The 115343-nt window shown below is 45.5% G+C and carries 112 protein-coding genes (2 of these 112 running past the window's edge); 64 read left to right on the plus strand and 48 right to left on the minus strand.

The genetic code is table 11. The annotated features are described in order from the left end of the window. From ACU01J_RS03020 to ACU01J_RS03030, 3 genes are all read left to right on the plus strand, one after another. Nucleotides 1-180 carry the 3' end of an NAD-dependent epimerase/dehydratase family protein gene (locus tag ACU01J_RS03020; RefSeq protein WP_481084357.1) on the plus strand. 786 nt of this gene lie to the left of the window's left edge, so 180 of the gene's 966 nt are visible here — the last part of the coding sequence; its start codon lies beyond the left edge, outside the window; it ends in the stop codon at nucleotides 178-180. Then, nucleotides 164-712, plus strand: coding sequence for a sugar transferase (locus ACU01J_RS03025; protein ID WP_481084358.1), 549 nt, complete (start codon nucleotides 164-166; stop codon nucleotides 710-712). Before ACU01J_RS03020 ends, ACU01J_RS03025 begins: the two co-directional genes overlap by 17 nt. A gap of 69 nt (nucleotides 713-781) precedes the next feature. After that, nucleotides 782-2716 (plus strand): polysaccharide biosynthesis protein, encoded by a 1935-nt coding sequence (locus ACU01J_RS03030; protein ID WP_481084359.1) that lies wholly within the window; start codon nucleotides 782-784, stop codon nucleotides 2714-2716. Nucleotides 2717-2749: 33 nt separating this feature from the next. Here the strand turns inward: ACU01J_RS03030 and pssA are convergent, their stop codons facing one another. Next, complete coding sequence (gene pssA / locus ACU01J_RS03035) at nucleotides 2750-4090, minus strand: CDP-diacylglycerol--serine O-phosphatidyltransferase (protein ID WP_481084360.1); 1341 nt, start codon at nucleotides 4088-4090, stop codon at nucleotides 2750-2752. A gap of 217 nt (nucleotides 4091-4307) precedes the next feature. Here pssA and ACU01J_RS03040 point away from each other — a divergent pair, with 217 nt between their 5' ends. Then, nucleotides 4308-4649 carry a four helix bundle protein gene (locus tag ACU01J_RS03040; protein WP_481084361.1) on the plus strand — a complete coding sequence of 114 codons (342 nt, stop codon included), beginning with the start codon at nucleotides 4308-4310 and terminating at the stop codon, nucleotides 4647-4649. Here ACU01J_RS03040 and birA read toward each other — a convergent pair whose 3' ends face one another. Together birA and murB are read right to left on the minus strand one after the other, a co-directional pair. Next, nucleotides 4650-5618, minus strand: a complete 969-nt coding sequence (birA, locus tag ACU01J_RS03045) for a bifunctional biotin--[acetyl-CoA-carboxylase] ligase/biotin operon repressor BirA (RefSeq protein WP_481084362.1) — start codon at nucleotides 5616-5618, stop codon at nucleotides 4650-4652. After that, the gene (murB, locus tag ACU01J_RS03050) at nucleotides 5615-6661 is read right to left on the minus strand and encodes a UDP-N-acetylmuramate dehydrogenase (RefSeq protein WP_481084363.1); all 1047 of its coding nucleotides are present in this window, start codon (nucleotides 6659-6661) and stop codon (nucleotides 5615-5617) included. Before murB ends, birA begins: the two co-directional genes overlap by 4 nt. A gap of 67 nt (nucleotides 6662-6728) precedes the next feature. Here murB and ACU01J_RS03055 point away from each other — a divergent pair, with 67 nt between their 5' ends. From ACU01J_RS03055 to ACU01J_RS03070, 4 genes are all read left to right on the plus strand, one after another. Next, nucleotides 6729-7154, plus strand: a complete 426-nt coding sequence (locus tag ACU01J_RS03055; RefSeq protein ID WP_481084478.1) for a GNAT family N-acetyltransferase — start codon at nucleotides 6729-6731, stop codon at nucleotides 7152-7154. A 65-nt stretch (nucleotides 7155-7219) separates the two neighbouring features. Beyond that, nucleotides 7220-7840 carry a helix-turn-helix transcriptional regulator gene (locus ACU01J_RS03060; protein WP_481084364.1) on the plus strand — a complete coding sequence of 207 codons (621 nt, stop codon included), beginning with the start codon at nucleotides 7220-7222 and terminating at the stop codon, nucleotides 7838-7840. 126 nt (nucleotides 7841-7966) lie between these two features. Beyond that, a complete protein-coding gene (locus ACU01J_RS03065; RefSeq protein ID WP_481084365.1) occupies nucleotides 7967-8302 on the plus strand; it encodes a DUF3135 domain-containing protein in 336 nt (111 codons plus the stop codon). Between the two features lie 114 nt (nucleotides 8303-8416). Next, on the plus strand, nucleotides 8417-9547 hold the full coding sequence (locus ACU01J_RS03070; RefSeq protein WP_481084366.1) for an LPS O-antigen chain length determinant protein WzzB: 1131 nt from the start codon (nucleotides 8417-8419) through the stop codon (nucleotides 9545-9547). Between the two features lie 109 nt (nucleotides 9548-9656). Here ACU01J_RS03070 and ACU01J_RS03075 read toward each other — a convergent pair whose 3' ends face one another. After that, entirely contained in the window at nucleotides 9657-9779 is a 123-nt protein-coding gene (locus tag ACU01J_RS03075; protein WP_481084367.1) for a hypothetical protein, read from the minus strand. A 114-nt stretch (nucleotides 9780-9893) separates the two neighbouring features. On the opposite strand from ACU01J_RS03075, the gene ACU01J_RS03080 reads away from it, so the two are divergent. Both ACU01J_RS03080 and groL read left to right on the plus strand, forming a co-directional pair. After that, entirely contained in the window at nucleotides 9894-10184 is a 291-nt protein-coding gene (locus ACU01J_RS03080; protein WP_004410737.1) for a co-chaperone GroES, read from the plus strand. Between the two features lie 75 nt (nucleotides 10185-10259). Continuing rightward, entirely contained in the window at nucleotides 10260-11906 is a 1647-nt protein-coding gene (gene groL, locus ACU01J_RS03085) for a chaperonin GroEL (RefSeq protein WP_481084368.1), read from the plus strand. Between the two features lie 73 nt (nucleotides 11907-11979). Here the strand turns inward: groL and ACU01J_RS03090 are convergent, their stop codons facing one another. After that, complete coding sequence (locus tag ACU01J_RS03090; protein ID WP_481084369.1) at nucleotides 11980-12555, minus strand: uracil-DNA glycosylase family protein; 576 nt, start codon at nucleotides 12553-12555, stop codon at nucleotides 11980-11982. Between the two features lie 15 nt (nucleotides 12556-12570). Then, nucleotides 12571-13497, minus strand: coding sequence for a D-2-hydroxyacid dehydrogenase (locus ACU01J_RS03095; RefSeq protein WP_481084370.1), 927 nt, complete (start codon nucleotides 13495-13497; stop codon nucleotides 12571-12573). Nucleotides 13498-13581: 84 nt separating this feature from the next. Between ACU01J_RS03095 and ACU01J_RS03100 the strand changes: the two genes are divergently transcribed. After that, a complete protein-coding gene (locus ACU01J_RS03100; protein ID WP_481084479.1) occupies nucleotides 13582-14169 on the plus strand; it encodes a YjaG family protein in 588 nt (195 codons plus the stop codon). Nucleotides 14170-14301: 132 nt separating this feature from the next. Here ACU01J_RS03100 and ACU01J_RS03105 read toward each other — a convergent pair whose 3' ends face one another. After that, nucleotides 14302-22764, minus strand: coding sequence for a VCBS domain-containing protein (locus ACU01J_RS03105; protein ID WP_481084371.1), 8463 nt, complete (start codon nucleotides 22762-22764; stop codon nucleotides 14302-14304). 299 nt (nucleotides 22765-23063) lie between these two features. Between ACU01J_RS03105 and ACU01J_RS03110 the strand changes: the two genes are divergently transcribed. From ACU01J_RS03110 to ACU01J_RS03120, 3 genes are read left to right on the plus strand one after another with little or no spacing between them, the layout of a single operon-like run. Next, nucleotides 23064-24677 carry an ABC transporter transmembrane domain-containing protein gene (locus ACU01J_RS03110; RefSeq protein WP_481084372.1) on the plus strand — a complete coding sequence of 538 codons (1614 nt, stop codon included), beginning with the start codon at nucleotides 23064-23066 and terminating at the stop codon, nucleotides 24675-24677. Beyond that, nucleotides 24674-26719 (plus strand): ABC transporter transmembrane domain-containing protein, encoded by a 2046-nt coding sequence (locus ACU01J_RS03115; RefSeq protein ID WP_481084373.1) that lies wholly within the window; start codon nucleotides 24674-24676, stop codon nucleotides 26717-26719. Before ACU01J_RS03110 ends, ACU01J_RS03115 begins: the two co-directional genes overlap by 4 nt. A gap of 1 nt (nucleotide 26720) precedes the next feature. Further along, complete coding sequence (locus ACU01J_RS03120) at nucleotides 26721-28013, plus strand: HlyD family type I secretion periplasmic adaptor subunit (RefSeq protein ID WP_481084480.1); 1293 nt, start codon at nucleotides 26721-26723, stop codon at nucleotides 28011-28013. Nucleotides 28014-28109: 96 nt separating this feature from the next. On the opposite strand, the gene ACU01J_RS03125 is transcribed toward ACU01J_RS03120, so the two are convergent. Next, nucleotides 28110-29213: a CNNM domain-containing protein gene (locus ACU01J_RS03125; RefSeq protein ID WP_481084374.1), complete on the minus strand. Its 1104-nt coding sequence runs from the start codon at nucleotides 29211-29213 to the stop codon at nucleotides 28110-28112. 330 nt (nucleotides 29214-29543) lie between these two features. Between ACU01J_RS03125 and hupA the strand changes: the two genes are divergently transcribed. Together hupA and ACU01J_RS03135 are read left to right on the plus strand one after the other, a co-directional pair. After that, the gene (gene hupA / locus ACU01J_RS03130) at nucleotides 29544-29816 is read left to right on the plus strand and encodes a nucleoid-associated protein HU-alpha (protein WP_004410720.1); all 273 of its coding nucleotides are present in this window, start codon (nucleotides 29544-29546) and stop codon (nucleotides 29814-29816) included. 91 nt (nucleotides 29817-29907) lie between these two features. Next, a complete protein-coding gene (locus ACU01J_RS03135; protein ID WP_481084375.1) occupies nucleotides 29908-30600 on the plus strand; it encodes a DUF1481 domain-containing protein in 693 nt (230 codons plus the stop codon). An 81-nt stretch (nucleotides 30601-30681) separates the two neighbouring features. Here the strand turns inward: ACU01J_RS03135 and purD are convergent, their stop codons facing one another. Next, nucleotides 30682-31971 carry a phosphoribosylamine--glycine ligase gene (gene purD / locus ACU01J_RS03140; protein ID WP_481084376.1) on the minus strand — a complete coding sequence of 430 codons (1290 nt, stop codon included), beginning with the start codon at nucleotides 31969-31971 and terminating at the stop codon, nucleotides 30682-30684. A 114-nt stretch (nucleotides 31972-32085) separates the two neighbouring features. Further along, a complete protein-coding gene (gene purH / locus ACU01J_RS03145; RefSeq protein WP_481084377.1) occupies nucleotides 32086-33678 on the minus strand; it encodes a bifunctional phosphoribosylaminoimidazolecarboxamide formyltransferase/IMP cyclohydrolase in 1593 nt (530 codons plus the stop codon). A 284-nt stretch (nucleotides 33679-33962) separates the two neighbouring features. Between purH and zntR the strand changes: the two genes are divergently transcribed. Next, nucleotides 33963-34412, plus strand: a complete 450-nt coding sequence (zntR, locus tag ACU01J_RS03150; RefSeq protein ID WP_481084378.1) for a Zn(2+)-responsive transcriptional regulator — start codon at nucleotides 33963-33965, stop codon at nucleotides 34410-34412. On the opposite strand, the gene ACU01J_RS03155 is transcribed toward zntR, so the two are convergent. From ACU01J_RS03155 to ACU01J_RS03200, 10 genes are all read right to left on the minus strand, one after another. Continuing rightward, nucleotides 34399-35376: a GGDEF domain-containing protein gene (locus tag ACU01J_RS03155; RefSeq protein WP_481084379.1), complete on the minus strand. Its 978-nt coding sequence runs from the start codon at nucleotides 35374-35376 to the stop codon at nucleotides 34399-34401. The two genes, zntR and ACU01J_RS03155, sit on opposite strands and share 14 nt — an antisense overlap. A gap of 188 nt (nucleotides 35377-35564) precedes the next feature. Beyond that, nucleotides 35565-35861, minus strand: coding sequence for a DNA-binding transcriptional regulator Fis (gene fis / locus ACU01J_RS03160; RefSeq protein WP_000462885.1), 297 nt, complete (start codon nucleotides 35859-35861; stop codon nucleotides 35565-35567). Between the two features lie 72 nt (nucleotides 35862-35933). After that, nucleotides 35934-36896 carry a tRNA dihydrouridine synthase DusB gene (dusB, locus tag ACU01J_RS03165; RefSeq protein WP_481084380.1) on the minus strand — a complete coding sequence of 321 codons (963 nt, stop codon included), beginning with the start codon at nucleotides 36894-36896 and terminating at the stop codon, nucleotides 35934-35936. A 139-nt stretch (nucleotides 36897-37035) separates the two neighbouring features. Beyond that, a complete protein-coding gene (gene prmA / locus ACU01J_RS03170; protein ID WP_481084381.1) occupies nucleotides 37036-37923 on the minus strand; it encodes a 50S ribosomal protein L11 methyltransferase in 888 nt (295 codons plus the stop codon). A gap of 201 nt (nucleotides 37924-38124) precedes the next feature. Beyond that, entirely contained in the window at nucleotides 38125-39468 is a 1344-nt protein-coding gene (gene accC, locus ACU01J_RS03175) for an acetyl-CoA carboxylase biotin carboxylase subunit (protein WP_481084382.1), read from the minus strand. 15 nt (nucleotides 39469-39483) lie between these two features. Then, nucleotides 39484-39939 (minus strand): acetyl-CoA carboxylase biotin carboxyl carrier protein, encoded by a 456-nt coding sequence (accB, locus tag ACU01J_RS03180; protein WP_481084383.1) that lies wholly within the window; start codon nucleotides 39937-39939, stop codon nucleotides 39484-39486. Nucleotides 39940-40018: 79 nt separating this feature from the next. Further along, on the minus strand, nucleotides 40019-40468 hold the full coding sequence (aroQ, locus tag ACU01J_RS03185) for a type II 3-dehydroquinate dehydratase (RefSeq protein WP_481084384.1): 450 nt from the start codon (nucleotides 40466-40468) through the stop codon (nucleotides 40019-40021). Nucleotides 40469-40772: 304 nt separating this feature from the next. After that, a complete protein-coding gene (gene acs, locus ACU01J_RS03190; protein WP_481084385.1) occupies nucleotides 40773-42722 on the minus strand; it encodes an acetate--CoA ligase in 1950 nt (649 codons plus the stop codon). A gap of 211 nt (nucleotides 42723-42933) precedes the next feature. Continuing rightward, nucleotides 42934-43566 (minus strand): 3'-5' exonuclease, encoded by a 633-nt coding sequence (locus ACU01J_RS03195; protein ID WP_481084386.1) that lies wholly within the window; start codon nucleotides 43564-43566, stop codon nucleotides 42934-42936. A 10-nt stretch (nucleotides 43567-43576) separates the two neighbouring features. Further along, nucleotides 43577-45403: a DUF294 nucleotidyltransferase-like domain-containing protein gene (locus ACU01J_RS03200; protein WP_481084387.1), complete on the minus strand. Its 1827-nt coding sequence runs from the start codon at nucleotides 45401-45403 to the stop codon at nucleotides 43577-43579. 232 nt (nucleotides 45404-45635) lie between these two features. Here ACU01J_RS03200 and ACU01J_RS03205 point away from each other — a divergent pair, with 232 nt between their 5' ends. Both ACU01J_RS03205 and ACU01J_RS03210 read left to right on the plus strand, forming a co-directional pair. Further along, a complete protein-coding gene (locus ACU01J_RS03205; RefSeq protein WP_481084388.1) occupies nucleotides 45636-46820 on the plus strand; it encodes a 3-phenylpropionate MFS transporter in 1185 nt (394 codons plus the stop codon). Nucleotides 46821-46926: 106 nt separating this feature from the next. Beyond that, a complete protein-coding gene (locus ACU01J_RS03210; protein WP_481084389.1) occupies nucleotides 46927-50355 on the plus strand; it encodes a hybrid sensor histidine kinase/response regulator in 3429 nt (1142 codons plus the stop codon). A 105-nt stretch (nucleotides 50356-50460) separates the two neighbouring features. On the opposite strand, the gene ACU01J_RS03215 is transcribed toward ACU01J_RS03210, so the two are convergent. The 16 genes from ACU01J_RS03215 to aspA all read right to left on the minus strand — a co-directional run bounded on the left by ACU01J_RS03215 (nucleotide 50461) and on the right by aspA (nucleotide 69378). Next, a complete protein-coding gene (locus ACU01J_RS03215; protein ID WP_481084390.1) occupies nucleotides 50461-51111 on the minus strand; it encodes an inorganic diphosphatase in 651 nt (216 codons plus the stop codon). A gap of 77 nt (nucleotides 51112-51188) precedes the next feature. Then, nucleotides 51189-51671 carry a hypothetical protein gene (locus ACU01J_RS03220; protein ID WP_481084391.1) on the minus strand — a complete coding sequence of 161 codons (483 nt, stop codon included), beginning with the start codon at nucleotides 51669-51671 and terminating at the stop codon, nucleotides 51189-51191. A 258-nt stretch (nucleotides 51672-51929) separates the two neighbouring features. Beyond that, a complete protein-coding gene (locus tag ACU01J_RS03225) occupies nucleotides 51930-53657 on the minus strand; it encodes a sodium:solute symporter family protein (RefSeq protein WP_481084392.1) in 1728 nt (575 codons plus the stop codon). Nucleotides 53658-53669: 12 nt separating this feature from the next. Next, nucleotides 53670-53933, minus strand: a complete 264-nt coding sequence (locus ACU01J_RS03230; RefSeq protein ID WP_053438797.1) for a DUF4212 domain-containing protein — start codon at nucleotides 53931-53933, stop codon at nucleotides 53670-53672. A 223-nt stretch (nucleotides 53934-54156) separates the two neighbouring features. Next, complete coding sequence (locus ACU01J_RS03235) at nucleotides 54157-54783, minus strand: MarC family protein (RefSeq protein ID WP_481084393.1); 627 nt, start codon at nucleotides 54781-54783, stop codon at nucleotides 54157-54159. Nucleotides 54784-54886: 103 nt separating this feature from the next. Further along, nucleotides 54887-55522: a response regulator gene (locus tag ACU01J_RS03240; protein WP_481084394.1), complete on the minus strand. Its 636-nt coding sequence runs from the start codon at nucleotides 55520-55522 to the stop codon at nucleotides 54887-54889. 200 nt (nucleotides 55523-55722) lie between these two features. After that, nucleotides 55723-57516 carry a protein-disulfide reductase DsbD gene (locus ACU01J_RS03245; protein ID WP_481084395.1) on the minus strand — a complete coding sequence of 598 codons (1794 nt, stop codon included), beginning with the start codon at nucleotides 57514-57516 and terminating at the stop codon, nucleotides 55723-55725. Between the two features lie 147 nt (nucleotides 57517-57663). After that, nucleotides 57664-58152 carry an arginine repressor gene (locus ACU01J_RS03250; protein ID WP_481084396.1) on the minus strand — a complete coding sequence of 163 codons (489 nt, stop codon included), beginning with the start codon at nucleotides 58150-58152 and terminating at the stop codon, nucleotides 57664-57666. A gap of 291 nt (nucleotides 58153-58443) precedes the next feature. Then, nucleotides 58444-58908, minus strand: coding sequence for an aspartate carbamoyltransferase regulatory subunit (gene pyrI / locus ACU01J_RS03255; protein WP_481084397.1), 465 nt, complete (start codon nucleotides 58906-58908; stop codon nucleotides 58444-58446). Nucleotides 58909-58924: 16 nt separating this feature from the next. Next, nucleotides 58925-59854 carry an aspartate carbamoyltransferase gene (gene pyrB, locus ACU01J_RS03260; protein ID WP_481084398.1) on the minus strand — a complete coding sequence of 310 codons (930 nt, stop codon included), beginning with the start codon at nucleotides 59852-59854 and terminating at the stop codon, nucleotides 58925-58927. Nucleotides 59855-60401: 547 nt separating this feature from the next. Beyond that, the gene (locus tag ACU01J_RS03265) at nucleotides 60402-61412 is read right to left on the minus strand and encodes an ornithine carbamoyltransferase (protein WP_008078865.1); all 1011 of its coding nucleotides are present in this window, start codon (nucleotides 61410-61412) and stop codon (nucleotides 60402-60404) included. Between the two features lie 104 nt (nucleotides 61413-61516). Further along, nucleotides 61517-62428, minus strand: coding sequence for a carbamate kinase (gene arcC, locus ACU01J_RS03270; protein ID WP_481084399.1), 912 nt, complete (start codon nucleotides 62426-62428; stop codon nucleotides 61517-61519). A gap of 60 nt (nucleotides 62429-62488) precedes the next feature. Beyond that, the gene (gene arcA / locus ACU01J_RS03275; RefSeq protein ID WP_481084400.1) at nucleotides 62489-63712 is read right to left on the minus strand and encodes an arginine deiminase; all 1224 of its coding nucleotides are present in this window, start codon (nucleotides 63710-63712) and stop codon (nucleotides 62489-62491) included. 829 nt (nucleotides 63713-64541) lie between these two features. Beyond that, nucleotides 64542-65990 carry a YfcC family protein gene (locus ACU01J_RS03280; RefSeq protein WP_481084401.1) on the minus strand — a complete coding sequence of 483 codons (1449 nt, stop codon included), beginning with the start codon at nucleotides 65988-65990 and terminating at the stop codon, nucleotides 64542-64544. A 474-nt stretch (nucleotides 65991-66464) separates the two neighbouring features. Continuing rightward, a complete protein-coding gene (locus ACU01J_RS03285; RefSeq protein WP_481084402.1) occupies nucleotides 66465-67772 on the minus strand; it encodes an anaerobic C4-dicarboxylate transporter in 1308 nt (435 codons plus the stop codon). A 154-nt stretch (nucleotides 67773-67926) separates the two neighbouring features. Then, the gene (gene aspA / locus ACU01J_RS03290; protein WP_481084403.1) at nucleotides 67927-69378 is read right to left on the minus strand and encodes an aspartate ammonia-lyase; all 1452 of its coding nucleotides are present in this window, start codon (nucleotides 69376-69378) and stop codon (nucleotides 67927-67929) included. Between the two features lie 329 nt (nucleotides 69379-69707). Here aspA and ACU01J_RS03295 point away from each other — a divergent pair, with 329 nt between their 5' ends. From ACU01J_RS03295 to ACU01J_RS03325, 7 genes are all read left to right on the plus strand, one after another. Next, nucleotides 69708-70226 carry an FxsA family protein gene (locus ACU01J_RS03295; protein WP_481084404.1) on the plus strand — a complete coding sequence of 173 codons (519 nt, stop codon included), beginning with the start codon at nucleotides 69708-69710 and terminating at the stop codon, nucleotides 70224-70226. 346 nt (nucleotides 70227-70572) lie between these two features. Continuing rightward, a complete protein-coding gene (locus ACU01J_RS03300; RefSeq protein WP_481084405.1) occupies nucleotides 70573-73176 on the plus strand; it encodes an ExeM/NucH family extracellular endonuclease in 2604 nt (867 codons plus the stop codon). Nucleotides 73177-73306: 130 nt separating this feature from the next. Continuing rightward, nucleotides 73307-73894, plus strand: coding sequence for an aminodeoxychorismate/anthranilate synthase component II (locus tag ACU01J_RS03305; protein WP_481084406.1), 588 nt, complete (start codon nucleotides 73307-73309; stop codon nucleotides 73892-73894). Between the two features lie 402 nt (nucleotides 73895-74296). Next, entirely contained in the window at nucleotides 74297-75511 is a 1215-nt protein-coding gene (locus tag ACU01J_RS03310) for an aspartate aminotransferase family protein (RefSeq protein ID WP_481084407.1), read from the plus strand. A gap of 137 nt (nucleotides 75512-75648) precedes the next feature. Next, nucleotides 75649-76668 (plus strand): arginine N-succinyltransferase, encoded by a 1020-nt coding sequence (gene astA, locus ACU01J_RS03315; protein WP_481084481.1) that lies wholly within the window; start codon nucleotides 75649-75651, stop codon nucleotides 76666-76668. A 35-nt stretch (nucleotides 76669-76703) separates the two neighbouring features. After that, nucleotides 76704-78161 carry a succinylglutamate-semialdehyde dehydrogenase gene (astD, locus tag ACU01J_RS03320; RefSeq protein WP_481084408.1) on the plus strand — a complete coding sequence of 486 codons (1458 nt, stop codon included), beginning with the start codon at nucleotides 76704-76706 and terminating at the stop codon, nucleotides 78159-78161. A 206-nt stretch (nucleotides 78162-78367) separates the two neighbouring features. Further along, nucleotides 78368-79159: a 2-oxoadipate dioxygenase/decarboxylase family protein gene (locus ACU01J_RS03325; protein ID WP_481084409.1), complete on the plus strand. Its 792-nt coding sequence runs from the start codon at nucleotides 78368-78370 to the stop codon at nucleotides 79157-79159. A 69-nt stretch (nucleotides 79160-79228) separates the two neighbouring features. Here ACU01J_RS03325 and crp read toward each other — a convergent pair whose 3' ends face one another. The 6 genes from crp to ACU01J_RS03355 all read right to left on the minus strand — a co-directional run bounded on the left by crp (nucleotide 79229) and on the right by ACU01J_RS03355 (nucleotide 84718). Continuing rightward, entirely contained in the window at nucleotides 79229-79861 is a 633-nt protein-coding gene (gene crp / locus ACU01J_RS03330; protein ID WP_004410522.1) for a cAMP-activated global transcriptional regulator CRP, read from the minus strand. Nucleotides 79862-80102: 241 nt separating this feature from the next. Further along, nucleotides 80103-80972: a phosphoribulokinase gene (locus tag ACU01J_RS03335; RefSeq protein WP_004410516.1), complete on the minus strand. Its 870-nt coding sequence runs from the start codon at nucleotides 80970-80972 to the stop codon at nucleotides 80103-80105. 82 nt (nucleotides 80973-81054) lie between these two features. Beyond that, nucleotides 81055-81267, minus strand: a complete 213-nt coding sequence (locus ACU01J_RS03340) for a YheU family protein (protein ID WP_053438813.1) — start codon at nucleotides 81265-81267, stop codon at nucleotides 81055-81057. A gap of 39 nt (nucleotides 81268-81306) precedes the next feature. Beyond that, on the minus strand, nucleotides 81307-82296 hold the full coding sequence (locus tag ACU01J_RS03345; RefSeq protein ID WP_481084410.1) for a hydrolase: 990 nt from the start codon (nucleotides 82294-82296) through the stop codon (nucleotides 81307-81309). Nucleotides 82297-82319: 23 nt separating this feature from the next. Further along, nucleotides 82320-82799, minus strand: a complete 480-nt coding sequence (locus tag ACU01J_RS03350) for a TIGR02444 family protein (RefSeq protein WP_481084411.1) — start codon at nucleotides 82797-82799, stop codon at nucleotides 82320-82322. Then, nucleotides 82796-84718 carry an ABC transporter ATP-binding protein gene (locus ACU01J_RS03355; RefSeq protein WP_481084412.1) on the minus strand — a complete coding sequence of 641 codons (1923 nt, stop codon included), beginning with the start codon at nucleotides 84716-84718 and terminating at the stop codon, nucleotides 82796-82798. The genes ACU01J_RS03350 and ACU01J_RS03355 overlap by 4 nt, the downstream gene beginning before the upstream one ends. 170 nt (nucleotides 84719-84888) lie before the next feature. On the opposite strand from ACU01J_RS03355, the gene kefG reads away from it, so the two are divergent. The 7 genes from kefG (at nucleotide 84889) to motX (ending at nucleotide 91570) form a co-directional block, all read left to right on the plus strand. Then, a complete protein-coding gene (kefG, locus tag ACU01J_RS03360; RefSeq protein WP_481084413.1) occupies nucleotides 84889-85461 on the plus strand; it encodes a glutathione-regulated potassium-efflux system ancillary protein KefG in 573 nt (190 codons plus the stop codon). Between the two features lies 1 nt (nucleotide 85462). Beyond that, on the plus strand, nucleotides 85463-87259 hold the full coding sequence (gene kefB / locus ACU01J_RS03365; RefSeq protein WP_481084414.1) for a glutathione-regulated potassium-efflux system protein KefB: 1797 nt from the start codon (nucleotides 85463-85465) through the stop codon (nucleotides 87257-87259). A gap of 17 nt (nucleotides 87260-87276) precedes the next feature. Continuing rightward, a complete protein-coding gene (locus ACU01J_RS03370) occupies nucleotides 87277-87471 on the plus strand; it encodes a YheV family putative zinc ribbon protein (RefSeq protein ID WP_053438819.1) in 195 nt (64 codons plus the stop codon). Nucleotides 87472-87564: 93 nt separating this feature from the next. After that, the gene (gene slyD / locus ACU01J_RS03375; protein WP_004410501.1) at nucleotides 87565-88146 is read left to right on the plus strand and encodes a peptidylprolyl isomerase; all 582 of its coding nucleotides are present in this window, start codon (nucleotides 87565-87567) and stop codon (nucleotides 88144-88146) included. Between the two features lie 109 nt (nucleotides 88147-88255). Next, nucleotides 88256-89197, plus strand: a complete 942-nt coding sequence (locus ACU01J_RS03380) for an isoaspartyl peptidase/L-asparaginase family protein (protein WP_481084415.1) — start codon at nucleotides 88256-88258, stop codon at nucleotides 89195-89197. A gap of 173 nt (nucleotides 89198-89370) precedes the next feature. Next, a complete protein-coding gene (locus ACU01J_RS03385; protein ID WP_481084416.1) occupies nucleotides 89371-90687 on the plus strand; it encodes an adenylosuccinate synthase in 1317 nt (438 codons plus the stop codon). Nucleotides 90688-90931: 244 nt separating this feature from the next. Then, a complete protein-coding gene (gene motX, locus ACU01J_RS03390) occupies nucleotides 90932-91570 on the plus strand; it encodes a flagellar protein MotX (RefSeq protein ID WP_481084417.1) in 639 nt (212 codons plus the stop codon). Between the two features lie 103 nt (nucleotides 91571-91673). On the opposite strand, the gene ACU01J_RS03395 is transcribed toward motX, so the two are convergent. Then, the gene (locus ACU01J_RS03395) at nucleotides 91674-93083 is read right to left on the minus strand and encodes an amidohydrolase (RefSeq protein WP_481084482.1); all 1410 of its coding nucleotides are present in this window, start codon (nucleotides 93081-93083) and stop codon (nucleotides 91674-91676) included. 253 nt (nucleotides 93084-93336) lie between these two features. Here ACU01J_RS03395 and rnr point away from each other — a divergent pair, with 253 nt between their 5' ends. The 30 genes from rnr to rplQ all read left to right on the plus strand — a co-directional run bounded on the left by rnr (nucleotide 93337) and on the right by rplQ (nucleotide 110825). Further along, entirely contained in the window at nucleotides 93337-95796 is a 2460-nt protein-coding gene (gene rnr, locus ACU01J_RS03400) for a ribonuclease R (RefSeq protein ID WP_481084418.1), read from the plus strand. 25 nt (nucleotides 95797-95821) lie between these two features. Continuing rightward, on the plus strand, nucleotides 95822-96559 hold the full coding sequence (gene rlmB, locus ACU01J_RS03405; protein ID WP_481084419.1) for a 23S rRNA (guanosine(2251)-2'-O)-methyltransferase RlmB: 738 nt from the start codon (nucleotides 95822-95824) through the stop codon (nucleotides 96557-96559). 605 nt (nucleotides 96560-97164) lie between these two features. Continuing rightward, nucleotides 97165-97476, plus strand: a complete 312-nt coding sequence (gene rpsJ, locus ACU01J_RS03410; RefSeq protein WP_004410492.1) for a 30S ribosomal protein S10 — start codon at nucleotides 97165-97167, stop codon at nucleotides 97474-97476. A 14-nt stretch (nucleotides 97477-97490) separates the two neighbouring features. Next, nucleotides 97491-98120: a 50S ribosomal protein L3 gene (rplC, locus tag ACU01J_RS03415; RefSeq protein WP_004410480.1), complete on the plus strand. Its 630-nt coding sequence runs from the start codon at nucleotides 97491-97493 to the stop codon at nucleotides 98118-98120. A 17-nt stretch (nucleotides 98121-98137) separates the two neighbouring features. Beyond that, on the plus strand, nucleotides 98138-98740 hold the full coding sequence (rplD, locus tag ACU01J_RS03420) for a 50S ribosomal protein L4 (protein WP_004410477.1): 603 nt from the start codon (nucleotides 98138-98140) through the stop codon (nucleotides 98738-98740). After that, nucleotides 98737-99039 (plus strand): 50S ribosomal protein L23, encoded by a 303-nt coding sequence (gene rplW, locus ACU01J_RS03425; protein ID WP_004398471.1) that lies wholly within the window; start codon nucleotides 98737-98739, stop codon nucleotides 99037-99039. The genes rplD and rplW overlap by 4 nt, the downstream gene beginning before the upstream one ends. 15 nt (nucleotides 99040-99054) lie before the next feature. Next, nucleotides 99055-99879 carry a 50S ribosomal protein L2 gene (gene rplB, locus ACU01J_RS03430; RefSeq protein WP_004410474.1) on the plus strand — a complete coding sequence of 275 codons (825 nt, stop codon included), beginning with the start codon at nucleotides 99055-99057 and terminating at the stop codon, nucleotides 99877-99879. A 21-nt stretch (nucleotides 99880-99900) separates the two neighbouring features. After that, a complete protein-coding gene (gene rpsS, locus ACU01J_RS03435; RefSeq protein WP_004410465.1) occupies nucleotides 99901-100179 on the plus strand; it encodes a 30S ribosomal protein S19 in 279 nt (92 codons plus the stop codon). Nucleotides 100180-100189: 10 nt separating this feature from the next. Further along, entirely contained in the window at nucleotides 100190-100522 is a 333-nt protein-coding gene (gene rplV, locus ACU01J_RS03440; protein ID WP_004410462.1) for a 50S ribosomal protein L22, read from the plus strand. 19 nt (nucleotides 100523-100541) lie between these two features. Beyond that, complete coding sequence (gene rpsC, locus ACU01J_RS03445; protein WP_004745879.1) at nucleotides 100542-101240, plus strand: 30S ribosomal protein S3; 699 nt, start codon at nucleotides 100542-100544, stop codon at nucleotides 101238-101240. 11 nt (nucleotides 101241-101251) lie between these two features. Then, entirely contained in the window at nucleotides 101252-101662 is a 411-nt protein-coding gene (gene rplP / locus ACU01J_RS03450; protein WP_004410459.1) for a 50S ribosomal protein L16, read from the plus strand. Then, nucleotides 101662-101853, plus strand: coding sequence for a 50S ribosomal protein L29 (gene rpmC, locus ACU01J_RS03455; RefSeq protein WP_004410456.1), 192 nt, complete (start codon nucleotides 101662-101664; stop codon nucleotides 101851-101853). Before rplP ends, rpmC begins: the two co-directional genes overlap by 1 nt. Continuing rightward, complete coding sequence (rpsQ, locus tag ACU01J_RS03460; RefSeq protein ID WP_008072333.1) at nucleotides 101853-102107, plus strand: 30S ribosomal protein S17; 255 nt, start codon at nucleotides 101853-101855, stop codon at nucleotides 102105-102107. Before rpmC ends, rpsQ begins: the two co-directional genes overlap by 1 nt. 164 nt (nucleotides 102108-102271) lie before the next feature. After that, nucleotides 102272-102643 (plus strand): 50S ribosomal protein L14, encoded by a 372-nt coding sequence (gene rplN, locus ACU01J_RS03465; protein WP_004410450.1) that lies wholly within the window; start codon nucleotides 102272-102274, stop codon nucleotides 102641-102643. Between the two features lie 13 nt (nucleotides 102644-102656). Further along, a complete protein-coding gene (gene rplX / locus ACU01J_RS03470; protein WP_004745885.1) occupies nucleotides 102657-102974 on the plus strand; it encodes a 50S ribosomal protein L24 in 318 nt (105 codons plus the stop codon). 23 nt (nucleotides 102975-102997) lie between these two features. Further along, complete coding sequence (gene rplE, locus ACU01J_RS03475) at nucleotides 102998-103537, plus strand: 50S ribosomal protein L5 (RefSeq protein WP_481084420.1); 540 nt, start codon at nucleotides 102998-103000, stop codon at nucleotides 103535-103537. A gap of 17 nt (nucleotides 103538-103554) precedes the next feature. Next, nucleotides 103555-103860, plus strand: coding sequence for a 30S ribosomal protein S14 (rpsN, locus tag ACU01J_RS03480; protein WP_004410442.1), 306 nt, complete (start codon nucleotides 103555-103557; stop codon nucleotides 103858-103860). 29 nt (nucleotides 103861-103889) lie between these two features. Beyond that, on the plus strand, nucleotides 103890-104282 hold the full coding sequence (gene rpsH, locus ACU01J_RS03485; protein WP_053438824.1) for a 30S ribosomal protein S8: 393 nt from the start codon (nucleotides 103890-103892) through the stop codon (nucleotides 104280-104282). A gap of 13 nt (nucleotides 104283-104295) precedes the next feature. Continuing rightward, nucleotides 104296-104829, plus strand: coding sequence for a 50S ribosomal protein L6 (gene rplF / locus ACU01J_RS03490; protein ID WP_053438825.1), 534 nt, complete (start codon nucleotides 104296-104298; stop codon nucleotides 104827-104829). A gap of 9 nt (nucleotides 104830-104838) precedes the next feature. Next, nucleotides 104839-105192 carry a 50S ribosomal protein L18 gene (gene rplR, locus ACU01J_RS03495; RefSeq protein WP_008072351.1) on the plus strand — a complete coding sequence of 118 codons (354 nt, stop codon included), beginning with the start codon at nucleotides 104839-104841 and terminating at the stop codon, nucleotides 105190-105192. A 14-nt stretch (nucleotides 105193-105206) separates the two neighbouring features. Beyond that, nucleotides 105207-105710, plus strand: a complete 504-nt coding sequence (rpsE, locus tag ACU01J_RS03500) for a 30S ribosomal protein S5 (protein ID WP_004745894.1) — start codon at nucleotides 105207-105209, stop codon at nucleotides 105708-105710. A 7-nt stretch (nucleotides 105711-105717) separates the two neighbouring features. Further along, nucleotides 105718-105894: a 50S ribosomal protein L30 gene (rpmD, locus tag ACU01J_RS03505; protein WP_004410429.1), complete on the plus strand. Its 177-nt coding sequence runs from the start codon at nucleotides 105718-105720 to the stop codon at nucleotides 105892-105894. A gap of 5 nt (nucleotides 105895-105899) precedes the next feature. Further along, the gene (gene rplO / locus ACU01J_RS03510; RefSeq protein WP_004410426.1) at nucleotides 105900-106334 is read left to right on the plus strand and encodes a 50S ribosomal protein L15; all 435 of its coding nucleotides are present in this window, start codon (nucleotides 105900-105902) and stop codon (nucleotides 106332-106334) included. A gap of 20 nt (nucleotides 106335-106354) precedes the next feature. Next, complete coding sequence (gene secY / locus ACU01J_RS03515) at nucleotides 106355-107689, plus strand: preprotein translocase subunit SecY (protein ID WP_481084421.1); 1335 nt, start codon at nucleotides 106355-106357, stop codon at nucleotides 107687-107689. Between the two features lie 39 nt (nucleotides 107690-107728). Next, the gene (gene rpmJ, locus ACU01J_RS03520) at nucleotides 107729-107842 is read left to right on the plus strand and encodes a 50S ribosomal protein L36 (protein ID WP_000868186.1); all 114 of its coding nucleotides are present in this window, start codon (nucleotides 107729-107731) and stop codon (nucleotides 107840-107842) included. 147 nt (nucleotides 107843-107989) lie between these two features. Next, nucleotides 107990-108346: a 30S ribosomal protein S13 gene (gene rpsM, locus ACU01J_RS03525; protein ID WP_004410414.1), complete on the plus strand. Its 357-nt coding sequence runs from the start codon at nucleotides 107990-107992 to the stop codon at nucleotides 108344-108346. An 18-nt stretch (nucleotides 108347-108364) separates the two neighbouring features. After that, nucleotides 108365-108754 carry a 30S ribosomal protein S11 gene (rpsK, locus tag ACU01J_RS03530; RefSeq protein ID WP_001118870.1) on the plus strand — a complete coding sequence of 130 codons (390 nt, stop codon included), beginning with the start codon at nucleotides 108365-108367 and terminating at the stop codon, nucleotides 108752-108754. 27 nt (nucleotides 108755-108781) lie between these two features. After that, nucleotides 108782-109402 (plus strand): 30S ribosomal protein S4, encoded by a 621-nt coding sequence (gene rpsD / locus ACU01J_RS03535; protein WP_004410410.1) that lies wholly within the window; start codon nucleotides 108782-108784, stop codon nucleotides 109400-109402. Nucleotides 109403-109426: 24 nt separating this feature from the next. After that, on the plus strand, nucleotides 109427-110419 hold the full coding sequence (locus tag ACU01J_RS03540) for a DNA-directed RNA polymerase subunit alpha (RefSeq protein ID WP_004410407.1): 993 nt from the start codon (nucleotides 109427-109429) through the stop codon (nucleotides 110417-110419). 25 nt (nucleotides 110420-110444) lie between these two features. After that, nucleotides 110445-110825: a 50S ribosomal protein L17 gene (rplQ, locus tag ACU01J_RS03545; protein WP_004410405.1), complete on the plus strand. Its 381-nt coding sequence runs from the start codon at nucleotides 110445-110447 to the stop codon at nucleotides 110823-110825. 489 nt (nucleotides 110826-111314) lie between these two features. Here the strand turns inward: rplQ and bamJ are convergent, their stop codons facing one another. Then, nucleotides 111315-111935, minus strand: coding sequence for a BamJ family beta-barrel-assembly machinery protein (gene bamJ / locus ACU01J_RS03550; RefSeq protein WP_004410401.1), 621 nt, complete (start codon nucleotides 111933-111935; stop codon nucleotides 111315-111317). A gap of 233 nt (nucleotides 111936-112168) precedes the next feature. Here bamJ and ACU01J_RS03555 point away from each other — a divergent pair, with 233 nt between their 5' ends. After that, nucleotides 112169-112735, plus strand: coding sequence for a LysM-like peptidoglycan-binding domain-containing protein (locus ACU01J_RS03555; RefSeq protein ID WP_481084422.1), 567 nt, complete (start codon nucleotides 112169-112171; stop codon nucleotides 112733-112735). On the opposite strand, the gene ACU01J_RS03560 is transcribed toward ACU01J_RS03555, so the two are convergent. The 4 genes from ACU01J_RS03560 to cpdB form a co-directional block, all read right to left on the minus strand. Further along, on the minus strand, nucleotides 112681-113592 hold the full coding sequence (locus ACU01J_RS03560; protein ID WP_481084423.1) for a DMT family transporter: 912 nt from the start codon (nucleotides 113590-113592) through the stop codon (nucleotides 112681-112683). The genes ACU01J_RS03555 and ACU01J_RS03560 overlap by 55 nt on opposite strands. 4 nt (nucleotides 113593-113596) lie before the next feature. After that, nucleotides 113597-114049 carry a GNAT family N-acetyltransferase gene (locus ACU01J_RS03565; RefSeq protein WP_481084424.1) on the minus strand — a complete coding sequence of 151 codons (453 nt, stop codon included), beginning with the start codon at nucleotides 114047-114049 and terminating at the stop codon, nucleotides 113597-113599. Nucleotides 114050-114123: 74 nt separating this feature from the next. Further along, nucleotides 114124-114681, minus strand: a complete 558-nt coding sequence (locus ACU01J_RS03570) for a Crp/Fnr family transcriptional regulator (RefSeq protein WP_481084425.1) — start codon at nucleotides 114679-114681, stop codon at nucleotides 114124-114126. Between the two features lie 127 nt (nucleotides 114682-114808). Then, nucleotides 114809-115343, minus strand: the 3' end of a protein-coding gene (gene cpdB / locus ACU01J_RS03575; protein ID WP_481084426.1) for a 2',3'-cyclic-nucleotide 2'-phosphodiesterase. 1427 nt of this gene lie beyond the right edge of the window; 535 of the gene's 1962 nt are visible here — the last part of the coding sequence; its start codon lies off the right edge, out of view; the stop codon is at nucleotides 114809-114811.

A 115343-nucleotide genomic window follows, 5' to 3' on the forward strand; every position in this document is an offset into this window, starting at 1 on the left:
AAGTTGCTCAATAAATCAGCTAAAGTTGAAAGATTGATTGGTTCCTTAAAAATTGACCTTACATATACAAAAAAAACCTTAGCGTGGACCCCTCCTCAAACTTTGCGTGAAGGCTTTAAGCAAGCGGCCAAAGCTTTCCTACAATCTAAAAAAAGTGGTACACATGATTCGTTTGATTGATTTCTTTGCAGCTTTTCTTGGGTTGCTTTTTCTATGGCCTCTACTTGTTATCGTTGCTGTTATTGGTTTTTTCGATACTGGCTCACCCATATTTATCCAAGAGCGTGTAGGCCGAAACAAAAAGCCATTTAAACTCATCAAGTTTCGCACGATGTCGGTAGATACTCAATCTGTAGCAAGTCACCTTGCTAGTTCTGCTTCTATAACCAAGTTTGGCACTTTTTTACGTAAAACTAAGATTGATGAATTGCCACAATTGATCAATGTGCTTAGAGGAGAAATGAGCTTGGTAGGCCCCCGTCCCAATTTGTACAATCAAAAAGAGCTAATCTTTGAGCGCGATAGTTTGGGGATTTATGATGTTTTACCAGGGATTACTGGTCTTGCTCAAATTCAAAATATTGATATGTCCACCCCTGAACTACTAGCGCAGACTGATCGGAAAATGATCGAGACTCTAACTTTGAAGAGTTACTTGGGATACATTGTTGCGACTGCAACTGGTGGTGGTCGTGGGGATGCAGTAAAATAACCTATGCTATTTTCAAAATTTAATTTGGACGCCAGCACAAGTCTGGTCCTTTTGTTGTAAGTGAACTTTATGGCTAGGCTTAATTTTATCTGGAATCTCTCTCGTTTCAACAAACGCTTAATTAGTATCTTTATTGATACGATTTTCATCGTAGCATCTTTTTATGCTGCTTATTGGACACGTATTGGCCATATCAAGCCCCTTGATGACGTTCTCAATAGATATGTTCTTCTAGGTACGATAGCAATTACATTAATAGTCTTTACTAGGCTCGGATTGTATCGAGCAGTATTAAGGTATTTAACCTTCCACGCTTTGGCTGTAGTTAGTATGGGTACCTTAATATCAGCTGTGTCAGTGGCTTTTTTAGCATTTTACTTTGATGCATCTGTTCCACGTTCTGTACCTATTATTTACGGTACGTTTTTGTGTTTGCTTTGTGGCGGTTCGCGGCTTATTGTTCGCGTCTTGGTTAACCAAATGAATGGTAAGGGGAGAAAGAGTGTTCTTATTTATGGAGCCGGAGCTGCTGGCCGTCAACTTGCATTGGCAATGAGAAACTCTGAAACTCATAAAGTCGTTGGTTTTATTGACCAAGATAAGACCCTTGAAAATACAATGATCCTAGGATTGCATGTATGTGACATTGAAGGAGCATCCAAGTTAATTTATAAGCATGATGTCAGTCAGATTCTTCTAGCTGTACCAAGTGCTTCTAGAGCTCGTCGTAAAGAAATCCTTGATTCTCTTGTCCCACTTGCTGCAGAAGTTTTAACTGTACCTGATATGCAGGATATCGTAGAAGGCAAAGCGAATATTGATGAATTAAAGGATGTGGCAATTGAGGATCTATTAGGACGCGACCCTGTTATCCCACAACAGTCTTTGATGGAATCAAATATCAAAAATAAAGTTGTGATGGTTACTGGCGCTGGTGGCTCTATAGGTTCTGAGCTTTGTCGGCAAATCATTCGTCAGAAACCTAAGGTTCTGATTTTATTTGAACTTTCAGAGTTTGGTCTATATCAAGTAGATCGCGAGCTTTCGAGTATTGCGCTTGATGAAGATATTCAGGTGAAAATTATTCCACTCTTAGGGTCTGTCCAACGATTTAATCGACTAGCCACAACCATGAAGAGTTTTAGTGTCGATACTGTTTATCATGCAGCCGCCTACAAGCATGTTCCTTTAGTTGAGTACAACGTCGTAGAAGGTGTTAGAAACAATGTGTTTGGCACTTATTATGCTGCTACGGCAGCAATCGAGGCCGGAGTTGAGTCATTCGTCTTAATATCTACTGACAAGGCAGTGCGCCCTACTAATGTAATGGGCACGACCAAAAGAATGGCTGAGCTTGCCCTTCAAGCATTATCTGAACAAGAAAATCTTAAAGGCAGAGGTACTCGATTCTGCATGGTTCGCTTTGGTAATGTATTGGGCTCTTCGGGGTCTGTTATCCCACTATTCAAGAAGCAGATTGCTAGTGGAGGACCCGTTACGGTCACGCATAAGGATATTATTCGCTACTTCATGACCATACCTGAAGCTGCTCAGCTGGTTATTCAGGCAGGTGCCATGGGTAAGGGCGGGGACGTATTCGTACTTGATATGGGAGAACCTGTTCGTATAACGGACTTAGCAGAAAATCTCATTAAGCTTTCAGGCCTTGAAGTTAAAACTGAAGATAATCGGTATGGGGATATTGAAATTCAATTTTCTGGCTTGAGACCTGGAGAAAAGTTATTCGAAGAGTTGCTTATTGGGGATAATGTTGGCGAAACCGCCCACCCTAGGATTATGACTGCTCAGGAGCGTTTTTTGCCGTTTGAGGAGTACAAGTCATTACTTCAGGAGCTAGATGAAGCTTGCCATAATTTCGAGCATGAACGTATTCGTGAATTATTGCTCAATGCGCCTACAGATTTTAATCCAACAGATGGGATTGGTGATCTTGTTTGGCAAAAGCTTCATGAAGAAGAGTTAGCTATAGATACTGTCCACTAGATAAAAAAGCTCCGTTAGGAGCTTTTCTTTTGTCTATAGTATCTGCTTCAAAACCCGATCCGCTTTCACACGGGTAATCTTACGCATCAGCTTCTGCACCGCATCTGGGTAATCTTCAAACTTCTCTAGCTGCCTGTATGTGCAGATTAGCTCAGTATGCTGAAGAATGTTTTCCACCTCTTTTTCAAACTGAGGTGTTAGGTGATGATAGTTGTCTTGAATGAAGATAGCGTTTTCTAAGTCTAGCTTCCATGCACGCGGGTTAAGGTTATTACCCGTAATCAGCATATAGCGTTTATCAACCCAAATGCCTTTTAAGTGGAAACTGTTTTCTTCGTGCTTCCAAAGGTGGATAGATAGTTTACGGCTGGCAATATTCGCCTCATTAGCTTTGGCAAATTGGCGTAAGTTACGTTCATACAAGTAAGGTAAGCCACCAATGGTGCGGAAATCTTCTTCTGGTGAGATATAGAAGTCATTAGCTGTCTTATCACCAACAACAATCGTTACTTTTACGCCACGCTTGATCGCTTTCTTCACTTCTTTTGCCACGCTGCGTGGGAAATTAAAGTAAGGCGTACAGATGAAAATTTCATCTTTTGCTTGGGCTAGAAGCTGGTTGATACCTTGGTTAAGTTTGTTACGCTTTTTACCGACACCTACGATAGGAGTGACAGCGACTTGTTCAGCAGAAACTTCTTGAGACTCAAATTGGTAGCTCGATTTGGCTAACGATGCTCGTAGCTGGCGAATTTGAGCTTTGATCTCTTTAGTTTCAGGTTTACTTGGGCACGCTAAGTCATTTACCGCAGGGTGAGCAATCATCTCTGATTGAATGAACTCCACCATACTGTCTGCTAACGCTCTGTTGCTTAGCATATGGTAGCGGTCAAAGCGGTAACGATCTTTATAGTTGAGGTAGATATTGTTTAAGCTTGCGCCACTGTAGATGACCTGATCATCAACAATAAAGCCTTTGAGGTGTAGTACGCCAAATACTTCACGGCCACGAACAGGAATTCCGTAAACTGGGATCTTATGTTCGTAGTTCTCGGCAAATGACTTATACATTGTAGCATTGGTTTCGCCAGGCTCAGCACCAATTAAACCACGTTGGGCACGGTGCCAGTCGACACAGACATTAATATCTAAGCCTGGATTGCGCTGTTTGGCTTGATAAAGTTCGGTCAAAATTTCTCGACCAGCCTCATCATCTTCTAAGTAAAGAGCCACAAGGTAGATTCGTTTACTTGCCTGACGAATCGCTTCAATTAAGCGAGTTCGAAAGTCTTTGGCTGCGTATAAAGTCTCGAATTGAGCTGGATCTTGCGCCAAGGTAGGAAGTTGTTCGAATAAATTCCTATGAGTCATCATATTGGATGGGTAACCTTTACTTAAAGTGGATAGGGATATTAGCAAAAGAACAAAGCAGTTTCGAGTTTCTAGCTACGAGTTTCTAGTGTAGAGCTTAGATAGCCGTAATTTTTCCCACTAGATTGTTACTTGGTCACACGGTTTAGTACTATTTTCATTTTCTCGTATAAGAAAAGACTATAACAATAATTGGATATCACATTCGTCGATGTCCATCATGAAACATGAACAGTTAGCCATATGGCAAAGAAGCTTCTCTTTAAGTTGTTTAGTCTACAAATCATTTAAGCAAAATCGAGATTATGGTTTTAAAGATCAAATTTGTCGTTCGGGCCTTTCAGTACCAAGTAATATAGCTGAAGGAATGGAAAGACATTCAAACAAAGAAAAAGCACACTTTCTGAGCATTGCTAAGGGCTCACTAGCTGAGTTAAGAACCCAGCTACTTATTGCTATTGAGATTAAATATGTTCCTCGGCATATTGGTGAGGATATGGCTGAAGAGTGCTTACATTTAAGTCGAATGCTTGGTGCATTTATTATTAAGCTTCGAAGCTAGTTACTCGCTACTCGAAGCTCTAAGACTTATCTCCCCACCAATATAGCTTTCGATTCCTTGTTCGGTCTCTAAAAGTACCGCGCCTTGTTCATTGATACCTTTTGAAATGCCCGAAACTTCTCTTGGCCCCATGATAAGTTTGATCGGGCGTCCTAAGAAGTTATCGAGTCGATTCCATCTTTCAACAAAGCCTGACATTCCTTGAAGTTCATAATCAGCGAGTGACTTATTCAAGGTTTTAATCATAGTGATAGCCAGTTGGTTACGGTCGATATTCTGACTCTCATCCACTTCAGACAGGCTTGACCACGGCTGAGTAATACCTTCCGTTTTATCAGACATCATCAGGTTCATACCCATGCCAATAACAAGGTTTGCGGCTGCTCCCGCTTGGCCTGACATCTCAACTAAAATGCCGGCGAGCTTTTTATCTTGATAATAAAGATCATTAGGCCACTTAAGCTTTACGCCCTCTAAACCAATCTCTTCTAGTGCCTCAACGATAGCAACGCCAACCACTAAGCTTAGCCCCATCGCCGCTGCCATGCCCGCATCTAAGCGCCAAAACATCGAAAGGTATAGATTAGACCCAAAAGGGGAAATCCACTCTCGGCCACGGCGTCCGCGCCCTTTAGCCTGATATTCAGCTAAACATACTGTTCCTGACTCTAAGCTGTCCGCGCGCTCAAGTAAGTATTGGTTGGTCGAATCAATAATAGGAATAAGCTCAACGGGCGTCGTTAGGGCTTGGTTTAACTCTTCTTGGTCAAGCAACTGCATGGGTTTCGCTAGTTGGTAGCCTTTGCCTTGTACGCGAAAGATATCGACGCCCCATTCTTGAATGCCTTTGATATGTTTACTCACGGCAGCGCGAGAAACACCAAGTTGCTCACCAAGCTCTTCACCTGAGTGAAAGTCTCCTTGGGAAAGCGTTTTTAATATCGATAATTTTGCAGAGTGGTCCTTCATGACTGCTTCTCCAAGATGTCTTGTAAGTAGGTTTCTTGTTTCGCGCCCATAAAGCGAACTTCATGTTCAAGCTCGATTTGATAGCGACTTAACACCGCAGTTCGAACCTTAGCGGCAAGTTGAATAATATCTTCCGCTGTTGCGTGGTTCTGGTTTATCAGCACTAGCGCTTGCATTGGGTGGACTTGAGCGCCACCAACTGACGTGCCTTTTAGCTGACACTGATCGATCAACCAACCAGCGGCGACTTTCATTCCGTTATCAGCAGGATAGGCAACAATTTCGGGAAATTGATTCTTTAATTGCTCAAAGTGGTCTTGAGAAATGACCGGGTTTTTGAAGAAGCTACCGGCATTGCCTGTTACAGCTGGATCTGGGAGTTTCTCCATACGAATTTGGCATACGCGATCAAATATCTGTTGGGCGGTCAGATCTGTTGAAGCCAAAGATTTTAGAGGCCCATACTCGATATTTGGTTGCCAATCTTTAGCGAGTTTAAGGCCAACCGCAATGATCACAGCCTTTTGATATAATTGGTGTTTAAAAATAGAGTCGCGATAACCAAATTGACATTCCGCTACGCTCAGTCGCTTAACTGTGAACGTCTCTAAATAGAGAATATCGACATACTCACAAATATCTTTTAGCTCAACACCGTAAGCACCAATGTTCTGGATTGGTGCACTGCCGGCACAACCCGGAATAAGAGCTAAGTTTTCTAAACCTGGATAACCACTTTCAACCGTCCACTGGACAAGAGAAGGCCAATCTTCACCACCAGATATATGCAAATACCAGTGAGTGTCAGATTCAGTGACTTCTTTGCCAAGTAATGAATTGATGATCACCATACCTTGATACTTTTCAGTAAAGAGCATATTGCTGCCTTTACCCAGCACCAGCTTAGGTAAAGCTCTCCATTCCGCATTCAGGTAAACCTGTTTTAGCTCATCAATAGAGTTGACCTCAACAAGGAAGGCACACTGCTGAGAAATGGAAAAAGTATGATAAGGACGTAGGTCGGCGTTAGCTGTAATTTGCATTGGTTTTATCGAGTAATCTAAACTGCGCTCATTCTACCTCAAATCGAGATTGGTGATAATGAGTGTAATGCATATTGAGCAACTGGACCCGATGAAGCTGCCTTTAGTATCGAGGCTATACAAATCCTTTTATCCATCCGGCAAGGCCAAAAAGGATGAGCTAATTTTGGTCGGCTACATGGAAAACCAAATGGCAGCAGTTGTCCGCTTTCGAACTATTGAACAATATCGATTGCTGACGGGGATGCTTGTTGTCCCTGATTTTAGGGGACAAGGGCTTGGACATGAGCTGATGTGCTATTGTTTGCATCATGTGCTAGCTGAGGGCGATTATTGTTTTGCCTATCCGCACATTGAAGGCTTTTATGCGCAACATGGCTTTAAGACGATTGACCGTCAGGAGCTTCCTAACTCGTTGAAAGGTTTATTCGAACGCTATACTCGCACTAAAACGCTGGTACCAATGACGTACCTTGTATCAGAGTCATTCTAGGCATGTAAAGCGTTTGCTTTATAAATGGCTTCCCTCATAATTACCTAGTGATTGAGGAAGTAAATATGAAAAGCACGGATAAAATTTTACAGTTAATCAAAACCAACGGTGCGGTTACGGTAAAACAATTGGCACAAGAGTTATCTATGACGACAATGGGGGCTCGCCAGCACCTACAAGCTCTTGAGTCTCAAGGCGTGCTTACCTTTGAAGACCGTAAAATAAAAGTTGGCCGGCCAACCAGACATTGGTCCCTTACTTCTGAAGGACACAAAGGGTTTGCTGATCGTCACGGTGAACTGACGGTTCAAGTTATAGACGCGGTTGAGAGTTTGTTCGGTAAAAAAGGGCTACAAAAGGTCGCCGATGAAAGGGAAAAGCAAACCTTTCATAATTACCTAAGTCAGTTAAGCGAATATTCTGAACTGGAAGCTCGTTTACTTAAGCTCGTTGAGTTGCGCCAGCAAGAAGGCTATATGGCTGAGTTAGAGAAGACGGAATCTGGATACGTTATGATTGAAAACCACTGTCCTATCTGTAAAGCTGCGACGCGTTGCCCGTCTCTTTGTCAGTCTGAGCTGAATGTCTTTAACAAGCTACTTGGTGCTGACTGCTTGATAGAACGAACAGAGCATATAGTCCAAGGTGAAAGGCGCTGTGCGTACCGAATTTCGCGCGGAGTGTGATTAAGCCTACACTGCCTTAAGAATTCTTACTTTTGAGACTCGGAATTATCCCACCTGTCATTGTTTTCATGATCACCTATCCTTAAATGAGTTGCTGATATTTCAATCAGTGTATGAGGAGGCATTATGAGAACACCATTAATCAGTCAAACATTACCTTCTTTTGATGAGTTGATGGAGCTTGCACAAAATAACCCTGATGCCTTTTCTCAACTCAAGCAAGACATGTGCGAAGAAATGATCCTCTCAGCTTCTGAAGAGATGCAAGAGAGACTATGGGCGCAGCAAAGTCATATCGACCGCGTTGTCAGCACATGCAAAAACCCTAACCACGCTAATATGGTCTTAATGCGTGAGCTAGTTTCGCAAATGATTAAATTCCAAGTTGTGTTAGATGGCGATGTCGTTGAGTCAGACGAACAGTCGTTAGCTGATGTTATCTCGTTGGATGAGTGGAGGTAATGAAAAACATAAAGATTTTGGCTCAGACTGTGCTCATCATTTTCGCTATGGTAAACTCGAGTTAGTATAAATTTAGCGCCATTCTAGGTGCTGTGACTAATTAAAGGATGACCAGTGAGCGGGCCAAACCAAGCACCTGTTGCTAACCAGCAATATTCACCTCAAGTTCCCCCTTCTTATCAAAGCAATGATGAAATTGATCTTAGAGAGCTGTTTAAAGCGCTCTGGGATGGCAAAGTTACCATTATTTTAACGACAATAATATTCGCTTTCGCTGCGGTATCCTTTGCCTTATTTTCTCAGGAATGGTGGTCGTCAACGGCTAGAGTGTCTCAAGCTCAACTTCAAGATATGTCAGCCTACCAACAACAGGTAAAGCAGTATCAGCCTGTTTTTGATATCTATCAAGAAGATGGTACGGTACTGGTCAGTGAAGAACTTGATGATCTAGTTGATACAGAAGTTCTATTTCAACGTTTTATTGATGCTTTTAATTCAAGTGATAATAAGCGTCGATTTCTAGACTCGAGCCAAGAGTTTCAAGTGTTTAAAGACCAACTTGATACGGATACTTTTAAAGAAGCTGCTAGGAAACTGTATTCCGAATGGTTTCAAAAAATCTCAGCCAGTGCTGTAAATAAGAAGTCGGAATTCTCGCCTTATGACATTAGCTTCCAGTCAACAACGAAGGAAAGCAGTTTTCTATTACTTACAAACTATATCAACGTCATTAAAGAAAAAGTCCATCAGGATGCACTGAACAATTTGCAAGCAATTGTTAAAGGCAAGCACAATGAATTAGTGCAACAAAAACGAATCTTAGAGACACAGGCTAGAAACAAGCTGTTAGTAGAAGCTGAGCGTTCGAAGTATGCATTAGACATTGCTAAGGCAGCGAATGTGATCCAGCCAATTCAGACGAATAGCGATAAAGAAATTTTCGGAATTGATTTAGGTACTAAAGCACTGGAAGCGAAGGTTAAAGCGTTGGAGTCAGTCAAAAATTTAAGTATTGTAGAGCCTCGCCTTCAACAAATCAATGCTAAGCTGAATATGCTTGAAAACCTTAAAATCGACCGTTCAATTCAATTCCAAACGTTCCGTTTCTTAGAGAATGTTGAGCAACCCATAACCCGTGATAAACCTAAGCGTGCTCTAATCGCGATTTTAGGTACGCTATTGGGTGGTATGCTAGGTGTTGTAATTGTATTAGTCCGTTTCGCATTTCGTCGTGAAGAAGACTAACTTCACCACATAGATAAAATTAAACACCTCACTTGTTGTAAAACTTGTGGGGTGCTTTTGTTTTTGGAAGCAGTTTCGAGCTACGAGCGTCTAGCTCCGAAGATTGTAGTTAGTATTTGACTTGACCTGATTTGTAAAAACAATAACTCGCCACTCGCCACTCGCCACTCGCCACTCGCCACTCGCCACTCGCCACTCGCCACTCGCCACTCGTATCTCTGAACTCGATCACAAAAAAAATCCTATTCCCCCTTGGGTTTACTTAATCCGTCCCTCATATAGTTACCACAAGGCTTTGAAAGCCGTTTATCAAATCAAACATGGAAATTTTCAGGAGAGACACCCGATGAATATTCGTCCATTACACGACCGAGTTATCGTTGAGCGCCAAGAAGTTGAATCTAAGTCAGCTGGTGGCATCGTTCTAACTGGTTCTGCTGCAGAGAAATCAACTCGCGGCGTAGTTCTAGCTGTAGGTAAAGGCCGCATTCTAGAAAACGGTACAGTACTACCGTTGGACGTAAAAGTTGGCGACACGGTTATCTTCGCTGAAGGCTACGGCACTAAAACTGAAAAAATCGACGGTAAAGAAGTGCTAGTGATGTCTGAAAACGACATCATGGCGATCGTTGAGTAATAGCAATCATTGAGTAATTTTTTGCTCAGGTTCAATTTGAAATCATTAAACAGAATTTAGAAAAGGAAACTAAAGATGGCTGCTAAAGACGTTAAATTTGGTAATGACGCACGTATTAAAATGCTAGAAGGTGTAAACGTTCTGGCTGACGCAGTAAAAGTAACACTAGGCCCTAAAGGTCGTAACGTAGTTCTAGATAAATCTTTCGGTGCACCAACGATTACTAAAGATGGTGTATCTGTAGCGCGCGAAATCGAACTTGAAGACAAGTTCCAAAACATGGGCGCGCAAATGGTTAAAGAAGTAGCGTCTCAAGCAAACGACGCTGCGGGTGACGGAACAACGACAGCAACAGTACTTGCTCAAGCTATCGTAAACGAAGGCCTTAAAGCAGTCGCTGCGGGCATGAACCCAATGGATCTTAAGCGCGGTATCGACAAAGCTGTTGTTGCAGCGGTTGAAGAGCTAAAAGCGTTATCTGTGCCATGTGCTGATACTAAGGCTATTGCACAGGTTGGTACTATTTCTGCAAACTCTGACGCAACAGTAGGTAACATTATTGCTGAAGCGATGGAAAAAGTCGGTCGTGATGGTGTTATCACTGTTGAAGAAGGTCAGGCTCTACAAGATGAGCTAGACGTAGTAGAAGGTATGCAGTTCGACCGTGGTTACCTATCTCCTTACTTCATCAACAACCAAGAATCTGGCAGCGTTGATCTAGAAAGCCCATTCATCCTACTGATCGATAAGAAAGTATCGAATATCCGCGAACTTCTTCCAACTCTGGAAGCGGTAGCCAAAGCATCTCGTCCACTTCTAATCATCGCTGAAGATGTAGAAGGCGAAGCGCTAGCGACTCTAGTTGTGAACAACATGCGTGGTATCGTGAAAGTAGCCGCTGTTAAAGCGCCTGGTTTTGGTGACCGTCGTAAAGCAATGCTACAAGACATCGCTATCCTAACTGGCGGTACAGTGATTTCTGAAGAGATCGGTCTAGAGCTAGAGAAAGTGGTTTTAGAAGACCTAGGTCAAGCTAAGCGTGTGACTATCACTAAAGAAAACTCAACTATTATCGATGGTGCGGGTGAAGAAGCAATGATCCAAGGTCGCGTTGCTCAAATCCGTCAGCAAATCGAAGACGCAACTTCAGATTACGACAAAGAGAAACTACAAGAGCGCGTAGCTAAGCTAGCTGGCGGTGTTGCAGTAATCAAAGTTGGTGCAGCAACTGAAGTTGAAATGAAAGAGAAGAAAGACCGCGTAGAAGACGCACTTCACGCAACTCGCGCAGCGGTTGAAGAAGGTGTAGTTGCTGGTGGTGGCGTAGCACTTATTCGCGCAGCATCTAAAGTTGCTAACCTTGAAGGTGACAACGAAGAACAAAACGTTGGTATCCGTGTCGCACTACGTGCAATGGAAGCACCAATCCGTCAAATCACTAAGAACGCAGGTGATGAAGAGTCTGTTGTTGCTAACAATGTTCGCGCAGGCGACGGTAACTACGGTTACAACGCTGCAACTGGTGTGTACGGTGATATGATCGAGATGGGTATCCTAGATCCAACTAAAGTAACTCGCTCTGCACTTCAATTTGCAGCATCAGTAGCGGGTCTTATGATCACAACTGAAGCTATGGTTACTGACCTTCCAGCTAAAGACGCTCCTGCAATGCCTGATATGGGTGGCATGGGCGGTATGGGTGGCATGGGCGGTATGATGTAATCATCCCTCTCGCTATTCATAGTGAAATTGAAAACGGAGACTTCGGTCTCCGTTTTTTGTATCTGCTCGTTAGCTAGCTCCGTAGGTGTTGATGCACGTAGTCGCGAATATAGGGCACGACTTCCGCTTCAAACCATGGATTCTTCTTTAGCCATAATGTGTTTCTTGGTGAAGGGTGGGGCAGTGGTAAATAATTTGGTGCCCAACGCTGCCATTGTTGCACGGTTTCCGTCAGAGTCTTGGGCTTGTCGCTCAAATAATAGTTTTGCGCGTACTGGCCAATCAGTACTGTCATGCCGACATTGGGTAGCTGATCTAATACCGCTTGGTGCCACTTAGGAGCGCACTCTTTTCTTGGTGGTAGGTCACCACTTTTCCCTTTACCCGGATAGCACAAGCCCATTGGCATAATAGCTACCTGATTTTCATCGTAAAAGATCTCTTTATCGAGCTCTAGCCACTCTCTTAACCTGTTACCGCTTGGGTCATTCCAAGGTATTGAGGTTTCATGAACGCGAGTTCCAGGAGCTTGGCCGATAATCAATAACTTTGCAGCTTCAGAAGCTTGTATGACTGGATTTGCGCCAAGGGGCAAGCTCTCTTCACACAACCGACAAGCTCTTACTTGCTGCAGTAAATCATCCAACATATCTCTTTCTCGGCACTAGTAGCCTTTATCCAAATCCACAGTGTTAATTAAGCCAAACCCATCTCTCCAACGTTGATAGTTTTCCGCAAAAATATCCACCACCTGCTCAGGAAAGCTGAGCGCAGCAATATGCGGTGTGATGGTGATATTCGGGTGTTGCCAATAAGGATGTGAATTATCTAGTGGCTCTTGCTCAAACACATCGAGGAAAGCATGGCTAATTGATTCAGATTCAAGAGCTTCTAGTAGACCTTGCTGCTCAAGCGCGCTGCCGCGACCAACGTTGAACAGTAGCGCGCCTTTACAGTGAGATAAGCTGTCGCTATTTAGAATATGTCGTGTTTCAGGCGTGTTGGGTAATGTGTTGACGACAATATCCGCTTGTTCCAAGGCGGTAGCTAGCTCTTGAATATGGTAAGTTGACGCAAATGGTGAACCTTTACTTGGGATACCACTGCGATTAATACCAATAGGCACGATCGAAAACGCTTTAGCTGTATTGGCGAGATAGGAGCCTATCGAACCTGTACCTAGAATCACCATTTTCTTGCCTGTCAGAGATTGATAAGGCTTTGGTGACCAAGCTTTTTGCATTTGTTGCTGGTGGTAGTGCGTAAAGTGACGGTAGTGTTCAATGCTATAGCCAAGGACGTACTCAGAAATTTGCTGGCCGAAGATACCTTTAACATTGGTCAACTCACCAGAAAAGCTCTCTAGACATGGAACAAGAGCGTCGACGCCAGCGTAGATAGATTGCACCCATTCGACATTAGAAAACTCGTCAAAGCACTTTGCCGCTAATGGTGGGGAAGCCAAAAGAATCGTCGCTTGTTCCTTATCAGAGGTGATTTCTATATCAGGTAACGTCAATTGATCCAATAGCGCGAGGTAATATGGATTATCTTCAGTGAGTAGATACAACTTATGAGTGAAATTGTTCATCGGCTTGCTTTTTTCCCTGCAGGTTATCAAGTACACTTTCGCTGTCTAATTCAGCAACTAGGTCAACAGACCCTAAGAGTCTCTATGCTACAGAATCCTCTTCAGCTTCGTCTTGAGAAGTTAGAACCATGGAAACAGATTACCTTTATGGCGAGCCTGTGTGAACGTATGTACCCAAATTATGCGATGTTTTGTGATAGCACAGAGTTTGCTCAGGCGCGTGTTTACCGCGATGTGTTGGATAGCATCTGGGAGCAGCTTACTGTAAAAACGGCCAAAGTGAACTTTGAACGCCAACTCGAAAAACTTGAAGAGATCATTCCAAGTTCTGAAGACTTTGACTTTTACGGTGTTTACCCAGCGATTGATGCGTGTGTGTCACTGTCGCACCTACTTCACGGTTTGCTAGACAGGGACTACTTGTTTGATAATATGCACAAGGTGAGTCAGCAGTCGGTGATGACGGTTGCTCAACTTGAAGAAGCTCAAACCGGTGAAGAGATCACTAACGAGAACCAAAAACAGAATGAAGCGGTTTGTGGTGAATGGGACGTACAATGGGCGATCTTCCGTCCGCTGCGTGAAGCCGAAGAGCGTGATATCGACCTGATTAAAGACTTACGCGCAGAGCTGCGTGATGAAGGCGTGAGTAATATCGGTGTTAGCTTATAAAGTTATAAGGCTTTGATTTACTCAAAGCCTTTTTTGTCACAACCTACTCTTGGTTGAAGAAAATTATAATCGACCCATTTGACCTCAATTATTCGCCATAATCTGTTATTGGTAACAGCTCTTCTATAACCATCAGGGATGAACTGTGATGTCCCAATCACTGTGAGTCAATGGATCGTGAAGATGTTTGCTTGGTTCGTTTTCCTTGGTTTGATGATGTTCATTTACGCTTGTCATAGTCGCATTATCAACAGGGATTCCATGCTCATTCAAGGCTGGAGCATTGTGAGGGTTTAAAATCAAATCGATATCCTGTGCTATTGCGTGTACTCCCATTTGATGCTGGGGCTCGGTAATACCAAGTTGGTCTAGATAGGCCTGAGAACCTGAATGATCATCATAACTTGAAGCGAGTGACTCAAGTGTCTTCATTTCCATTGGTTCATCTGCAAGAGCAGGTGGTGCAGGGTGATTTGCCCCCACATTATATGTTTTGTCTACTTGAGACGAGATAAACTCATTTCCAGCTAGATCCTGAGTTTTCATCGTCACACTAAGATGATTTGTATTAGCCAACACATTGCCTGGTACATCAATGCTGAAGCAACCTTGCCCATGGCCATCTAACTTTACATGCCCATGATAGTTGTGGTTATCGACCGTAAGAGTAATGAGGTCATCATAGTGATAGTCCCCTGTTATGTGCCCCGTCACAGAGACCATTCCTGAGAGCTCTTGTGCATCGAGAGTGTTATCCTGAGTTAAATCATCAACATCGATTTGAGCTGTCGGAGCCTTAGTATCGATCTGATAACTATGTGTGGTAGTTAGATCATGACTATGATCGTTGCCATCCGATACCTTGTGTAAGGTGACATCAAACTGCCCCTTTGCTTCAACGCCACTGTTTGCCAATTGAGAGCCAGGCACGAGTACGTCAAATAGCCCGTCTGTGGCTAGAGATACTTTGTGGTCTGTACCTGCAATCGTTACTGTGATCTCGTCACCAGCAAGAGCACCAAACACCTTACCAGTTATATGTACATCTTTTGTTGACTCATCTGTGTTGATAATATCATCGCCGGTAACATGGTTGATGCCTATGACCACTGAAGGGGAGTTTCCGCCAGCTATAGTAAGGCTGAAGGTCTGTACTGTGCGTCCTCCGTGCTCATCAGTAACCTCAACTTTGAATGTTTCTGTTCTAGTATCCCCTTCACCTTGCAACGCTATTACGGCTGGAGCTGTCGTGTCTATTCGGTACCAAAGCGCACCATGGTCACTGATCTCTATGTGCCCATACTTGAGCGTATCTGGATCTGTTAATAGCCGCCAGTGGAGATGGTGAGAATCATCATCTGGATCTCTGACATCCCTTCCTAAAAGCCAAGCGGCGTTTGGCCCTTTCGATGCTTGGCGTGCAGGAAGATCATAAACCCATATTCCGGAAGTCGGTTGTCCACCACCAAAAGAGGGGGCAACATTATCACCTGTTATATCAATCTCCACTGAGTGAGTCGTGCCATCTACTGAGGTGACTTGCAGGGTATCAGTTAGGTGTTGTTTGCCATTTAGTGCCACTACATCAGGGTTGGTGTTATCAAGTGTGTAAGTCCAATCGCCATTTGCCTCCATCACAAGACGGCCATATTTTCCAGAGGTCACCCATGGTCTGAACTGGTTGTCACCAATATCTGGATCTTGAATAGTCAGAGTCCCATGAGTCGTTAGCACCTTGTCTTCAACTACGGCCCCCTTGTCAGCTCCGGCGATTATGGCAGCGGTATTGGCTAGTGGTGCTGTCCCTGATGAGAAAACTGGCCCATTACCGGCTAGATCCGTTACTGATAATTGCAGAGTTGCTCCGGGCTTCACTTCATATGAAATTGTTCCTGCACTAATCTCAGTTTGGCTAAGGGGGTAAGCCTGACCGTTAATTTCAAGCACATCATTTATTGTCATAGCACTAGGTAAATGAATCGTTGCCGTGATTGTACCATCTGCGCCGACTTGAGCTGTCGTATATGAGCCACTTGCACTAACTGGCTCAAAAGTCACTGTTGGTGCAGTTAGAGGTGTGGTATCTAATGTAAACGAAAAACTGGTACTTGCAGAGACGTTACCAGCAGTGTCAGTTTGTCTAACAAGGACAGTATTTGCGCCTTCCACTGGTTGGAAGCTATCTAGCCAAGTACTACCACCGTCTGTCGAATATTCAACAATTGCTGAAATTTCGATGTTGCTCAACACAAGGGGGTTGGTATTGGTGACTCCAGTGGGAAGCATCGAAGGATCTCCTGTCCCTATGTTTGTAATGCCATCATGAGCTGAGCTGCCGGAGTCTCGATAGAGCGTTACTGTAGGAGCAACCACTTGATTATCTAGATCAAAAACAAGCTTATCAGATGCAGGTGAGACGTTACCAGCCGCATCCACTTGACGAACTTGAACGGTGTTTCTACCAAGTTGCGGGGAAAATGATGCAGTCCAGTTCACTCCATCGATACTGTATTGTAGGTGGCAGCCGGCCTCTTGATTGTCGATATGCAGCGTACCATCCGATGTAATTAAATCGTATGGCCCTAACGGGTCTATTGACTGGCCGGTATCATTTTCAAGAGAGACGGCAAGTTTGGGCGGCGGAAGCAAATCAGCATTTGGTGCCGTTGCTGTTACATCTGTAGAGGTATACCCAGATGGCTTGCTGACACTCACTGTCAAGTCTGCGCCAGGCGCGACTTGGGTGGTGACAGCCCCTGCCGTCAACTCTGCTTGAGTCACTGTGTGAGCTGTGCCTGCGATGTTAACCGTATCTCCAACAGCAATCCGACTAGGCAGATGAATTGTGGCGGTAATTGTGCCATCGGTGCCTACTTCTGAAAGGTTATAAATATGGTCATTACCTGTACTTTCAAAGGTGATTTTTGGTGGTTCCAAAACCATATCAACTGTGAAACTTGCGGACGTCTGTATTCTAGCACCATGATTGTCTATCACATCATAATGAAGCGTCACCGGACCATAGAAATCATGAGTTGGGGTGAACTTAATATCACCATTTACCATCACTACAGTGCCGGCTGCTGCATCTACCTGAGGATTGGCAATATGTAAGTTGTCGCCAATATCAATGTCACTTGCATTTGCCAACAGCTCAGAGCTAGTTAGTACAAATGGAGTGTCCTCTGTGGCGTGATGACCGACAACGATAGCCGAACTTACTGTAGGAGCATCGTTACTACCCGTTAGAGTGATTGTTATGGTTTGTGAGGCCCCATCTTTACTGGCAATGGTAAAGGTTTCTGTTACCGTCGAACCGCTGGGGATAGCATGCAGAGCATCAATGGTATCGACGGTATAAGTCCAATGTCCATTGGTTGCAATATCTATATGACCATAGGCTTGGTTTACTGGAACTGCCGTGGTGTCTGTTACTGTTGAGTCAGGCGCTAAACCAGTTTGGGCTGTTGCTGTTGCCTCCCCATAATCAATATCAGAGACAACAATATTGCCACTCACACTTGTCGTCACACCATCAGTAATCGAACCTGAAATATCACCTTGGAATGTTGCTGCTTGATTGATGCCATTTAGCGTAACCACAATGTTGTGGGTCGTGCCATCAATGGAGGTGACGGTAAAGGTTTCCACCACTGAGACTCCGTTTGGGATCTGTTTGACGGCATCTTGATGGTCGAGATGATATTGCCAGTTACCATCTGTATCAATCGACAAGTGGCCATATGCATTTTGACGTAAGCCTGAAGCGGCGTTTGTTGAGCTTGGTGCTAAAGACGTTTGAGCGACGAAATGAGCTTCACCTTGGTCGCTATCAGTGATACTTAAATGAGCTTGTGAGGTGACAAAATTTTGTCCTAATGAAGCGGAATCAGTCACTGTGGCGCTGCTGCTACCGGAGAATACCGGTAGGTCGTTAGTACCATTAATGGTGACCGTCACGGTATGTTCAGTACCATCTGAACTGGTAACCGTGAAAGTATCAGTTAAGTGTTCACTTGCTTTTAACTCTTGAATCGCCTGCTGACTATTGTCAACGCTGTAAGTCCAAGTGCCGTGTTCATCAAGTACTAATTGACCGTAAGAGCCCATTTGAGTGCTGGAGATGAAGAGCCCTTCACCTGCATCAACATCATTGACCGTTAGGGTTCCAGTTGTGCTAAGTTTGCCGCCTGTAACGCTGGTGTCTTCTTGTACTGAGCCGGTATCAATCCCTGCTATCTGTGCTTGGTCATTGCTACCATGGACGGTGATGATAACGTTTTGCGTATCGGTCAAGCCAGTGCTATCGGTTACTCTTACGCTAAAAGTTTCTGTAACAGCTTGCCCTTGAGTTAATGCTTGAGTGGCAGACAGGCTATTGTCTAGCATGTAGGTCCATTGACCATGAGAGTCGATCGCCAGATGACCGTAGGTGCCTTGCACTTGACCGGCGTTCGTTTGCGTTTGAGTTTGGCTAGCAACGACAGACCATGCGGCACTATCAGGTGCGATTGACACATCCACATCGGTGCTATGGAACTGGCCTGTTGCTTGCGTTGTACCTTGGATAGCTTGCCCGGCCTTTGTTGTTCCCACCTCCGTAACAGATTCCGTTTCTGCCGCTTCGGTAATGATTGGTGCATCTTTGGTGCCTGTGATATCAACGGTAATTTGTTGAGTAACCGGGTTTCCTTGAGCGTCAGTACCCGTCACAGTGAATTGCTCAGGGGTTGCCTTTTCACCTTGCTGTAGGTGATCCGCTTTAGTATGGTCAAGGTTGTAAGTCCAAGTCCCAGTGGTTGCGTCTAAGGTCAGCTCACCTAGATTGCCCATCTGTGGCTGTGCTGCATGCCAAGTGATCGCTTCACCATTAGGGACGCTCAGAGTTAAACTCGTGCTAGGTTGAGTGTCTTCGATTACAGTGCCATGTTGGCCATTGATTACCTGAGTCGCTGTCAAATCAACAACAACATCACTATGTGCGGTCGTGCTAGGGTTGCCTGCTTTATCGATAACCGTAGCACTGATTGGGTAATGTTGACCATCTGTCAGTGCTCCTACTTCTGCTGGAGGAATATCTAGGGTAAAGGTATGCTTTCCCCCATTTCCAGCAATGACTGTTGCTGTGTAATCGTGGCCTCCATTGGCAGGACCTAGATGTATGGCAACTATCTGACCGATTTCAGCATCCGTCACACCACTAATCGTCAGTGCTTGTTTATGTTCAGCCGCATTAATCACGTTGTCGGTACTAATTGGATCGATGCTAATCACAGGTGCTGTTGTGTCTATTTCTACTGCTAATCGTGTTGAGTCCTCAGCATGTGTCGCACCTGGAGCAGTAGCATGTGCTACATAGTTATGGATCCCCACGCTTTGTGTGGGCAAGGTGATACTGTAAGCGCCCTTATCATCAGTGTAAGTAGAAGTGACTAATTGACCATTGTCTAAAATATCTACTTTAGAGAATGGAACGGCCGTGGTGCCAGCAAGAGTAGGGGTTACATCATTGGTCAACTCATCGGAATTTGTTCCCGTACCAAGATGACTGGGTTGAGCACTGTCACTACCATCCGTGAGATCAATGTCCACTGTATTTGTAGGCGGTATCAATTGAGTAGTAGGCGGGCGAACATCAGCGACCTGAGGGACGGTTGGAACCTGCATGGTTAATACGGGTGTCCCCCCTGAAGTTGGTTGAGTTAGTGTGCCTTCTGGATTGAAGGTGATAAATTTTCTATCCGTACCACCATGGTTATCGCTAACCTGCACTTCAAAAGTATCTTGTCCTTGATATTTACCGTTGCTGAAAGCCATGCCAGCGACGCTTTGATGGGGGGTATAGACATACTGCCCAGTCGTTGAGTCCAGAGTTAAATCACCAAATGTGCCTTGCATGCTTTGCACATTGGTACCTGAATCAACAATCTGATAGGCGTGTGTATCACCGCTGTCTACATCGGCTGATGTTAAGCGGCCTTGGCCCGACGATTGTCCTGTGACTGACAAGACTGGATTATCGTTAGTCCCCGTAATGGTAACGGTTAGCTGCGCATTGGCAATATTCCCTGCCGCATCAGTGACGCTATAGTTAACTTGGTCTTGATGTTGAGTGCCTGCAGAAAATGCCTGTACTTCTGGTTTGGTATTATCAAGTGTGTAGGTGTAACTGCCATCAGAGTTTAAATGGTAAGTGCCGTATTTACCGGCTATATCACCGGTGGTCGTTACTTCACTGTTACCACCTGTATCTACAGCAAGTGCCAATTGACCGCTTACTACACCTTGTTGATCTTCGGTGGCGGTATTTGTCGCATCGGCAGCGGTCACTCCCGTATCTATGGTTAAGCTTAGATTTGGCGAACTTGTCTTATGTGCGCTGGTTTGGCTTGGTGCTACTGCTTCGGCAACTAGGTCGTGAGTTTCCCCTTGTTCTGAACCGATCATTGTGGGCAACGTCGCCGTATAATCACCATTATTATCTGAGGTCACCGTCGCTACTAGCTGACCGTGGTCATAGATGGTAACGACTGAGTCGGGTAAGACTGTCGTCCCCGTTACTGTTGGAGTTGTACTTGAGGTTAAATCGTCAGTGTGACTCTTACCCGTGTCGCTGCCATCAATCAGGTCTATCGTGACCCCATTCGTTGGCGGTGCTTTGAATGGATTTAATTGTGGCGGAGTATCTGTTACCTGTTGAAGTGGCGTTGCAGTACCCGAATCTGTAGATGGTGGATTAGTCGGTGTTACTAGCTTCATGGTGATAACGCTTTGGCCACTAGGTTGAGTAGGTTGACTTACTGTGCCTACCACCTCAAACGTGAGGTATTTATCATCGCTGCCACCTTGATTGTCTGAGACTTGAACGTGGAAATATTCATGCCCACGATACTCGTGTGTTGTTGGGTCGTAGCCCATACCCTGCACACTAGTATTCGGGGTATAGAGGTACTGGCCGCTATTTTTATCTAGCACTAAGTCACCGAACTGACCTTGTAGAGTCTGAACTGGATTCGCACCATCCAATATCTCAAAAGAGTGCGTATCATTGGTGTCCACATCGGTTGCAGTTAACTGACCTTGGCCCAGTGATTGCACCGCTACTGATAATTCCGGACTATCATTGGTACCCGTAACCGTAATCACAAGATCTTTGGTTTCACTGCCTCCATGAGGGTCCGATACAGTCACTGGGATGGAAATAGTCTGGGCCTGCCCTTCGGCTAAGTGCTGATAAGCTTGATCAGAAGGGTTGAAAGAGTATGTGCCGTCAGTATTTAGCGTAAAGCCTGGAATGTTGGCTGAGGTTTGGAAAGTCAAGCTGTCTAGAGTATCGATATCAGAGGCGTTAACTTGAGAATGGACAATAGCACCATCTTCTGTTGCTTTTTGAGCCAGAATGACATCGATCGTTGGGAGATCATTTGTCCCGTTGATCACAACCGAAATCTCTTGATTTGTTGATGCGCCATGTTCGTCAGTGACTATCACCTGCAGTTTCTCAGTGTGACTTTCACCCTCAGCAAGGGTTTGGTGTGCTGTATTATTAAGGGTATAGGTCCACTGTCCTGTTTTACTGTCTAGAGTAAAATCACCGTATGCGCCTTTGAGGTGATCTGAAGAAAATACAATTGAAGAGCTGTGGTCTATATCTGTCGCTGTAACTTGTCCGCTTGCCGAAAGAACACCATCTTCTTTGACACTCCCCGTCTGCTTCTGACTAGTGATCACGGGAACATCATTGGTCCCCTTGACCGCAACTGTTACCGTGAGTGTCTTTGACAGACCCAAAGTGTTAGTCGCTGTAACTTGCATCAGCTCGTGGTGAATCTCACCTTGGGCTAGGCTTTGAGACCCCTTGTTATCTAAGGTGTAGCTCCACTCTCCGTTATCCTTATCTAGGGTGAATTTACCATACTGCCCATCTAAATGGTCGGCGGTAAATGTCAAACCGATACCTTTATCGAGGGTGTGAATATCTACGGTGCCGTTAACCGTTGTCACTATATCTTCTACAACTGTGCCCGTTTGTACAGTGCTACCAATCGGATCAGAAGTGTGGGATGAGCCGCCCGAAGTACTGGCCGTTGGTGTAATAGCAGGGGTTGGTTTAATAGAGTTTATTATACTGCGAATATGATCATATATACCGCTCAGTAGAGAAGTGGTTTTGTCATGGTGAGTGTGATGAAAGTGGTGGTTTGCGGTATTTTGTAAATCTCCCTGAGATTTATTCATGCTTACAAGTACAGGTGCTGACTCAGTGTGAGCTGGTTGGTGTTTTTCTGCTGAAGTTACTACAGGATGATTGTCGTCGGTTTGATGATGGGTGGTGTGATGGTTCTCTGACTCAGACTCATCCGAAACAGTTGAGGTCTGTGTCATTGTTTCGTTGTAAGAAGGTAATACAAAGGAAACTTGCGATGAAGAATCAAAGTACTCTTTGGCACTAGAGAACAGTCGCCCCTTCACTAAAGACGCTCTTCTACTCTTACGCTTATTGGTATCAATATTGTGACTTTTCTGAGATTTGTCTTCTTTCTTAATCTCAGGTTGCTGCTTTAGAACCTTCTCTATTTTCCCATCATTAGCCATGAAAACCCCACTCACTAGCATCAATCAATTGTATTGGGGGCGTATTGTACCCTTTCCATAGAGCATCTTACTATGCAACTGAACGCTATACTTAAAGTGGTAAACTATAGGCCTCGCTTATGAGTTCTATTTTCATCAAGAATAGCCTTAATGTTGAATAAACGACTTATGTCGATATGCGGCAGTGTCCAATGTTAAGTTATTAATAAGTTTGTAAAATCTCTGTTTTGGTGGCTATGAGGTGAACACTAATTCGTGTATTGTACGTAGTTTTCCCACGAGGCGGATGGATAAGGTAAATGACTACAAACCTCATTGCACACACATCAAAATTCAAGACGGTATTGAGGGTATTGCCTTCATCTCTGCTTATTAACCTGATGTCACTTGCAATTCCCTTGGTCATTTTGCAAATCTATGATCGTATTCTTCCTAACCAAAGCTATGGAACAGCTTTTCTACTGGTACTAGGTGCGACTCTAGCCATCTTGTTGGATGCGTTTCTTCGTTATGTACGAACCTGGATACTAGGCTCTGCAGCGGTTAATACCGAGCATAAGACCTATCAAATCATTATTGAGCGTTTGAGCCGAGCAACTCCGGCTCAGGTTAAGGGGCTGAAGCCTGGTACATTGCAAGAAGGCTTAAAAGGCGTTGCCTTAATTAAGGACTTCTATTCGGGTGGTTTTATCAGTGGGTTGATAGATGTGCCTTTTGCCATCATCTTTCTACTGCTGATCAGCTATGTGGGTGGGGCGCTAGTGATCATACCTATCGTAGTATGGGCGATTACCTTTGCCTTTGTCTGGGTTTTCTCTAAGAAATCTAGCGAGCACGCCTTATGCGCCGCGAATATTGAACAACAGCGAGTAAACTTTCTTATTTTGGTATTTGGCTTTTTGAACAATGTTAAAAGTCAAGCATCTGAGTCTAAGCTATATCGTTATTTTAAGAAGTTGAATCAAAAACACTATCTCGCAAGTTCGGAGTCTGAGCGAAATATTGCTGTTGCTCAGGAACTGATCCAGATTGCAGCTATGGGTACCTCCGTCGCCATGGTCTTTATTGGGAGCTTGAGCGTATTGGATGGTAACTTAACCACTGGTGGTCTTGCAGCTTGTTCTATCCTTGCAGGTCGAGCAGTTGCTCCTCTGAGTGCTCTACTTGGACTTCGCCTTAAATACAGCTCTTTTATGGTAGCGAATCACTCGTTAACTGAACTTCTGGATGGCCTTACAGAAGCAGACCAGGAGAAGCCTTATAATCAAAATTTTCAATCGTTAAGTTTACATGATGTTGCTTTCAAGCGATTCGAACGTAGCTATAACTTTTCCCTAAGCTTGAAACAGGGAGAGTTGGTCGATATCTCTCACCTCGATACCGATGTAGCCAGCCATGCGGTGACTTTGGCGGCTGGATTAGAAGTCTTTGAAAAAGGCATCAGTGTTTGGGGAGAAGAACCCATAGATATGTCTTCGATATGGTGGCGAGAGAATATCGGCTTTGTCTCGACACGCCCAAGTCTAGTATCAGGCAGCCTTTTAGATAACTTGTGCGCATTTAATAATGATCGCATTGAAGAAGCTAACCAGCTAACTGATGCTCTTGGTCTAAATAAGATTATCTCTGAGCTGTCTGACGGTGTTCAAACAAAGGTGGGCTTTAACCTTGGCACTAAACTGAGCCGAGGTACCATAAAGCTAGTTTCTATCATAGGGCAATTATCTCAACCGACTCCTGTTGTCATCTTTGATCGCCCTGAACGAGATCTCGACCTAGAGTCGGTACATCGCTTCAAATCTGTACTTGAGTTTTACCTTTCAAAAGGGCGTAGCTTTGTATTAAACAGCGAGCATCCCTTGCTACTGGAGCTGTCAAAGCAAAGTATTGAAATTACGGAGAGCGCATTGTGAACACAAGTTATATCAAGAGTATTCAAGATATTCTCAAGGTGCTGGATGTGGACGCTGGTGTTCAGAACTTTACGAACGAATGGTTGGGGTTGAACCCAGTCGTCGAAAGTAGTGATCTGTTTGAGCTTCTGGATCGCTTGATGATTCCATATGAGATTCATCCTGCCTCGAAAAAGTTGTCGAAAATAGAGCATCAGATAGCAGTGCGTATTACTAATAATAAAGCTGTTAGTTGTAAATACGCTTTAGACCAATATTTTGAGTATGACCAAGAGCAATTTGTCCTAGCTAGCCCTATTGATGAAAAAAGCACAGATGTGGTGATTCTGGTGTTAGACCGACCTAGAGAGCGGTATGAAGTGGACTGGTTCGAGAGTCGTTTAAAAGCTTACAAGGGCATCATACCTCGATTGTTAGGAGTTAGCTTACTTGTTAATCTGTTTGCGCTGTCTATTCCTTTTATCACCATGTCGGTTTATGACCACGTTATAGGTGGTGATGCTCGTGGGGAAGTCATTGGTATCGCTATCGGTGCTATCTTGCTGTTTTCAATGATGTTAATTCTGAAGGTTCTTCGGAGCCAATTATTGACTACCGTTGCCAATCACATCAGTCGTGAAGTGACGCAAGTATTACTGCGTAAGCTTATATCAGTGCCTCTTGTGCACAGTAGACAAGCAAGCCTCTCTTCGTTTCTAAATCGTTTAACCACGGTTGCGTCGATAAAAGCCATGATACAAGGCCCGTTAGGTGGCGCTCTATTTGACCTCCCATTTGTGATCATTTTTATTGTCGCTATTGGAGTCTTAGGTGGCTGGCTGGTGCTAGTGCCTATCATCGCACTGTTGCTCTATTTTGTATTAGCTCTACAACACTACAAGAAGCAAGCATTACTGAATAATCAGGTTACTGTCTCTGGGACCACTCGTTACTCACTGGTGTATGAACTTAATAGTAAGCTAGATTATCTTCGCTCAAGCCAGATACTGCCTCGCTGGAGTAGTCGCTTTACGAAAGCAAATACTTTAACGTCGAAGAATAGTTTTAGCCAACTGACGCACCAAGCGAAGTACAGCTCCATCTATTATGCTATTGGGCTGTTGAGTACTCTCGGCGTTATTGCTCTTGGCATCGAACTTATCTTTGCACAACAGCTTTCCGTCGGTGGATTGATTGCAACCATGATGTTGACTTCTCGTGTGACTATGCCCGCTCAGCTGCTATCTAACAGTTACTCGAGGATTGGTCAGTACAAGCAAGCTAAATTACAAATCAATCAAACAATGTTACAAAAGGCTGAGGGGGAGTTTTCATATCAACATCATAAACTTTCTCAAGAAGCGCCCTCGGTTGAACTTGAACAAGTTACGTTGCGTTTTCCAAATCAATTGAAGCCAGCCCTGTCTGGGGTGAGCTTTAGTGCAGCAGCAGGAGAAGTCATTGCCATCACGGGCCCTATGGGTTCAGGGAAAACGACATTGCTTGAAGTATTAGCTGGTCTTGCTGCATTGCAAAATGGTGTTGTCAAATATTATGGCCACAATTTAACCCAGTATGATCCGCAATTGTTGCGCAAATGGCTAGGCTACTATGGCGATCAACCTCAGATCATTCCTTTGACGGTGCGTGAGTTTATTGCGGATAACCGTGATGTAGAAGATGACGCTATTCTACAAGCACTGTTTGGTGTGGGAGGTGAGCATTGGTTTAACTCTCTAGAGCAGGGGTTAGATACCCAACTTAATGATTTGGAATCTCTGTCTCATCCTCTTTCTAGCTTTGAGGCGAATGTATTGTTGAGGGCAAAGTTGTATTGTCATCGTTATCCTTTGGTCATTCTAGATAACCCAGTTGTATCCAACCGTGAGAAGCAGATTTTCCTTAACTGGATCGAGGAAATTCGAGGAGATAGCACAATTATCTTTACCTCATATGATCCTGAGATCATCAAGGTTGCCGACCAAGTCGTGGTGCTTGACCAAGGCAATGTGAGCTACGCCGGACCTATGTCAGAGACAGAAACTACGGAGGTTGATGCTTAATATGGAGCATGAAATTACAGAGGTAATTGAGTCAAAAATTACTCAAAGGCTGCTGTCACTGAGCACCTATATTATCGGTGCCTGCGTGGTGTTTTTTGTCGCTTGGACAGTGCTGACCGAAGTGGATGAGATTGCCAAAGCTAAAGGGGCTGTCATCCCTGAAGGCGAAAAACAAGTACTTCAGTCTGAGCTTGGTGGAAAACTGAAACAGGTTTATGTGAAACGGGGTCAATTGGTAGAGGTTGGTGATCCTATTGTTGAGTTTGATTCTACCTATCAGAGCACTGCGCTAGACGAGCTAAAGTCTCAACAGGCTAGCCTTTTTCTCAGTATTGAAAGGATGTCAGCGCTAATTAAAGGGCGTGAGCCAGACTTTGCTCAGTATGTCCTTGACTATCCTAATTTGGTCGCAGAACAGCAAGCACAATTGGCGGCGACTAAGGCTCTATGGTCACGTAAAAAGGCGGTACTAGAGAAAGAGAGCGAACGTATTGCCGAGGAACTTAAAGGTGTTAACAGAGAGATCCCAGCAGAGCGTCGCCAGCTAGAATCTTCTCGTGAAGAGTTAAATATTCTAGAGAAAGGCCAAGCTAAGGGGAATACCTCTAAGATTCGAGTTTTGGAGATGAAGCAACAGATAAGCTCTATTGAAAGTAAACTTGAACAGACCAAAGGCAAAAAAGCCGTTCTTTTGAAGCAAGCTGAGTCTAACCAAACTAAGATTGACCAGCTGCACGCTGAAAATATCCTAGAGATACGTAAAGAGAAATCCAAAGCGGTGTCTGACCTTTCTGCGCTCAATGCAAGAGTTCGTTCTGGTCAAGCGAAGGTGACGGGTACCTTACTTCTTGCTCCAGTAAAAGGGCTTATTCAGAGCTTACCTACTACCCGCAATGGCTCAGTGATACAGCCAGGTGGAACTGTAGCTGAGATAGTGCCAGTAGAGGGGAGTGCGGCGTTCAAGGCCAAACTATCACCAAGGGATATCGGCTTTGTTTCTGTTGGTCAGGTAGCAAGGGTTAAGGTTGATGCCTTTGACTACAGCCGATTTGGTGCTCTTAAAGGTACCGTCACAGAGATATCTCCGACTACTAGCCAAACAGAGCGTGGCGAGATCTATTACGACGTTGTCATTGAGGTAGATAAAGGATATTTCCGAGATAATCCAGAACGATTTGCTATTTTACCAGGTATGACGGGAGAGGTAGACATCACTACTGGTGAAAAAACCGTTTTCCAATATTTATGGAAACCTATTTATACCAACGTCAGTCGAGCATTCGGTGAAAGATAAATTCAGGGCGCTATAAGCGCCCTTTCAGTCTAGGTTGTCAATACACAAGTGGCATAAAGCGTTAGTCTATCGCGTGGTTATTTGGGAGTGAAAGCTTCAAGATAGATGTTTATTGTCCGTGTTTGATAGCTTTTCTTGTTCTTCATCGTCATCATCGCGATTTTCGATAACGCCGTGTTTTTCTTTCCACTTTTCCCAGCGGTCAAAAGCGAGCTCTTGCATATCGGTGGTGCGGTCAGCTTCGTCGACAATCTCTTCACCGACAAGGTGTTCAAACACATCTTCTAGGGTCAAGATGCCTTGAATTGTACCGTACTCGTCAACCACCATTGCTAGTTGCAGACGGTGAGCCATCATCTGCTCAAACGCTTTTGGTAGAGCAATCGTGTTGAATAGCACGTGCACTGGACGCATCACGGCACCTAGCTGCTTCTCGCCACAACCGGCTTGCTGAAGCTTAAATAGTTCTAAGCGATGGACAAAACCAATGATGTTGTCCGTTGATTGGCTGTAAACCAGCGGGCGCGAAAACGGCGTTTCTTTATGTTTATCCAGAAATTCGTTAATCGACATCTCAGCATCGACGCGAAACACCACTGGACGAGGCGTCATGACTTGTGTAACCGGTACGTCTTGAATCCCTAGTAGGTTAGTAAGGATCTTCGATTCACCCTCGGCAAACTCACCGCTCTCTTTTGCTAGTAGCGCCATGGCAGACAACTCATCACGCATTTTTGGCGCTTCATGACCGCTTGCTAGACGTTTAGTGATTTGTTCTGAGAACCACACAAATGGCGTTAATGCCCATACCATCCAACGTAATATGGTTGCAGCCATTGGCGCAAGTTGGCGCCAATATGTTGCACCGATGGTTTTTGGCACAATTTCAGAAAATAGCAGAACGGCAAAAGTGAGTACCGCAGAGAACGCCCCTAACCACTGACTACCAAATACGACAGATGCTTGCGCGCCAGCAATAGCCGCACCAATGGTGTGAGCGATGGTGTTAAGGGTAAGGATCGAAGCCAGAGGTCGGTCGATATCTGTTTTTAGCTTTGCCAAAGCGTCAGCAGCAGGGTGGCCTTGCTGACGCAATTGAGCGATATAACTTGGTGAGATACTCAGAAGAACCGCTTCTAATACGGAGCAGATAAACGATACGCCAATCGCAACAGAGACGTATATAGTTAGCAACAACATAAGTGTCCTATGTAGGTTTATCCCCACCATAAACTTTGCATGAAAAGTCTGACTTTTCGAACCTGTGCATGATTACAGTGGACATTTTGTATTCGCATTAAGCCCCGCACTATCAGGCTTTACGGACTTTTGCTGATGTATAAATAAGGCCTAATGAGGTTAAAAACAAGTATTAACTGATCCTTCCAGAGTAACAAATTGTGAGTCAATACTCAGAATACGGTTAAAAGTACGTCATGAAAGCTAAAGATCGCTTACAAACCTTTGCCAGATAGGGCATTTATGATTTAGAGTGAGTTGAATTCGATAACATATGAGAAGGGAAACCTAATGAACAAGACCCAATTAATCGACTTTATCGCAGAGAAAGCAGATTTATCTAAAGCACAAGCTAAAGCTGCTCTTGAAGCGACTCTTGAAGGTGTGACTGGCGCACTAAAAGAGGGTGACCAGGTTCAACTAATTGGTTTTGGTACATTCAAAGTTAACCACCGTGCAGCACGTACTGGCCGTAACCCTAAAACTGGTGACGAGATCCAAATCGCTGCAGCGAACGTTCCTGCTTTCGTAGCAGGTAAAGCACTGAAAGACGCAGTAAAATAATTAAATACTGATTTCAGAGTTTTACACTCTAGATTGTATATAATACGCCAAGGTAGTCTTTCCTATCTTGGCGTATATTTGTTTTATGACTATGAAAAAAATACTTCTTCCTTCACTAATCGCTTCTTTGCTTATCGGTTGCTCATCGAGTGTACCGACGCCAAATCTTGATCAGTTCTCCAACTATACTGGTGGACAGAAGATGGGTGATGCGACCAGTTTATATTGGTATACGGAGCGTCTGACCTCCCCTCACACGGCGGCCGATTATGTCGCAGCTGGCGATTATGGTTGGTATAAAACCGACTACCGATGGGATGACGGTAAGCTGCGAGAACTGATTCGTGAAGGTGAACAGCTTAAAGATACCGAGCTAGTGCCATATCGCATTCATGTGCGCTTTAACAAAGACGGCGATGCGATCTATCAGCAACATAGGCTAGATGGGCGAGTGTTGCCGCTTAAGGCGGATAAAATTGCTTGGTTAAAGCAAGAAGCACTCAACATTGCTGATGTTGCCAAGCAGCAAAGTAGTAATGGGACGAGACTGATTCAAGGCTATTGGGATGGAACCAGCTTCGATGCGTGTAATGGTAAGAGTTACGAGCAGGTGGAGTTCAATGAGACGTTGCCAAGCTTTGTTGTGAACCGTTTATCATCGGTCGATAGCTATGCGGCGTTTATTGGTTCAACACGCAGCAATAAAGTGGTTGTGAATGAGCTGCTTATGTTGTCTGATGACAGTCATGATTGTATTGAGCGTCCAAGCTTAATTGAAGAATAAGCTTACGTTTAACAGATAAACAAAAGGCGCTCATTGAGCGCCTTTTTACTTCTAGTCAGTTAGCCAAACTGAAATTGTTATTTATTTCTCTTGCTCACGTGCAATCGCGCGGTAGCCGATGTCGTTGCGGTGGAACATACCATTCCAGCTAACCTGCTTAGCCAGTGCGTATGCTTTCTCTTGCGCTTCGGAAACACTGTTACCGAGTGCCGTTGCACACAGTACTCGACCGCCATTCGTCACCACTTCACCCGCAGCGTTATTTGCGGTACCAGCGTGGAAAATCTTCTGATCGTCAGCGTGCTCATCTGGTAGTGAAATCACATCGCCTTTCGCGTAGTCAGCAGGGTAACCGCCAGCCGCTAGGACGACGCCGATAGATGCGCGAGGATCCCATTTAGACTCTGCTTCATCTAACTTCTCATCGATCGCCATTAGGCATAGCTCAACAAGGTCAGACTCCATACGCATCATGATAGGTTGTGTTTCTGGATCACCGAAGCGGCAGTTGTACTCGATGACCTTCGGCGTGCCATCTTTGTCGATCATAAGACCCGCGTAAAGGAAACCTGTGTATGGGTGACCTTCCGCATCCATACCGCGCACGGTAGGGTAGATAACTTCTTCAAGAATACGCTCATGGATTTCAGGTGTAACAACAGGAGCAGGAGAGTAAGCCCCCATACCGCCAGTGTTAGGGCCTGTATCTTTGTCGCCGACACGTTTGTGATCTTGGCTGGTGGCCATTGGTAGAACGCTTTGACCGTCAACCATCACGATGAAGCTCGCTTCTTCACCTTCAAGGAATTCTTCGATAACCACGCGGCTACCGGCTTCACCGAATGCATTGCCAGCCAGCATGTCTTTGATTGCGTCTTCTGCTTCTTTTAGAGTCATCGCAACGATAACCCCTTTACCTGCAGCAAGACCGTCAGCTTTCACTACGATAGGAGCGCCTTGTTCACGGACGTAAGCTAGAGCTGGCTCAATTTCAGTGAAGTTGGCATAAGCGCCTGTTGGGATCTTGTGGCGCGCTAGGAAGTCTTTGGTGAATGCTTTTGAGCCTTCTAGTTGCGCAGCCGCTTCGGTTGGGCCGAAGATCGGTAGACCAGCTTCGCGGAAAGCATCAACCACACCGATAACTAGTGGCGCTTCAGGGCCAACAATCGTTAGTTCGATTTTCTTCTCTTGAGCGAAAGCAACCAGCTCAGAGATGGCTTCAACGTCGATGTTTACGTTCTCAAGCTTTGGTTCAAGCGCTGTACCTGCATTACCAGGTGCAACAAATACTGTCTCAACATTTGGGTTTTGTGCTGCTTTCCAGCCTAGTGCATGCTCACGACCGCCAGCACCGATGATAAGTACGTTCATTTTAAATCCTTCAATCAAATTGCTTAGCTTCGAGTATCGAGTAGAGAGCTTCGAGTGATTGCTGTTGACCGTACTCGTTGCTCTCGACTCTGCGCGAAGCGCTCTCGTATCTCTCTAATGACGGAAGTGACGCATTCCGGTAAAGATCATCGCCATACCATGTTCATCTGCTGCAGCGATAACTTCGTCATCACGCATAGAGCCGCCAGGTTGGATAACACACTTAATGCCCGCTTCTGCAGCTGCGTCGATACCATCACGGAATGGGAAGAACGCATCTGATGCCATTACGCAACCTTCAACCTGTAGACCTTCGTCTGCAGCTTTGATACCTGCAATCTTCGCTGAGTACACGCGGCTCATTTGGCCAGCGCCGACACCGATAGTCATGTCGCCTTTCGAGTAAACAATTGCGTTTGATTTCACGTATTTCGCTACCTTCCAGCAGAATAGCGCGTCTTTTAACTCTTCTTCGGTTGGTTGGCGCTTAGACACTACTTTAAGGTCATCTAAGCTAACCATGCCTTGGTCACGGTCTTGAACCAGTAGGCCGCCGTTAACGCGTTTAACATCAAAGCCAGTCGTTTTAGTTGTCCACTCGCCACATTCTAGTAGGCGAACGTTCTTCTTAGCTGCTACCACTTCAATTGCTTCAGCTGATACAGAAGGGGCGATGATGACTTCAACAAATTGGCGCTCAACGATAGCTGTTGCTGTTTCTGCGTCTAGCTCTTGGTTGAAGGCGATAATGCCGCCAAATGCAGACGTTGGGTCAGTTTTGTAAGCACGGTCGTAAGCTTCTAGGATGCTACCACCTAGTGCGACACCACATGGGTTCGCGTGCTTAACAATGACACATGCTGGCTCGTCAAATTCTTTCACACACTCAAGGGCGGCGTCAGTGTCGGCGATGTTGTTGTAAGAAAGCGCTTTACCTTGAATTTGGCGAGCTGTCGAAACCGATGCTTCTTCAGGGTTTGCTTCAACGTAGAAAGCTGCGGCTTGGTGGCTGTTCTCACCGTAGCGCATGTCTTGTTTTTTCTCGAACTGTTGGTTGAACGTGCGAGGGAACTTGCTCTCTTCGTCACCCTCTTTGTTCTCTCCGTAAGAAGGAACCATAGTGCCGAAGTAGTTAGCGATCATACCATCGTAAGAGGCTGTGTGCTCAAATGCTGCGATAGCGAGGTCGAAGCGAGTCTCTAGAGTGAGAGATTTCTCGTTTGCGTCCATTTCAGCGATAACACGCTCGTAGTCGTGAGCATTCACAACGATAGTCACGTCTTTGTGGTTTTTCGCTGCAGAGCGAACCATAGTTGGACCGCCGATGTCGATGTTCTCAACCGCATCAGCTAGCGTACAGCCTTCTTTTGCTACTGTTTCTGCGAATGGGTATAGGTTTACTACAACCATATCGATCGGGTTGATGCCGTGCGTTTCCATCACTTCATCGTCTTGACCGCGACGGCCTAAGACACCACCGTGAACTTTAGGGTGCAGAGTCTTAACACGACCGTCCATCATTTCAGGGAAACCAGTGTAGTCTGATACCTCAGTTACAGAGATGCCTTTTTCTGCTAGTAGGCGAGCCGTACCACCAGTTGATAGAATATCAACGCCACGGTTAGCTAGAGCTTGGGCAAACTCAACAATACCAGTTTTGTCTGATACGCTGATCAGAGCGCGGCGAATAGGACGAGCGTTAGTCATGCTTCAATTCCTCAAAGTCACAGAGTTAATATGAAAGATAAAGATATTTGCCAAAAATGAACTTGTTTCTACTATTGCTACGTCTAGCTGAGCAGAATATTGGCCAGTTTTGGTAAAGACCTTTCCAGTAAATACTGGTGATAGAATAGTCTCTGAGTTTGATGGCGCACATTCTAACTAATTTATTACAAAAAAGCTCGCGCAATCGTTTGGCATCGCAAAATTAATTGCAAAAACCTTGTCTTTATCGGTAAAAAGTAACGAAACAGTTAATAGGAAAAGTTATGTTTCAGATTGGAGAACTGGCAAAAAACTGTAATGTGACCGCAGATACGCTGCGATTTTACGAGAAAAACCAGTTAATCAAGCCTGCAGGTCGCAGTGAGTCAGGTTATCGTCTTTATAATGAAGACAACCAAAAACAGGTCAGCTTTATTCTTAAAGCGAAGGATTTAGGGCTAAGCCTTGAAGAGATTCGCGAACTGCTGGAAATTAAATTGGAAGCTACCGAGCACAGCTGCGCGGAAGTGAAGGCAATTACAACGGCAAAACTTTCAGTGATTGATGAAAAAATCACTGAACTGACACGGATTCGCTCGGCACTAAAGAAAATCAACGATGCCTGCTGCGGCCATATCGATGATGATGCCAGCCATTGCTCTATATTGGGTGCACTCGCAAGCGAAGAACAGCCCGCATCAATTTGCTGTAAGAAGTCGTTTAAGAAGCTTTAAGAATGGTGGTTTTTAGCTCAGTATTGGTCTGGATGTCAGGTAAGTTATCGTAGTAGATCGTCACCTGATTACGCCCAGTTTGCTTGGAGTAGTACATCGCTTTATCGGCTTGCACTAATAGTTCGCGAATAGAGCTAACTTGGCTATTAACTTCTGCAATGCCGATGCTAACCGTCGGGTAGATAATATGGTTATCGACTCGACACGGTGTGGTTTCTATCGATTGACGAATACGCTCTGCGATATCGTAGGCTTGAATTGCATTGGTATGTGAAAGTACTATCCCAAATTCTTCACCACCTAATCGACCAATGTAGTCGCTTGAGCGAATGAGCCCTTGGCAGATCTGTGCAACCTGAGTGATCACTTCATCGCCTGACAGGTGGCCGACCTGATCATTGATCTCTTTAAAATGGTCAATATCGACCATTAAGCAGGAAAGTAGTGGTTGATTCGGATGATCGAAAGCTTTTTCGAGGCCCAGAGTAAAGGCTCGGCGATTGAGCACTCCGGTAAGCTCATCCGTTTCTGCTTGGCGTTTTAGCTCCACTTCTTTTTGGTGTGCTTGGGTGATCTCTTTCTCTTGCCACAGAACGTAACGCTGACCGTTTGATAGTGTGACCGGTTTAAATGTCGCTTCAAACCAACGTTCTTCGACCTCTTCCCACTCTTGCAGCATTTCAATAGATAGTTGCAGCAATTGACTAGGATTCAATGAATAGCGTGAAGAGCAGTGACTTCCCTGAGAGAGAGCGATCTCAAAGCAATCCTTCAAGTGTGTTGCAATAGCGCAAGGCGCTTGGTCATAGAAAACTTGGGTATTGTTGAGAGGGTAGGGAATACCTGTATGGTCAGCGTCACTGAATGCATCAACGATGAGCCCTTGATGGTCAATCACGATCAGACGTTCTGGCAGCTCTTTAAGGAGCAGGCTCAGCCATTCTTCTCTTTGCATATCAACCATGTAAATGGACCTATCCCTAGACGTAATTAGTCATTATATATCGACTAAAGTAGGGTGCAATCGTAATGGATCACAGTTTGGTGAATGTTTAACCACATGACATCGATCGTAACAATATCGGCAGTCAATAAAAAAAACGGACTCAAAGGTGAGTCCGGTTTTCAATTTTAATCATACCGAATGAACGATTAGTTCATGCCGTATTTTTTAAGTTTTTTGCGAAGAGTACCGCGGTTGATGCCCATCATAGTTGCTGCGCGAGTTTGGTTACCGCGAGTGTACTGCATGATAGTATCTAGTAGTGGCTGTTCAACTTCAGCTAGAACTAATTCGTATAGTTCAGTTACTTCTTGGCCGTTTAGTTGAGCCAAGTAGTTTTTAAGAGATGCTTTAACAGAGTCACGCAAAGGCTTTTGAGTAATCTGGTCTTGTGACGTTACTGTAGTTACTGTTAATGCTTCTGAAGTCAGATTTTGTTCGAACATATTCGGTCTAGCTCTTCTCTTAATTATGATGCAACGTTTACCCGTCATATTTGAAGCTGTAGCTTCAACTATTTAGGCTTTATCAAAATACTCTTCTAACGCTTCAAGTTGCAGCTCAGCTGCGTCGATGGCGTTGAAGGTACGGCGAAACTCACTTGCCTGTTCATGCTCTTTTAGATACCAGCCAACGTGCTTACGCGCGATTCGTGGGCCTAAATACTCTCCATAGAAACTATGTAGGGCATTCACATGACCAAGCAGGATGTCTTTCACTTCCGAGTAAGGAAGATCAGGCATCGAGGTGCCGGTTTCCAAAAAATGTTGGATTTCCTGGAAAATCCACGGACGACCTTGGGCAGGGCGTCCAATCATTAAAGCGTCTGCCCCTGTGTACTCTAGGACAAATTTCGCTTTCTCTGGGCTATCGATATCACCGTTAGCAATAACCGGAATAGAGATCGCTTGTTTTACCGCTTTAATGCTGTCGTATTCGGCCTCACCTTTGTACATACACGCTTTCGTACGCCCATGAAGGGCCAAAGCTTGTATGCCGCAGTCTTCGGCTAATTTAGCGATTTGGACGCAGTTTTTATTATCCGTGTCCCAGCCAGTACGGGTTTTCAATGTCACAGGGACATCCACGGCGTTCACTACAGCTTGCAGAATATCTTTAATAATATCTGGGTACTGTAGCAGCGCTGAGCCGGCTAGCTTCTTATTCACTTTCTTTGCTGGACAGCCCATGTTGATATCGATGATTTGCGCACCGTTTTCAACACTAAACTGAGCAGCGTCGGCCATAAGTTGTGGGTCGGCTCCCGCAATCTGTACAGAGCGAATGCCCGATTCGCCTTCATGCACCATGCGTTGCTTCGACTTTGACGTTTTCCATAGCTTTGGGTTTGACGACATCATTTCACTGACGGCCATCCCAGCACCATAGCGGAGGCACAACTCACGGAATGGTCTATCCGTTACGCCAGCCATAGGGGCAACGATGAGATTGTTCTTAAGTTGGTGGTTTCCGATTTTCAAAACGTCTTCACAGCTTAGTACCAGCAAGGGCGCGCATTTTACGCATTTTTTTGCGCTGTGAAAAGACTAATATTTGAGCATTTACAAATTGTTTTCGCAAAATGCCCAAAAATCAGTCAATTAGCTCGCAAAGTCTTATCTAGCCTTGCTTGCGACCAGAGATGCGACACCATTCACTTTGCTCTTTGATAGGATCAATGTGAAGCTCGTCACGGTAGTAGTTCGCAACATCTTCAGCTTGCGTATCCAGTACGCCTGACATCGCAAGCTCACCATTTGGCTTAACCAGAGACTTAATAATCGATGAAAGATCGCGCAGTGGACCAGCCAGAATGTTGGCTACTACAACGTCAGCAATCAGGCCTTCAGGTTGGTCTTGAGGTAGGAAGACTTCCAGTTGGTCAGCAACGCCGTTACGCTCGGCATTGTCTTTTGAAGCTAGTAGTGCTTGAGGATCAATATCGATCCCGATAACTTTTTCAGCACCCAGTTTGATCGCGGCGATCGCCAAGATGCCAGAGCCACAACCAAAGTCGATGACGGTTTTGCCAGTAAGGTCTAGGCCTTCAAGCCACTCAAGACATAGCGCTGTCGTTGGGTGAGTACCTGTGCCAAATGCGAGACCTGGATCAAGCATCACGTTGACCGCGTTAGGTTCTGGGATTTCGCGCCAGCTTGGGCAAATCCATAGACGTTCACCGAACTTCATTGGGTGGAAGTTATCCATCCATTCGCGTTCCCAATCTTTATCTTCAAGCTGCTCGACTTTGTAAGCGAAACCTTCAGTCAGTAGCCCACTTAGCTTGGTTTGCTCAAGAATGAACTGAGTGTCTGCCTCAGCGTCATACAGCGCGAGGATATCCGTATCACCCCAAAGACGAGTTTCACCCGGTAGAGGCTCGAATACAGGCGTATCTTGTGCGTCTAGAAAGGTGACAGACAGCGCACCAGTCTCTTCCATAAGCATATCGCCGATCTGTTCAGCGTTTTCATTGGTCGCATTGAGTTTGATTTGAATCCAAGGCATGAGTATGAGCTCTTTACATTGATTGATGTGATTTGGCGCAGAGTTTAGCAGAAAACGGGCGTTTTTATAGGTTAATAAATACCCTAAAACAAAAATGCCCACCGAAGTGAGCATTTTAAAATAGAATCAGAGTTGCTAGTTGCTAGAGAGAATGTATTCTCGTAACTCGTAACTCGTAACTCGTAACTCGTAACTTTACACTTACTGTAGACCTAGTTTCTTCTCTAGGTAATGAATGTTAGCACCGCCGTGTTGGAAGTTTTCATCATTCATGATCGACTCTTGTAGAGATACGTTCACTTTGATGCCTTCAACAATCATTTCGCTTAGTGCATTCTTCATGCGAGCAATGGCTACATCACGGTTCTCACCGAAAGTGATCAGCTTACCGATCATTGAGTCGTAGTGAGGTGGGACTGTGTAACCCGTGTAGATGTGCGACTCCCAACGAACACCCATACCGCCAGGAGCGTGGAAGCGTTCAATCTTACCTGGAGAAGGCAGGAAGCGCTCTGGGTCTTCAGCATTGATACGACACTCGATAGCATGGCCGCGGATCTTAATGTCATCTTGAGTGAATGACAGTGGCTGACCTGCAGCAACACGTAGCTGTTCTTTAATTAGGTCAACGCCAGTCACCATTTCAGTTACTGGGTGCTCAACCTGAATACGCGTGTTCATTTCAATGAAGTAGAATTCGCCGTTTTCGTATAGGAACTCAAACGTACCTGCGCCGCGGTAACCGATCTCTAGACATGCACGAGTACAACGTTCGCCGATGTATTTACGCATCTCTTCAGTAATACCTGGAGCTGGTGCTTCTTCAACCACTTTCTGGTGACGACGCTGCATTGAACAGTCACGTTCACCTAGGTGGATTGCACCGCCTTGGCCATCAGCAATCACCTGAACTTCAACGTGACGTGGGTTTTCTAGGAATTTCTCCATGTAAACCATATCGTTGTTGAAGCACGATTTTGCTTCTGCACGTGTCATTGCGATTGCTTCTGTTAGCTCTTTCTCAGAACGAACAACACGCATACCACGACCACCGCCGCCACCAGAGGCTTTGATGATTACTGGGTAGCCAATGCGTTTCGCGTGTGCTTTGTTTTTCGCTTCGTCATCATCCAAAGGACCATCAGAACCCGGTACACAAGGTACGCCTGCTTTTTTCATTGCTGTGATAGCAGAAACCTTGTCACCCATGATGCGGATTGTTTCCGCTTTTGGACCAACAAAGATAAAGCCGCTGCGTTCTACTTGCTCTGCGAAGTCTGCGTTCTCAGATAGGAAGCCGTAGCCTGGGTGAATCGCAACTGCGCCTGTTACTTCTGCCGCTGAAATAATGCGAGGGATGTTTAGGTAGCTGTCGATACCACGAGCAGGGCCGATACAAATCGCTTCGTCTGCAAGCAGTACGTGTTTTAGGTCACGGTCAGCAGTTGAGTGAACCGCAACTGTTTTGATGCCTAATTCTTTACATGCGCGAAGGATACGAAGTGCAATTTCACCTCGGTTCGCGATGACTAATTTATCTAGCATAAGAGAGAGCCTCTATTATTCGATAACAACAAGTGGTTGGTCGAATTCAACTGGTTGGCCGTCTTCAACTAGGATTGCAGTTACTACGCCAGACTTGTCAGCTTCGATTTGGTTCATCATCTTCATTGCTTCAACGATACATAGCGTGTCGCCAGCGCTAACGCTTTGGCCAACTTCTACGAATGATTTCGCGTCTGGACTTGGAGAACGGTAGAAAGTACCTACCATTGGAGAAAGAACTTGGTGGCCCGCAGGAACTGCTGGTGCTGCCGCTTCTGCTGCTGGAGCAGGTGCCGCCGCTGGTGCAGGTGCTGCTACAGGCGCAGGTGCTGCAGCGTAGTGTACAGGTGCTGGTGCCGCTGTACCGTTACGGCTGATGCGTACCGACTCTTCACCTTCAGAGATCTCTAGCTCAGCAATGCCAGATTCTTCTACTAACTCGATAAGCTTCTTGATTTTACGGATATCCATTTTTTCTTTCTCTTTTATCTTGTGAATAAGACAGCTCCGTAGAGCTGCAGAGTGTTTGTTTACTTTTAAAGTAATTAAGTTACTTTGCCTGCAATTGTTTGATTGCTGCAGACAGAGCGAATTCGTAGCCTTGAGCACCTAAACCACAAATCACCCCTTCTGCTTTATCAGACAGGTAAGAGTGATGACGGAAAGGCTCTCGGGCATGCACATTAGATAAGTGCACTTCGATAAATGGGATCGCAACGCCAAGTAGGGCGTCTCGCAGTGCCACACTGGTGTGTGTGAAAGCTGCTGGGTTGATAATGATAAAATCCACGTTGCCATAAGCTGCGTGGATTCGTTCAATCAGTTCGTACTCGCGATTTGACTGTAGATGTTCCAGTTCTACACCTGCAAGTTCTGCTTGTTTGGCCAGTGAATCGATGATTTGTGCAAGCGTCTGAGAACCGTAATGTGCCGGTTCACGTAGCCCCAACAAGTTCAGATTTGGACCGTTTAAGACAAGAATGCGTGATTTTGCTGTCATTGTGTCGCTATCTTCCTAATACATGAGACGAACTTAGATATTCCCATATTATCGCGGATTCAGCATGATTTCTTTGTAAGAAATTTGTCTGGATCTTTGAAATAGACCCAGATTATAGCTAATTCAGCACATTTAGCAGCAATTTACTGGTCTAATCACCCAGAAGAGTGGGGCGATTTTGCTACCAAGGTAACAAAACTGGTCACTTTCGATCCATTTGACGGAGCGGTTTTGTGCTCTAACAATCAAAAAAGCCGCCACATGAGTGACGGCTTTGCTTCAATTAGACTGTTTTAAACAGGGATTAAGCCAGTTCAGCTTTTTCCGCAATCAACTTATCAACCACGCTTGGATCCGCTAGCGTTGATGTATCACCTAAGTTGCTGGTATCACCGGTTGCAATCTTACGTAGGATACGACGCATGATCTTACCTGAGCGAGTCTTCGGCAGAGAGTCTGTCCAGTGCAGTACGTCAGGTGTCGCGATTGGGCCAATCTCTTTACGTACCCAGTTCTTTACTTCAGCGTGGAGTTCAGCACTTGGGTACTCACCATCATTTAGCGTGATGTAAGCGTAGATTGCCTGACCTTTAATATCGTGTGGAATACCGACAATTGCTGCTTCTGCAATCTTATCGTGAGCCACCAGTGCCGATTCGATCTCTGCAGTACCCATGCGGTGACCAGATACGTTTAGTACGTCATCAACACGGCCAGTGATCCAGTAGTAACCATCTTCATCACGGCGAGCACCATCACTAGTGAAGTACATGCCTTTAAAGGTAGAGAAGTAAGTCTGTTCGAAACGTTCATGGTCACCGTAAACGGTACGCATCTGACCTGGCCATGAATCTAGAATGACAAGGTTACCGTCCGTCGCGCCCTCAATGATGTTACCCATGTTATCAACTAGAGCAGGTTGAACACCGAAGAATGGACGAGTTGCTGAACCTGGTTTTAGGTCTGTCGCACCTGGAAGTGGCGCAATCAAGATACCGCCAGTTTCAGTTTGCCACCATGTATCAACGATCGGTGAGTTTTCGTTACCGATGGTTTTGTAGTACCACTCCCAAGCTTCAGGGTTAATTGGTTCACCAACCGAGCCCATAATACGTAGGCTGCTACGCGAGGTGCCTTCAACCGCTTCATTGCCTTTCGCCATTAGCGCACGAATAGCGGTTGGCGCTGTGTAAAGGATGTTGACTTGGTGCTTATCGACCACTTGGCTCATACGGTTAGTGCTTGGGTAGTTAGGCACGCCTTCGAATAGAATCGTCTTGGCACCGTTTGCCAGTGGTCCGTAGATTAGATAAGTGTGGCCAGTAATCCAACCCACATCAGCCGTACACCAGAAGGTTTCTCCTGGTTGGTAATCGAATACGTATTTAAACGTCATCGCAGCATAAACGAGGTAACCGCCTGTGGTGTGAAGTACGCCTTTTGGTTTGCCTGTTGAGCCTGACGTGTAAAGGATAAATAACGGATCTTCTGCTTTCATCTCTTCTGGTGGACAGTCTGAAGAAACGTTCGCTGTTGCTTCATGCCACCAAACGTCACGGTGCTCATGCCAATCTACATCACCGCCCGTGCGTTTCATGACAATCACTTTCTCGATGGTTTTCACTTCAGGGTTGGTCAGTGCTTCATCAACGTTTTTCTTCAGTGGAACCGCACGGCCACCACGAACGCCTTCGTCAGCAGTAATGACGACTTTCGCGTCTGAATCGATAATACGGCCAGATAGGGCTTCAGGAGAGAAACCGCCGAATACCACAGTGTGAACCGCACCGATACGAGTACAAGCCAGCATCGCAACCGCCGCTTCTGTCACCATTGGCATGTACAAACAAACTACGTCGCCTTTGCGCACGCCTTGCTCTTTTAGTGCGTTAGAAAACTCACACACTTCTTTGTGCAGTTCTTTAAAAGTCAGTGTCGCATCATCATTTGGATCGTCGCCTTCCCAAATAATAGCGACTTCGTCACCGCGCTCGGCTAGGTGACGGTCAATACAGTTTGCAGATACGTTGAGCGTGCCATCTTCAAACCAACGAATATCGACGTGGCCTGTATCGAAAGAAGTATTCTTAACTTGAGTGAAAGGCTTAATCCAATCGACAATCTTGCCGTGTTCACTCCAGAAACCAATAGGGTCTGTTACAGACTGTTGGTACATGGTTTGGTAAGTATCGTTATCCGCGTGTGTATTTTTTTTGATGTTCTCTTTTACCGGATAAATGTGGGCTTCACTCATTGCTTATCTCCTTGTGCTCTATTCAACCCGAATCGAGCAAGTGTCCGTTTAAAACGATAAGGTCACCTGACCCTGACGTCGTAAAATCCCTGTGCCTTTAACTTTCAATCACGCGCGAAGATTCGACAATTAGACTTTAGGATGAGAGAGAGAAATCTGCTTAAAAATGAAAGAACTATGTTTGAAATTGAGAGTTAGATCTAAGCTTACATTAGCGTGTGTAGGGCAGATTTAGGCTAGGTAGATCACCTTTTGTTAGCCGAACGAAGATAAGTGCGGCAGCAATGGCATCTTGCAGAGCGTCATGTTTGTTCTGTAATGGCAGATCTAAGTGTCTACAGATCGCGTCCAAACTGAGGTCGAAATAGGCATTTGGCAAATGCTTTTCCAGCTTGTCGTGGTAGATCTGACTCACTTCAATCAGTGGATTTGGCAGTGGAAAGCCAAGTTGTTTGCAGCACGCGAGGTCGAGAATTTTCTTGTCGTAGCGGATGTGGTAGCCCACCAGTGGTCGATTTCCGATGAACTCTAATAGTTGGATAAGCGCTTGTTTCTCATCAATACCATCGACGAGGTCTTGATGTCGAATGTGATGAATTTTGACTGAGCCTGAGTCGAGTGATTGCGGGGCACGTAAACGCACTTCAAATGGCTTGCTAGTAATAATCCGGTTATCAATGATTTTGGTGGCAGCGATGGTAACCAGCTCAGCCCTTTTAGGATCTAAACTGGTGGTTTCACAGTCAAGAGAGACATACTCCCCTTTGGCGACTGAAGAGAAGAGTGACTGATAGGGCGAGCCTTTCAGTTTGTAATACCAATAACGTCGTCGAAACCAGTTCATACCGCTGCCTCTAGTCTCTGATTTGATAGTGATAGCCTAAGAACTGCTTAAACTTTTTCACTACATGCAAGCTATGTCTGAGTAAGTCACGCTCGGTTCGATCGATTTGTTTGAGGTCGATACGATTGTGGCTGTGCTGATTAGTCAGCTGCTGGTGAAGGCGTAGTTTAAACAATAGTTTCAAGGCTTCACTGAGGTTGTCAGCGGTATCGGGCTCTAAAATGCGCTTGATACGCAAAGCCTCTATTCTCTCGAAGGTGTTCTTCTCTTCGATACCATATTCCAACGAAAGGGTACGAATACCGTGAACGATCGGGAAAATACCGCCACTTTTGACATCGATGCCTTGCTTATCTTTTTTGACATTGCCAAACAGAGTGAGCGGCAGTGAGAATTGTAACGCTGGACGAGAGAAATCTTGCAACGCAAGCATGTTGCCTTTCATGATTTGCTTAAGATGCTCGCTAATCGGCTCTAATAAACTGGTATTTCCCGCGACGGCGTGAGCGTCAGTAAAGATCGCCAAATCCATCACCTGCTGGGCGGAGTTTGGTCTCGACCATTGGCTAATCGTACTCTTCCACTCGCTTTGCGTTTTGACCCATTTAGGATTGTTGACCATCACGTTGCCAGGGCAGAGTGGGTAGCCGAGTTGCTGCAAGGTGTGGGTGAGAGTCTCCATTACGGACTCGCACTGATGCCACTGCAGTCCATCTTTGATGATAAGCGCATTATCTTGGTCGGTTTTAAGGATTTGTTCACCACGCCCTTCTGAGCCTAAAACGATCAAACAACAGTGATCGTGAAGGGCGGGGGGAACAATCAGTTCAAAGGCTTTCTCGATAATCTGTTCATTGACTGCTGAAATCAGCTCCATGATAAAGCGCGTGCGAATGCCATTGCTGAGCAAGCTCTCGACTAACTGACGTTGGCGATTAGAGGCCAAGGCGAGCTCTTCAATACTCGATGAGCGGGCAATACTCAGGGTTAATACATGAGAGTGGGTCGAGAAGGCACTGAGGATCTGGGTCATGTCGAGCATGCCGACCGCGTCTTTGCCATCCGCGACCATGACACGTTTAACGCGGTGGCGCGTCATTTTGATCATGGCGTTGAAAAGGAACTCACCATCCTCAACGTGAATCACAGGAAAGGTTGCGATTTTGCCAACGGGGGTATCTAGGGGGTGATTGTCGAGCATCACCGCATGGAGCATATTGGTTCTTGTGATAATGCCATAGGGCAGTGAGTGTAAATCATCAATCAATCGCACATCTGTATCATGTAGACGGACTAGTGCTGAATCGATGCCATTGTCTTTCAGGGTTTGGGTGACTTCATTAAGAGGCTGATCGGAAGAAAGCACCATCGGCGGGTGGTAAATCTCACTATCGACTTTAGTCAAAATAAACTCAGCCAAGTTTTGCTGCTGTTGGGCCGCTTCAATCAACTCTTGGCGACGAGCAAGGTTGGTATCAAAGTAAGCAGCGAACTGGCCATTCTCGTTGTACAGCTCAATGAAAACAGATTTAGGCAGCAGATAGGCAAGCGTATCTTCGAGTGCGATGTACTTATGTTTGACCGAGGTTTCAAATAACGCTCGAACATCAAACAGGTCTTCATTGGCGTAGTGGGCGAAGATTTCGCTGTCATCTTGAGAGCGTTCTTCAACGGCACCTTTGATAATAATATGCAGATGCTGGCTAGTGTCACCGGCCTGCAGTAAGGTTTCTCTTGCGCGAAAGTAAGCCACATCGAGTGAGCTACGCAGACGGTTTTGCTGCTGGGCATCAAGTCGATCGAAAGGCGGGGAATGCATATTAAATTTGTCTGGCATACTGACCTACTCACGCAATCTTCTATCTGCTAAGTGTGCGTGATTTATATTTTTCTTCCAGACGACTTTGGTCGAATCTATTGCTCTAACAAGCACACGTGATTGATTATCGATGATGCAAATGGTGAGAATAGGGAAACTTACTTGTGACGATTATTCCCTTTTTATTGACAGTAAAGGTAAGGATAATGGCGCCGTTCTGTTCTTATTCACTCAGCATTCAGAGGTCGCAATGCTCACCCCATCTCCATATGGCTGGATCTCCCAGTATTTTGTCGGTTTTTTCTTTGCCTACGGTGTTTACTTGCCGTTTTGGGCACTATGGTTTGAAGAGCAGGGCGTATCTGCAACCGACATTGGTGTGCTAGTCGGTATCGGCTTTGCGACGCGTTGTGTGGCCAATATGGTTTTAACGCCTCGTTTGCATAAAGTCGAACACCTTATGCCAGCCCTGCGTTGGTTAAGCTTCGCGGCATTGTTGTTTGTTGGTTTCCACTTCTTTGCTGGTGGAAGCTTTTGGTTGATGGTATTGGCGACGGTGCTGTTTAACCTCTGTTGTGGTCCTGTCGTGCCAATATCTGATGCGATGGCGAATTACTACTCACGACTAAAAATGCTTGATTACGGCCGTACCCGACTATGGGGATCGATTGCCTTTATTGCTGGCTCGACAGTGGTTGGCTTCTTAGTGGCGAAGTTTGGCACTAATATGATTCTTTACACTGCGTTGGCGGGTGTGTTAGCTGCGCTAGTACTGAGTATGCGCAACATTGATCCGATGCCAGTCACGACTGAAGAAGTTGATGCCCAGCGTCCAAAATTGTCTGAGTTATTACGCGAAGTGCCAGTGATTAAGTTTCTTGCTTTGGTGGCGTTAATTCAGGGCAGTCACGCCGCCTATTACAGTTTTAGCTCGATTTATTGGAAAGGGGCGGGCTACTCAGAAGATATTATCGGCTACTTATGGAGCTTAGGTGTAGTTGCTGAAGTAGCGGTATTTGCGCTCAGTAAGCGTCTGTTCGCCGGTTGGAGCTTAAGAGCACTGTTTGTTGTTGCTGCACTGGGCGTAGTTGCTCGTTGGGGATTAACCGCATCAACGACCGCTTTGGTGGCGTTAGTACTGATCCAACTTTTACATGGCGTGACCTTCGCGATGGCCCATATCGCGGCGATTCAATATATCCAACACTGTGAGCAGCGTAAGATGGTCGCGCTACAGGCACTGTACAACGCGATTCCACTTGGCGCCTTTATTGCGCTAATGACGACACTTAGTGGCTGGGGTTATGAGCATTGGGGCGCTAACGTATTCTGGGGGATGGCCGCAATGGGTGTCTTGGCGCTGTTTATTAAACTCGACCCACAACAAGCCAATGCAACGCAGCCAGTGAAAGCAGAGCACAAACCACAGAATTAGGTCTATCTGATTGAGTTCACTGGTTATCCTTAGTTAAATGAAACCTCTCCAAGTTGGAGAGGTTTTTTATTTGTAGTTAAAAATGCGCACAAGATAAGGATATCGGATGCAAGGCTGGTTAGTGATTACGGTTTCACTGCTCTATCTCGGGCTGCTGTTTCTCATTGCTTGGTATGGCGACAAACGCCAGACTTGGCTCGCTAAGTGGCGTCCTTGGGTCTACAGTTTGTCGATTGCTGTCTACTGTACCTCGTGGACTTTCTACGGCACGGTTGGGCAGGCGAGTAATAATCCTTGGTCGTTTTTACCTATCTATCTTGCACCCATTTTAGTGTTTACCTTTGGTTGGCGAATCTTAGCGCGGTTGATCATTACCGCCAAACGAGAGCACATTACTTCTATCGCCGACTTTATTGCGGCGAGATACGGCAAGTCGCAAGGGCTAGCTGTGGTGGTCACCTTGATTGCCGTGGCTGGCATATTACCTTATATCGCGTTGCAGCTACGTGGTATCACGATGGGGCTAGAGATTATTGCCCCTCAATTGCCTGTCCATCTAGAGGGTTCAAGTTTTGATGTCTCTTGGTTTGTCGTTGCCGCACTGGCGATTTTTACCATGCTGTTTGGTACTCGTCATATCGATAATACTGAGCATCATCGTGGCATGATGATGGCGATCGCGTTTGAGTCGATTGTTAAGCTGGTGGCGTTCCTGGCGGTCGGATGCTTTATTCTTTTCCTTGCCCTTAACCGTAGTGATGTTGAACTGGCTGAGATTGCTAGCCAAACCTACCAGTCACCTAATGTGCCAACCCTGCTGATTCATACCGTATTAACCATGCTGGCGATTGTCTGTTTACCACGTCAGTTCCATACTATGGTGGTGGAAAACGAGCGAGCTCAAGACCTGCATACCGCGCGTTGGCTATTTCCTGTCTACCTGATTTTAATGGGGATCTTTGTCTTGCCGATCGCTTGGGTTGGACAAAGCTTGTTGACCGATGCCAGTCCTGATACCTATGTGATTAGCCTGCCGATGGCGGTTGGTGCGCAAGATGTAGCGTTATTGGCATTCTTAGGTGGCACGTCAGCGGCGAGTGGCATGGTCATAGTCTCGACCATTGCCTTGGCGATCATGGTCTCGAATGATTTGGTTATGCCACTGTTGCTACGTCGGATGCGTTTATCACAGCGCACTCATCGTCACTTTTCTGGGTTGCTACTGGTCATTCGCCGCGGGCTAATTTTACTTTTGCTGTTGGGGGCGTGGGGCTTCTATCAAGCGTTTGGCAGCATTCATTCTTTATCTGCGATTGGTTTCCTCTCCTTTGCTGCGATTACTCAGTTTGCTCCGGCGTTGATAGGTGGCATGTACTGGCGTCAGGGGAACCGAAAGGGGGTCTATGTTGGTTTAGCGGTTGGCTTTACCTTATGGCTGATTACCTTGATGAGCCAGACCGATATGCTAGCGGGGTCGGCTGAGAATAACTTCTTACTCTGGCTGATTACTCCGCCAGAGCTGCTGCAAAACTGGGATGTGAAAAATTCTGATTGGGGTATCGTACTCAGCGTTACGCTTAATACCCTTTGTTATGTGGTGATTTCACTTTTTACCCGGGCAAGTTTAAGTGAGCGCTTACAGTCGGCATCGTTTGTTGGTACGCCATTGCCAGAAAGCGAAAATATGAGCCTCTATCAGAGTCGAGTTACGGTTGGCGAACTAGAAATGCTCGCTTCACGTTTTGTTGGCCGACAAAGGGTGCGTAATGCATTCAGGCAGTATTGGCAGCAGCAACGTGAGACTATGCTACCTAATCAACAAGCCCCTTCGACACTGATACGACATACAGAGCGTGTACTAGCCGGTGTGTTTGGTGCCTCATCAGCAAAGTTAGTACTAACTTCTGCACTGCAAGGGCGCAACATGCAACTGGAAGAGGTTGCGACCATTGTTGATGAAGCGTCAGAGCTGTATGACTTTAGTCGCGGTCTGTTGCAGGGGGCAATTGAACATATCGGTCAGGGCATTGCTGTGGTTGATAAACAGCTCAGGCTGGTGGCTTGGAACCAGCGTTATTTAGAACTGTTCACCTTTCCTGCCGGATTAATTCAAGTTGGGCGGCCGATTGCTGATGTGATTCGTCACAATGCCGAGCAAGGGTTATGTGGCCCGGGCGATCCTGAACAACATGTTCGCCGCCGTGTATTCCACTTAGAGCAAGGTACTCGTCATACATCATCGCGTGTGCGTCCTGATGGGCGAGTGATTGAAGTGCAAGGTAATCCGATGCCTGGTGGTGGGTTCGTAATGAGCTTTACCGATATCACCGTATTTAGAGATGCCGAGCAGGCTCTAAAAGAAGCCAACGAATCCTTGGAGGAGCGTGTACACAAGCGGACTCAAGAATTGGAAAACCTCAATAAGCAGCTCGTTGCTGCGACGCAACGTTCAGAGTTAGAGTCTCAATCAAAGTCTCGTTTTTTAGCCGCTGTTAGTCATGATTTGATGCAACCACTCAATGCCGCGCGTCTGTTTGCTTCTTCATTGTCGGAAGTCGCTAAGGATGCGGAAACAAAGCAGCTTTCTCATCATATAGAGAGTGCACTTGGCGCAGCGGAAGATTTGATTGGTGATTTGCTTGATATCTCGCGTTTAGAGTCGGGCAAGTTAGACATTAACGTGCATGGCTTTGCGATTAATGACGTGCTCGCCAACCTCAATGCTGAATTTAGTGCCCTTGCTAAGCAGCAAGGTATTGAGTTTAAGATGGTGCCAAGTCAGTTGTTGGTTCAGTCCGACCCGAAATTGCTTCGACGCGTGGTGCAAAACTTCTTAACCAACGCGTTTCGCTATAGCCCGAAGGGGAAAGTGGTGCTTGGTGTTAGACGTGTCGGTAATCAAGCTCGTATCGATGTGTGGGATAACGGGATGGGGATTGACGAAGATAAGCAGCAAGAAATCTTTGAAGAGTTTAAGCGTGGGACACAAGTTCGCTCCGATCAGGGGTTAGGTTTAGGCTTGGCGATTTCCAAAGGGATTGCTCATGTACTTGATCATCAAATCACTATGTGTTCTTGGCCGGGTAAAGGCAGTGTCTTTTCGATCACTTTGGCGCGCAGTGAACAGGCTGTTGCTCCGGTGAAAGCGACGTCAGCCAGCGCAGTGTCCGATCTTAGCCACCTTAAAGTGTTGTGTGTGGACAATGAAGCCGATATTTTGGTCGGGATGGAGAACCTGCTCGGGCGTTGGGGATGTGATGTTCGAACTGCTGTCGATTTAGTCCATTCACTTCAGGCCATTGAGGAAACATGGGTACCCGATGTGATTTTGTCTGATTACCGACTTGATAACGGTCGTACCGGGTTGGAAGTGTTGCAGCAATGTCGCTTGCGTTTAGGTGATAGCTTTGAAGGGGTGATCATCAGTGCTGACCGCACAGAAGATATGTTGGATGGTATTAAGTCGAATGGCTTTAGCTTTATTCCTAAGCCTGTTAAACCGCTGAAATTGAGAGCGGTGTTGAATCGGGTCTAAGCGGGAGAATCTAGTTGCTAGGTTTGAGAATGCTCTGCTGCTAGAAACTATGACTTTATGAAAAATGCCCACCATTTGGTGGGCATTTTAGCTTGAGACTTAAAGCTAGCCTTTATAATTCTTTACTGCTTGGTTCAGCACTTCATTGGCTACGCTAGCTTCTTCTATCCCCTGCAGAACCATACCGCCGTCTTTGCCCTTGTAGTTACTAAACCAAGTACCGACGATTTTAGATGCGCCGTTAAACTCGTTATCCAATTGAGAAACGGATTTAATGTCAGACAATGGAGAGCCTTCAGTCATGACAGCAAGTAGCTTGTCGTCTTGTTCGCCATCATCCAGCATCTTAAGTACGCCAATTAATCGAACCTCGGCAACTGAGCCACGTGGTAAAGAGTGGCCTAATACGATGACATCAAGTGGGTCACCGTCGCCGCCAAGCTCTTTGGGAAGCGCCGTGCTTGGAATTGCACCGTAATTGCCTGGGTAACCGAGGTAATTCACGACACGTGGTTTGCCCTTTTTAAATTCCCATATGACTTGAGATGTGTCTTCCTTGTTGACTTCCCATTTCTGGTTGGTTCCAGTAGGGATCTCGATGATGGCATTGATCGTGCCCTCTGCATTAATGGCTGGAATACCCATTAGATCAACGTTTGAAGTCAGAGTGTAAGTATCTGTTTGGGTAATGGTGTGGTTATCTGCAGCTATTGCTGGCGAAGAGGCAATAAGTAAAGAGAGTAGTAGCTTTTTCATTGAAGTAGTCCTTTTCATAGAGTTTGCGTAAATCTACGGCAGGACTATTTCAGTTTTATTAAGTCGCTGATTCTTCGTTATTCTGTAAACAGCGTTTCATACTTGACGAAAGCGGTTTGGGTTTCACCGTAGTACAGTGTGCCTTCAGCTTGAATGGCCACTCGTAGCCAGCTCTCTGCGGAGTTCGGCTTTGGTAACGAAACCGCCCAGTGCTGACCAGTACTATCAGTCGACGCCATATCGATAGGTTGTGCACTCTGATCTTGGCTATCGACCAATGATAGTTTGACGCCTTCAAGAGGGAAGGCAGCTTTTAGAGATAAATCTAGCCCTTGCGCGGTGAGCTTTTCTGAGCGGAACTGCACTTTAAAGTCACCATTTGTCATATCGCACAAACCACTGGTATAGCGGCAGTTTGATTTAGCAGCCAACTTATAGGTTTCTCCTTCTTTAGCCGCATGAGGTTTTTCACTCAGCGCCATATCAGTACCAAAATAGGCAATCAGAGAAAGAATCGGGGCGATTAATAAGGCAATAAGAAAGTGCTTGTTTTTGAACATAAAATACTAATTCCATCAATTATCTGTTCATTTTTACTGGCTAAAATCGCTGATAACTTCGTTAAAGATTTTGAAGGTAGAGCAACTAGCTTCAAAATCTTTGCCTTGTTCTAAGCGATTTTTTCTGCGTAACCCCTGAACATATAATCAATGGCATTCGTATGCTTCCTTGCTACGGTTCAGGGAATTTCTAATTATTAGAATAAGTTAAGCGAATAAAAAAGCCCCAATCGGGGCTTTTGTGGTTTAGGTATAATTTTAGTGGTCTACTGCACCGCCAGCGCCTGCTGGTACACGTACGTGTTCAACCAAGTCTTTAACTTCTTGTGGAGTTTCAGCTGTTACTTTCGATACAGCGAACGCGACTGCGAAGTTAAATACCGCACCAATTGCACCGAATGCGTTTGGCTCAATGCCTAGGAACCAGTTGCTACCCCAGCTTTCTAGGTATTTCCAGTCAGCAACAAATAGGATGCCTTTGTGTTGGAATACGTAGAATAGCGTGATACTGATACCTGCAATCATACCGGCGATTGCGCCTTCCTTGTTGATACCTTTGCTGAAGATACCCATCATCAACGCAGGGAAGATGGAGGATGCGGCGAGACCAAAGGCCAGTGCTACCGTACCGGCTGCAAAGCCTGGCGGGTTGAGCCCAAGATAACCTGCCACCGCAATCGCCACCGCCATGGATATTCGACTGGCGAGAAGTTCTTTCTTCTCGGATATATTCGGATTGATGACGCCTTTGATTAAGTCATGGGATATCGCGGACGAGATAGCCAACAATAGACCTGCCGCGGTTGATAGTGCGGCCGCTAGACCACCTGCTGCCACAAGTGCGATAACCCAGTTAGGTAGTTTCGCAATCTCAGGGTTAGCCAGTACCATGATGTCACGGTCAACTTTCAACTCGTTGGTTGCAGCGCTAGATGTGTATTGGATTACGCCATCGCCGTTCTTATCATCAAAGCCTAGTAGACCTGTTTTCTCCCAGTTCTTGAACCAATCAGGACGCTCATCGTAAGCTAGGTGCTGACCTGGAGCAGGGTTAACCGTGTCCATGAGGTTTAGACGTGCCATTGCTGATACTGCAGGTGCAGTTGTGTATAGAATCGCGATGAACACTAGAGCCCAACCCGCTGATGTGCGTGCGTCACGAACCTTAGGTACAGTGAAGAAACGGATGATTACGTGTGGTAGACCCGCAGTACCAATCATGAGTGACATTGTGTAAACGAACATGTTTAACGTATCGCCACGGACTTGGGTGGTGTATTCACTAAAGCCGAGTTCGGTGACCACTTGGTCGAGCCTATCAAGCAGATAGACATCGGTGCCTTGGATGGTACTCCCAAGACCAATCTGAGGTAGAGGGTGACCTGTTAGTTGCAGAGAGATAAAGATTGCAGGGATAGTGTAAGCTAAAATGAGTACGCAATATTGAGCAATCTGCGTGTACGTGATGCCTTTCATGCCGCCCATAACCGCGTACATAAATACGATACACATACCGATCAGTAGGCCTGTAGAGTAATCAACTTCTAGAAAACGACCGAACGCAACACCAACACCTTTCATCTGACCGATAACGTAAGTTACTGATGCGATGATTAGACAAACAACCGCTACGATACGTGCTGCGTTTGAGTAGAAACGTTCACCTACGAACTCTGGTACAGTGAACTTGCCGAACTTACGTAGGTAAGGTGCAAGTAGTAGTGCTAGAAGTACGTAACCGCCAGTCCAACCCATTAGGAATACGCTGCCGCCGTAACCCATGAAGGCGATAAGACCAGCCATAGAGATAAATGATGCTGCTGACATCCAGTCTGCTGCTGTTGCCATACCGTTTGCGATTGGGTTTACACCACCGCCTGCAACATAGAACTCTTTAGTTGATCCAGCACGAGCCCAAATCGCAATACCGATGTAAAGGATAAAGGTCGCACCAACAACGAGGTAAGTGATAGTTTTCAAATCCATCTGAGTTACTCCTTACTCATCTACGCCGAATTCACGGTCGATTTGGCGCATTTTCCACGCGTAGTAGAAAATAATACCTAGGAAGGCATAGATTGAGCCCTGTTGAGCAAACCAGAAACCTAGCTTGTAACCACCTAGTTGAAATTGATTGAGTTGATCGACAAATAAGATGCCGCAGCCGAAAGAAACGACGAACCAGATAATCATTAACGAGATCATTAGTTTTACGTTCTTATCCCAATAGGCTTTGGCTTTATCCTGACTTTCAAACGCCATTGCCGCCTCCTTACGATTGGTTTTGGGTTGTTAAAAAAATGTTTCACCATCTACATTAGCAAGGGGGTGGCAAGAACTCTTTTCAACTTTAGTCGCGACGGGAAAAACAAAAAGCGCCCATATAACGGGCGCTTAGTAGATGACTTATTGATTCTTGTGATGTTAATGCTGTGTTAAATTAGCCTAAAGTCTAACGTTTCATCTTTAAATCTTTCAATTTTTATTAGGCTAAGTAGAAATCTTTGATCCCCATCAGCAGGTTATTGACGGCGACAGCCGCCAAAATTAGGCCCATTACGCGGCTGATAATCGCTGCGCCGACATTACCAATCCATTTTTGAATATGGGTAGCACCGAGAAGGAGGAGCAGCGTAATCAACAATACAGACACCATGACGCCAGCAGTGATGCTTTGATCGACCAATGAAAAACGGTGGTTATCGGTCAGCATAACAATGGCCATCATCGCGCCAGGAGAGGCAATCGATGGAATCGCTAATGGGTAGACGGCTAAGTCTGCTAAATCTGAGTGGCTGACTTCTTTAGACAGTTTGGTCTCTTGCTCAGGTTTAGATTCACCAAAAATCATCGTAAGGGCGAACAGTAATAGAACTAAACCACCCGCGGCCTGAAAAGCTGGCAAGGGAATTTGCATCGCTTCGAGTAACAGTTGTCCTACGAGTAAGAAAAACAGCAAAACACCAGTAGCGATAGCTACGGCTTTTAATGCGACTAGTCGGCGCTGTTTAGCTGACAAATGTTGAGTTTGGGAAAGGTAGACGGGAACAGATCCAATTGGATCGATAACCGCCCAAAGAACTACGAACTGTGTAATTAAAATGCTTAACAAGAGAAGTACTCCCAGAGTTGATGAACAGAGGGGTAAATCAGATTGTCGCCTGATGTCCTCATCCTAACAGATTTCTGAGAGTAATAATGTAAAATTTAGTAACTTAGACTTCAGATTCTAGCTGTTGCAACAATATTACCGCTTGAGTTCTGTTTTTTACGCCTAATTTTCTGAAAATCGCCGTCATATGGGCTTTTATGGTCGCTTCAGATACATTTAACTCATACGCAATCTGCTTGTTAAGTAGTCCATCAGATAGCATTCCAAGAACTTTGTACTGTTGAGGAGTCAAGGTTGCTATTTTTTCAGCTAAGTCATTGCATGCTGCATTGTTGGTGATTGAGCCTTCAGGAAAAAACGGTTCGCCATTGAGGACTTGGTTGAGTGCGCTGACTAGCTCACGCATATCGCTAGATTTAGGAATAAAGCCAAATGCACCATGACTTTTAACCTGAGTGACTACCGCTGATTCTTCACTCGCTGAAACGACAACAATGGGTAAGTCTGGGTATTCAGCACGCAGTTGGATTAGGCCAGACATACCGTTGGCGCCTGGCATCTTCAGATCAAGTAGCAATAGATCAGGTTCCTCTTCTTTTTTAAGTAGTGAAAGCAGGGCCTCTAAAGAGTCTGCTTCGAGTAGGTTGGCACCACTCACTGCCATGTGCACCGATTGGAAGAGTGCATTACGAAATAGCGGGTGATCATCTGCAATGATAATGGTGTAAGTCGAATCCATGACGTTAACTACTTATGACTGTTTAGTTAATAGAATTATTGTCATCTTTGCGATTGTGGACAATATTTATCCGCTAAAAGTCTGAACTGTATCGGGTTTTATTAGCAAAATTGCATATATATGTCGGACAGCGAAGGTTGAGTGTGATTGGGAGAAGGGGAAAGCAACGCCAGCAAATAAGCTGGCGTTGTTTGAATTGCTTAAAAGTTATGGCTGCCCAAATGCTTGAGGAAAGTCTCTTCATTCATAAAGCCAGTAATGCGAGCGTTTGAAATTGGCTCGCCATTGGCGTTCCAAAATTCAATAGTCGGTAATCCCAGCACGCGCATTTCTTTGAGTAGTTCAATATCTTGCGGTTGGTTACGCGTGACATCTGCTTGAAGCAAAACGAAGTTTTTCAATTTGGCTTCTACAGCTGGCTGGTGGAAGGTGTACTTCTCGAACTCTTTACAAGCTACACACCAGTCGGCGTAGAAATCGAGCATCACTGGCTTACCAGCCAGTTTTGCACTTGCTAACTGCTGGTTTAATTCTTCAATATTGCTGATTTGGATAAATTCAATCTGACTTTTTTGCTCTACCACATTGTTGCTAAAGTAGTAATTCAGCGCTGGTTGAGCCGAAGCAAATAAACCAAGCACAGCAATAATGCCGACTACGCTCTGCTTCCAACCACCAAACGGCAGTGAGTTTTTAACATGATATAGCCACCCAAAGGCTGCAATGCCAAGCCCCGACCACAGCGCGGTTGCCCATAGTTCAGGCAAGATACGCTCTAGTAAGAAAATAGGCGCTGCAAGCAAGATAAAGCCGAACAGTGTTTTCACGCGATCCATCCAGTTGCCCGCTTTTGGCAGTAATTTATTGCCAAATACCGCTACTAGCATCAATGGGATACCCATGCCAATAGCTAAGGCATACAGAGCAATACCACCAGTCAAAAGATCGCCACTTTGAGCGACATAAAGTAGCGCTCCCGATAGCGGCGCGGTGGTACATGGTGAGCAAACCAGACCGGAAATCGCACCCATAGCAAACACGCCCAGTGAGCTGCCGCCTTTCTGCTTATTACTTAGATTGTTTAACCAAGTCTGTGCACTGCTTGGCAGTTGAATGGTATACAAGCCAAACATCGAAAGTGCCAACGCAACAAACAGAACACTAAGACCGATCAGAACGTACGGGTGCTGCATGGCTGCTTGGAACTGCATACCTGCAGACGCCACCACCAGCCCAAGTAGGGTATAGGTGAGCGCCATACCTTGGACATAAATAAAGGCTAGCCCCAATGCGCGAGTATGGCTGAGCTTACCGCTGCCCAATACGATACTGGTTAAGATTGGGTACATAGGTAGCACACATGGTGTAAAAGCTAGGCCGACACCTAAAGCCAAAAACAGCAGTGGTGTCCACCAGTTGTCACCCAGCTTTGAGGCTAGGTTTGATTCACTTGATACCGGTGATGAAGTGCTCTGTTGAGTGGAGGTTGTTTTAGTCGCAGTAGTTGTTTCAACGGGTGTTACTGCACTTGATTTTTGATCGTCAAAGCGGGTCAGGTCGACAACTCGTGTCTCTGGCGGGTAACAGAAGCCTGCTTTGGCACAGCCTTGATACTGAATTATCAGGCGCGCACCTTCTTGATAGTTGCCCAGTGGGACGTCAACAAATAGTGGTGTGGTGTAGATGTTGACCTCACCAAAGAACTCATCATTGTGTGGTTCGCCATCACGCATTTCTACATCACCTATTGTGACGTTCTCGCCACTGACGGAAATACTATGTTGGTAAAGGTAGTAATCGTCTTTTACTTGCCAATCAATCAGAACATGGTTGCCTTGCTGAAAGGCATTAAACGGAAAAGCTTCGTCAACAGGGACAAAGGTACTGTTGTTATTACCAAAGCTTGGTGTCGAATTTGAATTGCCAAACAGCGCCATAGCGGGTGCGGAAATAACAGAAAGAGACAACAAGATTAGAGATAAGACGAAGCGCATAAAAGAGTCACTTGAGTTAAATTTTCAACATTTTAACTCAATCAGACAGAGGATAGGGGGAATAAGTTTCACCTTAAGAAAATTATTCTACAGTTCGAGAGGTTGCTCTAAAGGCGGCTGCGTGTGAGTGACAGCCGCAATACAGGATTAAGCTACGCCGAGTCGTGCTCGAACCACGCGCTCACAGGCATCGATATGGTCGGTGTCTTTAGGAATAACTAGCACAGTATCGTTACCACCAACAGTGCCTAAGATCTCGGTGTGAGGGTCAATATCCACTAAACGTGCAACAAGCTGGGCACTGCCTGGATGGGTCTTAACGACCACCATAGCTTGATTATGAGTAATAAACTCAATTTGAGAAGAAATCGAGGATTCGACTCGCACAGGGGCTGTTTCTACCGTAATGCAGTAGACCTTTTTGCCGCAGGCATTTTGTACTTTCACAACTCCGAGCTGAGACAGGAGTCTTGATACCGTGGATTGGCTAATGCCATGAAAACCAATATTGACCAGTGCTTCTCGCAACTCATTTTGGGTTGTGAAACTCTGTTGTTGCAATAGACGTTTGCAGGCAGCGGTTAGCGTTTTATCTTGGCTGTAATCAATGACACTAGGGTTTAGAGTTTCACTCATGAGAACTCCTTAAAACATGACGTAATAATCAATCGTCCATGTGGCTATTGGGCACTCAGATCCATGTAAGTGCAATCCATTATTGAGCGGCCACTCTTTGGTGACTTAATTTTGATTATCAGTCTACCACCAAAGTATATGTGGCTTTGTGAATGGGATCGCCAAATAAAAAACTATTCAAGTAACTGTAATTAGGAGTGAATTCTGTCTGTTTGCGGATATTTATTCCGAGGGTGGCATAAATATCCGCATCATTTTATTGTAAGGTGTCGCAACCTAGATGGGGTGGTGTTAGCGAGCTTCTGTCATGATTTCACGAGAGAATACTTTTTCACAGTAGTGACATTTTAGCTGCACATTGTCATGTTTTTCTTGCACCTTAAAGCGACTTTCTACTGGTTCTCCATGTGAAATACAGTTGCTGTTCGGGCATTCAAAAACACTTTCAATACTGTCAGGAAGTGCCAAGTTGAGTTTATTCACTACCCTGTACTCTTCAATCTGGTTTACCGTTGCTTTCGGTGCGTAAAGAGCTAACTGATTGGCCTGTTCTTTAGTCAGGTAGATGTTCTCAATCTTAATCAGATCTTTCGCGCCTAGTGCTGACGATGGTAGGTTCAAGCCAATCGTGATGCGCTCGTTGGTCTTGTGCATCTTAAACAACTTAAGCACTTTAATACCAATATGGGCAGGGATATGGTCAATAACAGAGCCGTTACGAATCGCTTCTACCTGAAGTTGAGTTTCTTTCACCATGATATCTCTCCTGCTATTAAAGGGTGTCGTTAAGAACAAGGGCCAACAAAGCTTCACGTGCGTATACGCCATTTTCAGCTTGTTCGAAGTAGTAAGCGTGTTTGGTTTTGTCGACATCGACCGTGATTTCATCCACACGAGGTAGAGGGTGGAGTACTTTAAGGTTGTCGCGCGCTTCTGTTAAGGTTGCTGCTGTTAGGATGAAAGCCGATTTCATGTGCGCGTATTCCGACTCGTCAAAACGCTCTTTCTGTACACGCGTCATGTAAAGTACATCCAACTCTGGCACCACTTCTTCAATGTTGTTGTGCATGCTGAATGCAATGCCTGACTCTTCAAGTTCTTCACAAATGTAATCTGGCATCGCCAGTGCGTCTGGTGCGATAAAGAAGAAGCGAACGTTATCGAACTTGGCTAATGCTTGAGTTAGAGAGTGAACAGTACGGCCGTATTTTAAGTCACCGACGAATGCGACGTTGAGGTTGTCCAACGTACCTTGAGTTTCGTAGATTGAGAATAGGTCGAGTAGTGTTTGTGTTGGATGTTGGTTCGCGCCGTCGCCACCGTTGATGATAGGGACACCGTTAGAAAATTCCGAAGCCAGACGTGCAGCGCCTTCTTGTGGATGACGCATAACAAATGCATCAACATACGAAGCGATAACTTGTACCGAATCAGCCAAGGTTTCGCCTTTTTTCGCCAGTGATGTGTTACCACCGTTATCAAAACCAATCACGCTGCCACCTAAACGCTCAACGGCCGTTTCAAATGAAAGGCGAGTACGAGTTGATGGCTCAAAGAAGCAGCTTGCGACCACTTTGTTTTTCAACAGTTCTGGATTAGGCTCAGCTTTTAATCTTGCCGCCGTATCGACGATAAGCTCTAGCTCTTCACGGCTGAGCTCAGGGATGGAAATGATGTGCTTATTAAATAACGAATGCGCCATAGCAATGCTTCCTAGTCGTGATTTATAGACAAAAAAAAGCCCCCTGAAATAGGAGGCTTTAAAATAGAATCAATGGAGAAAATGAAACAGATAGCGATCCCAGTTGAGGGCGCTTTTTAATACAGCAATGAGCAGTAGTAAACGGTTTCATTGTTCTCTCCTAAGACAAATTGCGGAGGATTATACGCACAAAAAAACGCCGCGCAAGCGTTTGCGAAAAGTATCCATAAATTGGATTTTTATGCGAATTTCGCTTCCTTTCGCTACTTTTATCCAACCTTTGGCTGAACTTGCTTGAGGGCATTTTTGTGTATCAATCATTAAATCGTCGATGAAAAAAAATGCGGGCTTTATTCAGACATAATTGAGAAGAGTCTTCATGCCACCCGCATTTCCCTGCAGAATACTCTTCATATTTGAAACTGTAGCGGCGTTAACTGCATTCATTCGCTTCAATCATTTAGCGGACTAAACTCAGGAAGACTCATTCACTTGTTGCCTTGCTACAGCTCCAACTATTTTGAGTATTAACTGCGACTAATGGTGATTAATCACCTAGTGTCGCAACCATTACCGCTTTAATTGTGTGCATGCGGTTTTCAGCTTCATCGAAGACGATAGAGTGTTTAGACTCAACCACTTCATCGGTTACTTCCACGCCGTCTTTCAGTTGTGGGTACTCAGCCGCTAGCTGTTTACCTACCGTCGTATCTTCACCGTGGAACGCTGGTAGGCAGTGCATGAACTTCACATGTGGGTTGCCCGTTGCTTTTAGCATTTCCATGTTCACTTGGTAAGGCATCATTAGGTTGATGCGCTCAGCCCAAGCTTCTTTCGCTTCACCCATAGATACCCAAACGTCAGTGTATAGGTAATCACAACCTTGAACGCCTTCTTGTACGTCTTCAGTTAGGGTGATTTTCGCACCTGTTTCTTCAGCGATTTCACGACATGTTGCGACTAGCTCTTCTTCTGGCCAGAACGCTTTAGGTGCCACTAGACGGATGTCCATGCCCATTTTCGCTGCGCCAACCATTAGCGAGTTACCCATGTTGTTGCGTGCATCACCTAGGTAAGCAAACTTCATTTCGTGTAGTTGTTTGCCGCGGCCGTGTTCCATCATAGTTAGGAAGTCAGCTAGGATTTGAGTTGGGTGGAATTCGTCTGTTAGGCCGTTCCATACTGGTACGCCAGCATATGCGCCTAGCTCTTCAACGATCTCTTGACCGAAGCCACGGTACTCGATGCCGTCGTACATGCGACCAAGCACGCGAGCGGTATCTTTCATTGACTCTTTATGACCGATTTGAGAGCCAGATGGGCCTAAGTAAGAAACTTGAGCGCCTTGGTCAAAAGCTGCAACTTCAAATGCACAACGTGTACGAGTCGACGTTTTTTCGAAGATTAACGCAATGTTTTTACCTTTTAGACGAGGTTGCTCATAGCCGTTGTATTTTGCTTTTTTCAGTTCCGCAGAAAGATCCAAGAAGTGTTGGATTTCACGTGGAGTAAAGTCTAATAGTTTTAGGAAGTTACGGTTACGTAGGTTAAAAGCCATGATGTTTTCCTTCTTTGTTTTGTATGCGCTCTCCTGGTTGCAGGGAAAGAGGTAAGAAAGCGCACAAGGTAATTGGTTTTAAATAGCTAATGTTTATTTAGGGCCTAGCCTTTAGTGATGTTAGTGCCGGCTGTGCCTTGAAGAATTTGCAGACCATCTTGCAGTGAGCCTATGCCAACCACTTTGCCGCCTTGCTTAATGAACTCGCACGACGCTTCGATTTTTGGCCCCATAGAGCCGGCATCAAATTGGTATTTCGCCAGTTCGCTTGGAGTCGTGCTGCGCAGTGCATGTTGAGTTGGTTTGCCCCAATCTAGGTAAACTGCGTCGGCATCGGTCAGGATAAGCAGTGCATCTGCATCTAACTGTTTGGCTAGGAATGCAGCTGACATATCTTTGTCGATAACCGCTTCCACACCGACTAACTTGCCGTTTTCACGTTTCACCGGAATGCCGCCACCGCCAGTACAAATCACTAAGTGACCTTGTTCGATAAGCGCAGTGATCGCTTCATGCTCGATGATGCCAGTTGGTTGTGGGCTTGGTACTACGCGGCGAAAGTGCTGGCCGTCTGGCTTGATTGTCCAACGGTACTTCTCAGCCAGTTCACGCGCTTCCGCTTCTTCGTAAATTGGGCCAATTGGCTTCGTTGGGTCAGCGAACGCAGGATCTTTTGGATCGACGGTCATTTGGGTCAACATGCAAGTTGCGTTGACGGTTGGCATTTGGTTTTTGAATTCTTGCATCAGCATGTAGCCGATCATGCCTTGAGTCTCACTGCCCAATACGTCGAGTGGGTAAGGCGCCACTTTTTTGTATTCCAAACCTTGTAGGGCTAGTAAGCCAACTTGTGGGCCATTTCCGTGCACAAGTACTACGTTGTACTCTTGAGCGATCTCAGAAATGGTTTTTACCGCGATTTCAATATTGTGGCGTTGCACATCTGCTTCCAACGGCTCACCGCGACGAAGAAGCGCATTACCACCTAGTGCTACAACTACAGTTTGTTTAGTCATTGCTGTTATCTCTTTGCAGGGGGCAGGAGAAATATCCCTCCTGCCAAATCAACTGATTACTTAAATGCCGTCACGTTCGATTGGGCAGCTCATGCAGCGAGCGCCGCCGCGACCACGACCTAGCTCATCACCTGGGATAGGGAGTACTGTGATGCCTGCTTTGTCGTATTTCTCATTGGTGTAAGTGTTGCCTTCGTAGCCGATAACTACGCCTGGTTTCACAGTAAGAACGTTGTTCGCGTCATTCCACTGCTCACGTTCTGCGTGGAAGTTGTCACCACCGGTTGTGATAAGATTTAGCTTGTCTACGCCAAGAGCTTTCTCAATCGCAGTTACGAAGTAGCCTTCTTCTTTGACGTTGACTGCGCCAGACTCATCACCAGTTAGGCTCCAGCATTTAACGTCTTTACGCACCACTTCTGGGTAGACAGAGAAGGTGTCTTCGTTCATGTGCGTCATTACAGTATCTAGGTGCATGCAAGAGCGGTGTTTTGGTAGCTCCATTGCAATGATTTGCTTCGCTTGACCATGTTTGAATAGGCCAGATGCTAAGTGCTCAACACCTTGTGCGGTTGTACGCTCAGACATGCCGATAAGTACTGTGCCGCGACCGATGACCAATACGTCACCGCCTTCGATGGTTGAGTTGTCGTAGTTGATGTTTTCGTCATCGCCAAAGTATTTGATGAAGTCTTGGCCTGCGAAAGTTGGGTGCCAACGGTAGATAGCGCGAACATGGTTGGTTTCACGTTGACGAGCGGGTTTCGCCATAGGGTTGATAGATACGCCACCGTATACCCAGCATGAAGTGTCACGAGTGAATAGGTGGTTTGGTAATGGCTCGATGATGAAGTCTGTTGGAGCGTGAAGACCTTGCAACATAGAAGAAGACTTCATTGGCATCTCTGCGTAAGACAGACCACCGGTTAGGATCTTCGCTAGCTCAAGGTTTGGAAGGTCACCTAGGTAGCAGCGCACGTCGTTAGCAAATGTTTTACCTAGACGGTAATCAGACACCTGACGGCTTAGTAGCCAGTCTTTCGCTTCTGGCACTGCAAGTGTGTCAGCAAGAAGGTCAGTCAGCAGTAAAACCTCTACACCTTGGTCGCGTAGCGTTTGAGTAAACACATCGTGCTCTTTACCTGCACGCTCTACTGCGAGTACATCGTCAAACAGTAGGTCATGACAGTTAGAAGGTGTTAAATGAGTGAGAGCGCGTCTAGGACGGTGAACAAGAACGCGACGTAATTGACCGATTTCAGAACCTACGTAAAACTTACTCATGATCGTATCTCTCTTATATTTATTTTATTAGCTTTAATTTAAAAGCTAATAATTAATTTGTAGGGAATAGAAGCGTGAATTTATTTATTCACTTATTTTGTTTCTGGAATTCATATTACGCCTGTTGGCAGGGGATTCTTAGAGGTCAATCACAGTTCGTTTTTTATACGTCAAGCCTTGATTTACAAGGGTTTTAACAATATCTATTCACTTGTTGCTCGGATGTAAATGCCCTATTTAGGTAGCTTGTAGGGAAGTTTATGCATCACTTTATGCGCATTATTAGATTGGCGCTGATTAATAGGAAGAATATTCAATTTAATTCGATTGATAAAACAGTGAATAGATTAGAAATATGCACTATAAGTTCCTAGTTAAGTGGTTTTGAATAGTAAATTATCCCTCTGGTAACAAAACTTTTGATAATAAATTTGTTCTGGATCACATTGGTTATTTAAAGCACGTTGAACACTAAAACAATATGGATTAATAAAGTTAATTAATATCGATAGTTTTTCTTATTAATAGAGATTGAAAATAATAATTGGATAGACCTGCATTCCATAGGGCGACGCAGGAGTGAATAGGGAATCTCTAAAATATCGCGTCTAGAGTTAAGAGATCCCCAACTCGTTCGTCCCTCACTCTTGAGGATGACGGTGCTGTAGTGAGGAGGAGTTTTGTGGTCATTCCATAGAGAGACGAAGGAACGAGTAGGGAATCTCTAGATGGTTTCTTAGCTAGCCTAGATATGAGAAAAGCCGCACTAGGGCGGCTTTGGGAGAGGGCTCACTTCCTGTGAGCCGGGTAAGGAAAAGAAACGATTAACTTAGATTAGCGCAGCAATACTTAGACATACGATGCAGAACAGAGTCAGAATCGCGAGTAGTGGCGCTACCCATTTCACCCAGCGAACGTAAGGGACGCGAGCGATTGCCAGACCACCCATTACTACCGCAGATGTTGGCGTAATTAAGTTCACTAGACCTGAAGCTGACTGGTAAGCAGTGATCACAAGCTCACGACCAACACCAGCAAAATCAGCAAGTGGTGCCATGATTGGCATGGTTAGTACCGCTAGGCCTGACGTTGAAGGCACTAGGAACGACAGCAGAATCTCTAGGAAGAACATCACGTTAATGAACACTACAGACGATAGGCCGGTCACCATTTGCTCTGCAGAGAACAAGATAGTATCAGTGATCATACCGCGGTCCATGACCACCACGATGCCGCGAGCAATACCGATAATCAGTGCAACACCCAGTAGGTCACGAGCACCGTCAATAAAGCTGTTGGTAAAGTCTTCTTCACTCATGCGAGCGACTAGACCAACAAGAATCGTTGCTGCTAGGAACATAGCTGAGATCTCAGCCATCCACCATCCTGCTACTGACACGCCGTAAATCATTACCCCGAATGAACCACCGAAGATAGCTAGGATAATTTTACGTGTTGTTGTGAACTCTAGAGAGCCGCCATCTTGATTGCCAAGGAAGTGTGCTTTGTTCTCTTCGTACTTGTCGTAAACGATAGACTTACTTTGGTCTTCACGAACCATGCGAGCGTAACGCATTACGTAAGCAACACAGATACCGTAGCCAATTACTAGCATGATTGCGCGTAGCATGATGCCATCGGTAAAAGGAATGCCAGAAGCGTTGGCAGCAATTACCGTTGCGAATGGGTTAATGGTAGAACCTAGTACACCGATACCTGCGCCGAGCAGTACAGTCGCTGCGGCAACGAGAGGGTCAAAGCGTGCTGCCATCATCACAGGAACGAGTAGGGTGTAGAAAGGCAATGACTCTTCCGCCATACCATAAACAGTACCACCCGCTGCAAATAGTGCCATCAAGATAGGAATCATCATCTCTTCTCTACCTTGCAAGCGATGGGTAACGCGTTCGATACCCGCATCTATTGCACCAGTTTTGGTTACTAGGCCTAGGAAACCACCGATGATAAGAATGAATAGGGAAACATCGATTGCAGCAGCTTCATAGCTATTGTGGTCGTAGAAGCCATCAATCGGTGCTAGCAGAACATCAATCACACCTTGAGGGTTGCCTTCAACAGCCTGATAGGTGCCTGTTACAGGAACTTCACGACCTAGGTCTTCATTCATTGCGCGGTCGTATTGACCGGCAGGAACGATCCAAGTCAGCATTGCCACTAAAGCAATTAAGATAAAAAGAATGGTGTATGCAGAAGGGAATTTAAAGTTGGCAAAGAAGCCACCTTTTTTTTCTTCGGTCGGTACGGTTTGGGTTGTCATGGCTATCTCCTTACTTTTATCTATATACCGATAAATAAAAGTGAATCAGCGACTCATCGTTATTAAAAATGAAATAACTCTGTAGGGAAGTTATTGGTAATTGGAATTTTCATATAGGCTTCTTGCCTGTTGGGGCTATTTTAATCCGAGGTTGGAAAGGTAACTTTGTGGATCTTCACAAAAATATAGACCCTGATTTTGTGTGGTTTTTTACATAAGGTTAGGTGGAGACTAATTGTTTGAAATAGTCGGATTAATATTCTTTTGTTTGGCGGAGTTTTCTTATTAGCTTAAGTGAAAAAGTCTGTGGTTAAATAATAAGGGAATTTTATTCATACAACCGGATTAAAATGCAAGGTTAAATTTCGGAGCTTTTGTTGATTAAGGTCAAAAATGAAATGTGAGATAAGTATTTTTACGATGGAGAAAATAAAAAAAGGGAGCTGAGGCTCCCTATATATTCGTTTGAGACGATTAGATAAATAGACCACCAAATGTGAAGCCAAGTGCTACCGAAGAAGCAATAGTTGCTACACCAGGGATGAAGAACGGGTGATTAAATACGTATTTTCCAATGCGTGTTGAACCTGTGTCATCCATCTCAACTGCTGCAAGTAGCGTTGGGTAAGTTGGCAGTACGAACAGAGCACTTACAGCGGCAAATGATGCAACTGCTGTCAGTGGCGCTACACCGATTGCTAGCGCTGCTGGCATTAGAGCTACAGTCGTTGCACCTTGTGAGTAGAGCAGCATAGAGGCAAAGAACAACACTATTGCTAGCATCCATGGGTAGTCTGCTAGTAGTGCGCCTGCGACTTCTTTAATGTCATCTACGTGCGCGTTAACGAACGTTGAACCAAGCCATGCCACACCAAGTACACAGACACACGCTGTCATGCCAGAGCGGAATGTTGCCGCCGTTGGGATTTTGCCTGCGTCTATTTTACAGCTCATGACGATAGCTGCTGCCGCTGCTAGCATTACCGTCATGATTGCTTCGTTACGGCCAAGTGCTGGATTTTCGATTAGGCCAATCGAATTTGAAATTGCCGCTGCGTAACAAACCACAAAACCAATTGCTGCAAGGAAGATGTAAGTTGCTTTTTTCGCTGTCGGTAGGATCTCACGCTGTTCATCTGCAGCGAGTTTAATCAGGCCTTTTTCTAGACGCTCCTGGTAAACTGGATCATCTTTTAGCTCACAGCCCATGAAGTTCGCAACAAATGCACCAATCATACAGGCAACGAAGGTGGTTGGAATGCAAACCGCAAGTAGCGTTAGGTAATCAACGCCTATTGGTGCTAGCATCGCCGCGAACGCCACAACCGCTGCCGAAATTGGCGATGCAGTGATTGCAATTTGAGATGCTACAACCGCAATAGAAAGTGGGCGAGAAGGGCGAACGCCTTGGCCTTTGGCTACTTCTGCAATTACTGGTAGTGTTGAGAATGCCGTGTGACCTGTACCTGCCATCAATGTCATTAAGAAGGTAACAATTGGCGCGTAAAAAGTGATTCGCTCAGGGTGCTTACGTAAAAAGTTTTCAGCCACTTGTACCATCCAATCCAGACCACCGGCGACTTGCATAGCTGCAATCGCGGTAATCACTGACATGATGATCAATATTACATCGATAGGAATGAATGCTTGGCTTGTTGGTACGCCTAACACTAACGACAGTGCGATAACACCCGCACCACCGGCTAGACCAATACCGATTCCGCCAATTCTTGCTCCCAAATAGATAAAGAGCAGAACGACAAAGAGTTCTACTGCCACCATAATAATTACCTCATAAAGTTATTTTGATTCTGATTATCTAAATATTCATTGTCTGAATGTTTAGATAATCAGAAAATAAAGACCTTTTACTATGTGTGGTTAACCGTATGAAGGCCTAAAAAAGGCCCCGTCTGGGGCCTTTGTCGCTTTGCGGTTATTCGTAGCGTTTCGCTTTATACGTTGGGTGCAAAAAGTTATCAACAGAAAGAATGTCATCTAGTTCATCTTCTGTTAATAGGCCGCGCTCAAGAACGACTTCGCGTACACTCTTACCTGTTTCTGCACAGATCTTACCAACAATGTCACCTTCATGGTGGCCAATGTATGGGTTAAGGTAAGTAACGATACCAATAGAGTTATATACGTAGCTCTCACACACTTCTTTGTTAACAGTGATACCGTCAACACACTTATCACGCAAGTTAACACATGCGTTGTGTAGTAGAGAGATAGACTCAAACACGCTTTGTGCGATAACCGGTTCCATTACGTTCAGCTGCAGCTGACCGCCTTCTGCTGCGAAAGAAACGGTGTTGTCGTTACCTAGAACTTTAAAGCAAACTTGGTTTACTACTTCAGGGATAACTGGGTTTACTTTTGCAGGCATGATAGAAGAACCAGCTTGCATTTCTGGCAGGTTTAGCTCGTTCAAACCAGCACGAGGGCCAGAAGAAAGTAGACGAAGGTCGTTACAGATCTTAGACAGTTTCACCGCTAGACGTTTCAGTGCGCCGTGAGTCATTACGTACGCACCACAGTCAGATGTTGCTTCGATTAGGTCTTCTGCTGGAACCACTTCTAGGCCAGTTACTTCCGCTAGGTGTTTCACTGCAGTTGCTTGGTAACCAGCTGGTGCATTTAGACCAGTACCGATTGCAGTTGCACCTAGGTTGATTTCTAGTAGCAGCTTAGACGTGTAGTCTAGAGCACGAATTTCTTCGTTTAGCGTTACTGCCCAAGCGTGGAACTCTTGACCCACAGTCATTGGCACTGCGTCTTGAAGCTGAGTACGACCCATCTTCAACACGTCTTTGAATTCTTGTGCTTTAAGTTCGAATGCTCCCTTAAGATATTCGATCGCTTCCATCAACTGATGAACACTGTTGTAAACCGAAATACGGAAACCCGTTGGGTAAGCACAGTTAGTTGATTGGCTCTTGTTTACGTGATCGTTCGGGTTGATGAACTCATATTGGCCTTTTTCCTTGCCCATCAGTTCAAGTGCAACGTTGGCGATAACTTCGTTAGTGTTCATGTTCACTGACGTGCCCGCACCGCCTTGGAATACGTCTGATGGGAACTGATCCATGCACTTACCTGTTTCAAGGATCAAATCACACGCTTCTAGGATGTAGTTAGCAACGTCTTTTGGAATCGCACCAAGCTCTTTGTTTGCTAGTGCAGCGGCTTTCTTCGTCATCACCATACCACGGACGAATTCAGGTACGTCTGAGATAGTAGTGCTTGAAATATTGAAGTTTTCGATCGCGCGTAGAGTGTGGATGCCGTAGTACGCGTCAGCTGGTACGTGGCGCTCGCCTAGTAGGTCTTCTTCGATACGAGTTGCAGGGGTAGCCGTTTTTGGAGCATCAGTTAGGGTAGCCATACAGGATCCTTAGGAATTTATTCTGATAATAAAGTTTATTTCTAGCCATTCTGTAGTTTAAGAATCCATTCGGCAGAATTTTTGGCTGTATAATCCGTCCTGACTTATGTGGCACATAATACTGTACCTAGCGTATAAAAATAGTAACTTGATCACCTTTTTTTGCTTTTGTTGAATCAAAATTTGGTTAGATATGAACAGAGTATTAATAGCCCTTTAGAGGTAGGGTTTAATTGAGTTTTTTATCATTGCCATGTCACGTTTTTTTACTGCTTTAATTTGAGCTCAAACCGCCTTGCACGTACACTGAGTACAACAAAGGAGGGCATGTGTTTCCTATCTTATTGCTACTGTTTATTTTCGTCCCTATCATCGAAATAGGCCTATTTATTCAAGTTGGTGGCTTTCTTGGACTGTGGCCAACTATCGCCTTGGTATTGATTACTGCATTCGTGGGAGCTTCCCTAGTGCGTAGCCAAGGTCTACAAACCTTAATGTCGGTGCAAAACCGTCTCCAGCAAGGTGAGCTTCCCGCTCAGCAGATCTTTGAAGGTGTGATGCTGGCCGTTGCTGGTGTATTACTACTGACCCCAGGTTTTATGACTGATGCATTGGGTATGCTAGTGCTATTACCAGCACCTCGTGCCATGATTGCCAAATACCTGATGAGTAAAATGGTGGTCAAATCGATGGGCGGTAATGGCTTCCATGGTAGCTTTCAAGGTGACCAGTTTGGCCAAAGCCCATTCGAGCAAGATCCATTTCATCGTGATGATTCACAGCAAGGTTCGACCTTTGAAGGTGAGTTTGAGCGAAAAGATGACGACGATCGCAATAGATTGAATTGATCGACTCAATTATGAAAAAGGCGCTTTTTATAGCGCCTTTTTTATGTCTACAAATCAAGGTAATAGTAGAGCTATTGCTTTATTTATTAGCAAAATCTGATGTAATTCAGTTAGATATTCTCACTTTTGAAATTTCTGTTATCACGATATGTTGAAAACTTGATAGTGCTTCAAATATTCAGCATATCTATGAGATCGAAATCTCACTGTCATTGAATGTAATTTTTTGTTTCATAAAAAACATAAACACTGAGCAAGGTTTATTAATAAGTAGTCACGTTAAAAGTGATTTGGAACACGCTTTCTAGTTGATGTGTAACATTGGAAGCGATGCATGGTGGATAACATGAAACAAAAATTAACTCCTACGCTACTTGCTGCAGTGGTAGCCGGCGCTCTTTCGTCTCCAGCAATGGCAGACATCATCATCTCTCAATATGTTGAAGGTGGTAGTTACAACAAAGCGATTGAGATTGCTAATACTGGTGATAGCTCAGTATTACTTGATGGATATGAACTTGCTAAGCAAAATAATGGCGCTGGTGAGTGGGGCAGCAACCTTTCTCTTAACGGCCAAGTGCTTTCAGCACAAAACGTGTTGGTTGTGGCACACACGAGTGCCAGTGATGAGATTAAAGCGGTTGCTGATATCTTAAACGGTGCAATTGCTAATTTTAATGGTAACGACCCAATGGCACTTCTAAAAGACGGTGTTGTGCATGATGTGGTTGGTAATGTGGACGGTGGTAGCAGCAACTTTGCTAAAGACGTAACACTAGTGCGTAACTCGGATGCGATGACGCCTTCTTCTACTTATGACGCTTCTCAATGGTCATCACTTCCGAAAGACAGTATTGAAGGCTTAGGCGTGCTTGATGGTGGTACCGCGCCAGAACCGTTTGCTTGTACTCAAGATGGTGTGGCTCCAACCTTCACTTCAATTCAAGAAATCCAAGGTGAAGGTGATAACTCACCATTTATCAATGGTTACCCATACATCACTGACGAAGAGTTCTTTGTTAAAGGTGTAGTTAGTGCGGTGACAACAGGCCTGACTAAAGGTTTCTATCTACAAGCACTAACAGACGACTACAACCCGGAGACATCTGAAGGTCTGTTCGTTCATACCAATCAATCAAGCTCTGATCTGCAAGCGGGCGATGTAGTGTGTGTCAAAGGTAAGGTGCAAGAGTATTACGATCACACCCAGCTAAAAGCAGAAAACAACAACTGGGTTAAACAAGGTGAGCAAGCAGCGCCAACGGCGACAGACATCGAAATCCTGCCAACGGATGAAAACTTTGACCGTACATTAGAGCGCTACGAAGGCATGTTGGTGAACACAACTGAAGCTCTTGATATGCGTGTTACCCGTACTTTTGGCTATGATTACGCAGCGCGTCGTAACAATATGGTACTGGCGCAAGGTCGTATCAACATGCAGCCCAACCAGAATTTCCCTGCAGGTTCAGAAGAGGCGAAACAGCAAAGCATCGAAAACGCAGAGCGCCGTTTGTATGTTGAGTCAGATGCGAAAGCTGGCGATGGACAAGTTCCATACTACCCAGACTTCGGTCGCACTGATATTGACCAAGATGGATCGACAGAAGATTACATCCGTATCGACGATACCATTGTCGGTCTAGAAGGTGTGATTACCTACAGCTATGGTGATTACCGCCTAATCCCAACTAACACCCTAACCAGCGAAAACTTTATTCGTAACGACCCTCGTACCGAAGATATCGATATCAAAGAGGGCGATTTACGTATCGCTACGTTTAACGTACTCAACTATTTCAACTCTCCATTCGGCGGTGATACAAACCCACACGGTAATAACCGTGGTGCGAACAGCTTTGAAGAGTTCGAAGTACAGCAAGAGAAAATCGTTAATGCGATTCTACGTCTAGACGCTGACATCATCGGTCTGATGGAAATCGAAAACAACGGCTTTGGTGATAGTGGTGCAATTCGTCAGCTTGTTGACCAATTGAACGCTCGCATTGCGAAGAAAAAAGACCGTTACGACATCGTTGCTATCGACTCTAACGGCGACAAAGTGACAGACGAGAATGACTACATCGGCACTGACGTGATTACTACTGGCGTAATCTACCGTCCGAAAGTGGTTAAGCTAAAAGAGTCTCGCGTTATCCCTATGCCAAGTCAGCAAGCTCCTGAAGTATTAGATGACAACGGTAAAGTGATTGAAGATGGTAAGAACTACCAACGTGATTCTCTAGCGCCAACCTTCAAAGTGAAAGGCACTAAAGAAAAAATTACAGTGGCAATCAACCACCTTAAATCGAAAGGCTCTAAGTGTTGGGAAGATGCAGCACCGGTTGAGCTGGGCGGTCAAGGTGGCCAAGACCTGGATAAGCAAGGATCTTGTGAGAACTTCCGTGTTGCAGCTGCAGTTGCGTTAGGTGAAGCTCTAAATGAAATTGACGGTCACAAAGTGATCTTAGGTGACTTGAATGCTTACGGTATGGAAGATCCACTGCTAGTACTGACAGATTACAGCCAAGAGAAGTACGGCAAGACGATCAAAGCAGCGCGTAATACTTACATCGACGGTCAGGTTCAGTTTGGCGATGAAGGTGCCGTGATCACGGATAGCTACGGTTACATCAATGCAGTGGCGAAAGCGCATCCAAATAGTTGGAGCTACTCATACAATGATGAAGTTGGCGCGCTTGACCACCTATTGATGAGCCCAAGCCTAGAGAAGCACTTTGTTGATGCAACGGACTGGCACATCAACGGTGGTGAGTCGAAGTTGTTTGACTACAATGAAGAGTACAAAGGTGACCTACCTAAGTACAACGACCACTTCCGTTCTTCAGATCACGATCCTGCAGTACTAGAATTGAACATGGCGGGTTCATTTGGCTTTGGTGCCATGATGTCGTTATTTGGTTTAGCATTATGGCGTCGTCGCAAGTAAGCTAACTTACTGTAAACAGATAAGGTCGGCCTATGCCGGCCTTATTTTATCGTTTGCACTTGCCTTTATTCTTTCTTGCTGCACAATACCGCCCCTAACCATCCAATTTATCAATGCTGTTCGTTTCACCATGTTACTGATTATCGATAACTACGACTCTTTTACTTATAACCTGTACCAGTACTTCTGTGAGTTAGGTGCTGAGGTAAAAGTAGTGCGGAATGACGAAATTAGCTTGGATCAGATTGAAGCGCTAAACCCTACCCACTTGGTCATTTCTCCGGGGCCATGTACCCCCAATGAAGCAGGTATTTCGCTCGCGGCGATTGAGCATTTTGCCGGAAAGCTACCCATCCTTGGTGTCTGTTTAGGTCATCAGGCGATTGCCCAAGTATTTGGTGGTGAAGTGGTGCGAGCGAGAGAGGTGATGCATGGTAAAACGTCGCCAATTGCTCACAGCGATCGCAGTGTGTTTGCTGGATTGAATAACCCTCTGACCGTGACACGTTATCACTCTCTAGTGGTGAAAAATGGCACGTTACCGGATTGTTTTGAGCTGACAGCTTGGACACAACTGGCAGATGGCAGCATGGATGAAATCATGGGTTATCAACACAAAACCCTGCCAATTGATGCGGTTCAGTTCCACCCTGAGTCGATTAAAACGGAGCAAGGTCATCAGATCCTTGCCAACTTTATTGCTCGAGCGTCGCTTTAAAACACTCAATTCCATTGGCTGCTATTCGGTTAAAGCCTGACTTAGATCACTTTTCTTAACATTTCCTTCATAATCCTTGTTGCGAATACTTTGTGAAAAAGTATGCGAAGGGTTTGTCACGTCTACTTCTCAGCCCTTATCGCGACTAAGATTAACCATAGCTTATCTTTAATATAAGAATATATTGCTTCATAAATGTGAAAGGGTAATGCATAAATACTCAAGGCTTATGAGTATCAAACTTCTTAGTGGTGATTAAAAAGAATAAACCACTATTGAAATGGTTAATTAAATGTAAATACAATGCCGTGGTTGCTTAAAAGCAAAACAATATCTTATTTCATTGAATCGGAGTAAGGACACCATATTCGCTATGCATGCGGTATTAAGAGGGAATGTGCAATGACTGTAGAAAATAAAGTAGAACGCGGTTTGTTTGATGAGGTGATGGTACCTTGTTACAACCCAATGGAAATGATTCCAGTAAAAGGCGAAGGCGCTCGAGTTTGGGACCAACAGGGGACTGAATATATCGACTTTGCTGGTGGTATTGCCGTGAGCTGCCTTGGTCATTGTCACCCTGCAATGGTGAATGCATTAACAGAACAAGGCCAGAAAATTTGGCACCTAAGTAACGTAATGACTAACGAACCGGCATTACGTTTAGCGAAAAAGCTGACTGATGTCTGTTTCGCTGAAAAAGTGTTCTTTGCAAACTCTGGCGCAGAAGCGAACGAAGCGGCACTTAAGCTAGCACGTCGTTACGCAGCTGACGAGTTTGGCCCAGAGAAATCAGAAATCATCGCATTTAAGCAAGGCTTCCACGGTCGTACTTTCTTTACAGTGACTGTTGGTGGTCAAGCGGCTTACTCAGACGGTTTCGGTCCTAAGCCGGGTGATGTCACTCACCTACCGTACAATGATGTGGAAGCGCTAAAAGCTCATATCTCAGATCGCACTTGTGCCATCATGATGGAGCCACTTCAAGGCGAAGGCGGCATCATCTCTCCAACGGACGAATTCGTACAGACAGTGCGTGAACTGTGTGACAAGCACAATGCACTACTGATTTTTGATGAAGTACAAACTGGTAACGGTCGTACTGGTCATTTCTACGCATACCAAGGCCTAGGTGTAACGCCAGACATCTTAAGCACTGCAAAATCACTTGGTGGTGGTTTCCCTATCGGCGCAATGCTCACGACAACTGCTCTTTCTAAGCACCTGAAAGTCGGTACACACGGCTCAACTTACGGCGGTAACCCACTGGCATGTGCAGTTGCAGAAGCTGTGGTTGATGTTGTTAGCGCACCAGAAACACTCGCCGGTGTTGCAGAGCGTGAAGCACTGTTCCGTGAAGGTTTGGCTAAACTTAACGACAAGTACAACATGTTTGCAGAAGTTCGTGGTAAAGGCCTATTACTAGGTGCTGCACTGAACGATGAGTGGCAAGGCCGAGCGCGTGACGTGCTGGTTGCTGCAGGCAAAGAAGGTTTAATGGTGTTGGTTGCGGGCACAAACGTTGTTCGTTTCACACCATCACTTGTGATTACTAAAGAAGAAATCGCAGAAGGTCTAGCGCGTCTAGATAAAGCTCTAGCAACGCTAGTTAAATAATAATTAAACAAACCGGGGGAGCTGTTTTCCATAGCTCTCCCAATACCAGTGCTATCGGTCATGTGTTCAGGTAGTTGCGCAGCAAAAACGAATAGATGACCGATAGCATTGGTATCCCGCATCAGGAGGGAGTATCGATGCTGGTTGTTCGCCCTATCGCAATGTCGGACTACGACGCGCTGCACACATGTGCGGTTGAGTCGGGTCATGGATTCACATCTCTACCGGTTAACGAAGAACTGTTAACTAACCGTATTACTCATTCAGAATATAGCTTCACAAAGCCAGAGGTTACAGAGCCTGGTGATGAAGGCTATCTGATGGTCGGCTTTGATAGTGAAACTGGTGAAGTTGCCGGTTGTACAGGTATCGAGGCTTCCATTGGTTGGGATGTACCTTTCTACTCATATCACATCAGTACCGTGGTGCATTCATCACCGAAATTGGGTGTGAATAACGTCGTTAAACTGCTGACGTTCGGCAACAACTACACAGGTTGTAGTGAGATTTGTACTCTGTTCTTGAGGCCGTCATTCCGTGGTGGCTTGAATGGCCGTCTTATGTCGAAGTGTCGTTTTTTGATGATGGCAGAGCATCCGCACCGCTTCTCGAAAACCGTGTTTGCTGAAATGCGTGGTGTATCAGATGCAGAAGGTAACTCACCATTCTGGCAGTGGCTGCAAGAGCACTTCTTCTCGATTGATTTTACGATGGCTGATTACCTAACTGGTATTGGTAAGAAAGGCTTCATCGCTGATTTAATGCCAAAACTGCCAATCTACATCAACTTGCTGAGTAAAGAAGCACAAGCGGTGATTGGTCAGGTACACGATAACACCAAGCCAGCGCTCCGCTTACTAGAAAAAGAAGGTTTTACTTGCCGCAACTACGTCGATATTTTTGATGGTGGTCCAACGGTTGAGTGTGATGTGCGAAATATTGAATCCGTGCGTCACTCTATCCGTGCCAAAGTGACGATCGCAGAGCATACCAGCTCGCAAGATTACCTAATTTCTAACACTTCGTTTGAAGATTTCCGTGCAACGGCAGCAAAAGCAGCCCATGACCATGAGTCAGAATCAGTGATTCTATCGCCTGAAGTCGCACAAGCACTGAAAGTAAACGAAGGCGACTATGTTCGCATGCTAGCTCAGTAACGCTGAGATTAAGAACAAATTTGAAGGAACAAGTTATGACACATTGGATTGCAGGTGAATGGGTGGCAGGTCAAGGTGAGTCAATGAACTCGCAAAGCCCATATAACAATGAGGTCATCTGGCAAGGTGAAAGTGCAACTCCAGAGCAAGTTGAGCAAGCGGTTTCAGCAGCACGCAGCGCGTTTGTAGGCTGGAAAAAAATGAGCTTTGCTGAGCGTGAAGCGATTGTGCTCGCATTTGCCGAGAAAGTAAAAGAGAACAGTGAGCAGATCGCTGAAATCATCGCCAAAGAAACCGGTAAACCGATTTGGGAAACGCGCACAGAAGCGGCGGCAATGGCAGGTAAGATTGCTATCTCGATTCGTGCTTACCATGACCGTACTGGTGAAGCGCAGCGTGAAGCCGCGGGCAACCAAATTGTGCTTCGCCACCGCCCGCTAGGTGTGATGGCGGTATTTGGTCCTTACAACTTCCCAGGTCACCTACCTAATGGCCACATTGTGCCGGCGCTACTTGCGGGTAACACGGTGGTATTTAAACCTTCAGAGCAAACACCGCTAACCGGTGAGTTTGCAATGAAACTGTGGGATCAAGTTGGTCTGCCTAAAGGCGTGATTAACCTAGTACAGGGTGCTAAAGAGACCGGTATCGCACTGGCTGATTCAAAAGGTCTGGACGGTGTCCTATTCACTGGTAGTGCAAATACTGGTCACATCCTTCACCGTCAGTTCGCTGGTCAGCCGGGTAAAATGCTGGCGCTTGAGATGGGCGGTAACAACCCGATGGTTATCTCTGAACACTATGGCGATGTGGATGCGACGGTGTACACCATTATTCAGTCTGCGTTTATCAGTGCCGGTCAGCGTTGTACATGTGCACGTCGTCTGTATGTTCCTGTTGGCGAGAAGGGCGACCTATTAGTTAGCAAGCTCGTTGAAGCAACCAATAAGATTCGTGTCGACCAGCCATTTGCAGAACCAGCACCATTTATGGGCCCACAGATTTCAAAAGCGGCGGCTGATTTCATTCTTGCGGCGCAAGCGAACCTGCAAAAGCTTGGGGGTGAGAGCCTGATTGAAGCGAAAGCGGGTCAAGCCGCGTTTGTTACTCCAGGTATCATTGACGTCACAGCGATCGCAGAGCTACCCGATGAAGAGTACTTTGGTCCATTGCTACAAGTGGTTCGTTACCAGGGGCTTGAGAAAGCGGTCGAGCTGGCCAACGATACACGCTTTGGTCTATCGGCAGGTCTAGTTTCTACCGATGACAGCGAATGGGAGTACTTTGTTGACCACATTCGTGCCGGCATCGTGAACCGTAACCGCCAGCTAACGGGCGCAAGTGGTGATGCACCATTTGGTGGCCCAGGTGCATCGGGTAACCTACGCCCAAGTGCGTACTACGCAGCTGATTACTGCGCTTATCCTATGGCATCAATGGAAGGTGGAGAAACTCTTCTTCCGGCAACATTGAGCCCAGGGCTAGAGCTGTAAAAAAACATTAGCTATAAAAACATTAGGTCAAAGAACCTAAGTTAGGAATTCCCTTCTTCCTCCCTGAGCAGGGAGGCTTTTAACGTCACAGGTTGAAGGCTATCAGACTGATTATCTGGACAAATCGGTCTGATAGCCTCTTTTATAACTTAACCAATAATAACGACTAACCCTATAACGTAAACAACCGTAAACAAGGAGGCGTTATGACGCCAGATGCTTTATTCCAATCGTTATGGAAAGACTATATTCAACGCTTGTGTCCCTCTGCTGAAAAAGTGCATCAACTACTGCAAGAAGATGAAGCGCTGATCAATGACCATATCGCGTTACGCACTTTCAATGTCGAGCCATTGGGTATTGCAACTTTAGCGCAGCCTTTCTTAGATGTTGGCTACAAACCTTGCGGTGACTATCTGTTTGAAAGTAAGAAGTTGGTCGCCAAGCACTTTGAGCACCCTGACCCGAAACAGCCAAAAGTGTTTATCAGTGAGCTAAAAGTGGAAGAGTGCTCTGAAGCATTGCAAGCTATCGTTGCAAAGCTTGTTGAGCAATTAGACACCAGTAAACTAAAAGGTCATGAGTTCTTGTCTGGCGGTCGCTTATGGGACTTAAGCTATGCTGATTTCCAAACACTGGCGACAGAGAGCGAGTATGCTTCTTGGTTAGCGGCGCACGGCTATGGTGCCAACCACTTTACTGTTAGCGTCAACCAACTGAATGCCTTTGAGGAAGTGGTTAGCGTCAATAATCACTTGCGTGATGCGGGTTTTACCATTAACGAGTTTGGTGGTGAAGTGAAAGGCTCTCCAGAGGTACTGTTAGAACAATCCTCAACCATGGCTGATAAAGTTGCGGTGCAGTTTAGTGAAGTGACTGAAATCATCCCAGGTGGCTTCTATGAGTTTGCTAAGCGTTACCCAATGCCGAATGGTGAACTTTACCCAGGGTTTGTTGCTGCATCTGCAGATAAAATTTTCGAAAGTACCAACGGCTAGTACTATTCGTCAGATAAAAAGAAAGCCACCGCGTAGGTGGCTTTTTTAATTCTTATTCGTTAATCGAAATTAACGAGTACCGTATACAACGATTGTCTTACCGTGAGCAGAGATTAGGTTCTGCTCTTCTAGCATTTTCAGGATACGACCAACGGTTTCACGAGAACAGCCAACGATTTGACCAATCTCTTGACGAGTGATCTTAATCTGCATGCCGTCTGGGTGAGTCATTGCGTCAGGTTGTTTCGCTAGGTTTAGTAGCGTCTGAGCAATGCGGCCCGTTACGTCTAGGAATGCTAGGTCACCCACTTTCTGGCTAGTCACTTGTAGGCGGCTTGCCATTTGCGCTGAAAGGCGCATTAGGATGTCTGGGTTAACTTGAATTAGTTGACGGAACTTCTTGAAAGAGATTTCTGCTACTTCACAAGGAGATTTAGCACGAACCCAAGCTGTACGTTCTTGATCTTCTTCGAATAGACCAAGCTCACCGATAAAGTCACCTTGGTTTAGGTAAGAAAGGATCATTTCCTTACCTTCTTCGTCCTTGATAAGAACCGCAACAGAGCCTTTAACGATGTAGTACAAAGTCTCTGCTTTTTCGCCCGCATGAATTAGCGTGCTTTTTGATGGGTACTTATGAATATGACAGTGTGAAAGGAACCACTCTAATGTTGGATCGGTTTGAGGTTTACCTAGAACCATAATATCTCACTTCCTCTGCAGGGTACGCTTGCCGCTTTCCATGTTTTAGCAAAGCCTTAAATAGGCCCACTAGGATAAGAGCACTTTACAAATGCTGCAAGCCATCTTGTGTTTCGGTAAGAAATAGTATCCTTTTTCGAAAACGATTTCTTGATTTTAATCGGGTCAATAGGTGTATTTACTACGCAAAACTGTGCACATGATCACGGTATGAAAAGTAATCGTGTTCTAGCCGTGAGTATTAGCCAATTTTTCCCGTTTCGATTAATTGTTGAAGAATAGGTCGTACGATTAATTCCATCGCAAAACTCATTTTACCGCCCGGTACAACGATGGTGTTGTGACGTGACATAAATGAACCATCAATCATGGCGAGTAGGTAAGGGTAATCAACATTCTTGATGCCGCGAAGGCGAATCACCACAAAACTCTCATCTAGGCTTGGAATGCCTTTGGCGTTAAGTGGGTTTGACGTATCGACTGTTGGAACACGCTGAAAGTTAATATGAGTACGAGAAAACTGTGGCGTAATGTAGTTCAGGTAGTCGTCCATGGAACGAACTATCGAATCCATCACCGCTTCACGTGAATGGCCTCTATCACGCGTGTCACGGACAAATTTCTGAATCCACTCAAGGTTAACGATCGGCACCATACCAATCAGGAAGTCGACATGTTGAGCGACATTAACGTCACCATCAACCACACCACCATGCAAACCTTCGTAGAATAGAACGTCTGAGTTTTCCGGTAGATCTTGCCAGGGGGTAAAGGTGCCCGGCATTTGATTGTAAGGGACGGCTTCGTCAAAAGTGTGTAGATAACGGCGTACTTGGCCTGTGCCTTCTTGACCGTACTGACGGAAGAACTCCGCTAGACCACCAAAGTCATTAGCTTGCGGGCCAAAATAGCTGATATGACGACCCTGCTCACGAGCTTTACGGATTTCGACATCCATTTCCGGGCGAGTGAAACGGTGAAAACTGTCTCCTTCAACCCAAGCTGGCTTAACGTTCATCATGTTGAACATCTTGCGGAAAGCCTCTGAGGTAGTAGTGGTTCCGGCACCGGACGAACCAGTAACGGCAATAATAGGGTGTTTTGCTGACATGACAAACCTTGTCTGAGAGTACGTTCCTGTAATCGACGTCCACTATAGCATGCTTTGCTTGGACGTCACTGTATGCAGTTCTCTAAAATCGATTTTTGAGTTGAATGTCGACTGTTTCATGTAACTCAGAGAAAACCACTACGGCGTCTCCTGACTCAAGCTGCTTTTTGATTTGGTCAATTTTGCTTTGCAGAGAAATCTCTACCGCGCCGTAGTCTGTCCCTTCACGCAGGACAAATTCTTTGATTAAGTTGTCCAGCGTGTCTGGATCGATTTGTTGCCAAGGAACAATCATAAATACCTCTAGATTTTATGTTCGTTTCAGACGCCGCTATTATGCAGAAACCGCCAAACTTTCATAGTAGGCAGGTAGAGCTTCTTCCAACCAGAAACGCGGCTTTATTGCACTGCCAGTGACAAAACCAACATGACCACCTTGGTCAAATAAGCGATAGTCGATGTTCTCAGGCAACACATACTTCGGGATCACGGCATCCGTCATAAATGGATCGTCTTTGGCGTGAATGATCTGGGTCGGCAAAGTGATCTCTTTAAGGCGATGAATCCCTGAGCATTGATGGTAGTAATCTTCGGCATCTTTAAATCCGTGCAGTGGTGCGGTGATTAAGTCATCAAACTCGTACAACTTTGTGACTCGTTTGATGTTGTGATAACTGAGGCCGAGTTCCCCTTTGAGGAGGTGATGCTTTTGCAGTGCGCTCTTTTTCAACGAAGAGAGTAGGTAGTTTTTATACAGCTTAGAAAAGCCTTGTTCGATTCGTTCCGAACAGGCAGAGAGATCCAACGGAGCAGAGACGATAGTCGCCCCATCAATCACTGGGTTGTCACGATACTTAGCGAGGTAGTTAGCCAGCATATTACCGCCAAGCGAGATACCTACAGCGACTTTGGTTTGGTTAGGAAACAGAGAGTCGAGATGCTCAAGGAAAAAGCGTGCGTCTTCGACTTCACCAGAGTGGTAGGCCCGAGCTAGTCTGTTGGGCTTACCGCTACAGCCGCGAAAATGCATCATTACTGATAGCCAGCCTTGTTTAGCAAAGGCATCCATCAAGCCATTGGCGTAAGGGCTGTAAAAGCAGCCCTCCAAGCCGTGAAAAAGGACAAAAATCGGCTTATTAATTTTGGCCTGTTCACCATTGCTTTGAACGACATCTTCACTCCAAGCTATATCGAGAAAGTCCCCATCAGGCGTATCAAGTGTTTGCCACACAGGTTCAAATAGCGCTTTCTTGCGAATAAATCGTGGTGCTAGGGTTTGAAGGTGTGGATTGGTTAGTCCTTTAGCCGCAACAAATTGAGTCATAACAGTCCTAAGGTCGGTAGAGCTTATCGATTGGCAATATTATTGATAGGTTCGGCAAAGGCCGAGTAGAGCTGCTCACCGCCGAGCTGGCGACAATAGCGCAATACCAGTGGTTCACAATGATTCTTTTCAAGATGAATACTGTTGATGCAGTCAACCAGATCAGATTGCTGCTGTTTTTCCAATTGAAGCTCGAATTGAAGTGACTCGCGATAGAGCGTATCGGGTAAGTGAAGTTTGAGTTTACGCCTTAATTCACGATAACTGAGCAGTAATGCTTCAGAACGACCTAAACACTCTTCAACGCGGTGCCAGTCTTGTTCTCTGAAACAGATCTGCTGCTCATCAAGCCACTTGAGCAGCAGCAGTAGGTTAACGTTGCCTTTAAATTGGTTCTGAAGATTCAAGCACGCCTCTTTGACCTCTCGCACGCTGTAATACTGCAAACTGAATTGCCATAAGCGTTCAAGAGTTAAAGAAATTTCGACGTGCTTTGAACTCATAGGCTATTGAACTCCTGTTCCATCTGTTCTAGTTCTTCTTGGAGAGACATCCACTCCATTTCGACATCTTCAAGTTCACTTTTGCTGTTAGCCTGAACAGCGAGTACTTGATTAAGTTTAGCTTTATTTTCGGCTTCATAAAGGCTGTTGTCAGACAATTGCGTTTCCGCTTCAGATAATGCTGAGCCTAACTTATCCATTTTTGCTTCCAGATTTGTCAGCTTTTTACGAATAGGTGCGGTCAGTTTGCGAAACTCTGCTTCACGACGTTTTTGGTCTTTTTTCGCTGCGGCGCTGTTCTCACTGCTCTTTTCTGGTTGCTGTGCTTGCGCTTCACGGCGTTCTGCTTTTTGCTGTTCAGTCAGCCATTTGTAGTAATCATTCAAATCACCATCAAATGGAGCGACCTGGCGATCGTGAACAAGGTAAAGGTCATCGGTTGTTGCGCGTAGTAGATAACGGTCGTGCGAAACAATCACCATTGCGCCTTCGAACGTTTGTAGCGCCATAGTCAAAGCTTGACGCATATCGAGGTCTAGGTGGTTGGTTGGCTCATCGAGCAGCAATAGGTTAGGTTTTTGCCACACGATCAAAGCAAGCACTAAGCGAGCTTTCTCGCCACCAGAGAACGGAGCGACTTTCTCTAGCGCTTTGTCGCCTTGGAAGCCAAAACTGCCTAAGTAGTTACGCAGCTCAAGTTCATTCTTGTCTGGGGCGATCTGCATCATATGCTGCAGCGGAGTTTCTTCTGGGTGGAGAGTTTCGAGCTGATGCTGAGCAAAGTAGCCAATCTTTACGCCTTGAGAGTAGGTTAGGTCGCCGCCTTGAGGGTTAAGCTCTCGCGATAGCAGTTTAATCAACGTAGATTTACCCGCACCGTTGCGGCCAAGTAGACCGATACGGCTACCCGGTACTAGATTTAGGCGAATCTTCTCAAGGATTAGGTTGTCGCCATAACCTGCTGACACTTCGTCCATCATAATGATTGGATTAGGCAGGGCGTCTGGGTCGCGGAATTGAAAGCTAAACGGGTTATCCAGTTGAGCTGGCAGAACCTTTTCCATGCGCTCTAACGCTTTAATACGGCTTTGTGCTTGGCGAGCTTTGGAGGCTTTATAGCGGAAACGGTCAATGTAGCTTTGCATGTGCGACATCTGTTTCTGCTGCTTCTCAAACTGAGCTTGTTGCAAGATGAGCTTTTGTGCTCGCTGGTCTTCAAACGACGAGTAGTTACCCGTGTATTCATGCAGTTGTTGATTCTCTACATGGATGACTCGGCCAACAATTGGGTCAAGGAAATCTCGGTCGTGCGAGATGAGAACCAAGGTGCCAGGGTAGTTTTGTAGCCAGCGTTCTAACCACATTACCGCATCTAGGTCCAAGTGGTTGGTTGGCTCATCGAGTAGCAAAAGATCAGAGCGGCAAAGTAGTGCCTGAGCTAGGTTAAGACGCATACGCCAACCGCCGGAGAACTGAGTTAAGCTCCAACTCATTTGCTCTTGGCTAAAGCCTAAACCATCAAGTAACTCGGCTGCGCGAGCACGAATGCTGTAACCGCCAATAGTTTCAATTTTGCCGTGGATCTCGGCAACTAAGGTGCCATTATCTTTTTGCTCAGCCTCAGCTAAATCAGACTCTAGACGACGGTATTCACGGTCACCATCAATGACATACTCAATCGCACTGCGCTCTAACGCTGGGGTCTCCTGAGCCACCCATGCCATCTCCCAATGGGCGGGTTTGCTAAAATTACCAGCATCAATAGAAAGTTCGTCTTTAATCAGGGCGAATAGAGTGGATTTGCCACAACCGTTCTTACCCACAAGGCCGACTTTATCGCCTGGGTGAATGGTTGCAGAGGCTTGTTCAAGCAGTGGTTTGCCACCGCGTAGAAGCTGAATGCCAGAGAAGGTAATCATAATCTTGTGCTTTGTCTTTGCTCGTATTGCGTCGAATAGTAGGTTACTTGACTAGTTATGTCGATCGTTGCGTTATTGTGGCTAACAACGTATAACAAACTGATAACGATAAATTACAATAAATACAGTCATCTTCGGCTATGAATAATATAAGGATTGCTGTCCAAGGAATGCAGAACTTACCTTCCGATATACCTAAGGTATTGGTGATTTACGCGCACCCAGAATCGCGAGACTCTGTCGCCAACCAAATGATGCTTAAGAAAGTCGAATCTCTTGAGCATGTCACTGTGCATGATCTTTATGCTCACTACCCAGACTTCTTCATTGATGTCAGTACGGAGCATAAGCTGCTTAATGAGCATGATGTAATTGTCTTTCATCATCCTTTATATATGTACTCATGCCCGGCGTTACTGAAAGAATGGATGGATCGAGTTTTAGGTAAAGGCTTTGCTTTTGGCAACGGTGAGGCACTGAAAGGTAAATATTGGCGCAGTGTGATCACTACCGGAGGCAAAGAAGAGGCGTTTGGTCAGGGGGGCTATAACCGTTACCCATTGTCTGAAATACTGCAACCTTTTGAGCTAACTGCAGCGTTATGTCAGATGTATTGGATTGAGCCCTTGGTTCTTTACTGGGCACGTAATGTTTCTGAAATGGAGCGTTATCAACACGCTGAGCAGTATCGTCAATGGCTTAATGACCCACTAGCGGCTTATTCGGAACACGTAGGGGGATAGCATGGCATTAGAAAATGATTTTCTTCAAAGCAGTGCGATTTTCTTGACCGCTGCTGTTGTCGCTGTTCCACTTGCTCAAAGGTTGGGTTTAGGCTCAGTACTTGGTTATTTACTTGCGGGGGTCGCGATTGGCCCTTGGGGCCTAGGCCTTATCAGTGATGTCGATGCAATCCTTCACTTTGCAGAGTTTGGCGTGGTGCTGCTGCTGTTTTTAATTGGTCTCGAACTGAATCCGAAAAAACTGCTGCAAATGAAAGGGCCGATACTTGGGTTAGGCGGTGCGCAGGTGGTGGTGACGACCTTAGTACTCGCCAGTGTTGCGTATATCGCTGGTACCTCATGGCAAACCAGTTTGGTCATTGGTATGGGCTTAGCTCTCTCTTCTACTGCGATTGCGCTGCGTGTGATTGAGGAGCAGGGGTTGGGTGGCAAAGAAGCCGGACAGTCAGGATTTGCCGTCTTACTCTTCCAAGATATCGCCGTGATCCCTATGTTGGCACTGCTGCCAATTTTGGCGGGCAACACCGCAGGTGATTGGCTTGATGCTCTATGGATGCTAGCAGGTGTTGGTGGTTTGTTGGTTGGTGGCCACTTCCTATTGCGACCTCTGTTTCGCTATGTAGTACTAAGTGGGGTTCGTGAGCTATTTACGGTTGCCGCTTTGCTGTTGGTGATTGGTATCGCACTAATGATGAAGCAGCTTGGACTGTCGATGGCATTAGGTACTTTCCTCGCAGGGGTTCTGCTTGCGGAAAGTGAATATCGTCATGAGTTAGAAATTGCGATTGAACCGTTTAAAGGCTTGCTGCTGGGCTTGTTCTTTATTGCTGTCGGTATGGCAGTCAATCTTGGTCTACTAGCGCTTGAACCTTTGGCTGTGCTTTCTGCGGTCATTGGTCTTGTGATCGTCAAAGGGATGATTCTTTACCTACTGGCTAGATTGGCTGGTAGCCGTGCTAAGTCGCGCAGTAAAATGGCGGCGATTCTAAGCCAAGGTGGTGAGTTCGCTTTTGTTATCTTTACCGCTGCAGCGAGTGAGGGGCTGCTTAATCAATCGCAAACCGCTTTCCTACTGGTTGTGGTGAGTCTGTCTATGGTTACGACACCCTTGCTTTTAATGGCACAAAGCAAATGGTATGCACGAGGGTTGAATGCGGAAACGGCGGCTGAGCTGAAGTCCGACATTGTCAACAAACAACCACGCGTTATCATCGCCGGCTTTGGCCGCTTCGGTCAGATCATTGGCCGCCTCATGTATGCTAATAAAATAAAAGTCACGGTATTGGAAAGTGATGCCAGCCAAATCCAATTGCTGCGTAAATATGGTTATAAAGTCTTTTACGGTGACGCGACTCAGGTGGATTTATTACGTGCAGCAGGTGCAGACAAAGCCGAAGCGATGATCATCTGTACCGATTCACCAGATGAAATCATGCAGATCATCGAGTTGTGTAAGACCAACTTCCCTAACCTTAAGTTACTTGCTCGTGCCCGCAGCCGTGTTGAAGCATATCAATTGCTTAGCCATGGTGTAGAAAGCTATTCGCGTGAGACCTTCCTTGGTGCTTTAGACTTAGGTCGTCAGGCGTTAATTGATTTAGGTATGCACCCATATCAAGCAAAGCGAGCGGAAGCGCATTTTAGAAAGCTCGATAATGCTATGCTCAAGGAGTTGTTGCCTCAGCATAACGATGATAAACAATTGGCCCAAAGAGCCAAAGAAGCCCGTAAAGAACTGGAAGAGATTTTTGGTCGAGAAATGGAAAGCGACCAACAAGCGAAGAACTTCTGGGAATAGATTAGTGAAATAAACAGATGAAGAAACGATTTATCGCAGGTGCCAGCTGCCCTAAGTGTGCTCAACAAGACACGCTACGCTGGTGGATAGAGAACAACATTGAGTTAGTAGAGTGTGTTGAGTGTGGGCACCAAGACCAACGGACACCAGAGTCTGTGGAGACCGCTGAACATAGTGGGCAAGAAATGATCGGTATTTTTAAACCAGATTGATTGAGTTTCTCTAAATCATCCCCATAATAACCGACATAGAAAGTTTGCAGACCGTTGTGATTTCAGCGGTCCTTTGTTCTCCTTGGAGTAAATATGAAAATTGAAAAGAACGTAGTAGTAAGTCTTGCTTACCAAGTAAAACTAGAAGACGGTGTGGTTGTTGACCAATCAACAACTGATGCGCCTCTAGATTACCTACACGGCAACAATAACCTAATCACTGGTCTTGAAACAGCACTAGAAGGTAAGGAAGCTGGCGCTAAGTTCTCGGTAACGGTTTCTCCAGAAGAAGCGTACGGCGAGCACAACGACGCACTTGTTCAACGTGTTCCTGCTAACGTGTTCCAAGGTGTTGAAGAGATCGAAGTAGGCATGCGCTTCCTAGCGGATACTGACCAAGGCCCAATCCCTGTTGAAGTAACAGAAGTTGATGGCGATGAAGTTGTTGTTGATGGCAACCACATGCTTGCAGGTCAAACGCTGACATTTGATGTTGAAGTTGTAGCACTACGTGAAGCAACAGCAGAAGAGATCGAGCACGGTCATGTACACCAAGCTGGCGGTTGTGGTCACGACCACGATCATGAAGGCGGTTGTTGTGGTGGCGAAGGCCACGACCACGGCGAAGAGAAGAAAGACGGCTGCTGCGGTGGTGGTAGCTGCGGTTCTCACTAATCCGTTAGCCGATAGCTAAAGTATTAAAAGGCGTTTCCCGCTGTACGGGAAACGCCTTTTTTGTTATTTAAATGACTACTAGATTAGTGATACCGATGGAGAGCAATCAATGAGCCAACCATTCTCAATCGCCATTCATGGCGGAGCCGGAACCATATTACGTGAGCAAATGAGCGAAGAGTTAAAGGCGTCTATCCTAGCCGATCTTGAAGCTTCGGTTCGCGCTGGGCATAACATCTTGGCTCAATCTGGTGATGCACTGGATGCGGTTGTCGCAGCGGTTAAGGTGTTGGAAGACTCGCCGAACTTTAATGCTGGTAAAGGCTCTGTACTGACTCACAAAGAGATGGTCGAAATGGATGCCTCGGTCATGCATGGTAAAGATCTTGATGCTGGCGCTGTTGCCGGGGTTCGTCATATCAAAAACCCCATCGAGCTAGCCCGTGATGTGATGAACAAGAGTAATCACGTGCTACTGATAGGTGAAGGGGCTGAAGAGTTTGCTTTTGAGCAAGGCTATCAGTTTACCGAGCAAGATTACTTCTTTACTGACCGACGTTATGACCAACTGCTGTCGATGAAAGAGAAAGGGTTGTTTGCACTCTCTGAATCTAAATACCCCGACGATAAGAAGTACGGCACTGTTGGTGCGGTGGCATTAGACCAACAGGGCAACCTGGCTGCCGCGACCAGTACTGGTGGTGTGACCAATAAGAAATATGGCCGAGTAGGGGATTCGTCGATTATTGGCGCGGGAACCTATGCCGAAAATGGTAATGTTGCCGTTTCAACCACGGGTATGGGCGAGTACTTTATTCGCAAAACCGTCGCTGGCGATGTTGCTGCTCGAATGCGTTACCTAAAGGAAGATGTCCACACCTCGAGTGAAACCGTCATTCAAGGCGAACTGAAACAGATGGGTGGTGAAGGTGGTTTGATTGCCGTTGATAGCCAAGGTGAGCTTCATTTTGCGATGAACAGTTCGGGCATGTATCGCGCTGGAATCGACGCTAATGGTGAATTGAGCGTTAAAATATATGCTGATGAGTAGTCGCTGGTTAGTAGAATACTCGGCGGTGAATGGCTAAGTGACTGATACTATTTGGCGATGTTTTGTTTAAAACGCAATTTCCCACCGATTGAGCCTGGATGATTAAAAAATGACTGCAAGAAATGTGATTCAGTGCTAGAATCCATTTTTAACTAGCAACAGATACTGGAAAGATGGGAAATAACGTAGTCGTTCTGGGCACCCAATGGGGTGACGAAGGTAAAGGTAAAATTGTTGACCTTTTAACTGAAGATGCAAAATATGTGGTTCGCTACCAAGGCGGTCACAATGCTGGTCACACTCTTGTAATTGACGGTGAAAAAACCGTTCTTCACTTAATTCCATCAGGCATCCTACGCGATAATGTAAAATGTGTTATCGGTAACGGCGTTGTACTATCGCCTGAAGCACTTCTTAAAGAAATGAAGCCTCTAGAAGAGCGCGGTATCCCAGTGCGTGAGCGTCTTTTCGTTTCTGAAGCTTGTCCTCTAATTCTTCCTTACCACATCGCTATCGACAACGCGCGTGAAATCGCTCGTGGTGCGAAAGCTATCGGTACAACTGGTCGTGGTATCGGTCCTGCTTACGAAGATAAAGTTGCTCGTCGCGGTCTACGCGTTGGCGATCTTTTCGATAAAGAAATGTTCGCTGAGAAACTAAAAGAAGTAATGGAATTCCATAACTTCCAACTAGAGCACTTCTACAAAGCTGAAACAGTAAGCTACGACGAAGTACTTGAGCAGTGCATGGGTTACGCAGATCTACTAACTTCAATGGTTATGGACGTAACAGACGAACTAGACGCAGCACGTAAGCGCGGCGACAAAATCATGTTCGAAGGTGCTCAAGGTACGCTACTAGATATCGACCACGGTACTTACCCATACGTAACTTCTTCTAACACGACTGCTGGTGGTGTTGCTGCAGGTTCTGGTTTTGGTCCTCGTCACATCGGTTACATCCTTGGTATTACTAAGGCGTACTGTACTCGTGTTGGTTCAGGTCCATTCCCAACTGAGCTTTACGATGGTCTAGACAAGCAAGACCCTATCGGTAAGCACCTAGGTACTGTTGGTCACGAGTTTGGCGCAACAACAGGTCGTCTACGTCGTACAGGTTGGTTCGATGCAGTGGCAATGCGCCGCGCGATCCAAATCAACTCTCTAACGGGTATATGTCTGACTAAACTAGACGTTCTTGACGGTCTAGAAGAGATCAAGATCTGTACTGGTTACAAGATGAAAGATGGCACTATCCTTGAAGTTTCTCCAATGGCTGCTGAGTCATTTGAAGAAGCAACGCCTATCTACGAAACAATGCCTGGTTGGACTGAGACAACATTTGGTGCTAAATCAATCGACGCGCTTCCAAAAGCTGCTCTTGATTACATCAAACGTATCGAAGAACTAACGGGTGTACCAGTAGACATTATCTCTACAGGTCCTGACCGTAACGAAACAATCATCAAGGTTCACCCATACGGTGCTTAATCTCTGATTGTTCAAGCAGTTAGAAAAGCCAGCGTTTATCGCTGGCTTTTTTTTGGGCTTTTTTTCTTGCGATCTTAGGCGCTTATGGCAACAATTTGCCAACAGGCGGCAATTTTGATTAAAGAGTTATCAATGCTTGCCGATACAGGTATCAAGCTTGCCGCATTAAGTGGCGAATAACTCACTGACTAGCAAATTAGTCTATTTGGTGGCAGAGAAGAAATCGAAGTAAAGAGTGCAGAAAATGAAGCTAAGAAAATTAGCGGCTTCGATGGTATTAGCGTTGAGCGCATCGGTTGTTCAGGCGAATGATTCGCCGGATATTGGTGAGCCCATACCTATTTATACCGAAGCTGAACTAATTAAACTGATCAATAACAACCAACATTTAGAACGAGTCAAGGCTGATGGCTGTCAGCTAGTTGAAGATATCGTTGCGCGTGCTACTCGCATTAGTTTACCTGCGTATGAATTTTTGTATGGTGACATGCTCGCGTGGGGCGTGTGTGTAGAGCAGGATGTTGAGCTAGGCCTGTACTATATGGAAAACGCCGCTCATCAGGGGTTGCCTGCCGCGCTAGAACAGATTGGTCGCTATTACTCTCGTGGTACCATCGTACAGCAAGACAAAGAACGTGCGATTCCCTACCTGCGTGAAGCAGCGGCTATGGGGAACTTGAATGCACGTATACATCTTGCTGAGTTATTACTGCGTGACTACGGTAGTCCGCTCGATTACGAAGATGCCTATCGCTGGTTATACAATTCGGTCACCGCTGACCAAAGGACCCACAAACGTATTAGCGTATTGAGGCAAGGGCTAGAAAGGCGCATGCCACAGAATATCATCGCACGAGCGAAGAAACGCGATACATTCTGGTAAACATATAGATTATCGAAAGCAACAGACTTCCTGCACTCGGTCGGTTGCACTAGAAACAAAAATGCCCAGCACTTGCTGGGCATTGTTATTCTGGATTAGTTATTTATTGAACCACTTCGCCCGATTTGATAACTGTCTCGCGCACGATTTTGGTGAACTCTAGCGCTTCTTGGCGGATCTTATCTTCATCAACCGTTAGCATATTGCGGTCTTCCATAAGAATTTTACCATCAACAATTGTATGACGAACGTTGCCTGAGTTTGCTGAGTAAACCAATGCTGAATATGGGTTGTAGATAGGAATCATGTTTGGCGCTTTGGTATCAATGACAATAATGTCGGCAAGCTTACCAGCTTCTAGTGAGCCGATTTTGTCTTCCATGTGCAGTGCTTTTGCTGCGCCCATCGTCGCCATATCGATCACTTTGATTGGTGGCATTGCAGCACGGTCTTTATTTACTAACTTATGAACTTTGGCTACTTGATTGAATTCATCGATTGTACTTAGAGTGTTGCCTGACATTGGACCGTCAGTACCTAGGCCAATACGTACGTTTTCGTCGTACATCTTTAGTGCTGGAGAAACCCCCTTTGCTGATTTGATGTTAGCACTCATGTTGTGTGCAACACCCATATCAGACTCTTTGACTAGCTTGATGTCTTCATCATCGACTAGGATCATGTGAGCGCCGACTAGGTTCTTATTCAAAGCACCGATGCTGTGCATGTATTGAACTGGAGATAGACCATTTGCACGTTCAGCAATTTTCTCTTCTTCGCGGTGTGATTCTGCAAGGTGAATCATCACAGGTACATCAAGCGCAAGAGAGAGTTTTGAAATTTTCTGCAGAACTTCTGTGGTGTTAGTGTACGGTGCATGCGGTGCAAACGCTGGTGTAATGCGTGGATGATCTTTGTACTCTTCGATGAAGTTAAGTGCGTACTTGATGCCTTCCTCTGCGTTAGCCGCGTCAGCTACCGGAAACTTAATCACTGTCTCGCCCAGTATTGCGCGCATACCAATTTGGTCGACGGTTTTTGCGACCTCATCTTCGAAGTAGTACATATCAGCGTAAGTCGTGACACCACCCTTAACCATTTCAACGTTACCCAAGTTGGCGCCAATGCGCACCATGTCACGTGAAACGAGTTTTGCTTCTAGTGGGAAAATATAACGGTGCAGACGATCTGGCACGTCATCCGCCAGTGATCGGAATACAGTCATTGACACGTGGGTGTGAGTATTAATCAGACCTGGCATAACGATATCGCCATCAACATCCAAGACTTTTTTAGCGTCGTATTGCTTTTCGAGTGATTCATCACCAACTGCGACGATCTTATTGCCCTTGATGACTACAGTGCCGCTTTGATAAACCGTTTTATCTTGGTTCATGGTTAATACCATGGCGTCTGTGATCATTAGGTCGGCTTTTTCAGCGGCTGATACTGACATTGAAAACAGCCCTAGACTTGCGATAGCTGTAGCAAGGAGTGTGCGCTTGATACTCATAGAGACACCTGTAGTAAAAATGGAAGTAAAATTTTTCTGAATCATACCCCTTTCTTTACCTGTTGCAATCGTTTGCTCTATCACTTGCATCGAATTGTGATCTTTATCGTATGGCATAAAAGAATGTTAAAAGAGATGCCAAGTTATGAAAAAGGTAAGGAAAAATGAGGAATTTAACGCGACTTACCTGTGCCTAGAACGGGGACTCGGATATACTAGATTTAATTCCCTTCCTTCTTAATTAGGCGCGCCTATGTCAGACAATACCCATAATGACCCATTTGCAGCTCGTGAATCGGAAAATTATGAAAATCCGATCCCAAGCCGAGAATATATTCTTGAGTTTTTAAGCCAAGCAGGGGTTCCTATGAACCGTAATGACCTGTTTGAAGCTCTTAAGCTTTCAGGAGAGGATCACTACGAAGGTCTACGTCGTAGGCTTCGTGCTATGGAGCGCGATGGTCAGCTTGTATTTACTCGTCGCCAGTGTTACGCATTGCCTGAAAAACTCGAAATGATCAAAGGCTATGTGATTGGTCATAAAGATGGTCACGGTTGGGTACGTCCGGAAGGCAGTGTCGGCAAAGATAATGACATCGTATTGCCACATCACCAGATGAAAAACATCATCCATGGTGACTTTGTGCTGGTGCAGCCAACAGATAACTCAAAACGTGGCCGTAAGGAAGGGCGATTGGTGCGCGTTTTAGAAGAGCGTCAAACCCAAATCGTCGGTCGCTTCTTCTTGGAGTATGGCTACTCATATGTAGTACCTGATGATTCGCGTATCAGCCAAGACATTTTGATCCCTAATGAGCTACGCGCAGGCGCTCGTATGGGTAATGTAGTGGTGATTGAGATTACTGATCGAGGCTCACGCTCACGTGGCATGATGGGTAAAGTCATCGAAGTACTTGGTGAGAACATGGCACCAGGTATGGAAACACAAATTGCGATTCGTACTCACCAGATCCCGCATGAATGGCCAGAGGCAGTCTACAAACAGATTGAAGGCCTAGGTGAAGAAGTACCAGAAGAGGCGAAAGTCGGTCGTGTTGATCTGCGTGACTTGCCGCTGGTGACTATCGATGGCGAAGACGCCCGTGACTTCGATGATGCTGTTTACTGTGAGAAGAAGAAAGGTGGCGGCTGGCGTCTATGGGTTGCGATTGCCGATGTAAGTTATTACGTTCGCCCAGATTCAGCCTTAGATAAAGAAGCGATTAACCGTGGTAACTCGGTTTACTTCCCATCGCAAGTCGTGCCTATGCTGCCAGAAGTGCTATCAAATGGCTTATGTTCACTTAACCCGCAGGTTGACCGACTATGTATGGTGTGTGAGATGACTATCTCGGAAACGGGTAAGCTATCGGGTTACAAGCACTATGAAGCGGTGATGAACTCGCATGCTCGTCTAACCTACAACAAAGTACACGACATTCTTGAAGGGAATGAAGAGTTGCGTACTCGCTACGAGCCAGTTGTTCCGCACCTCGAAGAGCTGCATAAAATGTACAAAGTGCTCAAGCATGCCCGTGATAATCGTGGTGCGATTGAGTTTGAGACGGTTGAAACTAAGTTTATCTTCAATGCGGAACGTAAAATCGACAGCATTGAGCCGGTGATTCGTAACGATGCCCATAAGCTGATCGAAGAGTGTATGATTCTTGCCAACATCGCTTCTGCGTCTTTAGTAGAGAAAGCGAAGGAAGCGGCGCTATACCGTATTCACGAATCCCCAGGTGAACTTCGCCTGCAAGGTTTCCGTGATTTCCTTGGTGAGCTAGGTCTGCACTTAAATGGTGGCTTAGAGCCATCACCAACAGACTACGCCGATCTGGTTAAGCTGATCGCTGAGCGCCAAGATAAAGAACTGATCCAAACTATGCTGCTTCGTTCGATGAAGCAGGCTGTGTATAACGCCGACAACTGTGGCCACTTTGGTTTGGCATTGAAGCGTTACGCGCACTTTACCTCACCAATTCGTCGCTACCCTGACTTATTGTTGCACCGTGCAATCAAATACCTTATCGCGAAAGAAAATGGCACACTGAAAGATCGCTGGACACCAACTGGTGGCTACCATTACTCGTTTGATGATATGGATTTCTACGGTGAGCAGTGTTCTATGACTGAACGCCGCGCTGACGATGCCACCCGTGAAGTATCAGACTGGCTTAAGTGTGAATACATGCAGGACCATGTTGGTGAAGAGCTGGATGGCGTGATCGCCAATGTCACTGGTTTTGGTTTCTTTGTACGATTAAGTGATTTGCATATTGATGGTTTGGTGCATATTTCAGCGCTAGCCAACGATTACTATCAATTTGACCCAATTGGTCAAAGACTTATCGGAGAAAGCTTTGGTGCTATCTACCGTTTAGGTGATGCGGTTAAAGTGAAAGTACTGGCGGTAAACCTTGATGATCGCCAAATTGACTTTGAATTAGTCGAAACAAGTCGTAAGCTACGCGGCGAAGGAAAGACCGCCAAGAAACGAGCGGCAGAGGCGAAGCGAAAAGCCAAAGAGAAAAAGCGAGCTGCAACTAAGGGCAAAGGTGCTAAAGCAAGCCCAGAGGTAGAGCCGACTAAGCGACCTGAAAAGTCAGAGTCAAAAGGTCCGGCTAAAAAACCTAAAGTGACGAAGGCTCGTAAGAAAAAACCAAGCAGCAAGCCAAAGAAAACCAAGCGTACCAATAAACCGGCGCAGTAAAGAATTTAACCCAACAGGTTTTTAAATGAGTAACGAATTTATCTACGGTATTCACGCAGTAAAAGCGGTACTAGAGCGTGAACCAGAGCGCTTTATCGAAGCATTTGTATTAAAAGGCCGTCAAGATGACCGTCTAATGCCAATTCTAAATGATCTGCAAGTGTGTGGTGTCTCGATTCAACAGATGACGCGTAAGACACTAGATGACAAAGCGCGTGGTGCAAATCACCAAGGCATTATGGCTCGCGTTAAGCCTGCCAAGCAGCTTAACGAAAATGATCTCGATGACATTCTTGCTAAACATGAAGCGCCACTACTACTTGTTCTTGATGGTGTGACAGATCCGCATAACTTAGGCGCATGTTTACGTAATGCGGATGCGGCTGGTGTTGCTGCGGTTATCGTACCGAAAGACAAATCAGCAAACATTACCGCGACAGTTAGTAAGGTAGCCTGTGGTGCTGCAGAAAGTGTGCCTCTAGTTCGCGTAACTAACTTAGCTCGCACAATGCGTTCGCTGCAAGAGCAGGGGATTTGGTTTGTTGGTACTGCGGGTGAAGCGACGCACGATATATACCAAGCTAAACTGACTGGTCCACTGGCGATTGTTATGGGCGCAGAAGGTGACGGTATGCGCCGTTTAACGCGTGAAACCTGTGATGACCTAATCAAGATCCCAATGGCTGGTAGCGTATCAAGCTTAAATGTTTCAGTGGCATCTGGAGTATGTTTGTTTGAGGCAGTGCGTCAGCGTCTAGCATAACGCTTCGCTAACCTTATCTATTAAGCGCAGACTGGAGTTCAGTCTGCGCTTTTTGTTTTTTAAAGGCGAGGGACTTCATCCAAAAAAGAGTGTGTTGGTAGCGGGGGGGAGTTATAACGGGCGCTTATCCTCGATGAAAGGTATTAGCCTTTCATTCCACAGACCGAAGGATGAGGAAGTAGGGAATCTCACAAAGATTTCGACTTGCTTCAATAGAACCTCAACGCACTAGTGCTCCTCTTTCTGCGACTCGCGTTTATTTTTCAAACAGCACTTGCATGTGAAACTGTGATCTGTATAATGCAGCCCACTGGTTAATCCAGTTGTGAACCAATGAGCGAAGAGGAGCTAATAAATCTACGGATTTATTAGGTAATGTAGACTCAGCTTATGTTCGCGGTTAATACAATTAGCTACTTATTCTTCGGAATAACTATCCCCAGACGTGATTCTGGTATGTAGGGGTAGTTGATCGAAAATTAACTGACAATACTTCCTAATCTTGGAAGTTACGGTTTCACATAAATCAATCGTACATTCTCTCGTCTTCACGAGTCTGAGTGGCGATATTGTTTGTGTAATTTTTAATATTGGAGCTCTGTCTCATGCAGAACCAACGTATCCGTATCCGCCTAAAAGCTTTCGATTACAAACTAATCGATGCTTCTACAGCGGAAATCGTTGAAACAGCTAAGCGCACTGGCGCACAGGTTCGTGGTCCAATCCCACTACCTACTCGTAAAGAGCGTTTCACAGTTCTTATCTCTCCACACGTTAACAAGAAAGCACGTGACCAGTACGAAATTCGTACTCACAAGCGTCTAATCGACATCGTTGAGCCAACAGACAAAACTGTTGATGCTCTAATGCGTCTAGACCTTGCTGCGGGCGTTGACGTTCAAATTAGCCTAGGTTAAGGGAGATTAGAAGAATGATTGGTCTAATCGGTCGTAAAGTGGGCATGACCCGCGTATTTACTGAAGAAGGCGTTTCTATCCCAGTAACTGTTGTTGAGGTTGAAGCTAACCGTGTTTCTCAAGTTAAAACACTTGATACAGACGGCTACGCAGCAATCCAGGTAACTACTGGTGCTAAGAAAGCTAACCGCGTATCTAAGCCAGAAGCAGGTCACTTTGCTAAAGCTGGTGTTGAAGCAGGTCGTGGTCTTTGGGAATTCCGTTTGGAAAACGGTGAAGAGTTTGCAGTTGGCGCTGAGCTAACAGTTGAACTATTCAACGATACTAAGAAAGTAGACGTTACTGGTACATCTAAGGGTAAAGGCTTCCAAGGCGCTGTTAAGCGTTGGAACTTCCGTACTCAAGATATGACTCACGGTAACTCATTGTCTCACCGTGCTCCTGGTTCTATTGGCCAATGTCAAACTCCAGGTCGCGTATTTAAAGGCAAGAAAATGGCAGGTCACATGGGTGCTGAGCGTGTAACGACTCAAAACCTAGAGATCGTACGTGTTGACGCTGAGCGCAATCTGCTTCTTATTAAAGGTGCAGTCCCAGGCGCAACTGGCGGTAACGTGATCGTTAAACCAGCTGTTAAAGCATAACGTCTCAGGAGTAAGTAATGGAACTAATGGTTAAAGGTGCTGATGCACTAACTGTTTCCGAAACTACTTTCGGACGTGAGTTTAACGAAGCTCTTGTACACCAAGTAGTTGTTGCGTTTGCAGCAGGTGCTCGTCAAGGTACTCGTGCTCAGAAAACACGTTCAGAAGTTTCTGGCGGTGGCGCTAAGCCATGGCGTCAAAAAGGTACTGGCCGTGCGCGTGCTGGTACAATCCGTAGCCCAATCTGGCGTACAGGTGGCGTTACTTTTGCTGCGAAACCACAAGATCACAGCCAAAAAGTAAACAAAAAAATGTACCGTGGTGCTATGAAGAGCATTCTTTCTGAGCTAGTTCGTCAAGAGCGTCTAATCGTTGTTGATAACTTCTCAGTAGAAGCACCAAAGACTAAAGAACTAGTTGCTAAGCTTAAAGAGCTTGAGCTAACTGACGCTTTAATCGTGACTAGCGAAGTAGATGAGAACCTATTCTTAGCTGCTCGTAACCTATACAAAGTTGACGCACGTGACGTAGCTGGTATTGATCCAGTTTCTCTAATTGCGTTTGACAAAGTTGTAATTACTGCTGATGCAGTTAAACAAGTAGAGGAGATGCTAGCATGATCACTGAAGAGCGTATCCTAAAAGTTCTACGTGCACCGCACATCTCTGAAAAAGCAACTATGGCAGCTGAGAAAGCGAACACTATCGTTTTCAAAGTAGCGAAAGATGCAACTAAAAAAGAGATCAAAGCAGCTGTAGAAAAGCTATTTGAAGTTGAAGTTAAGTCTGTAAATACTCTTATTACTAAGGGTAAGACCAAACGTCAGGGTCTACGCCAAGGTCGCCGCAGCGACGTTAAGAAAGCGTACGTTACTCTGAAAGAAGGTCAAGATCTTGACTTCGTTGGCGGCGCGGAATAACAGGAGTAGTTAAGAATGGCTATTGTTAAATGTAAGCCGACTTCCCCTGGTCGTCGTCACGTTGTTAAAGTTGTTAACGCTGACCTACACAAGGGCAAGCCATACGCACCTCTTCTAGAGAAAAACTCTAAGAATGGTGGTCGTAACAACAACGGTCGTATCACAGTACGTCACATCGGCGGTGGTCACAAGCACCACTACCGTGTAATTGACTTCAAACGTACTAAAGACGGTATCCCAGCGAAAGTTGAGCGTCTTGAATACGATCCAAACCGTAGCGCTAACATCGCTCTAGTTCTGTACGCAGACGGTGAGCGTCGTTACATCCTAGCACCTAAAGGTGTTAACGCAGGTGATGCTATCCAGTCAGGTGTTGATGCACCAATCAAGGCTGGTAACACTCTACCAATGCGTAACATCCCAGTAGGTTCAACTGTACACAACGTTGAACTAAAACCTGGTAAAGGTGGTCAGCTAGCTCGTTCGGCTGGTGCATATGCTCAAATCGTTGCTCGCGACGGTGCATACGTAACTATCCGTCTACGTTCTGGCGAAATGCGCAAAGTACTTTCTGAAGGCCGTGCAACAATCGGTGAAGTTGGTAACTCTGAGCACATGCTACGTGAACTTGGTAAAGCTGGTGCTAACCGCTGGCGCGGTGTTCGTCCAACCGTTCGCGGTGTGGTAATGAACCCAGTAGACCACCCACACGGTGGTGGTGAAGGCCGTACATCTGGTGGTCGTCACCCAGTTTCACCATGGGGTCAGCCAACTAAAGGCTTCAAGACTCGTAAGAACAAACGCACTGACAAGTACATCGTACGTCGTCGTAACAAGTAATCTATATAAAGAGGAATCGCCATGCCACGTTCTCTCAAGAAAGGTCCATTTATTGACCTACACTTGCTGAAGAAGGTAGAGAAAGCGGTGGAAAGCGGAGACAAAAAGCCTATTAAGACTTGGTCCCGTCGTTCAATGATCATCCCATCAATGATTGGTTTGACCATCGCTGTCCATAATGGTCGTCAGCACGTACCAGTTTTCGTTACCGAAGAAATGATCGGTCACAAACTGGGTGAATTCGCACCAACTCGTACTTACCGCGGCCATGTCGTGGATAAGAAAGCGAAGAAGCGTTAAGGAGTAGATAATGGAAGCACTAGCTAAACATAACTTTGCTCGCATTTCGCCTCAGAAAGCTCGCTTAGTTGCGGATCAAATTCGTGGTAAATCTGTAGACCAGGCTCTAGAAATCCTGACTTTCAGCAACAAAAAAGCTGCTGAACTGATCAAGAAAGTTCTTGAGTCAGCTATCGCTAACGCGGAGCACAACGAAGGCGCAGATATCGACGATCTAAATGTCGCAAAAATCTTCGTAGATGAAGGCCCGATCATGAAGCGTATTATGCCTCGTGCTAAAGGTCGTGCGGATCGTATCTTGAAGCGTTCTAGCCACATCACTGTTGTTGTTGCAGATCGCTAAGAGACTAGGAGAGTAAGCAATGGGTCAAAAAGTACATCCAAATGGTATTCGTCTAGGCATCGTTAAGCCTTGGAATGCTACATGGTTTGCTAACACCAAAGATTTCGCTGACAACCTAGACGGCGACTTCAAGGTACGTCAGTTCCTTACAAGTGAACTGAAAAAAGCATCACTTTCACGCATCGTTATCGAGCGTCCTGCTAAGAGCATCCGTGTGACTATTCACACTGCTCGTCCAGGCGTAGTAATCGGTAAGAAAGGTGAAGACGTAGAGAAACTACGCACAGCTGTAGCTAAAATCGCAGGTGTACCAGCGCAGATTAACATCGCTGAAGTACGTAAGCCTGAGCTAGATGCACAGCTTGTTGGTGATAGCATCGCGTCTCAGCTAGAGCGTCGTGTTATGTTCCGTCGTGCTATGAAGCGCGCGGTACAAAACGCTATGCGTCTAGGCGCTAAAGGCATCAAAGTAGAAGTAAGTGGTCGTCTAGGCGGCGCTGAAATTGCACGTTCAGAGTGGTACCGTGAAGGTCGTGTACCTCTACACACTCTACGTGCTGACATTGATTACGCAACTTCTTCGGCTCACACTCAATACGGTGTGATCGGCATTAAAGTTTGGATCTTCAAAGGTGAGATTCTAGGCGGTATGCCAGCAGCTAACGCTGTAGAGCCTAAAGGCGACAAGCCTAAGAAGCAGCGCAAAGGCCGTAAGTAAGGAGTCGACAGATGCTACAACCTAAACGTACTAAGTTCCGTAAGGTTCAGACTGGTCGTAACCGTGGTCTAGCTAAAGGTACTGATGTAAGCTTCGGCGAATTCGGTCTTAAAGCTACTGGCCGTGGTCGTCTAACTGCTCGTCAAATCGAAGCGGCACGTCGTGCAATGACACGTCACGTTAAGCGTCAAGGTAAAATCTGGATCCGTGTGTTCCCAGACAAGCCTATCACAGAAAAACCACTTGAAGTTCGTCAGGGTAAGGGTAAAGGTAACGTTGAGTACTGGGTAGCCCAAATCCAACCTGGTAAGGTTATGTACGAAATGGGTGGTGTACCTGAAGAATTGGCACGTGAAGCGTTCCGCCTAGCGGCTCGTAAACTGCCATTCAAAACTACATTTGTAACTAAGCAGGTGATGTGATGAAAGCACAAGATCTACGCGAGAAAAGCGTTGAAGAGCTTAACGCTGAGCTATTGAATTTGCTACGTGAACAGTTCAACCTGCGCATGCAGGCTGCGACTGGTCAACTACAGCAAACTCATACTCTGAAAGCTGTACGCCGTGATATCGCACGTGTGAAAACTGTTTTGACTGAGAAGGCAGGCGCATAATGAGCGAAGTAAAACGTACTCAACAAGGTCGTGTTGTTAGCGACAAGATGGACAAGTCTATCGTAGTTGCTATCGAGCGCATGGTTAAACACCCAATTTACGGTAAATACGTAAAGCGCACGACTAAAGTACACGCACATGACGAGAACAACGAATGTGGCCTAGGCGACAGCGTTGAAATCGCAGAGTGTCGTCCAATGTCTAAGACTAAGTCTTGGACTTTGGTAAAAGTTCTAGAAAAAGCTAAAGGTTAATCTTAGCTAATTCTATGAAATTAAACGGCTCCAAAATTATTTTTGGAGCCGTTTATTTTTTGACTACCCAATCTTAAAAAAGGGTGGTACAATTCGCGTCCCTTTTAAAGAGGCAGCCCGACCCGAGAGGGTCTAGTTTTTTTTATATTTAGCGGAGCACTAACATGATCCAAATGCAAAGTATGCTGGACGCAGCTGATAACTCAGGCGCACGCAGCGTAATGTGTATTAAGGTTCTGGGTGGCTCTCACCGCCGTTATGCACATATCGGTGACGTTATCAAAGTTACTGTTAAGGAAGCAATTCCTCGCGGTAAAGTTAAGAAAGGTGACGTTCTGAAGGCGGTGGTAGTGCGCACCCGTAAAGGCGTACGTCGTCCTGACGGTTCTGTCATTCGCTTCGACCGAAACGCTTGCGTATTGTTGAACGACAACACTGAGCAACCAATCGGTACACGTATCTTTGGTCCTGTGACACGCGAACTTCGTGGCGATAAGTTCATGAAGATCGTTTCACTGGCTCCAGAAGTTCTGTAAGGAGCACGTAGAAATGGCAGCTAAAATCCGTCGTAATGACGAAGTAATCGTTCTTGCTGGTAAAGACAAAGGCAAGAAAGGTAAAGTAACTAAGGTTCTAGCAACCGGTAAAGTTATCGTTGAAGGTATTAACCTTGTTAAGAAGCACCAAAAGCCGGTTCCGGCTCTAGGTCAACAAGGTGGCATCGTTGAACAAGAAGCAGCAATTGATGCTTCTAACGTTGCAATCTTTAACGCAGCTACTGGTAAAGCTGACCGTATCGGTTTCCGTTTTGAAGATGGTAAGAAAGTACGTTTCTTTAAATCTAACAACGAAATCGTTTCTAACTAATAGAAGTAATTTGGAGTTCTACTATGGCGAAACTGCATGATTACTACAAGTCGTCTGTAGTCGCTGAACTGACCAAACAGTTTAGCTACACAAGCGTCATGCAAGTCCCTAGAATCGAGAAAATCACCCTAAACATGGGTGTTGGTGAAGCAATTAACGATAAGAAACTGCTAGAAAACGCAGCTGCTGATATGGCAACGATCTCTGGTCAAAAGCCACTTATCACTAAAGCGCGTAAATCTGTTGCAGGTTTCAAAATCCGCGAAGGCTACCCTATCGGTTGTAAAGTAACCTTGCGTGGCGAACGTATGTGGGATTTTCTTGAGCGTTTGATTAGCATCGCTCTTCCACGAGTACGTGACTTCCGTGGCGTTAGCGCTAAGTCTTTTGACGGACGCGGTAACTACAGCATGGGCGTTCGCGAGCAAATCATCTTCCCGGAAATCGACTTTGATAAAGTTGATAAAGTACGCGGTCTAGACATCACTATCACGACGTCTGCTGCTACTGATGAGGAAGGCCGAGCTCTGCTGGCTGCCTTTAACTTCCCATTCCGTAAGTAAGGTGAAGGGTTACTGTTATGGCTAAAAATTCAATGAAAGCACGTGAAGCAAAACGTGCGAAGCTAGTAGCTAAGTTCGCTGAAAAGCGTGCTGCGCTTAAAGCTATCATCAGCGATGTAAACGCATCTGAAGAAGATCGTTGGAACGCAGTTCTTACACTGCAATCTCTTCCACGTGATTCAAGTGCATCACGTCAGCGCAACCGTTGTAACCAAACTGGTCGTCCACACGGTTACCTACGTAAGTTCGGTCTAAGCCGTATCAAAGTTCGCGAAGCTTGCATGAAAGGCGAGATTCCTGGACTTCGTAAGGCTAGCTGGTAATTGCCACTTAATCATTTGGAGTAAATCATATGAGCATGCAAGATCCGATTTCGGATATGCTGACCCGCGTTCGTAACGGTCAGGCAGCAAACAAAGTTGCTGTAAAAATGCCTTCTTCAAAGCTTAAAGTTGCAATTGCTGCACTACTAAAAGCTGAAGGTTACATCGTTGATTTCGCTGTTGAAGGCGAAGTTAAACCTGAGCTTGAAGTTACTCTTAAGTACTTCCAAGCTAAACCAGTTATCGAGCAACTTAAACGTGTTTCTCGTCCAGGTCTACGTGTTTACAAGAAGAAAGATGAACTTCCTTCTGTAATGGGTGGTCTTGGTGTTGCTATCGTTTCAACTTCCAAGGGTCTTATGTCAGACCGCGCTGCACGCAAAGCAGGTCTTGGTGGTGAAATCATCGCTTACGTAGCTTAATAAGGAGTAGACTATGTCTCGTGTTGCTAAAGCACCTGTCGCTATTCCAGCTGGCGTAGAGGTGAAACTAAACGGCCAAGAAATCACTGTAAAAGGTGCTAAAGGCGAACTAACTCGCGTTCTTAACGACGCAGTAGTTGTAGCTCAGGAAGAAAGCAATCTTACTTTCGGTCCACGCGAAGGTGTTGTTAATGCATGGGCACAAGCGGGTACTGCTCGCGCTCTAGTTAACAACATGGTTGTTGGTGTTACTGAAGGCTTTACTAAGAAGCTAACTCTTAAAGGTGTTGGTTACCGTGCTGCTATCAAAGGCAATGCTGTAGGTCTAACACTTGGCTTCTCACACCCAGTTGAGCACGAGCTGCCAGCGGGTATCAAAGCTGAATGTCCAAGCCAAACTGAAATCGTGATCACTGGTTGTGACAAACAACTTGTTGGTCAGGTTGCGGCTGACATTCGTTCTTACCGTGAGCCTGAGCCTTACAAAGGTAAAGGTGTTCGTTACGCAGATGAAAATGTGCGTACTAAAGAAGCTAAGAAGAAGTAAGGTAACACTATGGATAAGAAAGCATCTCGCATCCGTCGTGCTACACGTGCACGTCGTAAGATTGCAGAACTGGGTGCAACTCGCCTAGTAGTACACCGTACTCCTCGTCACGTGTACGCACAGGTGATTGCAGCTAACGGCTCTGAGGTTATCGCAGCAGCTTCTACTGTAGAAAAAGCGATCCGTGAGCAAGTTAAGAACACTGGTAACATCGATGCAGCTAAAGCAGTAGGTAAAGCTGTTGCTGAGCGCGCTCTTGAAAAAGGCGTAGCTTCAGTTGCATTTGATCGTTCTGGTTTCCAATACCACGGTCGAGTAGCGGCGCTAGCAGAATCTGCTCGCGAAGCTGGTCTGAAATTCTAAGGTAGGGTTGGAAGATGGCTAAAGAACAACAAGTTCAAGCGAATGATTTGCAAGAAAAGCTAATCGCAGTTAACCGTGTATCTAAGACGGTTAAAGGTGGTCGAATCATGAGCTTCACTGCACTAACAGTAGTTGGTGACGGTAACGGTCGCGTAGGTTTCGGTTACGGCAAAGCTCGTGAAGTACCTGCAGCGATTCAAAAAGCAATGGAAAAAGCACGTCGTAACATGACTACGATCGCGCTTAACGAAGGTACTCTTCACCACCCGGTGAAAGGTCGCCATTCGGGCTCTAAAGTTTACATGCAGCCTGCTGCGGAAGGTACTGGTGTTATCGCAGGTGGTGCGATGCGTGCAGTACTAGAAGTTGCTGGTGTACACAACGTACTATCTAAAGCATACGGTTCTACGAACCCTATCAACATCGTTCGTGCAACGATCGATGCACTAGGTAGCATGAAGTCACCAGAAATGGTTGCTGCTAAACGTGGTCTAACTGTTGAATCTATTTCGGAGTAAGAACACCATGGCAACTATTAAAGTAACTCAAACTAAAAGCTCAATTGGTCGTCTACCTAAGCACAAAGCGTGTCTTAAAGGTCTAGGCCTTCGTAAAATCAACCACACAGTAGAACTTGAAGATACTCCGTGCGTTCGCGGTATGATCAACAAGGTTTACTACATGGTTAAAGTTGAGGAGTAATCAGAATGCGTTTGAATACTCTATCACCAGCTGCTGGTGCTAAGACTACTGCTAAGCGCGTAGGTCGCGGTATTGGTTCTGGCCTAGGTAAGACTGGTGGCCGTGGCCACAAAGGTCAAAAGTCACGTTCTGGCGGTTCAGTTCGTCCAGGTTTTGAAGGCGGTCAGATGCCTCTAAAACAACGTCTACCAAAATTCGGTTTCACTTCTCGTAAGAGCCTAGTGTCTGCTGAAGTTCGTCTAGCTGAGCTAGCGAAAGTAACTGGTGACGTAGTAGATCTAAACAGCCTTAAAGCTGCTAACGTTATCACTAAGAACATCGAATTCGTAAAAGTTGTTCTATCTGGTGAAATTAACAAAGCAGTGACTGTTAAAGGTCTACGTGTGACTAAAGGCGCTAAAGCTGCAATCGAAGCTGCAGGCGGTAAAATCGAGGAATAATCTCGAGGAACGAGGTACAGATGGCTAAGAAACCAGGTCAAGATTTTCGTAGTGCTCAGAGCGGCTTAAGTGAACTAAAGTCGCGCTTATTATTCGTAATTGGTGCACTTTTAGTATTCCGAGCAGGCTCTTTTGTGCCGATCCCTGGTATTGACGCTGCTGTACTTGCCGATTTGTTCGAACAGCAAAAAGGTACCATCGTAGAGATGTTTAACATGTTCTCCGGTGGTGCTCTTGAGCGTGCATCTATATTAGCGTTGGGCATCATGCCGTATATTTCGGCATCTATTGTTGTCCAACTGCTAACTGTAGTTCATCCAGCGTTAGCTGAACTCAAAAAAGAGGGTGAAGCAGGCCGTCGTAAGATCAGCCAATATACACGCTACGGCACGCTTGTACTTGCAACATTCCAAGCTATTGGTATCGCAACAGGCCTACCAAACATGGTCGATAATCTGGTTGTTATCAACCAAACCATGTTTACGCTAATTGCGACCGTAAGTTTAGTAACCGGTACCATGTTCCTAATGTGGTTAGGTGAACAAATTACAGAGCGCGGAATTGGTAACGGTATTTCGTTACTAATTTTTGCAGGTATTGTTGCTGGATTGCCTAAGGCAATTGGTCAAACAATCGAGCAAGCGCGTCAAGGTGAATTGCATGTACTTCTTCTGCTGTTGATTGCTGTACTAGCTTTCGCAGTTATCTACTTCGTTGTTTTCATGGAGCGTGGTCAGCGTAGAATCGTTGTCAACTACGCGAAGCGTCAACAAGGTCGTAAGGTATTTGCTGCGCAAAGTACTCACTTGCCACTAAAAATTAATATGGCAGGTGTTATTCCGGCAATCTTTGCTTCAAGCATTATCCTGTTCCCAGGAACACTGGCTCAGTGGTTTGGTCAGAACGGTGAGAGCAGCGCGTTCGGTTGGTTAACTGACGTGTCTTTGGCTCTTAGCCCAGGTCAACCCCTGTATGTAATGCTTTATGCAGCAGCGATTATATTCTTCTGTTTCTTTTACACGGCGTTGGTTTTCAACCCGCGTGAAACAGCAGATAACTTGAAGAAGTCCGGTGCATTCGTACCCGGCATCCGCCCAGGTGAACAGACAGCTAAGTACATTGATAAAGTAATGACGCGATTAACCCTTGCTGGTGCGCTTTACATTACCTTTATCTGTCTGATTCCAGAGTTTATGATGGTCGCGTGGAACGTACGTTTCTACTTCGGCGGTACATCACTACTAATCGTAGTTGTTGTTATCATGGACTTTATGGCACAGGTACAGACTCATCTGATGTCTCAACAGTATGATTCTGTGTTGAAGAAAGCAAATCTGAAAGGCTATGGTCGTTAATTCGGCGGTAGACTCAGATTTCATTTACGGAGTTTAGCAATGAAAGTTCGTGCTTCCGTTAAAAAAATCTGCCGTAACTGTAAAGTTATCAAGCGTAACGGTGTCGTTCGCGTGATTTGCAGTGAGCCAAAGCACAAGCAGCGCCAAGGCTAATTAGCAGAAATTTTTACTTGAAATATAAGGTAGTGTCGAGTATATTCCTCGGCCTACCTTTTGCGTGCAAAAGAAGTAGTATCCCGCAGCGTATCCATAACGGGCTTTGCTGCGGCTAATTCTTTTATGAAACACTAGGAGTGAATAATGGCCCGTATAGCAGGCATTAACATTCCTGATCAAAAACATGCTGTGATTGCACTAACGTCAATCTACGGCATCGGTAAGACTCGCTCTCAAGCTATCCTAGCTGAAGTGGGTATTGCTGAAGATGTTAAGATCAGTGAACTATCTGAAGAACAGATCGATCAACTGCGTGATGGTGTAGCTAAATACACTGTAGAGGGTGATCTACGTCGTGAAGTATCAATGAACATCAAGCGTCTTATGGACCTTGGCTGTTACCGTGGTCTTCGTCATCGTCGCAGTCTACCACTACGTGGACAGCGTACTAAAACCAATGCTCGCACCCGTAAGGGTCCGCGTAAGCCGATCAAGAAATAATCGGGAAGGTAGAGTACAATGGCTAAACAACCAACTCGCGCGCGTAAACGCGTTCGCAAACAAGTTGCAGACGGTGTTGCGCACATCCATGCTTCTTTCAATAACACAATCGTAACCATTACTGACCGTCAAGGTAACGCACTAGCTTGGGCTACTGCAGGTGGTTCAGGTTTCCGTGGCTCTCGTAAGTCTACTCCGTTCGCTGCACAGGTTGCTGCTGAGCGTTGTGCTGAAATGGCTAAAGAGTACGGTCTAAAGAACTTGGAAGTTATGGTTAAGGGTCCTGGTCCAGGTCGTGAATCTACTGTTCGCGCACTGAACGCTGCTGGTTTCCGCATCACAAACATCGTTGATGCTACACCAATCCCTCATAACGGTTGTCGTCCACCTAAGAAACGTCGCGTATAACGTTTTTTAGATTACTGGAGAAAGATCATGGCAAGATATTTGGGTCCTAAGCTGAAGCTTAGCCGTCGCGAAGGTACTGACTTATTCCTTAAGTCTGGCGTACGCGCGATCGATACCAAGTGTAAAATTGATAACGCACCAGGTGTACACGGCGCTCGTCGCGGTCGTCTATCTGAGTATGGCGTTCAGCTTCGTGAGAAGCAAAAAGTTCGTCGTATGTACGGCGTTCTAGAAAAACAATTCCGTAACTACTACAAAGAAGCTGCACGTCTTAAAGGCAACACAGGTGAAAACCTACTTCAGCTTCTTGAAGGTCGTCTTGATAACGTAGTTTACCGCATGGGCTTTGGCGCAACTCGCGCAGAAGCACGTCAGCTAGTTAGCCATAAAGCTATCCTAGTTAACGGTAAAGTTGTAAACATTCCTTCTTTCAAAGTTGCGGCTAATGACGTTGTTTCTATCCGCGAGAAAGCTAAACAGCAATCTCGTATTAAAGCAGCTCTAGAAGTTGCTGAACAACGTGAAAAACCAACTTGGATTGAAGTAGATGCTGGTAAGATGGAAGCTACGTTCAAGCGTATGCCTGAGCGTTCAGATCTATCTGCTGACATCAACGAACAATTGATCGTCGAGCTTTACTCTAAGTAAGGTTTAAACTAAAGAGAGGACACAATGCAGGGTTCTGTAACAGAATTTCTTAAGCCACGTCTTGTTGACATCGAACAAGTTAGCACGACTCACGCAAAAGTAACTCTTGAGCCATTAGAGCGTGGTTTTGGCCATACTCTTGGTAATGCACTTCGCCGTATTCTTCTATCTTCTATGCCAGGTTGTGCTGTAACAGAAGTAGAAATTGAAGGCGTACTTCATGAGTACAGCACTAAAGAAGGCGTTCAGGAAGATATTCTTGAAATCCTACTAAACCTTAAAGGTCTAGCTGTACGCGTTGCCGAAGGCAAAGATGAAGTGTTCATTACTTTGAACAAATCAGGCTCGGGCCCTGTGGTTGCAGGTGACATCACCCATGATGGTGATGTAGAGATCGCTAACCCTGAACACGTTATTTGTCACCTAACGGATGACAACGCTGAGATCGCTATGCGTATCAAGGTTGAACGTGGTCGTGGTTATGTTCCAGCTTCGGCTCGTATCCATACTGAAGAAGATGAGCGTCCAATTGGCCGCCTACTGGTTGACGCTACGTACAGCCCAGTAGACAAGATTGCTTATTCTGTTGAAGCAGCTCGTGTAGAGCAGCGTACAGACTTAGACAAGCTTGTTATCGATATGGAAACGAACGGTACTCTAGACCCTGAGGAAGCAATCCGTCGTGCAGCTACTATCCTAGCTGAACAATTGGATGCGTTCGTAGATCTTCGTGATGTACGTGTACCTGAGGAGAAGGAAGAGAAGCCAGAATTCGATCCGATCCTACTGCGTCCTGTAGACGATCTTGAACTAACAGTTCGCTCTGCTAACTGTCTGAAAGCAGAAGCGATTCACTACATCGGTGATCTTGTACAGCGTACTGAGGTTGAGCTACTTAAAACGCCTAACCTTGGTAAAAAATCTCTTACTGAGATTAAAGACGTACTTGCATCACGTGGTCTGTCTCTGGGCATGCGCCTAGAAAACTGGCCACCAGCGTCTATCGCTGAAGATTAATCGATAAAGTTAGAAGGATTAGGTCATGCGCCATCGTAAGAGTGGTCGTCAACTCAACCGCAACAGCTCACATCGTAAAGCGATGTTTAGCAACATGGCTAGCTCTCTAGTACGTCATGAAGTTATCAAGACTACACTGCCAAAAGCAAAAGAGCTACGTCGCGTAGTTGAGCCTTTGATTACACTAGCTAAGACTGACAGCGTTGCTAACCGTCGTCTAGCATTTGCACGTACTCGTGACAACGAAGTAGTTGCAAAACTGTTTAACGAACTAGGTCCACGTTTTGCTGCTCGTCAGGGCGGTTACACTCGTATCCTAAAAGCTGGTTTCCGTACTGGTGATAAAGCTCCAATGGCTTACATTGAGCTTGTAGATCGTCCAGCTGCTGAAGAAGCTGCTGAGTAATCAGGTTCGTAAGAACAAAAAAAGCCGAGCACTAGCTCGGCTTTTTTGTATCTGTAATTCCATTCTGCTATTAAAAAAGGCTGATACACTGATCGACCTTTGTTCAATAAATTCCCCCGTTTTTTCTTACTGCTAAATCCCCGCTAAAGCAGAAGTTAGCTCGCTGATCGCGCCTTGTGCTGAAGAGCATTGATGATTAAAGGCGAAAACGAGCTTACTAGTGCTAGGTCCATAATCAATGCAGAGGGCGCACTGTCTACCTCAACGCTGTCGGTGAACATTTTCGTTAAGTCAGTGCCAATAGAGAGCCGACACCACCAATCACTCCAGCGTGAGCTGTAGTGACTACGACGATTTCCTTATGATTTTGTTTAACGTCATTTCGCATCATATACCTAATGGCGCACGAAAAGCTGTGGGTGTGCTAACTTTATAAAAAAACGGCGATACCTAGGTATCGCCGTTTTAAATATGCTTAATCTTTATCGATTAAAGAATGTCTAGTAGTTCTACTTCGAATACTAAAGCAGCAAATGGAGGGATAGCTGCACCTGCGCCACGCTCACCGTATGCTAGGTCTTGAGGGATGTATAGTTTCCACTTAGAACCTACAGGCATTAGTTGAAGAGCTTCAACCCAACCTTTGATTACGCCAGTTACTGGGAATTCAGCCGGTTGACCACGAGATACAGAGCTGTCGAATACAGTACCGTCTGTTAGCTCACCGTGGTAGTGAACACGTACTTGCTTGTCAGAGGTTGGGATCTCACCAGTACCTTCAGTGATGATTTCGTATTGCAGACCAGACTCAAGTACCGTTACTTCTGGACGTAGAGCGTTATCTGTTAGGAATGCTTCACCGTCAGCTGCTGCTGCTTTAGCTGCTTCTTGACGTGCTGCTTCTACGCGAGTGTGTAGTTCTTGTAGTGCGTTGTTGATTTCGTCGATCTCGATAGCTGGCTGTTCACCAACTAGTGCTGTTGCGATACCAGCAGCGATAGCGTCAACGTTTAGACCTTCAAGACCAGAACCAGCTAGCTGCTGACCCATTTGTAGACCGATACCGTAGCTTGCTTTCTGCTCTACAGTCTCAAATTTAACTTCAGACATGGTGTCTCTCTTTATATGGTGTATAAAGGATAAAGGATACCAGTAATAGCCGCGTGATGAAACGTCAGAGGGTTGATACGAGGCGGCTAGCTGTAATGTGAGATTTAGATCGACTTTCAGCATGCTATTTGTCAATTTTTAGCGAGTAATGACCTGCTCGCGCGAAAATTCCTATACTCATAAGGTCTTGATTTTTTATACTGGTAACGCAGCCCGTTTGGAGAGAAGGTGCGATGAATCGCAGAAAGAAAAAGAAGCAACAAGTGGATTACCTAGAGCTAGTGAAAGAAAAGTTCAGCTCGGTTGATTGGCAACAGATTAAGCAGCCGGTGCTGACTAAATGGAATATGCTGCCAAAACTGCACCAGCGAGCATTGGTGGTGTTAGTTCCTTTATTGCTAGTATTGCTTGTTATCCCTCTACCGGAATCGCAACCACAAAAAGAAAGCCCAGCTACGCCATCTCAACGAGTTGAAGTGAATATCAACACTCGTAGCTTGAGCGAGCAAAAAAGTGCTGAGCAACAGTCGTTAGCTTCAGATGCCTGGAAAGAGTATGAAGTGAAAAGCGGCGATACGTTGGCTCAGGTTTTTCGTAATAATGGTTTAGCCATGTCAGATTTGAATGCACTGGTCAAAGTTGAAGGCTCAGACAAACCTCTTAGCCGAATTAAGCATGGTCAATTGGTGCGATTCAAGCTTAAAGAGAGTGGGCAGCTTGATATCTTACAGTTAGAGAAGAACAATCAATCGGTGATGTTTTTCCGTTTATCAGACGGCGGTTTTGGCCGTAGTAAATAACCTCCACGACGTTTCAGGTCATCGAGCAATCCTTTCCAAGGCATTAGGGGGAGAATGATCATCACTATCCCTAATGTCGTTAGCCAGTTAGGCACTTCGTTAAACCACGCTATGCCAAACAGCGCGACAAAGACTAATCCCGAATTTTCCGCCACAGCAATGTTATTCGCCGGAGCGCGTTGGTAGGCTATTACCGCCAGCCCGTTGTAGGTCAGTATCAGTCCAGCGCTGGTTAAGATAAGCAGGATCTGATTGAGTGTTATTGGTGCCCAATGGAGAATGGCCAATAATGCCGACACTGGCAAAGAAAGCAGTGATGTCCAAAACAGTGTGCTTATGACACTTTGACTTGCCGGCAGCTTACGTGCCGTAATGTTAAATAAGGCTAAAGTCAGCGTTGTGCCTAATGCAAACATGGCCGCCCAATGAAACTCTGTTGGCCTTAACACGACCATCACTCCGATAAAACCAAACAGTGTAGCTGCGACACGGCGCCAGTTTGGTTTATCATTCAGCAATAGAGCAGATAGCGGCAACATCACCAGTGGAGCGGCATAGAATACGGCGTTGGCTGTGGCTAATGTTAGATGAGTAATAGCGACGACCATACAACCGCTACCTATAATGATTAGGTGGGCACGTAAAAGATTTATTTTTGGATGTGTCAGTGCCCGTTTTTGTTTGCTCTGTCGCCACCAAAATGGCGCAATAACTAACGTCGATAACAATTGACGAATAAAAATATACTGAAACGCCGACACCTCTCCATCAAGCAACTTTACTGCCACGTCGGAGAAGGACGCAGCTAAGTTACCCAACACTAATAATAGGATTGCAGAGTAGGTGGCCGAACGCATCGTGTTACTTATTCAATTTCATATCGATATGCGGTATGTCGTCTTCGAGATACATTGCTGACGTTTGAACGAAACCATGTTTCTCGTAGAAGCTAGCAAGATGTTCTTGCGCGCCAATTTCGATGCTCTCGCCAGGCCATAACGACTCACACCCCAGTAACGCCTGTTGTAGCAGTTGATGACCAAGTCCGCCGCCGCGTTTAGTTTCAACAGTCGCGACACGACCAATGCTGACCGATGGGTAGCTGATACCACTTGGTAGTAATCGAGCACAAGCGATGAGCTCCTCACCTTGGTAACCCAATAGATGGTGGACACCTGCTTGATGGTCTTTGTCATCAAGCTCAGGGTAAGGGCAGGTTTGTTCAACAACAAACACGTTAACTCTGAGCTTGAGAAGCTGATAAAGCTGGTTGGTGGTTAAACCTGAAAAAGGGATAAGTTGCCAAGTGATCATGCGATTTCGTCTTCAATAAGTGATAAACCGAATCTAGCAAGTCACTCCTTCGGCTGCATTAACAATTGTTAACTTTACTGGCGATTTTTGATCCGACTTAAGCTGATGGGAGTAATGCCCAGATACGCCGCAATTTGGTAATCATTCAATCGCTCAAGTAGTTCAGGGTAGTGCTGGCAGAATAGCTCATAGCGCTCTTCTGGGCTGTAAAGCAACATAAAGCGCTCTTTGTTCTCTTTGTACATCAGTTGGGTTTCGAGCAGTTTAAGATAAATGCTGTGCTTTTCTTCGCGCCAAACACGTAACGTCTCTATCGGTAGCGATAAAATTGAGCAAGGTGTGAGAGATTCAAGTAAATAGGGTGATGGTTGCTGTTTGATGAGGCTTTCAAAGCCTATTATCCAGTCATTCTCCCAATAGAACTCTTTACTAAATTCTTTGCCTTTATCGGTTAAATAGGCCGAGTGACAGATGCCTTCAATAAGAAAGTGTATTTCCGAGGCGACTTCCCCTTGATGAAGTAATATATGGCGTGTTGGAAGCTCAATAAATTGTGCACTGTCAGATAGCTGGGTAATTTCTTGTTGGGTAAAACCGTTATTAGTCAACTGCTGTTGGAAAGCGTCAAGCATGATCAAGTTCAGTGGATAAAAGTGATAGCCAAGAGTGTAGCGTATATCGTTCACTAGGTGTGAGTGGGATGACAATACGAAAAAGCCGCAATCGACATTGCGGCTTTGGTTTAGTTATCTTGCTGGATTATTTTTCAAGATCGATTTGGTATACCGCAAAACCGACATCATCTGTCGCTACACGCTTCATCGGGTATTGACCCTTAGACTCAATGAATTGTGCTGCTTTTTCACTTGGAGAAGTTTCAAAGCGAATATCAAGTGCTGTGTCAGACTTGATTGGTGCAAATGACCAGTTGTTATCTGCGCTTGGTGTTACATCACCTTTTTCTTTACTGACACGGCTAATGTAGGCCGCCAAAATAGAACGGTTTTCATCTGGTGAGTCGAATGCGATAAATTTAGAACCAGTGCCAGGGAATTTGTTGCTATATGCACGATAGTTGTTGGTCGCAATGATGAAGTCTTGTTTCATATCAATTGGCTTACCTTGGTAAGTAAGGCCAACGATACGCTCTGCATCAGGGTTGATGACTCTGCAATCACCGTTGTATTTTGCAGGTTTCGTGACATCAATTTGGTAATTCACACCATCGATTACATCGAAGTTGTAGGTGCGGAATCCATCCCAATCAATCAGCTGCTGCGGGGCGGTGCTGTTG

It is taken from the genome of Vibrio sp. 2433-A1 (genome assembly GCF_056726085.1).

What these genes read in the sequence shown, in the direction of transcription:
- ACU01J_RS03565 (WP_481084424.1), bottom strand. Translation starts at nt 114,049, where the DNA reads ATGATCACTTGGCAACTTATCCCTTTTTCAGGTTTAACCACCAACCAG.
- ACU01J_RS03080 (WP_004410737.1), top strand. Translation starts at nt 9,894, where the DNA reads ATGAATATTCGTCCATTACACGACCGAGTTATCGTTGAGCGCCAAGAA.
- bamJ (WP_004410401.1), bottom strand. Translation starts at nt 111,935, where the DNA reads ATGTCTGAAGTTAAATTTGAGACTGTAGAGCAGAAAGCAAGCTACGGT.
- ACU01J_RS03350 (WP_481084411.1), bottom strand. Translation starts at nt 82,799, where the DNA reads ATGAGTTCAAAGCACGTCGAAATTTCTTTAACTCTTGAACGCTTATGG.
- astA (WP_481084481.1), top strand. Translation starts at nt 75,649, where the DNA reads ATGCTGGTTGTTCGCCCTATCGCAATGTCGGACTACGACGCGCTGCAC.
- rplN (WP_004410450.1), top strand. Translation starts at nt 102,272, where the DNA reads ATGATCCAAATGCAAAGTATGCTGGACGCAGCTGATAACTCAGGCGCA.
- groL (WP_481084368.1), top strand. Translation starts at nt 10,260, where the DNA reads ATGGCTGCTAAAGACGTTAAATTTGGTAATGACGCACGTATTAAAATG.
- ACU01J_RS03250 (WP_481084396.1), bottom strand. Translation starts at nt 58,152, where the DNA reads ATGAGTGAAACTCTAAACCCTAGTGTCATTGATTACAGCCAAGATAAA.
- rpsN (WP_004410442.1), top strand. Translation starts at nt 103,555, where the DNA reads ATGGCTAAAAATTCAATGAAAGCACGTGAAGCAAAACGTGCGAAGCTA.
- ACU01J_RS03335 (WP_004410516.1), bottom strand. Translation starts at nt 80,972, where the DNA reads ATGTCAGCAAAACACCCTATTATTGCCGTTACTGGTTCGTCCGGTGCC.
- rplO (WP_004410426.1), top strand. Translation starts at nt 105,900, where the DNA reads ATGCGTTTGAATACTCTATCACCAGCTGCTGGTGCTAAGACTACTGCT.
- ACU01J_RS03540 (WP_004410407.1), top strand. Translation starts at nt 109,427, where the DNA reads ATGCAGGGTTCTGTAACAGAATTTCTTAAGCCACGTCTTGTTGACATC.
- ACU01J_RS03395 (WP_481084482.1), bottom strand. Translation starts at nt 93,083, where the DNA reads ATGAGTATCAAGCGCACACTCCTTGCTACAGCTATCGCAAGTCTAGGG.
- ACU01J_RS03555 (WP_481084422.1), top strand. Translation starts at nt 112,169, where the DNA reads ATGAATCGCAGAAAGAAAAAGAAGCAACAAGTGGATTACCTAGAGCTA.
- rlmB (WP_481084419.1), top strand. Translation starts at nt 95,822, where the DNA reads ATGAGTAACGAATTTATCTACGGTATTCACGCAGTAAAAGCGGTACTA.
- ACU01J_RS03340 (WP_053438813.1), bottom strand. Translation starts at nt 81,267, where the DNA reads ATGATTGTTCCTTGGCAACAAATCGATCCAGACACGCTGGACAACTTA.
- ACU01J_RS03090 (WP_481084369.1), bottom strand. Translation starts at nt 12,555, where the DNA reads ATGTTGGATGATTTACTGCAGCAAGTAAGAGCTTGTCGGTTGTGTGAA.
- ACU01J_RS03300 (WP_481084405.1), top strand. Translation starts at nt 70,573, where the DNA reads ATGAAACAAAAATTAACTCCTACGCTACTTGCTGCAGTGGTAGCCGGC.
- ACU01J_RS03105 (WP_481084371.1), bottom strand. Translation starts at nt 22,764, where the DNA reads ATGGCTAATGATGGGAAAATAGAGAAGGTTCTAAAGCAGCAACCTGAG.
- ACU01J_RS03055 (WP_481084478.1), top strand. Translation starts at nt 6,729, where the DNA reads ATGCATATTGAGCAACTGGACCCGATGAAGCTGCCTTTAGTATCGAGG.
- ACU01J_RS03040 (WP_481084361.1), top strand. Translation starts at nt 4,308, where the DNA reads ATGAAACATGAACAGTTAGCCATATGGCAAAGAAGCTTCTCTTTAAGT.
- ACU01J_RS03370 (WP_053438819.1), top strand. Translation starts at nt 87,277, where the DNA reads ATGAAGAAACGATTTATCGCAGGTGCCAGCTGCCCTAAGTGTGCTCAA.
- aroQ (WP_481084384.1), bottom strand. Translation starts at nt 40,468, where the DNA reads ATGACAGCAAAATCACGCATTCTTGTCTTAAACGGTCCAAATCTGAAC.
- pyrB (WP_481084398.1), bottom strand. Translation starts at nt 59,854, where the DNA reads ATGGCGCATTCGTTATTTAATAAGCACATCATTTCCATCCCTGAGCTC.
- rplC (WP_004410480.1), top strand. Translation starts at nt 97,491, where the DNA reads ATGATTGGTCTAATCGGTCGTAAAGTGGGCATGACCCGCGTATTTACT.
- ACU01J_RS03025 (WP_481084358.1), top strand. Translation starts at nt 164, where the DNA reads ATGATTCGTTTGATTGATTTCTTTGCAGCTTTTCTTGGGTTGCTTTTT.
- murB (WP_481084363.1), bottom strand. Translation starts at nt 6,661, where the DNA reads ATGCAAATTACAGCTAACGCCGACCTACGTCCTTATCATACTTTTTCC.
- fis (WP_000462885.1), bottom strand. Translation starts at nt 35,861, where the DNA reads ATGTTCGAACAAAATCTGACTTCAGAAGCATTAACAGTAACTACAGTA.
- ACU01J_RS03215 (WP_481084390.1), bottom strand. Translation starts at nt 51,111, where the DNA reads ATGAAAAAGCTACTACTCTCTTTACTTATTGCCTCTTCGCCAGCAATA.
- ACU01J_RS03220 (WP_481084391.1), bottom strand. Translation starts at nt 51,671, where the DNA reads ATGTTCAAAAACAAGCACTTTCTTATTGCCTTATTAATCGCCCCGATT.
- ACU01J_RS03030 (WP_481084359.1), top strand. Translation starts at nt 782, where the DNA reads ATGGCTAGGCTTAATTTTATCTGGAATCTCTCTCGTTTCAACAAACGC.
- rpmJ (WP_000868186.1), top strand. Translation starts at nt 107,729, where the DNA reads ATGAAAGTTCGTGCTTCCGTTAAAAAAATCTGCCGTAACTGTAAAGTT.
- ACU01J_RS03060 (WP_481084364.1), top strand. Translation starts at nt 7,220, where the DNA reads ATGAAAAGCACGGATAAAATTTTACAGTTAATCAAAACCAACGGTGCG.
- ACU01J_RS03570 (WP_481084425.1), bottom strand. Translation starts at nt 114,681, where the DNA reads ATGCTTGACGCTTTCCAACAGCAGTTGACTAATAACGGTTTTACCCAA.
- arcA (WP_481084400.1), bottom strand. Translation starts at nt 63,712, where the DNA reads ATGAGTAAGTTTTACGTAGGTTCTGAAATCGGTCAATTACGTCGCGTT.
- ACU01J_RS03285 (WP_481084402.1), bottom strand. Translation starts at nt 67,772, where the DNA reads ATGGTGGCAGTAGAACTCTTTGTCGTTCTGCTCTTTATCTATTTGGGA.
- ACU01J_RS03210 (WP_481084389.1), top strand. Translation starts at nt 46,927, where the DNA reads ATGCAAGGCTGGTTAGTGATTACGGTTTCACTGCTCTATCTCGGGCTG.
- ACU01J_RS03240 (WP_481084394.1), bottom strand. Translation starts at nt 55,522, where the DNA reads ATGGATTCGACTTACACCATTATCATTGCAGATGATCACCCGCTATTT.
- ACU01J_RS03100 (WP_481084479.1), top strand. Translation starts at nt 13,582, where the DNA reads ATGCTACAGAATCCTCTTCAGCTTCGTCTTGAGAAGTTAGAACCATGG.
- rpsM (WP_004410414.1), top strand. Translation starts at nt 107,990, where the DNA reads ATGGCCCGTATAGCAGGCATTAACATTCCTGATCAAAAACATGCTGTG.
- ACU01J_RS03110 (WP_481084372.1), top strand. Translation starts at nt 23,064, where the DNA reads ATGACTACAAACCTCATTGCACACACATCAAAATTCAAGACGGTATTG.
- crp (WP_004410522.1), bottom strand. Translation starts at nt 79,861, where the DNA reads ATGGTTCTAGGTAAACCTCAAACCGATCCAACATTAGAGTGGTTCCTT.
- ACU01J_RS03125 (WP_481084374.1), bottom strand. Translation starts at nt 29,213, where the DNA reads ATGTTGTTGCTAACTATATACGTCTCTGTTGCGATTGGCGTATCGTTT.
- birA (WP_481084362.1), bottom strand. Translation starts at nt 5,618, where the DNA reads ATGAAGGACCACTCTGCAAAATTATCGATATTAAAAACGCTTTCCCAA.
- rpmC (WP_004410456.1), top strand. Translation starts at nt 101,662, where the DNA reads ATGAAAGCACAAGATCTACGCGAGAAAAGCGTTGAAGAGCTTAACGCT.
- rplX (WP_004745885.1), top strand. Translation starts at nt 102,657, where the DNA reads ATGGCAGCTAAAATCCGTCGTAATGACGAAGTAATCGTTCTTGCTGGT.
- rpsS (WP_004410465.1), top strand. Translation starts at nt 99,901, where the DNA reads ATGCCACGTTCTCTCAAGAAAGGTCCATTTATTGACCTACACTTGCTG.
- purH (WP_481084377.1), bottom strand. Translation starts at nt 33,678, where the DNA reads ATGACTAACGCTCGTCCTATTCGCCGCGCTCTGATCAGCGTATCAGAC.
- ACU01J_RS03265 (WP_008078865.1), bottom strand. Translation starts at nt 61,412, where the DNA reads ATGGCTTTTAACCTACGTAACCGTAACTTCCTAAAACTATTAGACTTT.
- secY (WP_481084421.1), top strand. Translation starts at nt 106,355, where the DNA reads ATGGCTAAGAAACCAGGTCAAGATTTTCGTAGTGCTCAGAGCGGCTTA.
- ACU01J_RS03155 (WP_481084379.1), bottom strand. Translation starts at nt 35,376, where the DNA reads ATGGTTGATATGCAAAGAGAAGAATGGCTGAGCCTGCTCCTTAAAGAG.
- rpsQ (WP_008072333.1), top strand. Translation starts at nt 101,853, where the DNA reads ATGAGCGAAGTAAAACGTACTCAACAAGGTCGTGTTGTTAGCGACAAG.
- accB (WP_481084383.1), bottom strand. Translation starts at nt 39,939, where the DNA reads ATGGATATCCGTAAAATCAAGAAGCTTATCGAGTTAGTAGAAGAATCT.
- ACU01J_RS03065 (WP_481084365.1), top strand. Translation starts at nt 7,967, where the DNA reads ATGAGAACACCATTAATCAGTCAAACATTACCTTCTTTTGATGAGTTG.
- pyrI (WP_481084397.1), bottom strand. Translation starts at nt 58,908, where the DNA reads ATGGTGAAAGAAACTCAACTTCAGGTAGAAGCGATTCGTAACGGCTCT.
- ACU01J_RS03305 (WP_481084406.1), top strand. Translation starts at nt 73,307, where the DNA reads ATGTTACTGATTATCGATAACTACGACTCTTTTACTTATAACCTGTAC.
- rpsC (WP_004745879.1), top strand. Translation starts at nt 100,542, where the DNA reads ATGGGTCAAAAAGTACATCCAAATGGTATTCGTCTAGGCATCGTTAAG.
- ACU01J_RS03280 (WP_481084401.1), bottom strand. Translation starts at nt 65,990, where the DNA reads ATGACAACCCAAACCGTACCGACCGAAGAAAAAAAAGGTGGCTTCTTT.
- ACU01J_RS03355 (WP_481084412.1), bottom strand. Translation starts at nt 84,718, where the DNA reads ATGATTACCTTCTCTGGCATTCAGCTTCTACGCGGTGGCAAACCACTG.
- rplV (WP_004410462.1), top strand. Translation starts at nt 100,190, where the DNA reads ATGGAAGCACTAGCTAAACATAACTTTGCTCGCATTTCGCCTCAGAAA.
- ACU01J_RS03120 (WP_481084480.1), top strand. Translation starts at nt 26,721, where the DNA reads ATGGAGCATGAAATTACAGAGGTAATTGAGTCAAAAATTACTCAAAGG.
- rplP (WP_004410459.1), top strand. Translation starts at nt 101,252, where the DNA reads ATGCTACAACCTAAACGTACTAAGTTCCGTAAGGTTCAGACTGGTCGT.
- rplD (WP_004410477.1), top strand. Translation starts at nt 98,138, where the DNA reads ATGGAACTAATGGTTAAAGGTGCTGATGCACTAACTGTTTCCGAAACT.
- pssA (WP_481084360.1), bottom strand. Translation starts at nt 4,090, where the DNA reads ATGATGACTCATAGGAATTTATTCGAACAACTTCCTACCTTGGCGCAA.
- rpsH (WP_053438824.1), top strand. Translation starts at nt 103,890, where the DNA reads ATGAGCATGCAAGATCCGATTTCGGATATGCTGACCCGCGTTCGTAAC.
- ACU01J_RS03345 (WP_481084410.1), bottom strand. Translation starts at nt 82,296, where the DNA reads ATGACTCAATTTGTTGCGGCTAAAGGACTAACCAATCCACACCTTCAA.
- ACU01J_RS03385 (WP_481084416.1), top strand. Translation starts at nt 89,371, where the DNA reads ATGGGAAATAACGTAGTCGTTCTGGGCACCCAATGGGGTGACGAAGGT.
- slyD (WP_004410501.1), top strand. Translation starts at nt 87,565, where the DNA reads ATGAAAATTGAAAAGAACGTAGTAGTAAGTCTTGCTTACCAAGTAAAA.
- rplR (WP_008072351.1), top strand. Translation starts at nt 104,839, where the DNA reads ATGGATAAGAAAGCATCTCGCATCCGTCGTGCTACACGTGCACGTCGT.
- ACU01J_RS03310 (WP_481084407.1), top strand. Translation starts at nt 74,297, where the DNA reads ATGACTGTAGAAAATAAAGTAGAACGCGGTTTGTTTGATGAGGTGATG.
- rplF (WP_053438825.1), top strand. Translation starts at nt 104,296, where the DNA reads ATGTCTCGTGTTGCTAAAGCACCTGTCGCTATTCCAGCTGGCGTAGAG.
- prmA (WP_481084381.1), bottom strand. Translation starts at nt 37,923, where the DNA reads ATGCCTTGGATTCAAATCAAACTCAATGCGACCAATGAAAACGCTGAA.
- ACU01J_RS03325 (WP_481084409.1), top strand. Translation starts at nt 78,368, where the DNA reads ATGACGCCAGATGCTTTATTCCAATCGTTATGGAAAGACTATATTCAA.
- zntR (WP_481084378.1), top strand. Translation starts at nt 33,963, where the DNA reads ATGTTTCAGATTGGAGAACTGGCAAAAAACTGTAATGTGACCGCAGAT.
- ACU01J_RS03195 (WP_481084386.1), bottom strand. Translation starts at nt 43,566, where the DNA reads ATGAACTGGTTTCGACGACGTTATTGGTATTACAAACTGAAAGGCTCG.
- rplE (WP_481084420.1), top strand. Translation starts at nt 102,998, where the DNA reads ATGGCGAAACTGCATGATTACTACAAGTCGTCTGTAGTCGCTGAACTG.
- hupA (WP_004410720.1), top strand. Translation starts at nt 29,544, where the DNA reads ATGAACAAGACCCAATTAATCGACTTTATCGCAGAGAAAGCAGATTTA.
- kefG (WP_481084413.1), top strand. Translation starts at nt 84,889, where the DNA reads ATGCAGAACTTACCTTCCGATATACCTAAGGTATTGGTGATTTACGCG.
- rpsJ (WP_004410492.1), top strand. Translation starts at nt 97,165, where the DNA reads ATGCAGAACCAACGTATCCGTATCCGCCTAAAAGCTTTCGATTACAAA.
- kefB (WP_481084414.1), top strand. Translation starts at nt 85,463, where the DNA reads ATGGCATTAGAAAATGATTTTCTTCAAAGCAGTGCGATTTTCTTGACC.
- rplQ (WP_004410405.1), top strand. Translation starts at nt 110,445, where the DNA reads ATGCGCCATCGTAAGAGTGGTCGTCAACTCAACCGCAACAGCTCACAT.
- rnr (WP_481084418.1), top strand. Translation starts at nt 93,337, where the DNA reads ATGTCAGACAATACCCATAATGACCCATTTGCAGCTCGTGAATCGGAA.
- motX (WP_481084417.1), top strand. Translation starts at nt 90,932, where the DNA reads ATGAAGCTAAGAAAATTAGCGGCTTCGATGGTATTAGCGTTGAGCGCA.
- acs (WP_481084385.1), bottom strand. Translation starts at nt 42,722, where the DNA reads ATGAGTGAAGCCCACATTTATCCGGTAAAAGAGAACATCAAAAAAAAT.
- ACU01J_RS03560 (WP_481084423.1), bottom strand. Translation starts at nt 113,592, where the DNA reads ATGCGTTCGGCCACCTACTCTGCAATCCTATTATTAGTGTTGGGTAAC.
- aspA (WP_481084403.1), bottom strand. Translation starts at nt 69,378, where the DNA reads ATGGCTACCCTAACTGATGCTCCAAAAACGGCTACCCCTGCAACTCGT.
- ACU01J_RS03205 (WP_481084388.1), top strand. Translation starts at nt 45,636, where the DNA reads ATGCTCACCCCATCTCCATATGGCTGGATCTCCCAGTATTTTGTCGGT.
- astD (WP_481084408.1), top strand. Translation starts at nt 76,704, where the DNA reads ATGACACATTGGATTGCAGGTGAATGGGTGGCAGGTCAAGGTGAGTCA.
- arcC (WP_481084399.1), bottom strand. Translation starts at nt 62,428, where the DNA reads ATGACTAAACAAACTGTAGTTGTAGCACTAGGTGGTAATGCGCTTCTT.
- rpsK (WP_001118870.1), top strand. Translation starts at nt 108,365, where the DNA reads ATGGCTAAACAACCAACTCGCGCGCGTAAACGCGTTCGCAAACAAGTT.
- ACU01J_RS03135 (WP_481084375.1), top strand. Translation starts at nt 29,908, where the DNA reads ATGAAAAAAATACTTCTTCCTTCACTAATCGCTTCTTTGCTTATCGGT.
- ACU01J_RS03230 (WP_053438797.1), bottom strand. Translation starts at nt 53,933, where the DNA reads ATGGCGTTTGAAAGTCAGGATAAAGCCAAAGCCTATTGGGATAAGAAC.
- ACU01J_RS03380 (WP_481084415.1), top strand. Translation starts at nt 88,256, where the DNA reads ATGAGCCAACCATTCTCAATCGCCATTCATGGCGGAGCCGGAACCATA.
- rpsE (WP_004745894.1), top strand. Translation starts at nt 105,207, where the DNA reads ATGGCTAAAGAACAACAAGTTCAAGCGAATGATTTGCAAGAAAAGCTA.
- purD (WP_481084376.1), bottom strand. Translation starts at nt 31,971, where the DNA reads ATGAACGTACTTATCATCGGTGCTGGCGGTCGTGAGCATGCACTAGGC.
- rpsD (WP_004410410.1), top strand. Translation starts at nt 108,782, where the DNA reads ATGGCAAGATATTTGGGTCCTAAGCTGAAGCTTAGCCGTCGCGAAGGT.
- rpmD (WP_004410429.1), top strand. Translation starts at nt 105,718, where the DNA reads ATGGCAACTATTAAAGTAACTCAAACTAAAAGCTCAATTGGTCGTCTA.
- ACU01J_RS03200 (WP_481084387.1), bottom strand. Translation starts at nt 45,403, where the DNA reads ATGCCAGACAAATTTAATATGCATTCCCCGCCTTTCGATCGACTTGAT.
- rplB (WP_004410474.1), top strand. Translation starts at nt 99,055, where the DNA reads ATGGCTATTGTTAAATGTAAGCCGACTTCCCCTGGTCGTCGTCACGTT.
- ACU01J_RS03095 (WP_481084370.1), bottom strand. Translation starts at nt 13,497, where the DNA reads ATGAACAATTTCACTCATAAGTTGTATCTACTCACTGAAGATAATCCA.
- accC (WP_481084382.1), bottom strand. Translation starts at nt 39,468, where the DNA reads ATGCTAGATAAATTAGTCATCGCGAACCGAGGTGAAATTGCACTTCGT.
- ACU01J_RS03245 (WP_481084395.1), bottom strand. Translation starts at nt 57,516, where the DNA reads ATGCGCTTCGTCTTATCTCTAATCTTGTTGTCTCTTTCTGTTATTTCC.
- ACU01J_RS03225 (WP_481084392.1), bottom strand. Translation starts at nt 53,657, where the DNA reads ATGGATTTGAAAACTATCACTTACCTCGTTGTTGGTGCGACCTTTATC.
- rplW (WP_004398471.1), top strand. Translation starts at nt 98,737, where the DNA reads ATGATCACTGAAGAGCGTATCCTAAAAGTTCTACGTGCACCGCACATC.